Below are 115,343 nucleotides of genomic sequence, written 5' to 3'. Positions count from 1 at the left end.
AAGCGAACGGCTATCAATCGCTCCATACCTCAATGATTGGTCCGCACGGCGTGCCGGTCGAAGTACAGATTCGCACCGAGGATATGGATCAGATGGCGGAAATGGGGGTCGCTGCGCACTGGGCTTATAAACAGGCGGGCGAAAGTGGCACCACCGCACAGATTCGCGCTCAGCGCTGGCTGCAAAGCCTGCTGGAGCTGCAACAGAGTGCGGGCAGTTCGTTTGAATTTATTGAAAGCGTGAAGTCCGATCTCTTTCCCGATGAGATCTACGTCTTTACACCTGAAGGCCGCATTGTTGAGCTGCCAACCGGTGCGACGCCGGTGGATTTCGCTTATGCGGTCCACACCGATATCGGCCATGCCTGCGTTGGCGCACGCGTTGACCGCCAGCCTTATCCGCTGTCGCAAACCCTGACCAGCGGTCAGACGATTGAAATCATCACCGCGCCAGGCGCCCGTCCTAACGCCGCCTGGCTCAACTTTGTCGTCAGCTCCAAAGCCCGCGCAAAAATTCGTCAGCTGCTGAAAAACCTCAAGCGCGAAGACTCCGTTAATCTGGGTCGCCGCCTGCTCAGCCATGCGCTGGGCGGCAGCCGTAAACTGGCTGAGATTCCGCCTGAGAATATCAGGCAGGAGCTGGATCGTATGAAGCTGACCTCGCTTGACGATCTGCTGGCAGAAATCGGTCTGGGCAATGCGATGAGCGTAGTGGTGGCGAAGAACCTGTTGCAGGCTGACAGCAACGCCATCAGCAGCAACAGCAAGCGCGGTAAACTGCCGATCAAAGGTGCAGATGGCGTGTTGATTACCTTCGCCAAATGCTGCCGTCCGATTCCCGGTGACCCGATTGTTGCCCATGTCAGTCCCGGCAAAGGGCTGGTGGTGCATCATGAATCCTGTCGGAATATTCGCGGCTACCAGAAAGAGCCTGAAAAATTCATGCCGGTCGAGTGGGATAAAGTCACCGAGCAGGAGTTCGTGGCGGAAATCAAAGTCGACATGTTTAACCATCAGGGCGCACTGGCTAACCTGACGGCGGCAATCAACACGGCCGGTTCCAATATTCAGAGCCTGAATACCGAAGAGCGTGATGGCCGCGTTTACAGCGCATTTATCCGCCTGACCGCACGTGATCGCGTCCATCTGGCGAATATCATGCGTAAAATTCGCGTGATGCCGGATGTGATCAAAGTCCATCGTAACCGTAATTAGGCATGAACGATCAACGATTTGCCCGGATTCAGGCGATGCTGGCACTGCGCCAGCACGATCTCACGGTCTGTATGGAGCAGGTGCATAAGCCGCACAATGTTTCCGCAGTGATCCGCACGGCGGACGCCGTCGGCATCCACGAAGTGCATGCCGTCTGGCCGAGCCAGCGGATGCGCACTCAGGCTTCCGCATCTGCCGGAAGCAACAGTTGGGTTAAAGTGGTCACCCATCCCACCATCGGCGATGCTGTAAAAAAGCTCAAACAACAGAAGATGCAGGTTTTAGCGACCCATCTCTCTGCCGATGCCGTGGATTTCCGTGAGATCGATTATACCCTTCCGACCTGCATCCTGATGGGCCAGGAAAAAACCGGCATCACCGAAGAAGCGCTGGCGCTGGCCGATCGGCAGATTGTGATTCCGATGGTGGGTATGGTGCAGTCGCTGAATGTCTCGGTCGCCTGCGCGCTGATCCTGTATGAAGCACAGCGGCAGAGGCAGAACGCGGGTCTGTACCTGCGCGACTACAGCCTGCTGGACGAAGATGAGCAGCAACGTCTGTTGTTCGAAGGCGGATTCCCGGTGCTGGCGCGGGTCGCAAAACAGAAAGGTTTACCCTATCCGCGCATCAATGCGCAGGGCGAAGTCGACGCCGATCCCAGCTGGTGGGCAACCATGCAATCGACCGGTAAAAGAAGATGAAAGGCCGTCTGCTGGATGCCATCCCGCTCAGTACCCTGACCGGCGTCGGTGCCAGCCAGGCGGCAAAGCTGGCCAAAATTGACCTGCATACCATTCAGGATCTCCTGCTTCATCTCCCGCTACGCTACGAAGATCGCACCCAACTCTATGCCATTGATGATCTGCTGCCCGGTATCTGGGCCACAGTAGAAGGCGAAGTGCTGCACACAGATATCACCTTTGGTCGCCGCCGGATGATGGTGTGCCAGATTAGCGATGGCAGCGGCGTACTGACGATGCGCTTCTTTAATTTCAATGCCGGGATGAAGAACAACCTGTCGCCGGGCCGGCGCGTCACCGCGTATGGTGAAATTAAACGCGGTCAGCGTGGCGCTGAGATTATCCATCCCGAATACCGGATCCAGGGCGAACAGAGCAATGTGACGCTGGAAGAGACCTTAACGCCGGTTTATCCCACCACCGAAGGTATCCGGCAGGCCACGCTGCGTAATCTCACCGATCAGGCACTGACGCTGCTGGAGAGCTGCCCGATTGCCGAACTGCTGCCGCAGGAACTGAGCGGCGGTTTAATCAGCCTGCCAGATGCGCTCCGCACGCTGCATCGTCCACCACCCGATCTAAAACTCAGCGAGCTGGAGAGTGGTCATCATCCGGCACAACGCAGATTGATTCTGGAAGAGCTGCTGGCACACAACCTCAGCATGCTGGCGGTACGCGCCGGTGCTCAGCGCTATTACGCTTTACCGATGCTTCCCCGGCACAACCTTAGCGACCAGCTGCTGGCTGCGCTGCCCTTTTCACCGACCAATGCGCAGAAACGCGTGGTGGCGGAGATAGAGAAAGATCTGGCAAATGACTTTCCGATGATGCGGCTGGTGCAGGGTGACGTCGGCTCGGGTAAGACACTGGTCGCCGCCCTCTCTGCGCTGAACGTGATCGCACATGGTAAGCAGGTTGCTCTGATGGCGCCGACCGAACTGCTGGCTGAACAGCACGCCAGTAACTTCCGCCAGTGGTTTGCGCCGCTGGGCATTGAAGTGGGCTGGCTGGCCGGAAAACAGAAAGGCAAAGCCCGCCAGGCACAGCAGGAAGCGATAGCCAGCGGTCAGGTGGCGATGGTGGTGGGCACACATGCCCTGTTTCAGGAGCAGGTGCAGTTCAACGGTCTGGCACTGGTCATTATTGATGAGCAGCATCGGTTCGGCGTCCACCAGCGACTGGCGCTGTGGGAGAAAGGTGAGGAGCAGGGCTTCCATCCGCATCAGCTGATCATGACCGCCACACCAATTCCGCGCACCCTGGCGATGACCGCTTATGCCGATCTCGATACCTCAACCATCGATGAGCTGCCGCCGGGACGTACACCGGTGACCACCGTGGCTATCCCCGATACCCGACGCGATGAGATTGTGGCGCGGGTTGAGCATGCCTGCCGCGAAGGGCGTCAGGCCTACTGGGTCTGCACCCTGATTGAAGAGTCAGAATTGCTGGAAGCACAGGCGGCAGAAGCCAGCTGGGAATCCCTGAAAACGGCGCTGCCCGACTTAAACATCGGGCTGGTGCATGGCCGTATGAAGCCTGCGGAAAAACAGGCGGTGATGCAGGCGTTTAAAGCGAATGAACTGCAGCTGCTGGTGGCGACGACCGTGATTGAGGTTGGCGTGGACGTGCCGAATGCCAGCCTGATGATCATCGAAAACCCGGAGCGGTTAGGGCTGGCGCAGCTGCATCAGCTGCGGGGCCGTGTGGGCCGTGGTGCCGTGGCATCACACTGTGTACTGCTCTACAAAGCGCCGCTGAGCAAGACGGCGCAGAAGCGTTTACAGGTGCTACGCGACAGCAATGACGGCTTCGTCATTGCCCAGTTCGATCTGGAGATTCGCGGGCCGGGTGAACTGCTGGGCACGCGTCAGACCGGCAATGCCGAATTTAAAGTGGCCGACCTGCTGCGCGATGCGGCGATGGTGCCCGAAGTTCAGCGTGTGGCGCGCCACATCCACCAGCACTATCCCGAACAGGCCAGCGCATTGATTGAACGCTGGCTGCCAGAGAACACCCGTTATACCAACGTCTGAACGCCCCCCTCTGATTCGGCTTTTTTATCCCTGCCGGGCAAACGATTGCTTTTAGCCTGCGGATGATTACAATCGCCACATTATTTTTTGGGAAGAACAGAAGATGTCCACTAATCCGCAGCCAGAACAGCCTTCCGCCACGCAAAGCGAACTGATTTATCGTCTTGAAGATCGTCCTCCTCTGCCGCAAACGCTGTTTGCCGCCGGTCAGCATCTGCTGGCGATGTTTGTCGCGGTCATTACCCCCGCGATTCTGATTTGTCAGGCGTTAGGGCTGCCCGCAGAGGATACCCGGCACGTGATCAGCATGTCGCTGTTTGCATCGGGTGTGGCATCACTGCTGCAAATCAAAACATGGGGGCCGGTGGGTTCGGGCCTGCTGTCGATTCAGGGCACCAGCTTCAACTTCGTTACGCCCTTGATTATGGGCGGCATGGCGCTAAAAAATGGCGGCGCTGACGTGCCCACCATGATGGCGGCGCTGTTTGGTACGCTGATGGTCGCCTCCTGTACCGAAATGGTGCTGTCACGCGTATTGCACCTGGCGCGCCGGATCATTACGCCGCTGGTGTCCGGTATCGTGGTGATGATTATCGGCCTGTCGCTGATTCAGGTGGGGCTGACCTCCATTGGCGGCGGTTTCAGCGCGATTAACGATCATACTTTTGGTGCGCCGAAAAATCTGATGCTGGCAGGGGCTGTGCTACTGGTGATCGTGCTACTTAACCGGCAGAAGAACCCCTACCTGCGCGTTGCCTCCCTGGTTATTGCCATGGCGGTGGGCTATCTGCTGGCCTGGGCGATGGGGATGCTGCCTGCCGCCGGCATCCCCACCGATCAGCCGCTAATCGTGGTGCCGACCCCGCTCTATTACGGGCTGGGCTTCGACTGGAATCTGCTCATCCCGCTTATGCTGGTGTTTATGGTGACCTCTCTGGAGACTATCGGCGATATCACCGCCACCTCAGATGTGTCAGAGCAGCCGGTCAGCGGACCCCTCTATATGAAACGCCTGAAAGGCGGCGTGCTGGCGAATGGCCTCAACTCCTTTGTCTCCGCGCTGTTTAATACTTTCCCGAACTCCTGCTTCGGTCAGAACAATGGCGTGATCCAGTTGACCGGTGTTGCCAGCCGCTACGTCGGCTTTGTTGTCGCGCTGATGCTGATTGTGCTGGGGCTGTTCCCGGCGGTCAGCGGGCTGGTGCAGATGATCCCTGAACCGGTACTCGGCGGCGCCACCATTGTGATGTTCGGCACCATCGCCGCCTCGGGTGTCCGCATTGTGTCACGCGAGCCGCTTAACCGCCGCGCCATCATGATTATTGCGCTGTCGCTGGCGGTGGGCCTGGGCGTTTCTCAGCAGCCGCTGATCCTGCAGTTTGCGCCTGACTGGCTGAAAACCCTGCTCTCTTCCGGTATTGCGGCGGGCGGCATTACCGCTATCGTACTCAACCTGATTTTTCCGCCAGAGAAGTAAGGCCAGAGGCAGGCTTCGGCCTGCCTGCTAATTATTCGGATTTACATCCAGGCTGTTGAGCTGTAACGGTAATTCAGGCATAACAACCTCTCACCGGATTTAACTCGGGAAGGATGCTATGAAATTTATTGGAAAGTTTTTCCTCACCTTACTTTTGCTGCTGCTTTTCACCCTGGTCGTGATCTATGTTCTGTTGCAGACACAGTGGGGTGCAGGCTGGTTTAGCCGTTGGGTGAGTGACAAAACCGAATGGCATCTCTCCCTGAGTAAAATTGAACACAATTTCTCCTCTCCCTCTCACATCATTCTGGATGACTTCAGCTTTGGTCACGATGGACAGCCTGCAGTTCTGGTGGCGAAACGGGTCGATCTCGGTCTGGCACTGATTCAGTTCAGCGATCCGCTGCATTTCAGCAGCCTTGAGCTGCGCGACGGAGAAGTGAATCTGGCCAATCTGGCGCCAGGCAGCGCGCTACCGATTCAGGCCGATCGCCTGCAACTCAACAATATGCGTATCGACAGCCCCAACAGCGCGTTACCGCTGTTTGCTCAGCAGGTTAATGGCGGCATTCTGCCGTGGAAACCCACTGCCCTTGATATGCTGGGCCGCGATGCCCGCTTCCAGATGAGCGCAGGCAGCATGACGCTGAATAATGTGCCGGGTGAAAACGTACTGATCCAGGGCAGTGTTGCCCAGGGTCGGATGCGCTTTGACAATATTGGTGCCGACCTGGCGCGTGGCTCTATGACCGGCAACGGTGAGCGCGATGCCCAGGGCAACTGGAAAATTAATCAGCTGCGACTGAACGACATCCGTCTGCAGACCACCAGCAGCCTGAAAGATTTCCTGCATAGCCTGCAGGTTGTCCCCTCGATTGCTATTACGCGACTCGACATGACCGATGCCCGCCTGCAGGGGCCTGACTGGGCGGTAACGGATCTGGATCTGACGCTGAGAAACGTTAACTGGCAGGGTGATGACTGGCAGAGTAACGATGGTTCGCTGGCGCTGAATGCCAGCAATTTTATCAACGGTGGATTCGAACTAAATGACCCCATCGTTAACCTGGACTTCTCACCGCAGGGCGTGGCACTGACGCAGTTCAGTTCACGCTGGGCAAATGGGGTAATTCGGGCTGACGGTGACTGGTCGCGTAGCGATAAACGCCTGACACTGAAAAACCTGGCGGTGGCGGGACTGGAATACACTCTGCCGCAGGACTGGCGCGATCGCTGGCAGGCGACACTGCCCGCATGGCTGGATAGCGTAGAGGTGACGCGCTTCACCTCTAATCGAAACCTGATTATCGACATCAATCCGGCTTTTCCCTTCCAGCTGACCTCACTGGATGGATCCGGTGAAAACCTGCTGCTGGCGCAGCAGCATCAGTGGGGGATCTGGTCGGGTAAGCTCAGCCTGAACGCGGCAGAATCAACCTTTAATCGCACCGACCTGCGTCATCCGTCGATTGCGCTGAGCGCTGACCAGCAGCAGATTCAGGTTACGGAGCTGAGTGCGTTCAGTAATAAGGGTCTGCTCGAAGGGACGGCCACCGTAGGCCAGCAGCCAGCCCGTCCGCTGACGCTGCAACTGACAGGTCGTGCTGTACCGGTGAATGTGTTGCAGAACTGGGGATGGCCCGCGTTGCCGTTAACCGGTGACAGTAATATGCAGCTGCAGCTGAACGGTGCATTAACCGCAACTCAGCCGCTGCGCCCGACGGTTAATGGCAGTTTGTCGGTGACAACCGACAGTCAGCAACTGCAGCAGACCATGCAGGCTGGCGAGGTACGTTAACAACAGATCAGGGCCGCTGAAGCGGCCCTGATGATTAGTTGATACGCGCGCCGGACCCCCCCTCTTCCAGCGGCCCGTCAGGATCGGCGGGCAGGACGATATAGACCCCTTCAAACACAGCGCCACACTCATCATTGCCAAACAGCTCAACTTCGAGCTGTACACGCGCTTTACGTCCGCGCGCCAGGCGGTCGAGATCGCCGCTTAATGAGCCCAGATCGGCAATCGCGCCAGGCCGTCCGCTGATGGGGTGGCTGTAGCGAATGTGCGCATCCGCCAGAATAATGGTGCCACCCAGATGACGCTCGCGCAGCAGCAACCAGATCAACCCCCAGCCGGTCAGCGTTGCCAGCGAAAACAGGCTGCCAGCGAACAGCGTCTGGTGTGGATTCTGGTTGCCCGCTTCCGGCATGGTGGTGATAAATTTTTGCCCGGTAAACTGCAGAATACGGACGCCCATCTTTTCGCTGAGCGGGATATGATCATACCAGGCCTGTTGCAGCTGACCGCACCAGTCGGCGCGATGCAGGATATCGTCAAGCGTGACGACCGGTTTGATCATCAAAAAGTGACGCACCGGCGTCGTCTGCGGCGCGGTAATCTCGCCCTGATTGATGTAGCCGAGTTTAGCGAAGAAAGCGACAGCATCTTCGCGGGCGCTGCAGGTTACCCGCTTAGCCCCTTCCTGACGCGCCACGGATTCCAGCGTCATCGCCACCAGAGTACCCAGTCCCTTGCCCTGAACCGAAGGATGAACGGCCATGAAGCGAATAGCGGCCTCATTGTCGGCATTAATATAGAGACGGCCGATGGCGACCGGATTTCCCTGCTCATCAACCACCATCTGATGATGCGCCAGCGCATCCCAGGCGTCACGTTCCGACCCCTGCGGCTGACGCAGAGGTTTACGCAACATCTCCCAGCGGAACTGATAATAGATATCCAGCTCTTCCGCCGTCTGTGGCACGCGAAGGTGATACATGTAATGTTTCTCCCGCTCGGATGTGTGGCCAGTTCCCTGCCGCTCAGCTGACGCTCTCACACCTGTAACCAGAACGTCACAGGACCATCATTCACCAGCGAGACCTGCATATCCGCAGCAAAACGGCCATTAGCCGTGGTGATGCCCTGCTTGCGACAGCAGTCGCTGAAATATTCATACAGCCGCTCGGCTTCAGCGGGCTCGGCGCCACCCGAAAAGGAGGGACGCATCCCTTTTTGGGTATCTGCGGCCAGCGTAAACTGTGACACCACCAGCACGCTTCCGCCCGCCTGGCGAACACTCAGGTTCATTTTGCCCTGCTCATCACTAAAGATGCGATAGCCCAATACGCGTTCTGCGAGACGTTCCGCACGCGCGTTGTCATCGCCCTTTTCCACGCCCAGCAAAACCAGTAAACCGGCACCGATTTCACCGACCACTTCCTGATTGACGCTGACGCTGGCGCGCTGTACGCGTTGAATCAATGCAATCATGTTTCCTCGCGTTGCTCCTCTTTGTGTTGCTGCTTTAACTGCCGATAGTCGGCTAACGCAACGGTGATTTCAGCGCCTAACAACACAATACACCAGGTCCAGTAGACCCAGAGAAACAGAATGGGGATCACGGCCAGTACGCCGTAGATCAGCTGATAAGAGGGGAACATAGTAACATAGAGCGCAAAGCCCTTTTTGCCCAGCTCAAACAGCGCACCGGCAACCAGCGCGCCAATCAGCGCATCGCGCGGCGGCACTCGCTGGGTAGGAACGATGCTGTAGAGCAACCAGAAGGCGAGCCACGACAGCAGGAGCGGGAAAATACGCAGCATCTGATCGACCAGGCTGGTGACGCCTGTCGCGTTAATCCAGCGCAGCGACAGCAGATAGGAGCTGATCGCCAGACTGGCACCGGCCAGTAACGGGCCAAGTGTCAGGATCATCCAGTAGACCGCAAAGGAATAGACCATCGGCCGCTTCTTGTTGCTGCGCCAGATGGTGTTTAACGCGGTATCGACGGAATGCATCAGCAGTAAGGCGGTAACAATCAGGCCGACCGCTCCGACCGCCGTCATCCGGTTTACGTTAGCCACAAACTGCTCAAGATAGCGTTGCAGCGTGTTACCTGCAGCCGGCATCAGATTGGTAAAGACAAAGTGCTTCAACTGCACACTGATATCAGAGAAGACCGGAAACGCCGCAAACAGGGCAAACACCACCGCAATCAGCGGCACCAGCGCCAGCAATGAGACATAAGCCAGATTACCGGCCTGGGTCGTCATGCCATCCTCATCAATGCGTTTCCACAACAGTTTGAGCCACAACCAGAACGCATGCAGCCCGGGACGAAATTTACGTGACATCATGAATTACTGTTGACCTGCAAACCAGTTGGGTACCGTTTTACTGTCAGTAACCAGTACACTTTCAATACCCAGGGCGCGGGCCGCCTCAATATTCTGTGGATTATCGTCAAAAAATACCGCCTGATCGGCAGCCACACCTTCTGCGTCCAGCACATGCTGATAAATCCGGGCTTCCGGTTTACGCATGCCCAGCTCCTGGGAGAGATAGAGCTTGTCGGCTGCCTGCTGCACGTCCGGATACTGTGTTGGCCAGAATTCGCAATGCAGTTTGTTGGTGTTAGAGAGGATCACCACCCGATGGCCCTCCAGCCGCAGCCGGTTCATCAGCGCCAGGATTTCCGGACGCACGTCAACGAATACCGCCTGCCAGCCAGCGGCAAACTGTTCATAGCTCAGCGCGATTTCCAGCTTTTCACACAGCGCCAGCGCGAAATCTTCATCGCTGATCTCGCCACGTTCGTGTTGTTCAAACGCCTCATCCATCTGGAAATGGCTTTGCAGCGAGGCCAGCGGCACACGACTAAGGTCACTCCAGACACCCAGCACGCGGTTAAAGTCGATATCGATAATCACATTGCCCAAATCAAAGATATACAGCATGGTGTGTCTCCTTCTGTTCCCTGGAGTATTCACTCTAGCGGCAAAAGGGCAGGCTGAACAGGCACTCGCGGAGAGAAAAGCGTAAACGGCAGCGGGCAGGTAAAAAGCGCGACATATCCCACAAATAATCGCTGGCCCGGCTGAAGAGGCAGGAATTTCAGGCAAAAAAAAAGCCCCGCAGGCGGGGCTCTTTATCAGTTAAAGGCGCAATTATGCGTCTTTAGGACCACGTGATGCACGTTTACGGTCATTTTCAGTCAGGTGACGTTTACGGATACGCACTGACTGTGGTGTAACTTCTACCAGTTCGTCATCATCGATGAACTCGATCGCCTGCTCAAGGGTCATCTTGATTGGCGGAACCAGCGTCGTGGCTTCATCAGTACCTGAAGCACGCATGTTGGTCAGTTTCTTACCGGTCAGGCAGTTAACTGTCAGGTCGTTAGAACGGCTGTGAATACCGATGATCTGGCCTTCATAGACTTCTGCACCGTGACCCAGGAACAGCTTACCGCGGTCCTGCAGGCTGAACAGTGCAAACGCAACTGCTTTACCCTGACCGTTGGAGATCAGTACGCCGTTCTGACGCTGGCCCACTTCGCCCGCACGAATGTCATCGTAGTGGCTGAAGGTAGAGTAGAGCAGACCGGTACCGGAAGTCATGGTCATGAATTCGTTACGGAAGCCGATCAGGCCACGGCTTGGGATCACGTAGTCGAGACGTACGCGGCCTTTGCCATCCGGATCCATGTTTTTCAGATCGCCCTTACGCTCACCCATGGCTTGCATGACTGAACCCTGGTTGTTCTCTTCGATATCCAGCGTAACGTTCTCGAATGGCTCCTGTTTACGGCCATCGATTTCGCGGAAGATAACTTTCGGACGGGATACCGCCAGTTCGAAACCTTCACGACGCATGTTTTCGATCAGAACTGACAGGTGAAGCTCACCACGACCTGATACGCGGAACGCGTCAGCATCTTCGGTTTCTTCAACGCGCAGAGCCACGTTGTGAACCAGTTCTTTGTTCAGACGCTCAAGGATCTGACGTGAAGTCACGTACTTACCTTCTTTACCGCAGAACGGTGAGGTGTTGACGTTAAAGAACATGGTAACTGTTGGCTCATCGACACTCAGTGCTGGCAGCGCCTGCACGTTCTGTGGATCACAGATGGTGTCAGAGATGTTCAGCTCGCCCAGACCGGTGATAGCAATGATATCGCCCGCTTCTGCCAGGTCGCTGTCGATACGCTCAAGACCCAGGTGAGTCAGGACTTTACCGACTTTACCGTTACGGGTTTTGCCTTCGCTATCGATGATAGTGACTTGCTGGTTAGGCTTAACTTTACCGCGCTTGATACGGCCGATGCCGATCACGCCCAGGTAGTTGTTGTAGTCCAGCTGAGAGATTTGCATCTGCAGTGGGGCGTCAGCCTCAACCTGCGGAGGTGCAACGTGGTCGACGATCGCCTGATACAGCGGGGTCATATCGTCAGCCATGTCGGTGTGCTCAAGACCAGCAATACCATTCAGCGCAGAGGCGAAAATGATAGGGAAGTCGAGCTGCTCATCAGTAGCATCCAGGTTAACGAACAGGTCAAAGACCTGATCAACAACCCAATCCGGACGCGCACCAGGGCGGTCTACTTTGTTGATAACCACAATCGGCTTCAGACCATGCGCGAACGCTTTTTTGGTCACGAAGCGGGTTTGCGGCATAGGGCCATCCATCGCATCTACAACCAGCAGCACCGAGTCCACCATGGACATGACGCGCTCAACTTCACCACCGAAGTCGGCGTGTCCCGGGGTATCAACGATGTTGATACGGTAGTCATTCCACTTAATGGCGGTGTTTTTTGCGAGGATGGTAATCCCACGCTCTTTCTCCAAATCATTGGAGTCCATCACGCGCTCTGTTGCTTCGGTACGGGCATCAAAAGTACCGGATTGTTGCAGCAGTTTGTCAACCAGGGTGGTCTTTCCATGGTCAACGTGCGCGATGATGGCGATGTTACGCAAATTTTCGATCACAGCTTTGCCTCAGGCATTAGAAATAGCGCGTTATTGTACACTGATTAAGCGGAAGACTGAACACGATCACACTTTTCACTGAAAGTTTATTGCATGGAGGCCAATTTGCCCTGTTACCGGTGCAGAAAATGCACTAAGTTGGTCTGATGCACCAAAATAGTGCCATCAGACGACCGTTAAGCACCACAATGGTGCAATAAAACGATCGTGGTGCAGCCGCTTTATGACAAAAAGGTGCACCACAAGGCGATTTAAGCATCATCAAAAAAGTTGGCACAGAATTCGCTTTATCTAAATCAAGCGTAAACGCCAGACAGATGTCGGTTGAAGAGCGTGCCGGAAGAGGTTGGTCAGGGAGTTGTTTTCCCGCAACGTATTCCGGAAACGACGTTTCCTCGCCATGTAGATAATGAAAGACCATTTCCAGGAGAGTTGAGTATGTCCGCTGAACACGTTCTCTCGATGATGAACGAGCATGAAGTTAAGTTTGTTGACCTGCGTTTTACCGATACCAAAGGTAAAGAACAGCACGTTACGATCCCTGCTCACCAGGTTAACGCTGACTTCTTCGAAGAAGGCAAAATGTTCGATGGTTCGTCTATCGGCGGCTGGAAAGGCATTAACGAATCAGACATGGTGCTGATGCCTGACGCCACCACGGCGGTCATGGATCCTTTCTTCGAAGATTCTACGCTGATCATCCGTTGTGACATCCTCGAGCCAGGCACCATGCAGGGCTACGACCGCGATCCACGCTCTATCGCTAAGCGCGCTGAAGATTTCCTGCGCTCTTCCGGCATCGCTGATACCGTACTGTTTGGACCAGAACCAGAATTCTTCCTGTTCGATGACATCCGTTTCGGCTCATCGACGTCCGGTTCACACGTTGCTATCGACGATATCGAAGCGGCATGGAACACCGGTAAAGAGTACGAAGGCGGTAACAAAGGTCACCGTCCAGGTCTGAAAGGCGGCTACTTCCCGGTTCCACCGGTTGACTCATCACAGGACATCCGTTCTGCCATGTGTCTGACCATGGAGCAGATGGGCCTGGTTGTTGAAGCGCATCACCACGAAGTGGCGACCGCGGGTCAGAACGAAGTGGCAACCCGCTTCAATACCATGACCAAAAAAGCGGACGAAATTCAGATTTACAAATATGTGGTTCACAACGTTGCGCACGCTTACGGCAAAACCGCGACCTTTATGCCGAAGCCTATGTTTGGCGACAACGGTTCAGGCATGCACTGCCATATGTCACTCTCCAAAGGTGGCCAGAACCTGTTTGCCGGCGATAAGTACGGCGGCCTGTCTGAAATGGCGCTGTTCTACATCGGCGGTATCATCAAGCACGCTAAAGCGATCAACGCCCTGGCGAACCCGACCACCAACTCTTACAAGCGTCTTGTCCCGGGTTACGAAGCACCGGTTATGCTGGCTTACTCTGCCCGTAACCGTTCAGCCTCAATCCGTATTCCGGTTGTTGCCAGCCCGAAAGCGCGTCGTATCGAAGCGCGCTTCCCGGATCCAGCGGCTAACCCATACCTGGCGTTCACCGCACTGCTGATGGCTGGCCTGGATGGCATCATCAACAAAATCCATCCTGGCGATGCGATGGACAAAAACCTGTATGACCTGCCACCGGAAGAAGAAGCTGAGATTCCAAAAGTTGCAGGCTCTCTGGAAGAAGCGCTGAATGCACTGAACGAAGATCGCGAGTTCCTGACCCGCGGCGGAGTATTCACTGACGAATCGATCGATGCTTACATCGAACTGCGTAAAGCAGAGATGGATCGCGTTCGCATGACGCCACACCCGGTTGAGTTCGAGCTCTACTACAGCGTTTAACTGGTCAGACGTTTTTTGTTGCCGTGGAAACTTTTAGCCCATCTTCGGATGGGCTTTTTTCTCCGCGAATTCACCGTTCATTCGCCCTCTTTTCGGCTTAAAGACTAAAATGCACCTCTTTAGTGCAGAGGAACGTTGTATGGCAACTGGCTCTCTGCCCGATGCAGGGCAGATTCTCAACGCGTTAATCAACAGTATTTTGTTGGTGGATAACGATCTGGTTATTCATTACGCCAACCCGGCGGCGCAGCAATTACTGGCGCAAAGCTCACGCAAATTGTTCGGCACGCCGTTACCGGAGTTAACCGGCTACTTTTCGCTGAATATCGAGGTGATGCGCGAGAGTCTTGAGGCTGGCCAGGGATTTACTGACAGTGAGGTCACGCTGGTGGTAGATGGTCGCGCACACATTATGTCGCTGACCGCCCAGCGGTTACCCGATGGCTTAATCCTGATGGAAATGGCGCCGATGGATAATCAGCGTCGTCTCAGTCAGGAGCAGTTACAGCACGCCCAGCAGGTGGCCGCTCGCGATCTGGTTCGCGGCCTGGCCCATGAGATTAAAAATCCGCTGGGAGGATTGCGCGGCGCGGCACAGCTTTTATCCCGCGCCCTGCCCGATCCCTCGCTGAATGAATATACCAAAGTGATTATTGAACAGGCCGACCGGTTGCGGAATCTGGTTGATCGTCTGCTGGGGCCGCAGCAGCCGGGCATGCACATCACGCAGAGCATTCATCAGGTGGCCGAACGGGTGGTCAATCTGGTGTCGATGGAGCTGCCGGAGAATGTCTCGCTGGTACGGGATTATGATCCCAGCCTGCCGGAACTGCCGCACGATCCCGATCAGATTGAACAGGTGCTGCTTAACGTGGTGCGCAATGCGCTTCAGGCGCTGGGCGACGATGGCGGCACCATTATTATCCGCACCCGCACGGCTTTCCAGCTGACGCTGCACGGCACGCGTTATCGCCTGGTGGCACGTATTGATATTGAAGATGATGGCCCCGGCATTCCGGCCCAGCTGCAGGATACGCTGTTTTATCCGATGGTCAGCGGACGCGAAGGCGGTACCGGTTTAGGCCTCTCCATCGCCCGTAGCCTGATTGATCAACATTCAGGAAAAATAGAATTTAACAGTTGGCCGGGACACACCGAATTCTCGGTTTACCTGCCTATTCGCCAGTGAGGTTTCTATGCAACGAGGGATAGTCTGGATCGTCGATGACGATAGCTCCATCCGCTGGGTGCTTGAACGCGCGCTCACTGGAGCCGGTTTGAGCTGTGCGACTTTTGACAGCGCAAGCGAGGTGCTGGATGCCCTCTCAACCAAGACCCCGGACGTTTTACTGTCAGACATTCGCATGCCCGGTATGGATGGCCTGGCGCTGCTGAAACAGATTAAACAGCGTCATCCGATGCTTCCGGTCATCATAATGACGGCGCATTCAGATCTGGACGCTGCCGTCAGCGCCTATCAGCAGGGTGCCTTTGATTACCTGCCTAAGCCGTTCGATATCGATGAAGCGGTTGCGCTGGTCGAGCGTGCTATCAGCCACTATCAGGAGCAGCAGCAGCCACGTAATCAGCCGGTCAGCGGACCCACCACCGATATCATCGGTGAAGCGCCCGCGATGCAGGATGTGTTCCGCATCATCGGACGATTATCGCGCTCGTCGATCAGTGTGCTGATCAACGGCGAGTCCGGTACCGGTAAAGAGCTGGTGGCCCATGCGCTGCATCGCCACAGCCCACGCACCAAAGCGCCCTTTATCGCGCTCAACATGGCGGCGATCCCCAAAGATTTAATTGAATCAGAACTGTTTGGTCACGAAAAAGGCGCCTTTACCGGGGCGAACCAGATCCGTCAGGGCCGTTTTGAGCAGGCGGATGGCGGCACGCTGTTTCTGGATGAGATCGGTGATATGCCGCTGGATGTGCAGACCCGTCTGCTGCGCGTGCTGGCCGATGGCCAGTTCTATCGCGTTGGTGGCTATGCGCCGGTCAAAGTGGATGTGCGTATTATCGCGGCGACCCACCAGAATCTGGAATTACGTGTACAGGAAGGCAAGTTCCGTGAGGATCTGTTTCACCGCCTGAATGTGATTCGTGTGCATCTGCCGCCGCTGCGTGAGCGTCGTGAGGATATCCCGCGTCTGGCGCGTTATTTCCTGCAGGTGGCGGCGCGTGAGCTGGGTGTGGAAGCGAAGATTCTGCATCCGGAAACCGAGACAGCGTTAACCCGACTGCACTGGTCAGGTAACGTGCGTCAGCTGGAGAACACCTGTCGCTGGCTGACCGTGATGGCTGCGGGTCAGGAAGTCCTGATTCAGGACCTGCCCGGAGAACTGTTTGAATCCAGTACGCCGGAGAATCCGGTGCAGTCGCTGCCTGACAGCTGGGCAACACTGCTGGCACAGTGGGCCGATCGCGCTCTGCGTTCCGGTCATCAGAATCTGCTGTCAGAAGCCCAGCCGGAGATGGAGCGCACGCTGCTCACTACTGCGCTGCGTCATACGCAGGGCCACAAACAGGAAGCAGCACGTTTGCTGGGCTGGGGACGAAACACGCTGACGCGCAAGCTCAAAGAGCTGGGCATGGAATAAGTGGTTCAGTACGGGCTGGTGTAGTCTGCCAGCCCTTTTCTTCAGATAACGCGGGAGAACTGCTGCTGACGCGCTTTCTGACGCAGATAGCGATCAAAGCACATGCAGATATTGCGGATCAGTAACCGGCCAATTCCCGTCACCTCCAGCCCCGTAGCGGTTAGTTCCACCAGCCCATCAGCTATCAACGGCTTCAGCAGCGCCAGGTCCTCAGCAAAATAGTCGCTGAAGCAAATGCCCCATTGCGCTTCTGTCGCGGCAAAATTCAGCGAGAAGTTACAAATCAGCGTTTTTATCACGTCCCGACGCAGGCAATCATCGTCGGTTAAGGCGATGCCACGCCACAGGCCATTTCCCTGCTGTTCCACACAATTGTACCAGGTATTAAGGTCTTTCTGGTTCTGCGCATAACTGTCGCCAATCATGCTGATGGCAGAGACGCCAAGCCCCAGCAAATCGCTGTCGCCCTGCGTCGTGTATCCCTGGAAATTGCGATGCAGCTGGCCTTTGCGCTGCGAGATAGCCAGTTCATCCTGCGGCTTCGCAAAGTGATCCATTCCAATGAACTGGTAGCCCTGCTGAGTCAGAGTTGCGATGGTCTGCTGTAAAATATCCAGCTTTTGCTGAGCCGATGGCAGTTCACCCTCTTTGATTTTACGCTGTGCCGCGAACATCGCCGGCAGATGCGCATAGTTAAAGACGCTAAGACGATCCGGGCTCAGCGCCAGTACCCGCTCCAGCGTCCAGGCGAAGCTGGCGGGCGTCTGCAGGGGTAAACCATAGATCAGGTCAATGCTGGTCGAGCTGAACCCCTGTTCACGGGCACGCGCCATCAGCCCGAAAATCACCTCTTCATCCTGTACCCGGTTAACCCGCTCCTGCACCGATTTGTTGAAGTCCTGCACCCCCATGCTCAGCCGGTTGAATCCCAGCGATCGCAGGTGATCAATCACATCCAGCGCAATTTCCCGGGGATCCACTTCGATCGACATTTCGGCATCATCGGCCACGCTGAAATGCTGCTTCAGTAAACCCACCAGCCGGGAAATCTGCGCATTGTCGAGGAAGGTTGGCGTGCCGCCGCCCCAGTGAAGCTGCGTGACCTGACGCTGACGAAACAGTGGCGCGCGCTGAATAATCTCCTGTTCGAGCACATCCAGATAGCGGTCCGCTTTGTGGCGCTGACGCGTCACTATCTTATTGCAGCCGCAGAAGTAGCAGAGACGATGGCAGAAGGGAATATGGACATAGAGCGACAGCGGACGCTCAGGGTAACGCGCCACGGCACGCTGGAAGTCGTTTTCCGCGTACTGCTCGCTGAACTCCAGCGCAGTGGGATAGGAGGTGTAACGCGGGCCGGCATAATTGTACTTTTCAATTAACGCCTGATCCCACTCAATCTGCTGCGATGGCATGCTCACTCCTTCCGGTGACGTCGTCTGAGAGAAGGTCGCGAAGAAGAGGAGACAAAAGGTGAGCGGGATGAGACCCGACGTAAACGTTGCTTCAGACGCGACAGGCGTCGTAGTTTAAACAATAACCACAGCAGATAACATGTCGCCAGCAGCGCGAAAATTGATCCAGGCCAAAACATTGTCGTTTACCTGTTAAGCGCGGCATGCGGGTAACGCATGCCGATCAAATTTGCTTAGTTGCCTTTCAGCAGACGGTACATATCTTCTTCAGCCTGCTCATCTTCGGCATCATCCATCACAATGCCTAACTGCTCCATCAGTTCGTCGATACGATCCAGCGAGGCATCCAGCCAGCCCTGATCTTCAGCCGACAGCGTTTCGCCATTTTCCAGCCGATCCAGCAGCGCATCCAGACGTTCGTCATTTTCCAGCTTCGCCAGCTCTTCTTCTGGTGTCAGACGCACTTTCTTCTCTGCTGCCGGTTTTTCTGCGCTTTTCTTTGGTTTAACGGCGGCGGTTTTTCCTTCAGCGATCAGGGCCACCGGTTTTTTACTCCCGATGCGCGGATCTTTGACGCTGTCCGCCTGACGTCCGCCATTGTTTTCGGACGCAGCCGGATTAGCACGGCTGCCAGATGCATGTCCGCGATGCTTTTTATCACGTTTGCGATCGCGTGCTTCATGGTTGATATCGTCACGCGATTTGCGTTTGGCTTTGACGGCAGGTTTGCCGTTAGCAGCTCGTGCAGGTTGCTTCATAGTATTCGGTCCCGGCTTTTTTTATTCAGTATAGAATTGCGGCGAAATCTAGCAGAAAGTAGACAAAGAAAAAAGGCGACAGCTCAAGCTGTCGCCTTATTTCATACCTTCATAAGAAGGAATCATGTTTTAAATCCTTTTCGGCTCGTAACATCCCGGTTAATCCCGCGCCTGCTCAACTCCTGAGCTATTCCTTATCCCTGTCTGGCCGCATCCCTGACCCTGTTCCATTCCATCGCTCATAACCCTCCTGGTATCCCTGAGCGCATCATCCTGATGTGTGCTGCCGTGCACTGCACACTAATGTAGACCAACTGGTAAAAGCCTCAAGTCAGTGTCAAAAATAGTTAGTTCAAAAAAAGAACGTTTTAAGATAAGGGTTTGAATTACATATTTTTTTATTTTTAGTAATTAAAGTAAAAAGCGAAATAACCCGCACCGTGAATGGCAAATCTCTTACAAAGTTTGTTACCGAGATGCGATTGAGCACTTTCGCGTCATAACGCGTATAATCGCCCGCATTGCCTTAATGCGTTTTCTGGAGTGTCACCTTGTCTGAATTGAATTACCACGTTACCCACTTTGTCATGAGCGCGCCGGATATCCGCCATCTGCCTGCCGATACCGGAATTGAGGTGGCTTTCGCTGGCCGCTCGAACGCGGGAAAATCGAGTGCGCTGAATACGTTAACCAATCAGAAGGGTCTGGCGCGTACCAGTAAAACGCCGGGACGTACGCAGCTGATTAACCTGTTTGAAGTGAAAGAAGGTAAGCGTCTGGTCGACCTGCCCGGTTACGGTTATGCCGAAGTCCCGGAAGAGATGAAGCTGAAGTGGCAGCGCGCGTTAGGTGAATACCTGCAAAAACGTCAGGCGCTGAAAGGACTGGTTATCCTGATGGATATCCGTCATCCGCTGAAAGATCTCGACCGGCAGATGATTCAGTGGTCAGTGGAAAGTGGCATTCCGGTGCTGTTGCTTCTCACTAAAGCAGACAAACTGGCCTCAGGTGCCCGTAAAGCGCAGCTCAATGTCGTGCGTGAAGCCGCACTCGAATTTGTTGGTGATGTGCAGGTAGAGCTCTTCTCATCGCTGAAGAAAATCGGCGTGGATAAGGTTCGTCAGAAGCTGGACAGCTGGTTTAATACGCTTGAACCTGCGGTTGAAGATCAGGACGCGGAAGAGTGAGTGGCAACCTTGTGCCGGTGATGCTGACGGTACAAAAAGCCCAATAAAAAACGCCCCAGTCACAGAATGACTGGGGCGGCTAAATTCAGCCAAATCCGATTACGTGAAGTAAAAGGTCTGAAAGATAGAACATCTTACCTCTGTACCCTACGCGACGAACTTTACCTGATTTTCTGTGCGTGACAAAGGCTTTTTTGTTGCTTACTTACATGAAACAGGACTTTTTTTACCATGCACGTCACAAAAATAGCGTTGCGATGTAGTTTAATGACGAAAAAAGTGTTTAGACCATAAGCAGTTAGAAAAGCGTTTTCTCTCAGTGCCAGCGTTAACCACGCTAAACCGGTCAACTAAACGATTTTCTTATACCTGATTCAGGGCCGGTTCTGTTCTTCAGAACCGACCACACGCATCGAATCAGTGGGCTTCATCCCAGTTGTCACCCACACCGACTTCAACCAGTAAAGGTACGTCGAGTTGCACGCTACCTTCCATCAGCGCACGGATTTTCTGGCTCGCCTCTTCAACCGCCCCGGCTTTGACTTCGAACACCAGTTCATCGTGAACCTGCATGATCATTCTGACGGCATTGTCGTTTTGCTGTTCCAGCCAGTTATCCACGGCAATCATTGCCCGCTTAATGATATCCGCTGCCGTTCCCTGCATCGGCGCATTGATCGCGGCACGTTCAGCGGCTTTCCGGCGAATGGCGTTACCGGATTTAATATCGGGCAGCCACAGCCGACGGCCTTCCAGCGTTTCGACATAGCCTTTACTCGCCGCCAGCTGGCGTGTGTTCTCCATATAGCGCAGGACGCCCGGATAGCGTTCAAAGTAGAGATCCATATACTTTTTCGCTTCACCCGCACCGATATTCAGCTGACGCGACAGGCCAAAGGCGCTCATGCCATAAATCAGACCAAAGTTGATCGCTTTGGCGCTGCGACGCTGTTCGCCGCTGACCTTATCCAGCGCCACGCCAAACACTTCCGATGCCGTCGCGCGGTGAATATCTTCGCCCTGGGCAAAAGCGTCCAGTAATCCTTTGTCCTGAGAGAGATGCGCCATGATACGCAGTTCGATTTGTGAATAGTCTGCCGCCACAATGCGATGGCCTTTGGCCGCTACAAATGCCTGACGGATTCGGCGTCCTTCATCATTACGCACCGGAATGTTTTGCAGATTCGGATCGGCAGAGGATAAACGTCCGGTTGCGGTGACGGCCTGATGATAAGAGGTATGTACCCTGCCACTGATCGGATTGATCATCAGCGGTAATTTATCCGTATAAGTAGACTTAAGTTTGGATAAGCCGCGATGCTCCAGAATCACTTTGGGTAACGGATAATCAAGTGCCAGCTCGGCTAACACCTCTTCGCTGGTTGAAGGCGCGCCGCCTGGTGTTTTCTTCGTGGGCTTGATGCCCTGTTTTTCAAACAGGATCACCTGAAGCTGCTTGGTGGATGAGAGGTTGAAAGGTTCCCCTGCCAGCTCATGCGCTTTTAACTCAAGCTCAGCCAGGCGGGCCGTCAGCTCTTTCGAGTGCTGCGCCAGAATAGACTGATCGATCAGCACACCGTTGCGCTCTATACGCGAAATCACCGTCAGTAACGGCATCTCAATCTGTTCAAAGACTTTTTTCGGGCCCGCTTCTTTCTCCAGCTCTGGCCACATCTTCAGATGCAGCTGCAGGGTCACATCTGCATCTTCTGCAGCGTAATGAGATGCCTGCTCTAACGCGATTTGATTGAACGTCAGCTGATTTTTGCCTTTACCGGCGATCTCCTGGAAGGTCACGGTTTTATGGTTAAGCCAGCGAGCGGCCAGGCTATCCATGTCATGTTTGCCCACCACGCTGTTGAGGATATAGGACTCAAGCATGGTGTCGAATTTGATACCGGCCAGTTCAATGTCGTAGTTTTTCAGCACGCCGCGATCGTATTTCAGGTTCTGGCCAACTTTCCATGCGCTCTCATCTTCCAGCAAGGGCTTGAGCTGTGCCAGAACGGTAGCGCGATCCAGTTGATCAGGCGCATCAAGATAGTCATGGGCAACCGGCAGATAGGCGGCTTCACCGGGCGCCACCGCGAAGCTGATGCCGACGATGTTAGCGCTCAGGGTATCCAGCGCGTCGGTCTCCAGATCAAACGCAAAGACTTCGCTGTTTTTCAGCTTCTCCAGCCAGCTATCAAAGAGATCCTGATCCAGAATGGTGACATAACCCTCGGTCGGTAACACGCTGCTGGTTTCAGCCACCGGGGCCGGTTCATCGGCCTGCGCTTTTTGCGCCTGCGTAGTGCTCTTTTTACCCTGCAGCCATTTACCGTCCTGCAGGTCACTCAGCCAGCGTTTGAACTCGTAACGACTGAACAGGGCCTGCAATGCCTCTGTATCGGGTTCAGTGACTGTGAGCTCTTCACAGGGCAGCGCCAGCTCAACGTCTGTCTTAATGGTCGCCAGCTGATAAGAGAGAAACGCCACATCACGATTCTGCTCAAGTTTGGTCGCCATGGTTTTGGCACCACGAAAGCCGAGATCGGCCACTTTGTCCAGATTGTCATAGATCGTCTGCATGCTGCCCAGCCCCTGCAGCAACGCCTGTGCCGTTTTCTCACCGACGCCTGGCACGCCAGGAATGTTATCGGAGCTATCACCCATCATGGCAAGGAAATCGATGATCAATGCGGGTGGAACACCATATTTCTGCTCAACCTCTTCTGGTCCCAGAATGGTGTTGCTCATAGTGTTAATCAGCGTGATGGCGGGCGTGACCAGCTGCGCCATATCTTTGTCGCCGGTGCTGATCAGTACTGAGATACCCTTTTTCTCCGCTTCCAGCGCCAGCGTACCGATGACATCATCAGCCTCGACGCCGCTCACAGCCAGCAACGGCAGCCCCATCGCCCGCACCATCTCATGCAGCGGCTCAATTTGTGCACGGAGCTCGTCAGGCATCGGGGGACGGTGAGATTTGTAATGCTCAAACAGCTCGTCCCTGAAGGTTTTGCCTTTGGCATCGAACACCACAGCAACGTGACTCGGATTGTATTGCGCCAGCAGGCTTTTCAGCATGTTGAGCACGCCGTACATGGCGCCAGTGGGTTCACCTGCACTGTTGGTCAGCGGCGGAAACGCGTGATACGCGCGATAAAGATAGGATGAGCCATCGACCAGAATCAGGGGATTTTCTGCTATTTGCGCCATAAGTCTGTGTAGTCTTCGTTGCTATGAGTTGGGCTATAAGGATGCCACAACCAGGCAGAAATGGTGAACTAAGGCGTGCCACGTCTGGAGTTTTTCACGCTTTTGGGGACAGGATCGCAACGATCGTTCTGTGGATAACTTTGTGCGTAAAAATTATAACGCGCTGTTTTTCAGGAAAATAAATAATCGACACTTGAATAAAAACCATAAATTTCATTGGCTTATTTAATTTCCGTGACCCGATCGCTATTTTTAATAGCGCGATCCCTTGTGTGGATATTAAATTTATGCCCTGGAGATGGACAAAAATTGGCCCGTTGTTCAAAGGCATAAAAAAAACGCCAGCAGAGCTGGCGTTTAACGGGGGTGTGAGGCTGATTACTTCTGGCTTACCAGGAATTTAACCACGTTCGCATAGTCTGCGACGAAATTATCCATAGAGCTGGTATCAAGACCGCCGTTGTTAACCATGTATTTGCCATTCACGAAAATAGCAGGCACACCACGCAGATCAACATCAGCAGCGGCTTTTTGCTGCTGCGCAACCAGCGCTTTTACGGCGAAGCTGTTCCAGGCTGCATCATAGTCCGCCGCAGAGATACCGGCCGCTTTGACAAAGGTCTCTTTCAGACTGGCAGGATCGGTGATGGTCTGCGTTTTCTGAATGCCATCGAAGATCGGTGCTGTCACTTTATCTTCAACGCCCAGCGCCATCGCGACAGCCCAGGCCTGGGTCACGACCGGCCCCAGCTCTCCACCGAGAAAATCGACGTGGTATTTCACCATCTTAGTGTCAGCAGGCAGATTCTTTTTCACCGCGTCATTGACGTGATAAATACGTTCAAACTGATAGCAGTGCGGGCAGAAGAAGGAGAAGAACTCCATCACCTGAGGTTCGCCGGCCACAGGTTTAGGCAGACTCACATATTGTTTACCTTCAGTGAACTGGGCAGCAGATGCGCTGAATGCCAGCACTAAACCCATCAGTGCAAACCAAATTTTTTTCATCGTGAAAAATTCTCCTGACTACGTCATTAATATTGCGGTGTCAGCTGCAGAGGAGGTTCCTGCAACAGCTTCTCCTGCTCGGTAAAGAGTGAAATTTGCCTGCGCCAGAAATCTTCATCTGTCATCCAGGGGAAAGCGCGCGGAAAAGCGGGATCCTGCCAGCGTCGGACAACCCAGGCCAGATAATAAACCATGCGCATGGCGCGTAAAGGTTCAATCAGTGACAATTCATTAATATCAAAATCACTGAACTCACTGTACGCCTCCAGCAGTATATCCCATTGAATACGCTGTTCCTGACGATCGCCGCTGATCAGCATCCAGAGATCCTGCACGGCCGGGCCATTACGGGCATCATCCAGATCGACAAACAGCGGTCCGTCACGCCACAAGATATTACCCGGATGGCAGTCGCCATGTAATCGTAGCGGCTGCCACGTGGTGTGCCACTGTTGTTGCAGCGTGTTTCCCAGCTTATCGATAGCCTGTAGCAGTGCGACTTTAAGCGATGCAGGCACTAACAGAGAGTGCTCCAGCACCTGCCGGGGTTCATGCAGATATTCATCCAGACCGATGGCAGGCCGATGCCTGAACAGCGCTTTACGCCCGGTCTGATGAATGCGGCCCAGGAAGCGGCCTACCCACTCCATCTGATCTTCGTTGTCTGTCTCATATTGTCGTCCGCCCAGGCTGGGGAATACGGCAAAGAAGAAGCCAGCGTGACTATGCAGTGTCTCACCCTTTAACCGCAGTGGCGCCGCGATGGGCACTTCGTCAGTCAGCAGATCAAGTGCGTACTGATGTTCTTCAGCAATCTGTTCGGCACGCCAGCGCTGTGGGCGATAAAACTTCGCAACATAGCGGCGTTTTTCGTCGTCGCTGAATTGATAAACCCTGTTCTCGTAGCTGTTCAGGGCTGTCAGACCCGATTCGACGCGAATTCCTGTTTCCCAGAGCGCATCAAGCAACACGTCGGGATTCAATGTCTGGAAATTAAAAGCAGCGTCGCTCATCATGTTACCTGTAGTTGCCCTTGCAAATAGCAGCCAAGGATAACACTACTCGTCCTGTTTAATGACACCCCGTGCGCGGAGCAGTGCTGTTTTGAAATCAACTTCATAGTCTTTTTTCAGGCCCGGGATCTCATCATCGCTGGCTGAGTCACGCATCTTGAGATGGTAAATTAATACATCATCGGTTAATTCACTTAACGGGCCACGGAAACCAGATTCCTGAGCCAGTTTCTGCAAAAATGTGACCAGATTAAGATCAGGCTCTTTTTGCCAGGCGGGTTGCAGCAACTCGATTAACTCGTTTAAACGATGGCATTTCATTCAGATTTCTCCTTTCACAGTGCGTCATCAGCGAGGGCACAGTCATGACAATGTTAACCGGCATCATTCTGGCCGGTGGTCAGGGCCGCCGTATGGGTGGTCAGGACAAAGGGCTAGTACAGCTGGATGGCAGGCCGCTTTATCAGCATGTCCTTGAACGGCTCAGGCCACAAGTCGACATTGTCATGATTAATGCGAATCGTAATATTGATCGCTATCAGTTAAGCGGATGTCGGGTTATTCAGGATGTTTTTGATGATTATCCCGGTCCGCTGGCCGGGATCTACAGTGGGTTGCTCGCCATCGACGGTGAATGGGCCGCTTTTTGCTCCTGCGATACGCCTGCAATACCTCTCAACTTCGTCGAAAAACTGCTCCATCAACGCGAAGAGGCGCCGGCAGTCTGGGTACGTTCACAGTCGCGCGATCATCCTACGCTGGCGCTGATTCATCGGGAAATGGCTGCACCTCTTTATGACTATCTTCAGGCTGGAGAACGACGTCTTATGCATTTTCTGCGCGACCACGGTGGCCATGCTGTCCGGATGGATGAGGATGAGGCTGCCTTCCGCAATATCAATACGCCTGATGACCTGAACAACAGAGGCTGACATGTCATTACCTATACTTGCCATTGTGGGCTGGAGTGGAACCGGGAAAACGACGCTATTGCAGCAGGTGATACCGATTCTCGGCGATAAAGGTATCCGCGCAGGATTGATTAAACATACCCATCATCAGATGGATGTGGATACGCCAGGCAAAGATAGCTATCTGCTCAGAAAAGCGGGTGCCAGTCAGGTAATATTGGCCAGTTCAGAGCGATGGGCATTGATGTGTGAGACGCCGGAAAAGCAGTCGATTAATCTGCCTTATCTGCTCAGCCGCATGGATCACGCTACGCTTGAGGTCGTGCTGGTCGAAGGCTTCAAAGATGAACCCGTACCTAAAATTGTTTTATGGCGGGCCGGGATCAAGGGCGGGATCGAGGAACTGCTTGATGAGCAGGTAATCGCTGTCGCCAGCGACCAGAAATTAACGCTGAACGTGCCAGTTCTGGATATAAATCGTCCGGACAGCGTTGCAGACTTCATTGCCGACTGGCTTGAAAAACGCTGAAATGGATGTTGTGATGCAGTTTTTCACGATCTGCAGACGTAAAAAAGCCCCGCACTTCCGTGCGGGGCTTCTTCACTTATTTAATGCCTGGCAGTTCCCTACTCTCGCATGGGGAGACCCCACACTACCATCGGCGCTACGGCGTTTCACTTCTGAGTTCGGCATGGGGTCAGGTGGGACCACCGCGCTAAAGCCGCCAGGCAAATTCTGTCTCCGCGCCGCCCATAAGGCCGCGCAGAATATCCGGTACAGGCTGAAAATTGTGTCTCTCAAAAACGCCTCTGGCGTTGTAAGGTTAAGCCTCACGGGTCATTAGTACCGGTTAGCTCAACGCATCGCTGCGCTTACACACCCGGCCTATCAACGTCGTAGTCTTCAACGTCCCTTCAGGACTCTCAAGGAGTCAGGGAGAACTCATCTCGGGGCAAGTTTCGTGCTTAGATGCTTTCAGCACTTATCTTTTCCGCACTTAGCTACCGGGCAATGCCATTGGCATGACAACCCGAACACCAGTGGTGCGTTCACTCCGGTCCTCTCGTACTAGGAGCAACCCCCCTCAATTCTCCAGCGCCCACGGCAGATAGGGACCGAACTGTCTCACGACGTTCTAAACCCAGCTCGCGTACCACTTTAAACGGCGAACAGCCGTACCCTTGGGACCTACTTCAGCCCCAGGATGTGATGAGCCGACATCGAGGTGCCAAACACCGCCGTCGATATGAACTCTTGGGCGGTATCAGCCTGTTATCCCCGGAGTACCTTTTATCCGTTGAGCGATGGCCCTTCCATTCAGAACCACCGGATCACTATGACCTGCTTTCGCACCTGCTCGAGCCGTCACTCTCGCAGTCAAGCCAGCTTATGCCATTGCACTAACCTCACGATGTCCGACCGTGATTAGCTGACCTTCGTGCTCCTCCGTTACTCTTTAGGAGGAGACCGCCCCAGTCAAACTACCCACCAGACACTGTCCGCAGCCCGGATCACGGGCCTACGTTAGAACATCAAACATTAAAGGGTGGTATTTCAAGGTTGGCTCCACGCAGACTGGCGTCCGCGCTTCAAAGCCTCCCACCTATCCTACACATCAAGGCTCAATGTTCAGTGTCAAGCTGTAGTAAAGGTTCACGGGGTCTTTCCGTCTTGCCGCGGGTACACTGCATCTTCACAGCGAGTTCAATTTCACTGAGTCTCGGGTGGAGACAGCCTGGCCATCATTACGCCATTCGTGCAGGTCGGAACTTACCCGACAAGGAATTTCGCTACCTTAGGACCGTTATAGTTACGGCCGCCGTTTACCGGGGCTTCGATCAAGAGCTTCTCCTTGCGGATAACCCCATCAATTAACCTTCCGGCACCGGGCAGGCGTCACACCGTATACGTCCACTTTCGTGTTTGCACAGTGCTGTGTTTTTAATAAACAGTTGCAGCCAGCTGGTATCTTCGACTGGCTTCGGCTCGGGGAGCAGGTCCCTCCACCTACGCGCCAGCGTGCCTTCTCCCGAAGTTACGGCACCATTTTGCCTAGTTCCTTCACCCGAGTTCTCTCAAGCGCCTTGGTATTCTCTACCTGACCACCTGTGTCGGTTTGGGGTACGATTCTGTGTTACCTGATGCTTAGAGGCTTTTCCTGGAAGCTGGGCATTTATCACTTCAGCACCGTAGTGCCTCGTCGTCACGCCTCAGCGTTAATAAGCGTCCGGATTTACCTGGACACTCCGCCTACACGCTTAAACCGGGACAACCGTCGCCCGGCTGATATAGCCTTCTCCGTCCCCCCTTCGCAGTAACACCGAGTACAGGAATATTAACCTGTTTCCCATCGACTACGCCTTTCGGCCTCGCCTTAGGGGTCGACTCACCCTGCTCCGATTAACGTTGAACAGGAACCCTTGGTCTTCCGGCGAGCGGGCTTTTCACCCGCTTTATCGTTACTTATGTCAGCATTCGCACTTCTGATACCTCCAGCATGCCTCACAGCACACCTTCGACGGCTTACAGAACGCTCCCCTACCCAACAACGCATAAGCGTCGCTGCCGCAGCTTCGGTGCATGGTTTAGCCCCGTTACATCTTCCGCGCAGGCCGACTCGACCAGTGAGCTATTACGCTTTCTTTAAATGATGGCTGCTTCTAAGCCAACATCCTGGCTGTCTGTGCCTTCCCACATCGTTTCCCACTTAACCATGACTTTGGGACCTTAGCTGGCGGTCTGGGTTGTTTCCCTCTTCACGACGGACGTTAGCACCCGCCGTGTGTCTCCCGTGATAACATTCTTCGGTATTCGCAGTTTGCATCGGGTTGGTAAGCCGGGATGGCCCCCTAGCCGAAACAGTGCTCTACCCCCGAAGATGAGTTCACGAGGCGCTACCTAAATAGCTTTCGGGGAGAACCAGCTATCTCCCGGTTTGATTGGCCTTTCACCCCCAGCCACAGGTCATCCGCTAATTTTTCAACATTAGTCGGTTCGGTCCTCCAGTTAGTGTTACCCAACCTTCAACCTGCCCATGGCTAGATCACCGGGTTTCGGGTCTATACCCTGCAACTTAACGCCCAGTTAAGACTCGGTTTCCCTGCGGCTCCCCTATACGGTTAACCTTGCTACAGAATATAAGTCGCTGACCCATTATACAAAAGGTACGCAGTCACCCCCATAAAGAAGGCTCCCACTGCTTGTACGTACACGGTTTCAGGTTCTGTTTCACTCCCCTCGCCGGGGTTCTTTTCGCCTTTCCCTCACGGTACTGGTTCACTATCGGTCAGTCAGGAGTATTTAGCCTTGGAGGATGGTCCCCCCATATTCAGACAGGATACCACGTGTCCCGCCTTACTCATCGAGCTCACAGCATGTGTGTTTTTGTGTACGGGAGTATCACCCTGTACCCTGCGACTTTCCAGACGCTTCCACTAACACACAAGCTGATTCAGGCTCTGGGCTGCTCCCCGTTCGCTCGCCGCTACTGGGGGAATCTCGGTTGATTTCTTTTCCTCGGGGTACTTAGATGTTTCAGTTCCCCCGGTTCGCCTTGCAGCACTATGTATTCATGCTGCAATGATGCACAGAGTGCACCGGGTTTCCCCATTCGGACATCGACGGCTGTAGCGGTTCATATCACCTTACCGTCGCTTTACGCAGATTAGCACGTCCTTCATCGCCTCTGACTGCCTGGGCATCCACCGTGTACGCTTAGTCGCTTAACCTCACAACCCACAGGCGTTTTACAACGCTGCGAATTGCAAGCATTTGAGAGACTCGAACGCATCGCCAAATCATTCCTTATTACGGAGGAATGACGCGCTGCGTCGTTTCAATTTTCAGCTTGTTCCGGATTGTTAAAGAGCAAATATCTCAAACGCGGCCCGGCTGCTTACGCAACCAAATCGGTTTTGAGATACTGTATGGAGACACCTTTCACCTGTCACCAAGCAGGTGGCGTCCCCTAGGGGATTCGAACCCCTGTTGCCGCCGTGAAAGGGCGGAGTCCTAACCGCTAGACGAAGGGGACACAAAAGTGTCACGACTTCGCAGCCGTCCTGCTCATTACTTTTTATCAGACAATCTGTGTGGGCACTGCGCGGGAAGGTATCTTCAGGTAAGGAGGTGATCCAACCGCAGGTTCCCCTACGGTTACCTTGTTACGACTTCACCCCAGTCATGAATCACAAAGTGGTAAGCGCCCTCCCGAAGGTTAAGCTACCTACTTCTTTTGCAACCCACTCCCATGGTGTGACGGGCGGTGTGTACAAGGCCCGGGAACGTATTCACCGTGGCATTCTGATCCACGATTACTAGCGATTCCGACTTCACGGAGTCGAGTTGCAGACTCCGATCCGGACTACGACGCACTTTGTGAGGTCCGCTTGCTCTCGCGAGGTCGCTTCTCTTTGTATGCGCCATTGTAGCACGTGTGTAGCCCTACTCGTAAGGGCCATGATGACTTGACGTCATCCCCACCTTCCTCCGGTTTATCACCGGCAGTCTCCTTTGAGTTCCCGACCGAATCGCTGGCAACAAAGGATAAGGGTTGCGCTCGTTGCGGGACTTAACCCAACATTTCACAACACGAGCTGACGACAGCCATGCAGCACCTGTCTCACGGTTCCCGAAGGCACTAAGGCATCTCTGCCAAATTCCGTGGATGTCAAGAGTAGGTAAGGTTCTTCGCGTTGCATCGAATTAAACCACATGCTCCACCGCTTGTGCGGGCCCCCGTCAATTCATTTGAGTTTTAACCTTGCGGCCGTACTCCCCAGGCGGTCGACTTAACGCGTTAGCTCCGGAAGCCACTCCTCAAGGGAACAACCTCCAAGTCGACATCGTTTACGGCGTGGACTACCAGGGTATCTAATCCTGTTTGCTCCCCACGCTTTCGCACCTGAGCGTCAGTCTTTGTCCAGGGGGCCGCCTTCGCCACCGGTATTCCTCCAGATCTCTACGCATTTCACCGCTACACCTGGAATTCTACCCCCCTCTACAAGACTCAAGCCTGCCAGTTTCAAATGCAGTTCCCAGGTTAAGCCCGGGGATTTCACATCTGACTTAACAGACCGCCTGCGTGCGCTTTACGCCCAGTAATTCCGATTAACGCTTGCACCCTCCGTATTACCGCGGCTGCTGGCACGGAGTTAGCCGGTGCTTCTTCTGCGGGTAACGTCAATCGATAAGGTTATTAACCCCATCGCCTTCCTCCCCGCTGAAAGTACTTTACAACCCGAAGGCCTTCTTCATACACGCGGCATGGCTGCATCAGGCTTGCGCCCATTGTGCAATATTCCCCACTGCTGCCTCCCGTAGGAGTCTGGACCGTGTCTCAGTTCCAGTGTGGCTGGTCATCCTCTCAGACCAGCTAGGGATCGTCGCCTAGGTGGGCCATTACCCCGCCTACTAGCTAATCCCATCTGGGTTCATCCGATAGTGAGAGGCCCGAAGGTCCCCCTCTTTGGTCTTGCGACGTTATGCGGTATTAGCCACCGTTTCCAGTGGTTATCCCCCTCTATCGGGCAGATCCCCAGACATTACTCACCCGTCCGCCACTCGTCACCCAAGAGCAAGCTCTCTGTGCTACCGTCCGACTTGCATGTGTTAGGCCTGCCGCCAGCGTTCAATCTGAGCCATGATCAAACTCTTCAATTTAAGTTTGATTTGCTTAAACAAGTTAAGCGGTGCTCATCTGTAAAACGTCATAATGAATTTCATTATGTGTTCACTCGTGAGGCTTGATATTTTTTTACGTCCGGAGACGCTGATATCAATCCTGCGAGTGCCCACACAGATTGTCTGATAAATTGTTAAAGAGCAGTGCGAACAGTGCGTTAGCGTCCTGTCGCGAGGTGGCGTATATTACGCTTTCCTCCTGCAGAGTCAACCTCTTTCTCAGAAGTTTTTCTCCGGCGGCGCAGTCTCCTGTGCCTCTCAACCCGCTTCCCGTTGCCGGTGTTCCGTGTCGATGGAGGCGCATTATAGGGAGTTTCCGCGGGCTGACAAGCGTTTCTTTGAATTAATTTGCTGAGCGCATCTTTTTTAAACGAACGGCTTAAAAAGAGACGTTTCATGACGGAATAACGCACAAAAATCGCCATTAAACGTTGTAAAGAGACCTGCCGTTGCTTAATGCGGGTGCTATTATTTTGCTTCTTCTCGCAGGATAACCCCAGGAAGGATACTCAATGATAAAATCCGCGCGCAGCATGGCTGGTTTGCCATGGATAGCTGCCATGGCCTTTTTCATGCAGTCACTCGACGCCACCATACTGAATACTGCCCTGCCCGCTATCGCCACCAGCCTCGACCGTTCTCCTCTGGCCATGCAATCCGCCGTCATCAGTTACACCCTGACTGTCGCTATGTTGATTCCGGTCAGTGGCTGGCTCGCCGATCGCTACGGCACGCGCAAGGTATTTATCGTTGCCGTTTCGCTGTTCACCCTAGGCTCGCTGGCTTGTGCACTTTCTCCCACACTCCAGGTACTGGTCATCTCGCGCATCATACAGGGCGTCGGTGGCGCAATGATGATGCCGGTCGCGCGACTGGCGCTGTTACGCGCCTATCCGCGCAGTGAGCTGTTGCCGGTGCTCAACTTTGTCACCATGCCGGGATTAGTTGGCCCGATACTGGGTCCAATGCTGGGCGGCGTGCTGGTGACCTACGCGACCTGGCACTGGATTTTCCTGATTAATATCCCGATTGGCATTCTCGGCATTATCTACGCACGCAAATATATGCCGGACTTCACCACGCCTAAGCGCCGCTTCGACTTTTTCGGCTTCTTATTGTTCGGGGCCGGACTGGTGATGATCTCGATTGGGATTGAGCTGTTTGGCGAACGAATTGTTTCCGCCTGGCTGGCGGGCGGGATATTACTCAGCGGGATTGTGCTTTTGCTTCTTTATATAGTGCATGCCCGAAATCACCCTTCGCCACTGATCAATCTGCCGATGTTTAAAACCCGGACGTTCTCAGTGGGCATCGGTGGCAACATCGCGTCACGTCTTGGCACCGGCTGTGTGCCCTTTTTGATGCCGCTCATGTTGCAGGTCGGCTTTGGCTATTCAGCGATTATCGCGGGCTGCATGATGGCACCCATCGCCATTGGTTCAATACTGGCGAAGTCGACGGTGACGCAACTGCTGCGCTGGCTGGGTTACCGCCGCCTGCTGGTTGGCATTACCGCCATTATTGGCATTCTGATCGCCAGCTTCTGTCTGCAGTCGCCCGCTGAAAGCATCATTGTGCTCTTACTTCCGCTGTTTATTCTCGGCATGGCCATGTCTACGCAGTTTACCGCCATGAATACCATCACCCTGGCCGATCTGAATGATGATAACGCCAGCGGCGGTAACAGCGTGCTGGCCGTGACTCAGCAGCTAGCGATCAGTTTTGGTGTGGCCGTCAGCGCCGCGGTGCTGCGCTTCTACCAGGAGTTTGAAACCAGCACCATTTCACAGTTCCATGCCACGTTTATGACCATGGGCGTGGTAACAGTACTGTCGGCGCTGACCTTTATGCTGCTGAAAAACGGCGATGGCCGTAATCTGATCAGTAATCGCGACAAAAAGAAAAAGCGCTAAACCGATCCACGCACCACCAGTTCCGGCGTCAGCACCAGCGTTTGCTGACTGGCGTGGGGATTGCTGAGACGATGGAGCAGGGTGTCTATCGCCAGTTCACCCAGCGCATCTTTCGGTTGATGAATGGTACTCAGTGGCGGAGTGAGATAGCGCGCCAGTTCGATATCGTCATATCCCATTACCGCCATCTGCTGCGGAACCTGCATGCCGGCCTGGTAAAGTGCGTGATAAACGCCCACCGCCATGGCATCGTTGCTGGTGAAAACCGCTTCCGGCGGCGTTTCCAGCGCCAGCAGTTCGACCATCCCGTTGTAGCCTCCCTGGAATTCAAAGTCACCATTCACCACATAGCCGGGCAGAATCGCCAGGCCACTCTTTGTCATGGCGTTGCGATAACCTTCCAGGCGCATACGAGCCGGGGTTTTATCCTGTGGACCGGCGATACAGGCGATGCGGGTATAACCACTGTCGATAAGATGCTGAGTCGCCAGCTCCCCGCCCAGCAGCGCGTTATCCTGAATAATGTCACCACGGCCTTCAAACGGCGCCCAGTCCATCATAACGGCAGGTATAGAGGGATAACGGTTCAGAATGTCGGCCGAGGGCAGGTGACTTTCCGTACACATGATCAATAAACCGTCGACGCGCTTCTGCATCAGCGTTTCCAGGCTGCGGTTCATCCGCTCTTCATCACCTGCCGTGTTACAGAGAATCAGGCTGTAGCCACGCTGATAGCAGCTCTCCTCCACACCCCGCACCACTTCGGCATAAAATGGGTTACTACTGGTGGTCAGCAGCATACCGATCGTGTGCGTCTGATTGATTTTCAGACTGCGCGCCAGCGCAGAGGGGGCGTAATTCAGATGGCGGATGGCCTGCTCAACTTTTTCGCGCACGCCTTCACTAACAAAGCGATTGTTATTGATAACGTGCGAGACAGTGGAGGTAGAGACGCCCGCCAGGCGAGCGACATCTTTCATGGTGCTCAAATGCTTAGCCCTGCTGCTGCAAAAATTCATCGATCTCCGCGCGCCACGGCACGGAGGGCTGCGCACCCGAGCGGGTAACGGCGATAGCAGCGGCGGCATGGGCAAACCGCACCGCGTCATACATCGTTTTCTGCTCCAGTCGCGCGGTGATAAAAGCGCCATTAAAGGTGTCGCCCGCCGCGATGGTGTCGATAGCTTTAACACTGAAGCCAGCAATACGCTGACCTTCTCCCTGCTCGCTCAGCCAGACCCCGCGGCGACCCAGAGTAATCAGAACCGTGCCGATACCTTTCGCATGCAGTACTGCCGCAGCGCGGGCGGCATCTTCATCGTTGCTGACCGCAATGCCGGTCAGACTCTCGGCTTCGGTTTCATTCGGGGTAATAATGTCGATCAACGCCAGCAGTTCATCTGAGAGCTGGGTGGCGGGTGCAGGATTGAGAATAACCTGCGTCTGATGCTGTCGGGCAAGCGTCGCGGCGGCCAGCACACTTTCCAGCGGTGATTCCAGCTGCATTAATAGTGCATCGGCGTCGGCGATAATCTGCTGATGGCGCGTCACGCAGGCGGGTGTTAACGCCGCGTTTGCACCGGAGTAGATGCCGATGTTGTTCTCACCGTCACCATTGACGAAAATCATCGCCACGCCGGTTGACTCACCCTCGACCACTTCGACCGGCGTGGTATCAATATTGTCCTGGGCCAGTTGCTGACGAACACGTTCACCAATGTCGTCAGCGCCCACACAGGCGATAAATGCGATATCGGCACCAGCACGACCGGCGGCGACAGCCTGATTCGCACCCTTACCGCCAAACGCAATCTGATAATTCTGCCCGATCACCGTTTCACCGGGACGAGGAAAGTGCGCCAGATTAAGGATGTGGTCAGCGTTAATGCTGCCAAGAACGGCCAGTTTTGCGTTTTTGCTCATTAGGGGAGTCCGGAATAAGTGCGCCACCAGGAGGGTGGCGCAGTGCCCTGCTTTTCTTTGAGTTATTGAGTGACCAGCTTCAGGTCGACCGGGTTGATCGCCTTCACTTTTTCACCCTTCAGCACTTTATCAGCGGTATCTACGCCGATCATGCCAATTTTGTCTGGCATCTGTGCCACGGTCGCGGACAGTTTGCCACCTTCTACCGCTTTAACGCCATCAGCAGTACCGTCAAAACCAACGACGATCACACCAGTTTTACCGGCGGTCTGCAGCGCACGCAGTGCACCCAGCGCCATTTCGTCGTTCTGAGCGAATACGGCCTGAACGTCCGGGTGTGCCTGAAGCAGGTTCTGCATGACGTTCAGACCTTTGGTACGGTCAAAATCGGCTGGCTGGCTGGCGAGGATCTGGAATTTATGCGCATCAGCGGCCTGTTTGAAGCCTTCGCCACGCTCACGGGCGGCAGAAGTCCCGGCAATGCCCTGCAGTTCAATAATTTTGGCGCTTTCGCCGACTTTTTTGGCGATGAAGTCGCCGGCCATTTTACCGCCGAAACGGTTATCGGAGGCGACGTGGCTGACAACGGTGCCCTGTGCCGCAACGCGATCCAGCGTGATCACCGGGATGTTCGCCTGGTTAGCCATCTTCACCGCATTGCCCACAGCATCAGAGTCGGTTGGGTTGATCAGCAGCAGTTTGGTGCCGCGAACCGTCAGATCCTGCACGTTAGCCAGCTCTTTCGCCGGGTTGTTCTGTGAATCCAGCACCACCAGGTTGTAGCCCAGCTTGTCCGCTTCTTTCTGCGCGCCCTCTTTCAGCGAAACAAAGAACGGGTTATTCAGGGTTGAAACCACCAGCGCGATAGTATCTTTGGCCATAGCGCTGCTACTGAGCGTTGCGCCAAGGATCACGGCCAGTGCGGTTAACTTTTTCATCATGTCATCCTGTGTAAGGTCAGAGTTATTTACTGCTTTTATTATCTACCAGCACCGCCAGCAGGATTACTACCGCCTTAACGATCATCTGGTAGTACGAAGAGACGCCCATCAGGTTCAGGCCGTTGTTCAGGAAGCCGAGGATCAGCGCGCCAATCAGGGTGCCGAAAATACGGCCCTTACCGCCTGCCAGGCTGGTTCCGCCCAGCACGACCGCAGCAATCGCATCCAGCTCATAGCCGGTGCCCGCTGTCGGCTGTGCCGAAGAAAGGCGCGCCACTTCAATGGTGCCTGCCAGCGCTGCCAACATGCCACTCAGTGAATAGACGATGATTTTGACGCGATTCACATTGATGCCGGAGAGACGCGTTGCCGCTTCATTACCGCCAAGCGCATAGATATAGCGACCCAGACGGGTGTGCTGCAGCATGTACCAGGCAGCAATAAAGACCAGCGCCATCAGCCAGACCGGCGCAGGGATACCCAGCGGACGACCAATACCAAACCAGCCCAGCAGATCGGCATTGGCATTAAAACCCGTGTTTACCGGACTGCCATCGGTGTAGACCATGGTAACACCACGCAGCAGCAGCATCATGACCAGCGTGGCGATAAACGCCTGCACTTTGCCGCGCGCCACAATGGTGCCGGTCAGGGCACCGATTGCCGCTCCCAGCGCCAGCGACGCCGCCACCGCGACCAGGGCATTGACCTCCATACCCACCAGCGACGCACCCACCGCGCCCGTCAGGGCCAGCAGCGAACCTACAGAGAGGTCGATACCAGAAGTCAGGATCACCAGCGTCATCCCGACCGCCATAATGGCGTTAACCGAGGTCTGCTGCAGAATGTTGAACAGGTTCGCCACGGTAAAGAAGTTCGGGCTCTGGCTGGCCACCACGGCGATCAGCACCATCAGCGCAATCAGCGACTTCTGTTCCAGTAGCCAGCTTTTGCTAAACCAGCGACGGCTGGCAGGTAAAGTTTGGGTCGTCATACCACTAAATCCTCGCTGTGTTGCTTGCCTACGGCGGCTGCCATCAGGCTCTCCTGAGTGGCTTCTTCTCGGGTAAATTCGCCGCTGATACGGCCTTCATGCATCACCAGAATCCGATCGCTCATGCCCAGCACTTCCGGCATTTCCGAGGAGACCAGAATGATGCTCAGCCCTTCGGCTTTAAACTGGTTAATCAGTTGATAGATCTCTTTCTTCGCGCCGACATCCACACCGCGTGTCGGTTCATCCAGAATCAGTACGTTAGGCCGGGTCATCAGCCCGCGGGCAATCGCCACTTTCTGCTGGTTGCCGCCCGAAAGCAGACCAATGGGCTGCTCCATTGAAGGCGTTTTAACGTTAAACAGCCGGATAAAGTCGCCCACGGCCAGCTGCTCTGCCGCATGTTTCAGCGTGCCGCTGCCGTGACTGAAATAGCCTAACGCTGTCAGCGACATGTTCTCTTTTACTGACATGCCCAGCACCAGGCCATCGCGCTTACGATCTTCGGAGATATAGACGATGCCGTTAGCCAGCCCATCCTGCGGTGAGCGCGTCACCACTTCCCGACCATTGAGCCACAGTGTGCCTTCGCGACGCGGCAGGGCGCCGTAAAGCACCTTCATCAGTTCGGTACGGCCCGCGCCCATCAAGCCAGACACGCCGAGGATTTCACCTTTGCGCAGGCTGAAACTGACGTTATCCACGCCCGGTCCGCTGACGTTTTCCACTTTCAGCCGCACGTCGCCTGGTGCCTGATCAATATGGGGATATTGATCTTCCAGCTTACGGCCGACCATCATCTCGATCAGGCTCTCTTCAGTCAGCTCGCTGACCGGGCGTTCAGCAATAAACTGACCGTCGCGGAACACCGTGACGTCATCGCAGATCTCAAAGATCTCTTTCATGCGATGCGAGATATAGACGATGCCGCAGCCCTGCGCTTTCAGTTCGTTGATCACCCGGAACAGCGACAGCGTTTCGGTATCAGTCAGCGCATCGGTCGGCTCATCCATGATGATCACCTGCGACTCAAAGCTCAGGACTTTGGCGATTTCGACCATCTGCTGATCGCCAATCGACAAATCCCCCACCAGCTTGTGGCTGCTGAAGCGCAGATTAAGCCGTTTAAGCAGCGCATCAGCTTCGGCATACATACGCGGCCACTGGATACGGCCAAAACGGCTGACATATTCGCGGCCGAGAAAAATATTCTCCGCCACGGTTAATTGAGGGATCAGGTTCAGTTCCTGATGAATGATGCCAATACCCGCTTCCTGAGACGCTTTCGGCCCGCTGAAACGGGTCTCTTTGCCCAGCCAGCGCAGCGTACCGGCATCATATTGATAGATGCCGGTCAGCACTTTCATCATGGTGGACTTGCCTGCGCCGTTCTCGCCCACCAGCGCCATCACGCGTCCTGCCCGGACATTCAGCGACGCCCCCTTGAGGGCTTTCACACCCGGAAAGGATTTTTCAATGCCGTCGAGTTGCAGTAAAAGTTGCATAGCGGCCTCAGAAGGTCACACCGGCGCTGAGGATGACATTCGCAAACGGAGAGCACTCTCCGCTGCGAATGACCGCCTGACTACGCTGCGTTTGTTGTTTGAATTGTTCATGACTGGTGTAGCTGATGGTGATGATATTCCCCTGGTGCTGTTGCAAGGCTTCGAGCACGGCGACAAGCGCGCTATGAAGTTGCGGATTATGCTGCTTAATCTCTTCCGCGATCAGGGCGCTCTCTACCTGCATCTCCAGTGCGACAGCATTAACCACCTGCATAAAATCGGGCGTACCCGGCGTGAGCGCTAAATCGATGCGCTGCGGTCCGGCCGGAATCGGCAAGCCTGCATCGGCAATCGTCAGCGTATCCGTGTGTCCCAGGCGGGCAATCACATGAGAGAGTTCAGCGTTTAACAAGCGACCTTTTTTCATCTTTTCACTCCACAGCGAAACGTTTCGCTGTCAGGAGTGTATGAAAAGCCGCCATCAACTCAACCGGCAAAGAAGAAATCTGTGATCGCTATCGAAACGTTTCGCTCACGCGGGGAGAAATTTGTATTAAGTCGGGGGACGGGCTGAAAAAAGGGCCGCGAACGCGGCCCCGGAGGAGAGGATTAAGGCAGTTTCTTAACCTGCTTAACGTCCATCTCAATGCTGTTGAAATCTTTATCCAGTTCACCTGTCAGCTCGACGTTGTCTTTAGGTGAGATAGTCTGGCCGTTCCAGTGCTTGTGGTCGATTTCGACTTTCATGGTGCCGGTCTGGTCGCGGAACAGATAATCTTCGTTGCCGATCTGTTTCTCCAGCTTACCGCGCACGGTGACCCAGCTGTCATCTTTCATCTCTTCAGCCTGCTTTACGGTCACCACACTGGTGTGATCGGCACTGAAACCACCCTGACCGGCTGCTGCCTGCGTCTGTGCGGCTGGCGCACTGGGATCAACAAATCCACCCTGCTGTGCAGCGAAAACCGGGGCGGAAGCCAGCATTACGACGGCCAGAATTGCAGCGTGCTTTTTCATTTTGTCACCTCTTTTCCATGATGTGGTTCGTCTTGTTGAGCTTAGTTGACCATAAAGTTCTTAACAGCTTCTTAAGAGGCAAAAATAAGCTATTTTCGCCGAAATCAGCTGTACAAGCAGGAAGTTGCTTCGTATAAAGCGCTATCGGAACAGGGAGACGTGATGCGTATTTTACTGATTGAAGATGATCGTTTAATTGGCGACGGTATCAAGGCGGGGCTGAGTAAACTGGGCTTCAGTGTTGACTGGTTTACCTCTGGTGAGGCGGGCTTTAACGCGCTGGAGGCCGCGCCCTGGGATGCGGTGATCCTGGATCTCTCACTGCCCGAGCGGGATGGGCTCGATATTCTGCGGCAGTGGCGACAGCAGGGCAAAGATGTACCGGTACTGATACTGACCGCACGCGATGCGCTCGATCAGCGGGTCGAAGGCCTGCAACTGGGAGCCGACGACTATCTGTGTAAACCCTTTGCCTTAACCGAAGTGGCTGCTCGCTTACAGGCGCTGATCCGCCGCCGTCATGGCCAGCTGCAGCCCGAACTCCGGCACGGTAATGTGGTGCTGATCCCCGGCAGCCATAGTGTGATGCGCGAAGGTGAGGCGATTGCGCTGAAAAGCCGTGAACTGGCGCTGCTGGAACTGTTTATGCGAAACACGGGCCGGGTGCTGACACGCAGCCAGCTGGAAGAGAAGCTCTACAACTGGGACGCCGATGTCTCCAGCAATGCGGTAGAGGTTCACATTCATCATCTGCGTAAAAAACTGGGCAGCCAATTTATCCGCACGCTGCACGGCGTCGGTTATACCCTGGGAGACGCTGAATGCGATCAATGAGCCTGTTTCTGCGGCTGGGTATCGGTTTTGTGCTGCTGCTCGGGATCTGCTGGGCCAGCGCCAGCCTGAGTGCCTGGCATCAGACACGTGAAACCCTTGATGAGCTCTTCGATACCCAGCAGATGCTGCTGGCCAAGCGTCTGCTGACGCTGGATTTCTCCTCGCTGGACAACGCCACTCTGCCTAAAACCAAAGAGATACTGCGCCACCATCGCGGCGATCAGGATGACGACGCCCTGGCCTTTGCCGTCTTCACGCATGACGGCAGGCAGGTGATGAATGATGGTGACAATGGCCGCTACCTGCCGTTTGAGGCGGAGTATCAGGGATTTCATGAGGGCCAGCTCACCAATGATGACGATCGCTGGCGGTTTGTCTGGCTGACTACGCCCGACCAGCAGTTCCGGGTGGTGGTGGGTCAGGAGTCCGAATACCGTGACGACATGACGCGGGATCTGATGAAAGCCAGCATGCTGCCCTGGCTGATCGCGCTGCCCTTTATGTTGCTGCTGCTGATCGGTCTGGTCTGGTCTGAACTGCGCCCCCTGAAGACGCTGGCACAGCAGCTGGCGCAGCGCGCACCCGATGATGATACGCCGCTGCAGGCAGACCGCGTGCCGAAAGAGGTGCAACCGCTGATGGTCGCGCTCAATGGTCTGTTCAGCCGCATCAGCGCAATGATGCAGCGTGAACGGCGCTTTACCTCTGATGCCGCACATGAGCTGCGCAGTCCGCTGGCCGCGCTGCAGGTGCAAAGCGAGGTGATCCAGCTGACTGCGGATGATGAAGTGATGCGAAGCCATGCGCTGCAGCAACTGGATGCCGGCATTATCCGCGCAACCCGGCTGGTGGATCAGCTGCTGACGCTCTCACGGGTTGAAGCTGATGATGCACGCAGCGCCTTCGAAACGGTGGCGCTGAAACGCACGGTCCAGGAGACGCTGGCTGCACAGCTGCCGCTGGCGGATAAAACGGGTGTCACGCTGCGGCTGCATGCTGACGCCGATCCGCAGATTCAGGGGCATCCGCTGTTACTGTCACTGCTGGTGCGTAATCTGCTGGATAATGCCATTCGCTATACGCCAGCGGGCAGCGAAGTTGATGTGCGGCTTCAGGCGAATAGCCTGTCGGTAGAAGATAACGGCGAAGGTCTGAGTGCAGCCGATCTGCAACGGCTTGGTGAACGTTTCTGGCGACCGCCAGGTCAGGAGAAAAGCGGAAGCGGGCTGGGATTATCGATAGTCCGCAATATCGCCCAGTTGCACGGGATGCAGGTCAGCTTCAGCCAGCGATCGGGCGGCGGATTATGCGTCACGCTACGCTGGTCAGCGCCCGCCTCGTAAGGCGGGCGCTGCAGATCAAATCTCGACCTGGGTGCCCAGCTCAATCACCCGGTTTGGCGGGATCTCAAACTGGTCTGGCGCACGGAGCGCATTGCGCTGCAGCGCCAGGAAGAGTTTGCCACGCAGGCGCAGATACCACGGCCGTTTGCCGATAATCAGCGACTCATGCGACATGAAGAACGATGTCTCCATCATGCGGCAGTTGAGCCCTTCCAGCCCGCAGCGGTGGAAAATCTCCTCGACGTTTGGCGTTTCGCGCCAGCCGTAGCTGGCCACCACCCGCCAGAAGGTGGGCGACAGCTGCTCAATCGTCACGCGACGCACGTTATGCACGTAAGGCGCATCTTCCGTCCGCAACGTCAGCAGCACCACCCTCTCATGCAACACTTTGTTGTGCTTAAGGTTATGCAGCATGGCAAACGGAATCACATTCAGCGCACGCGACATATAGACCGCCGTGCCCGGCACGCGAACCGGCGGCGATTTCTCCAGTGACGCGATCATCGCCTCCAGGGAGTTGCCATGCTCGTGCATGCGGCGCAGCAGGCGGAAACGTTCGCTTTTCCACGTCGTCATAATGATAAACATCACCAGGCCGAGACAGAGCGGCAGCCAGCCACCGGAGAAGATTTTCCCCAGGTTGGCGGTAAACAGCGGCACATCGATACAGAGCATCAGTACCAGGATGACGGCAACCGCCAGCTTATTCCAGTGCCAGTTTTTAACCGCCACGGTACAGGAGAGCATCGCGGTCAGCACCATGGTGCCGGTGACGGCGATACCGTAGGCCGCAGCCAGATTACTTGAATGCTCAAAGCTGATAATCACAATCAGCACGGCGAAGTAGAGTACCCAGTTAATCACCGGAATATAGATCTGGCCCGATTCGCGCTCAGAGGTGTGGATGATACGCATCCCCGGCAGATAACCCAGTCGCACCGCCTGACGCGTCAGCGAGAAGACGCCGGAGATCACCGCCTGCGAGGCAATCACCGTGGCCAGCGTCGCCAGAATCAGCATCGGGATCAGCGCCCAGTCCGGCGCCAGCAGGAAGAAAGGGTTTTTAATCGCTTTGGGATCGCTGAGTAACAGCGCGCCCTGACCAAAGTAGTTCAGGACCAGCGACGGCAGCACCACCGAGAACCAGGCCAGTCGGATCGGCACTTTACCGAAGTGACCCATATCGGCATACAGCGCTTCAACCCCGGTAATCGCCAGTACCACCGCGCCAAGCGCGAAGAATGAGACAGATTTATAGTGCAGGAAGAACTCGACCGCATAGGCGGGATTCAGCGCATGCAGCACTTCCGGGTTTTTCATGATGCCGCTGACCCCCAGGATCGCCAGCACCAGGAACCACACCAGCATCACCGGCGCGAAGAGTTTGCCCACCATGCCGGTACCATGTTTCTGAATCGCAAACAGCAGCGTCAGCACCGCAATCGACATCGGCACAATAAAGGGATCCAGCGACGGCGCGGCAATCTCCAGACCTTCAATGGCTGACATCACCGAAATGGCCGGCGTGATCACCACTTCCCCATAGAAGAAGCTGCCGCCAATCAGGCCCATGATCACCAGCACTGCCGTGGCGCGTGCACCCGTATGGCGGCCCGCCAGCGACATCAGTGTCAGAATACCGCCTTCACCGGCATTGTCGGCGCGCATCACATAACTGATGTACTTCAGTGATACCACCAGCACCAGCAGCCAGAAAATCAGCGACAAAAAGCCAAACACCGCTTCCCGCTCAACGCCGAAGCCGAACTGTCCGGAGAGACATTCACGCAAGGTATACAGCGGACTGGTGCCGATATCCCCGTAAACAACACCAATAGCGGCCAGCGTTAATCCGCGAAGTGACTGCTTATTATCCGAGCTCATAGAGTTATCTTTTGTTGGAGTCTAAGAGGCGCAACAACCCCTCGCTCAGGCCATCAAAAAGCGCACAGTATGCACGGTTTGCCGAAAATTCCTATACCCGCTTCGCCTGTCTGCCAGGGTAACGGGGTGGTTTCAGGCATTAAAGCGTTAATCAGCGCCGCTTTCAAAGCAGGCAAACCTTATGAAACAAAAAAGCTGACAGCTATCAACGCTTTCACGCATGATGATCTATAGAGTAAGGCGCTTGCTGAAGCGCGGCGGCCCGACGATCGTAAGGACATTGAAGTGATTATGGCTCAACCCCATCTTTTGGCAGAAAGAATTTCTCGCCTTAGCAATGCGTTAGAAAAAGGATTGTATGAGCGACATCATGCCATCCGCCTTTGCCTGCTGGCAGCGCTGAGCGGTGAAAGCGTGTTCCTGCTGGGACCGCCCGGCATCGCCAAGAGCCTGATTGCCCGCCGCCTGAAATATGCCTTTCAGCACGCCCGCGCCTTTGAATATCTGATGACCCGCTTCTCCACACCGGAAGAGGTGTTTGGCCCGCTATCTATTCAGGCACTGAAGGATGAAGGGCGCTATCAGCGCCTCACTAAAGGTTATCTGCCCGACGCGGAGATTGTTTTTCTGGATGAGATCTGGAAAGCCGGCCCGGCGATTCTGAATACCCTGCTGACCGCTATCAACGAACGCCGCTTCCGCAATGGCGACAGCGAAGAGGCCATTCCGATGCGTCTGCTGGTCACCGCCTCCAATGAAATGCCGGAAGCGGACAGCGGCCTTGAAGCGCTCTATGACCGGATGCTGATCCGTCTGTGGCTGGATAATGTGCATGAGAAGCAGAACTTTCGCAGCATGCTGACCCATCAGCAGGATGAGCACACCAATCCGGTCGCGGAATCCCTGCGCATCAGTGATGAGGAGTATGCGCAGTGGCAGCTCGGCATCAGTCAGGTCAGCCTCCCGGATGCGGTGTTCGAGCTGATTTATCAGCTGCGCCAGCAACTGGAAAGCCAGCCCGCTGCGCCCTATATTTCCGATCGTCGCTGGAAAAAAGCCATTCATCTGCTGCAGGCCAGCGCCTTTTACAGCGGCCGCAGCGCCATTGCGCCGATAGACCTGATCCTGCTGAAAGATTGCCTCTGGCACGACGTCGCGTCCATGCAGCTGCTGGAGCGCGAAATCGATCAGCTGATGACGCAGCACGCCTGGCAGCAGCAGCCGATGCTGCTGAAACTGCATCAGATAAAAGCGCGTCGCATGGCTCTGCAGCAGCAACAGAGCATCGCACAGGCGATCACCCTGGAAAAACACAGTGGGATGTTCAGTCGCAAACCCCATTACGATCTGCCGGAAAGCTTCACTGATGAGCAACTGACGCTGATGCTGCAAAAGCCGCTGATGCTGCATGACATGCAGGTGACACATCTGGTGATCGCGCGTGATGCACTGAATCAGTGGCTGCAGAAAGGAGGCGAGGTTCGCGGCAAGCTCAATGGGATTGGCTTTGCGCAGAGTCTGGATTTACAGGTGGATGCACAGCACTGCCTGGCTATCCGTGATGTCAGCCTGCAATCGTCGCGTCTGACACTGCCTGGCGTCAGCAACAGCGAGCCGCTGCCCGGTGAGATCACCGAAGCGCTGGATGCACTGGAGAGTGAACTGCGGTCGCAGCGTCATCTGTTCAGCCAGCACCAGCGCTGCCTGTTTATCAGTGATGACTGGCTGGCGCGGGTTGAAACCAGCCTGCAGGATGTGGCGGAACAGTTGAAACAGGCGCGTAAATGATCCCACTGGAGACGCTCAGCACACTGCTCTCCGTGGGTGAAACCGAACTGATTGAAGAGCTGATTATTGCCCTGCTGGCGTCTCCACAGCTGGCGCTGTTTTTTGAAAAGTTTCCCGGGCTGAAAAAAGCACTGTTACGCGATGTGCCACGCTGGCGAGCGGAGATCAACGCTGAGCTCAAAGCCACGCCGGTTCCGGCCACGCTGGCCGAAGAGTTTCAGCTGTTCCAGCGGGTACAACTCCTCAGCGATCGTGAATTCAGCCACCAGCTGAATGCCACACTTCAGGCGCTTGAAAGCCTGCCTTCCCCTTTTCTGGATGAAGCCAACCGGCTGCTGCAGCACACCGATATCAGCCATCTCAGCAGCGCGCAGCACCAGCTTTTTCTACAGCGCTGGCGGCTGAGCCTGACCTTACAGACCCTGACGCTGAATCAGACGTTGCTGGAGCAGCAGCGCGAACGCCTGCTGGCGGAACTGCAGCAGCGTATGGCGCTGAGCGGTCAGCTGGCACCGATTCTTGGCGACGATGACGAAGCCGCCGCTGGCCGGCTGTGGGACATGAGCAAAGCGTCACTGCAGCCTGGCGACTATCAGCTGATGCTGCAATATGGCGACTTTCTGGCGCAGCAGCCGGAGCTGCTGAAACTGGCTCAGCAGCTGGGCCGCAGCCGCGAGGCAAAATCGGTGCCGTCGCAGGATGCCCCTATGGAGGCCTTTCACCATATGGTGCAGGAACCTGCAGCCGTGCCGGAGGAGGTCAGCGGCATTCACCAGAGCGATGACGTGCTGCGTCTGCTGCCGCCGGAGTTAGCTGCGCTGAGTATCAGTGAACTGGAGCTGGAGTTTTACCGGCGGCTGGTAGAGAAACGGCTGCTGACCTACAAGCTGCAGGGCGATGCCTGGCATGAAAAGGTCACGATGCGTCCGGCCAGCCACCAGCAGCATGAAGAGCAGCCACGCGGGCCTTTCATCGTCTGCGTCGATACCTCGGGTTCGATGGGTGGCTTCAATGAGCGCTGCGCCAAAGCGTTTTGTCTGGCGCTGCTGAAAGTCGCGCTGGCCGATCGCCGTCGCTGCTACATCATGCTGTTTGCGCATGAGGTGATCGGCTATGAACTGACCGGTGATGACGGGCTGGAACAGGCGATTCGCTTTCTCAGTCAGCGCTTTCGCGGCGGCACCGATCTGGCAGCCTGCCTCTCTTCCGTTGTGACCCGAATGGAAGGCGTCCTGTGGCAGGAAGCCGATGCGGTGATCGTCTCCGATTTTATTGCCCAGCGTCTGCCGGAAGAGGTGATCGGGACCATTAAAACGCGTCAGCGAAATAATCAGCAACGTTTTCACGCCGTGGCTATGTCGGCCCACGGGAAACCAGGCATTCTGCGCATCTTCGACCATATCTGGCGTTTCGATACCGGCATGAAAAGCCGTCTGCTGCGTCACTGGCGGCGTTAAGTCATCGGGCAGAAATGCATATTTGCTATAGTAAATTACCGTTTCACTTACTCAGCAATCTGGAGCTTCCTGTGACGCTTGCTCAACCTCATCGCGATCTGCCTGCGCCGACGCGAACGCTACTGCTCTCCGGCCATAACATTGAACAAAAACGTGCCGAATTGCTGGCCTATTTCCACCAGACCTGGGAACAGTATGAAAGTCTGTTTACCTGTCTGGCCGATTCCCAGGCCTGGTTTACCAAAGCCATTCCGCTGCGCCATCCTTTAATCTTCTATTTTGGCCACACCGCTACCTTCTACATTAATAAGCTGATGGCCGGACGCCTTATCGACGCGCGTCTGGACGATCGTATCGAAGCGATGATGGCGATTGGTGTGGATGAGATGAGCTGGGACGATCTCAACGACAGCCACTATGACTGGCCCACTGTCGAAGAAGTCCGCGAATACCGCGGGCGCGTTAAAGCGCTGGTCAGCGATCTGATCCAGACCCTGCCGCTGACTCTGCCGATCACCTGGGAGAGTCCGGCCTGGGTGATCCTGATGGGCATTGAGCATGAGCGTATTCATCTGGAAACGTCCAGCGTACTGATACGCCAGTTACCGGTCGGGTGGGTGAAACCCCAGCCCGCGTGGCCGGTCTGCCCGATGGCGCGCCACCAGCGCGAGGCTGTTCCGGCCAATACCCTGCTGCCGATGCCCGGCGGCACCGTCACGCTGGGTAAAACCGACGATACCTATGGCTGGGATGTCGAATATGGCCGCCAGCAGATCGCGCTGCAGCCGTTCAGGGCGAGCAAAATGCTGGTCAGCAACGCGGAATTCCTGGCGTTCGTTGAGGCGGGGGGTTATCAGGACGCTCGCTGGTGGGATGACGAAGGCTGGGGCTGGTGTCAGTTTGCTAAAGCGGAGATGCCCACCTTCTGGGTCGGCACGCCTGCGATGCCCGATCAGCTTAAACTGCGTCTGATGTGTGAAGAAGTCGCGATGCCGTGGGACTGGCCAGCCGAGGTTAACCAGCTGGAAGCGGCGGCCTTCTGCCGCTGGAAAGCGGATCAGACGGGAATGAGTGTTCAGCTCCCCTGTGAAGCGGAGTGGGCTCAGCTGCGCGAACAGGTCGCGGGCGATCAGCCGGATTGGGATCGGGCACCGGGTAACATTAACCTGGCGTACTGGGCTTCCTCTTCACCGGTCGATCTCTTCGCCCAGGGTGACTTCTTCGATATCGTCGGTAACGTCTGGCAGTGGACGACCACGCCGACCAACGGCTTTGAAGGTTTTAAAGTCCACCCGCTTTACGATGATTTCTCTACCCCGACCTTTGATGGCAAACATTCGCTGATCAAAGGCGGTAGCTGGATATCGACCGGCAACGAAGCGCTGAAATCGGCACGCTATGCGTTCCGCCGCCACTTCTTCCAGCATGCCGGTTTCCGCTACGTGGTTTCCAGCCATCAGGAAACCATGGCGCTGAACCCGTATGAATCTGACGCCATGGTGTCGCAATACCTCGACTTCCAGTATGGCCCGCGCTATTTCGGCGTGGATAACTATGCCGAAAGCCTGATAAACCTGGCGCTGAACTACACCACGGCACGCGGCGAGGCACTGGATATCGGCTGTGCCACCGGACGCGCCAGTTTTGAACTGGCCCGCCACTTTGAACGTGTCACCGGCATGGACTACTCGGCGCGCTTCATCGATGTGGCGCTTCAGCTGGCCAGCGGCGAAGACTTCCGTTATCTCCTGCCACAGGAAGGCGATCTGGTGGAGTATCGCCAGGTTCGCCTGAAAGATTTCGCGCTGGAGAGCGAACTGGCGCAGCGGATTCAGTTTGTTCAGGGCGACGCCTGTAACCTTAAGCCGCAACCCGCCCGTTACGATCTGGTACTTGCATCCAACCTGATCGATCGCCTGCGTCAGCCCGCACGCTTCCTGCGGGATGTCACGCCGATGCTGCGTCAGGGCGGCATTCTGGTGCTCTCATCGCCCTATACCTGGCTGGAGGATTTCACGCCGAAGGAGAACTGGCTGGGCGGCGTGCGTGAAAACGGTGAGGCACTGACGACGCTGCAGGCACTGCAACGTCTGCTGGCGGCCGACTTCGACCTGGTCGATGAACCGCAGGATAAACCGTTTGTGATCCGCGAAACGGCCCGCAAGTTCCAGCATACGCTGGCGCAGGTCACCGTCTGGCGCAAACGCTAAGTGAACCGGCAGCGACGCCCGTCGCTGCCGGGAGTTGCCTGAACCACTATTTTGCTGCACATTCATCCTTGTTTACTTAAGCAGACCAATAACGAGGATGGCCATGGCCGAACATCTGCAGCTCGATAACCTGGATCGCGGCATTCTGAATGCCCTGCTCGACAATGCGCGCACTGCTTACGCCGAGCTGGCAAAACAGTTTAACGTCAGCCCCGGCACCATTCATGTCCGCGTGGAGAAGATGAAGCAGGCGGGCATTATCCTGGGCACCCGGGTTGATATCGATCCGCGCCAGCTGGGGTTTGATGTCTGCTGTTTTATCGGCATCATCCTTAAGAGCGCGCGTGACTATCCGGCGGCGCTGAGCAAACTGGATGCGCTGGATGAAGTGGTTGAAGCCTGGTACACCACCGGCCACTACAGCATCTTTATTAAGGTGATGTGCCGGTCCATTGATGCCCTGCAACAGGTGCTGATCAACAAGATCCAGACCATAGATGAAATTCAGTCGACGGAAACGCTGATCTCGCTGCAAAACCCGATCATGCGCACTATCAAGCCCTGATCCTTCTCCGCCTTGTGCATAATCTTATCCCTGACGAATGTGGCGGCTGGCAACGGCTGCGTTCGCTTCTCTTAATCTATTAACCCTGTTGTCCACAGGTGGATCACCGCTTGATCACAGCGTACAATGCTCGCCTTAATGTCCGGGAGAGCAAGATGGCCGATATCACCTTAATCAGTGGCAGTACTCTGGGTAGCGCAGAGTATGTGGCTGAACATCTGGAAGAAAAATTACAGGAAGCGGGCTTCTCAACGCAGATGCTGCATGGCCCGGAGCTGGATGAAGTGCCACATGAGGGTATCTGGCTGGTGGTCTGTTCAACTCACGGTGCAGGCGATATTCCCGATAACCTGCTGCCGCTGTTCGAAGCCATCACGGAAAGCCAGCCCGATCTCTCGCAGGTCCGGTTTGGTGCCATCGGACTCGGCAATCATGAATATGATCTCTTTTGTGGCGCGATCCGCCAGATTGAAGCCCTGTTAATTGCTCAGGGTGCCCGCCAGATCGGCGATCGTCTGGAGATTGATGTGCTGGAGCATGAGATCCCTGAAGATCCCGCAGAAGCCTGGCTGGAAAGCTGGAAAAAGGCGATCTGAAGGGGGCTGGGGATCGCGAAATAGTGACGATCCCCAGTGGAAGATGCTGATTTTATCCTTTTCCGCTCGTTTATTTTGTGGATAACTACCCTCTTTTACTGCGTATAACCGGTAGTTATCCAAAGAACAACCGTAGAATGAATTTTGAGCTGTGGATAACATACCATTTTGATCCCAGCTTATACGGATCAGGATCACCGATCACTAACAGGTAGTGATCCTCTTCATCCTGTTGTTTCTGCTGTGCTTCTGGCACATATCCACAGAAAAGCGGGATCCTAATAAGAGATCTAACAGAAAGATCATATACAGATCTAAGATCCTTTCTTTTAAAACCGGACGATCCCGCGGCTTTCACCCCAGACGGAATTTGAGTAGAATCCACGCCCCAGGACGACGATCCTGCAAGTTCATCAACCGAGGTACCACTTCATGTTTTATCAGGATCCTTTTGACGTCATCGTAATTGGTGGTGGTCATGCGGGCACCGAAGCCGCAATGGCGGCAGCCCGAATGGGTCAGCAAACCCTGTTACTCACCCATAACATTGATACGCTTGGACAAATGTCCTGTAACCCGGCGATTGGTGGGATTGGCAAAGGACATTTGGTGAAGGAAGTGGATGCCCTGGGTGGTCTGATGGCCAGTGCGATTGACCAGGCGGGTATCCAGTTTAGGATACTAAACGCCAGCAAAGGTCCGGCAGTGCGGGCAACCCGTGCTCAGGCGGATCGCGTGCTCTATCGCCAGGCAGTGCGTACGGCCCTGGAGAACCAGCCCAATCTGATGATCTTCCAGCAGGCGGTCGACGATCTTATCGTGGAAAACGATCGTGTGGTGGGTGCAGTCACCCAGATGGGACTGAAGTTCCGCGCGAAAACCGTCGTCCTCACCGTCGGCACGTTCCTTGACGGCAAAATTCATATCGGTCTGGATAATTACAGTGGCGGTCGTGCAGGTGATCCCCCGTCCATTCCGCTGGCAAAACGACTGCGTGCGCTGCCGCTGCGGGTAGACCGCCTCAAGACTGGTACGCCACCGCGTATCGATGCGCGCACCATCGATTTTTCAGTGCTCAGCCCGCAGCACGGCGATAACCCGATGCCGGTGTTCTCGTTTATGGGCAATGCGTCTCAGCATCCGCAGCAGGTACCGTGCTGGATCACTCACACCAATGAGAAAACCCATGAGGTGATCCGCAATAATCTGGATCGCAGCCCGATGTATGCCGGGATCATCGAGGGGATCGGTCCACGCTATTGCCCGTCTATCGAAGACAAAGTGATGCGCTTTGCCGATCGTAACTCGCATCAGATCTTCCTGGAGCCGGAAGGGCTGACCAGCAATGAGATCTACCCGAATGGCATCTCAACCAGTCTGCCATTCGATGTGCAGATTCAGATCGTTCGTTCCATGCAGGGCATGGAGAATGCGAAGATCGTGCGTCCGGGCTATGCCATCGAGTATGACTTCTTCGATCCACGCGATCTCAAACTGACGCTGGAGAGCAAATTTATTCACGGCCTGTTCTTTGCCGGCCAGATCAACGGCACAACCGGCTACGAAGAAGCCGCTGCACAGGGGATGCTGGCGGGGCTGAACGCCGCCCGTCAGTCTGCGGACAAAGAGGGCTGGGCACCACGTCGTGACCAGGCTTATCTGGGTGTACTGGTTGATGACCTCTGCACGCTCGGTACCAAAGAGCCGTACCGGATGTTTACCTCCCGTGCTGAATATCGTCTGATGCTGCGCGAAGACAATGCCGATCTGCGTCTGACCGAAACCGGTCGTGAACTGGGTCTGGTGGATGATGCGCGCTGGGCACGTTTCAATCAGAAGCTGGAAGCAATTGAACAGGAGCGTCAGCGCCTGCGCGATATCTGGGTCCATCCGAAGTCAGAGCACGTGACGGAAGTGAATACGGTACTCAGTGCGCCGCTGACCAAAGAAGCGAGCGGCGAAGATCTGCTGCGCCGTCCTGAGCTGACCTATCTGAAGCTGATGACGCTGGATGCCTTTGGTCCGGCACTGGCTGATGAGCAGGCCGCTGAGCAGGTTGAGATTCAGGTCAAATATGAAGGTTATATCGCGCGTCAGCAGGAAGAGATCGATCGCCAGCTGCGTAACGAGAACACGCTGTTACCGGTGGAGCTCGACTATCGCCAGGTGAACGGCCTCTCAAATGAGGTTATCGCCAAGCTGAACGATCACAAACCGAGTTCGATTGGTCAGGCGACGCGTATCTCCGGTATTACGCCGGCGGCCATCTCAATTCTGCTTATCTATCTGAAAAAACAGGGTCTGCTGCGTAAAAGCGCCTGATCTGAAAACGGGGCGAGGAGACTCGCCCCCGCTGAATGGACTTATGCTGTGATCAACACACTCACGTCGCTGCTACAGGCAGCCGGTATTTCCCTCTCCGATCAACAAAAACAGCAGCTGGTTGCCTATGTCGGCCTGCTGGATAAGTGGAACAAAGCCTACAATCTGACATCAGTGCGCGATCCGCAGCAGATGCTGGTACGCCATATCCTCGACAGCATCGTGGTGGCGCCGCATCTGCAAGGCTCACGTTTCATTGATGTGGGAACCGGACCAGGACTGCCTGGCATTCCGCTGGCTATCGTGATGCCTGATGCGCACTTTACGTTGCTCGACAGCCTGGGTAAGCGGGTGCGTTTCCTGCGTCAGGTTCAGCATGAGTTAGGACTCACTAACATTACTCCGGTGCAGAGCCGGGTTGAGGCGTTCCCGGCTGAGCCGCCCTTTGATGGCGTGATCAGTCGTGCATTTGCCTCGCTGACCGACATGGTGAACTGGTGTCATCATCTGCCGGGAAGAGAAGGGCGCTTCTTCGCGCTTAAAGGCGTGCGTCCGGACGATGAAATTGCGGAGTTACCGGCAGGCTACGTCTCTGATGCTGTGATTAAGTTGCAGGTACCGCAGCTGGAAGGTGATCGCCACCTGGTCATTCTTCGTCACCAATAGGCTTTCGACTGGCAGAGATTTAGCGTTTATCTGCCAGTGATTTTCGTCAGTTCCGGGATGAAAAAAGTGCAGATGATGCGCTATCAATAAAAGATTTTGATTAAGCCCTGGCTGACCGAAGGTTAAAACGCTGACGGAAATTATCCGAAAAGCTCTGTTACATTTAACGTTTAATTCACATTCAGTTATCAGAAATATCACTTGTATAGGCGGGTCGCTGAATAAAAGTAGTCACGGCAGAAAATATATCGCGGTAATAACTTTGCGTGCGTAATATCAATTACACGATTCTTAAGCACAGTTCGATGTCAATAGCGTGTTTTCTGTGAAAATAGTCTTGCAGATGCATTTTTATAATTTCAATACTTTGATTTTATTGAGTTAATTTGTAATACAGATTGTTCTTAAATAGCGCGAAGATAAAACTCAGTGTAGTGAAAGTGCTTATTATGTGATCTAAAGCACGCTTTAAAAGCAAGTTGCGAGAGAATTTTCAGTCAGATTAGGGTGAATCTCTGCAGGGTAATCTTTAGAAAAATAGCCCTCCGGAAAGAAATTTAAATAATTGTTCACCTTTTCGCTACTTACCGATTGAAATCGCAGATGCGGCCCGTATAATTTGCACGGCTTTTGCTGCTTGACTCAACTGCGCAAAGGCAGTCTTATACGACACGCGACATACCCCTAACGGGGCAGGAGAGTATCAGCGTCATGTCAGTGTCTCTTTACAGTGTAAAATACGCCCGAACGGTGCTGATGATTCAGCTGGTGACGATAGTCATCATCGGTGCACTCTTTGCTCTTAAAGATGTCATCTGGGGTCTCTCTGCTCTTGCTGGCGGTGCGGCAGCCTGGCTGCCAAACGTATTGTTTTTGTTTTTAGCCTGGCGCCTGCAGGGGCAAACCCCAGCTTCGGGGCGAGTCGCGTGGAGCTTCGCTTTGGGTGAAATAGCCAAAGTGTTTGCGACCATCATTTTGCTCATTGTGGCGTTGGGTCTATTCGGAGCGGTTTTCTGGCCGGTCGGAATAACCTGGTTATCGGTGCTGGTGGTACAAATGCTGGCACCGGCGGTAATTAACAACAAAGGGTAAGAGGCATCATGGCTGCAGGAGAAATCTCTACTCCGCAAGAGTACATTGGTCACCACCTGACTCATCTTCAGTTGGACCTGCGTACCTTCGAGATAGTGAATCCGCACGACGCTCCCGCGACGTTCTGGGTATTAAATATCGATTCCATGTTTTTCTCTATGGTGCTGGGAATCATCTTCCTGGTGTTGTTCCGTAGCGTGGCAAAATCTGCCACCAGCGGTGTGCCAGGGAAAATGCAGGCGGCTATCGAACTGGTTGTCGGTTTCGTCGATAGTAACGTGCGCGACATGTATCACGGTAAGAGCAAACTTATCGCCCCGCTGGCTCTGACAATCTTTGTCTGGGTCTTCCTGATGAACTTCATGGATCTGCTGCCAATCGACTTGCTGCCATATATTGGCGAGCACGTATTGGGGTTACCGGCGCTGCGCGTCGTACCGTCTGCAGACGTGAACATCACGCTATCTATGGCGTTGGGCGTATTTATTTTGATTCTGTTCTACAGCATCAAAATGAAAGGCATTGGCGGCTTCACTAAAGAGCTGACGCTGCAGCCTTTTAACCACCCGATCTTCATCCCGATCAACCTGATTCTGGAAGGTGTGAGCCTGCTGTCTAAGCCTGTATCACTGGGTTTACGACTGTTCGGTAACATGTATGCGGGTGAACTGATCTTTATCCTTATTGCCGGTCTGTTGCCGTGGTGGTCGCAGTGGGTGCTGAATGTGCCGTGGGCCATTTTCCACATCCTGATCATTTCGCTACAGGCTTTCATTTTCATGGTCCTCACGATTGTCTATCTGTCGATGGCATCTGAAGAACATTGATTTTTTTCTCAACACTACTTTCCCTCTTGATTTCGGGTTGCAGCGCACACCGCTGAAGCCCGGAAGATGAAGGGAGCATTTAACTGAAACAAACTGGAGACTGTCATGGAAAACCTGAATATGGATCTGCTGTACATGGCTGCCGCTGTGATGATGGGCCTGGCGGCAATCGGTGCTGCGATCGGTATCGGCATCCTCGGAGGAAAATTCCTGGAAGGCGCTGCTCGTCAGCCTGACCTGATTCCTCTGCTGCGTACGCAGTTCTTTGTTGTAATGGGTCTGGTGGATGCAATCCCGATGATCGCTGTTGGTCTGGGTCTGTACGTGATGTTTGCTGTCGCCTAAAGCCCTGTGTTCACTCAGCGCACAATGTGCAAGGGTGAACGGATTCTGCCGCTTATCGTTGATAACGGCAGAAAAGTTAAATACTCAATCTAGAGGCATTGTGCTGTGAACATTAATGCAACAATCCTCGGCCAGGCTATCGCGTTCATCCTGTTTGTCGCGTTCTGCATGAAGTACGTATGGCCGCCGCTCATGGCTGCTATCGAAAAGCGCCAGAAAGAAATTGCTGAAGGCCTTGCTTCTGCTGAACGTGCAAAGAAAGATTTGGATCTCGCGCAGGCTAATGCGACCGACCAGCTGAAAAAAGCCAAAGAAGACGCTCAGGTCATTATCGAGCAAGCGAACAAGCGTCGCGCGCAGATTCTGGACGAAGCCAAAACCGAAGCTGAAAACGAACGTAATCGCATCGTGACACAAGCGCAGGCTGAAATTGACGCTGAACGCAAACGTGCGCGTGAAGAACTGCGTAAGCAGGTCGCGTTGCTGGCTATGGCTGGCGCCGAGAAGATCATCGAACGCTCCGTGGATGAAGCTGCTAACAGCGACATCGTTGATAAACTGGTCGCTGAACTGTAAGGAGGGAGGGGCTGATGTCTGATCTGATTACTGTAGCTCGCCCCTACGCCAAAGCAGCTTTTGACTTTGCTGTTGAGCATCAAAGTATTGAACGCTGGCAACAGATGCTGGCGTTTGCCGCAGAAGTGGCTCGCAATGAACAGATGGCTGATCTTCTCTCAGGTGCATTAGCACCCGAAGCGCTGGCAGCGTCGTTTAACGCAGTCTGTGGTGATCAACTGGATGAACCCGCGCAGAACCTGATTAAGGTGATGGCGGAAAACGGACGTTTGACAGCGCTTCCGGCTGTACTGGCCCAATACATCGAACTGCGTGACGCTCATGAAGCCACCGCTGAAGTTGATGTTATCTCCGCTAGTACGCTGAGTGACGACCAGCTGAATAAAATCAGCGCCGCGATGGAAAAACGTCTGTCACGCAAAGTTAAGCTGAATTGCAAAATTGATAAGTCTGTGATGGCAGGCGTGATCATCCGTTCGGGTGATCTGGTTATTGATGGCAGCGTACGCGGCCGTCTTGACCGTCTGGCTGACGTCTTGCAGTCTTAAGGGGACTGGAGCATATGCAACTGAATTCCACCGAAATCAGCGAACTGATCAAGCAGCGCATTGCTCAGTTCAATGTCGTGAGTGAAGCTCACAACGAAGGTACGATTGTTTCTGTAAGTGACGGTATCATCCGCGTACACGGCCTGGCCGATGTCATGCAGGGTGAGATGATTGCCCTGCCGGGCAACCGTTACGCTATCGCCCTGAACCTCGAGCGTGACTCGGTTGGTGCAGTGGTGATGGGCCCTTACGCTGACCTCGCCGAAGGCATGAAGGTTAAGTGTACTGGCCGTATTCTTGAAGTACCGGTAGGCCGTGGCCTGCTGGGCCGCGTAGTGAACACCCTGGGTGCTCCTATCGACGGTAAAGGCGCAATCGACAACGACGGTTTCTCACCGGTTGAAGTCATTGCACCTGGCGTTATCGACCGTCAGTCAGTCGACCAGCCGGTTCAGACCGGTTATAAGTCGGTCGATGCGATGATTCCAATTGGCCGTGGCCAGCGTGAGCTGATCATCGGTGACCGTCAGACCGGTAAAACCGCAATGGCGATCGATGCGATCATCAACCAGCGCGACTCAGGCATCAAGTGTGTCTACGTTGCGATTGGTCAGAAAGCCTCAACCATCTCTAACGTGGTTCGTAAGCTGGAAGAGCATGGCGCACTGCAGAACACCATCGTTGTTGTGGCGTCTGCTTCTGAATCTGCTGCACTGCAGTATCTCTCTCCGTACGCAGGCTGTGCGATGGGCGAATACTTCCGTGACCGCGGTGAAGATGCGCTGATCGTATACGATGACCTTTCTAAGCAGGCTGTCGCGTACCGTCAGATTTCTCTGCTGCTGCGCCGTCCACCAGGTCGTGAAGCATTCCCTGGCGACGTGTTCTATCTCCACTCCCGTCTGCTGGAACGTGCATCACGCGTAAGCGCTGATTATGTAGAGCGTTTCACCAATGGCGCAGTGACAGGTAAAACCGGTTCACTGACCGCGCTGCCGATCATCGAAACCCAGGCGGGCGACGTTTCTGCGTTCGTTCCGACCAACGTAATCTCGATTACTGATGGTCAGATCTTCCTGGAATCGAACCTGTTCAACTCCGGTATTCGTCCGGCCGTTAACCCAGGTATTTCGGTATCCCGCGTAGGTGGTGCTGCACAGACCAAGATCATCAAGAAACTGTCCGGTGGTATCCGTACCGCGCTGGCACAGTATCGTGAACTGGCGGCATTCTCGCAGTTCGCCTCTGATCTGGATGATGCAACCCGCAAACAGCTGAGCCACGGTCAGAAAGTGACCGAGCTGCTGAAGCAGAAACAGTATGCGCCGATGTCTGTCGCACAGCAGGGTCTGGTTCTGTTCGCTGCAGAGCGTGGCTATCTGAACGACGTTGAACTGGCAAAAATTGGCAGCTTCGAAGCTGCACTGCTGGCCTTCGCCGATCGCGACCACGCTGAGCTGATGGCTGAAATCAACCAGTCGGGTAACTTTAATAACGATATCGAAGCCAAGCTGAAAGGCCTGGTCGAGACGTTTAAAGCAACCCAGTCCTGGTAATGTCTGGCGGCTTGTCTGAAAAGGCAGGCCGCAAGGCTTTGAGGAGAAGCTAATGGCCGGCGCAAAAGAGATACGAAGCAAGATTGGAAGCGTGAAAAACACGCAGAAGATCACCAAAGCGATGGAAATGGTCGCCGCCTCCAAGATGCGTAAAACGCAGGAACGCATGGCGGCCAGCCGTCCGTATGCAGAAACCATGCGCAAAGTGATTGGTCACCTTGCGTTGGGTAATCTGGAATACAAGCACCCTTACCTGGAAGAGCGCGACGTGAAGCGCGTCGGCTACCTGGTCGTTTCAACTGACCGCGGGCTTTGTGGTGGTTTGAACATTAACCTGTTCAAAAAGTTACTGGCGGATATGAAGTCCTGGTCCGATAAAGGCGTGCAGAGCGATCTGTCGATTATCGGTTCAAAAGGGGCGTCATTCTTTAATGCTGTGGGTGGCAACATTGTGGCGCAAGTCAGTGGCATGGGTGATAAACCTACCCTGTCTGACCTGATTGGCCCGGTAAAAGTGATGTTGCAGGCTTATGATGAAGGCCGCATCGACAAGCTGATGATCGTCAATAACAAATTCAATAACACCATGTCTCAGACTCCGACCATCACCCAACTGCTGCCGTTACCGCCAGCGGAAGGTGAAGAAGAGATGAAGGCGAAGACCTGGGATTACCTGTATGAACCCGATCCGAAAGCGCTGCTGGATACCCTGCTGCGTCGTTATGTCGAATCGCAGGTTTATCAGGGTGTGGTGGAAAATCTGGCCAGTGAGCAGGCCGCACGTATGGTAGCGATGAAAGCCGCAACCGATAACGGCGGAAATCTGATCAAAGAGCTGCAGTTGGTGTACAACAAAGCTCGTCAGGCCAGCATCACCCAGGAACTTACCGAGATTGTCGGTGGAGCCTCCGCGGTTTAACCAGGTTTGGAATTAGGTAGAGGATTCAAGATGGCAACTGGAAAGATTGTCCAGATTATCGGCGCCGTTGTTGACGTCGAATTCCCTCAGGACGCGGTACCGCAAGTGTACAGCGCCCTCGAGGTTATGAATGGTGATGCGCGTCTGGTGCTGGAAGTTCAGCAGCAGCTCGGCGGCGGCGTAGTACGTACCATCGCAATGGGTACGTCTGACGGCCTGAAGCGTGGTCTGAGCGTCAACGACCTGCAGAAACCGATTCAGGTACCCGTCGGTAAAGCGACCCTGGGCCGTATCATGAACGTTCTCGGCGAGCCAATCGATATGAAAGGCGAGCTGAAAGAAGAAGATGGCAGCGCAGTAGAGATCGCCTCTATTCACCGCGCAGCCCCTTCTTATGAAGATCAGTCTAACTCGCAGGAACTGCTGGAAACCGGCATCAAGGTTATCGACCTGATGTGTCCGTTTGCTAAAGGCGGTAAAGTCGGTCTGTTCGGTGGTGCGGGTGTAGGTAAAACCGTCAACATGATGGAACTGATCCGTAACATCGCGGCTGAACACTCAGGTTACTCAGTGTTTGCCGGTGTGGGTGAGCGTACTCGTGAGGGTAACGACTTCTACCACGAAATGACTGACTCTAACGTTATCGATAAAGTTGCACTGGTCTATGGCCAGATGAACGAGCCGCCGGGTAACCGTCTGCGCGTAGCACTGACCGGTCTGACCATGGCGGAAAAATTCCGTGATGAAGGCCGCGACGTTCTGCTGTTCATCGATAACATCTACCGTTATACCCTGGCCGGTACAGAAGTTTCTGCACTGCTGGGTCGTATGCCATCTGCGGTAGGTTACCAGCCAACGCTGGCAGAAGAGATGGGTGTGTTGCAGGAGCGTATTACCTCCACCAAGACCGGTTCAATCACCTCCGTACAGGCCGTTTACGTCCCTGCGGATGACCTGACTGACCCATCACCAGCAACTACCTTTGCGCACTTAGACTCAACGGTAACGCTGAGCCGTCAGATCGCCTCTCTGGGTATCTACCCGGCCGTTGACCCGCTGGACTCTACCAGCCGTCAGCTGGATCCGCTGGTTGTCGGTCAGGAGCACTATGATGTTGCACGTGGCGTTCAGTCACTGCTGCAGCGTTATCAGGAACTGAAAGACATCATCGCCATCCTCGGTATGGATGAGCTGTCTGAAGAAGACAAACTGCTGGTGGCACGTGCGCGTAAGATTCAGCGCTTCCTGTCTCAGCCGTTCTTCGTTGCAGAAGTATTCACCGGTTCACCGGGCAAATACGTGACGCTGAAAGACACTATCCGTGGCTTTAAAGGCATCATGGAAGGTGAGTTTGACCACCTGCCAGAGCAGGCCTTCTACATGGTTGGCGCCATCGAAGAAGCCGTGGAAAAAGCGAAGAAACTGTAATAACGGTTTCCCGGGAGGAAGATTATGGCTATGACTTATCACCTGGATGTGGTCAGCGCAGAGGAGCAGTTGTTCTCTGGTCTGGTACAGAAAATTCAGGTGTCAGGTAGCGAAGGTGAACTGGGGATTTTCCCTGGCCATGCGCCGCTGCTGACTGCCATTAAGCCTGGAATGATCCGTATCGTGAAACAGCACGGCGAAGAGGAGTTTATCTACCTCTCTGGCGGCGTGCTGGAAGTGCAACCGGGCAGCAGCACCGTTCTGGCCGATACCGCTATCCGCGGTACCGATCTGGACGAAGCGCGCGCTCTGGAAGCAAAACGCAAAGCAGAAGACCATATGAACAGCAGCCACGGCGACGTGGACTATGCTCAGGCCTCTGCCGAGCTGGCGAAAGCCATTGCTAAACTGCGCGTGATCGAACTGACCAAAAAAGCGATGTAATCCAGCTTTATGCGTCATGAAATGCCAGCCCTCGGGCTGGCATTTTTTTTGTCTGCTGCGCCTGATCTGCCTGTCCGCCTAATTTCGGCCTGAGAAAAATGTAGTAATCTCAATCCCAAACCGTTTTACTTTCACCCGTAAAAATTCACTCAGGATAGTTATGTCTAACAGTGCGATGAGTGTGGTGATCCTTGCTGCTGGCAAGGGCACCCGTATGTATTCCGATCTGCCTAAAGTTCTGCATACGCTGGCAGGCAAACCCATGGTTCAGCATGTGATTGACGCGGCTAAAGGGCTGGGCGCACAGCAGGTCCATCTGGTTTATGGTCACGGCGGCGATCGCCTGAAGGCGACCCTCACTGACAGCTCGCTCAACTGGGTACTGCAGGCCGAGCAGCTCGGCACTGGCCATGCGATGCAGCAGGCAGCGCCCGCATTCGCTGATGATGAAGATATCATGATGCTTTACGGCGACGTGCCGCTGATCTCTCAGGCGACACTACAGCGACTGCGCGAAGCTAAACCGCAGGGCGGCATTGGCTTACTTACCGTGGTACTGGACGACCCAACCGGTTATGGCCGCATTGTGCGTGAGAACGACACCATCACCGGCATTATCGAACAGAAAGATGCCAGCCCGGCACAGCTCACCATTAAAGAGATCAACACCGGCATTCTGATCGCCAACGGCGGCGATTTAAAACGCTGGCTGGCGCAGCTCACCAACAATAATGCGCAGGGTGAGTATTACATCACCGATATTATCGCGCTGGCGCATCAGGAAGGTCGGGTAATCAACGCGGTTCATCCGGCACGCATCAGTGAAACCGATGGCGTCAACAACCGGCTGCAGCTGGCGACATTAGAGCGCACTTACCAGGCTGAACAGGCGGAAAAGCTGCTGCTGGCTGGCGTGATGCTACGCGATCCGGCCCGTTTTGACCTGCGCGGGACGCTGACGCACGGGCGGGATGTTGAAATTGACACCAACGTCATTATTGAAGGCCAGGTCAAGCTGGGCGCACGCGTCAGAATCGGCGCGGGCTGCATTATCAAAAACAGCGTGATTGGCGATGACTGTGAAATCAGCCCCTATTCGGTGATCGAGGATGCGAATCTCGCCACTGCCTGCACCGTCGGACCTTTTGCCCGTCTGCGTCCTGGCAGCGAACTGGCCGATGCTGCCCACGTGGGCAACTTCGTCGAAATGAAGAAAGCGCGTCTGGGCAGAGGATCGAAAGCGGGGCACCTCTCCTATCTCGGTGATGCGGATATTGGCGACAACGTAAATATCGGTGCAGGCACCATTACCTGCAACTACGACGGTGCGAACAAATTCAAAACCGTAATTGGCGATGACGTATTTGTGGGCTCAGATACCCAGCTGGTGGCGCCGGTCAGCATCGCGGCAGGGACCACCATTGCGGCGGGCACGACCATCATGAAAGATGTGACCCAGGCCGGTCTGGTCTATAACCGTAAAGAGCAGAATCACAAAGCGGACTGGCAGCGCCCACAGAAGAAAAAATAAATTTTAACGGCCCGCTTTAATGCGGGCCGATGCAGTGCAGTGCCAAAACTATAATCCCCACTCTCTACAAGGCTCGGGGAACCGGCAAAGCCGGATATCAGGTCGCATGACAACAGAAGTGGCGAAAAGCCATGTAGTCAGGAAAACATCATTATGTGTGGAATTGTTGGTGCAGTAGCGCAACGTGATATCGCAGAGATTCTGCTGGAAGGTCTGCGTCGTCTTGAATATCGCGGATATGATTCGGCCGGTCTGGCCGTGGTCGATCGTCAGGGGCACGTCACGCGCCTGCGGCGTTTAGGAAAAGTGCAGAAACTGGCGGAAGCCGCTGAGCAGCAACCGCTGATTGGTGGCACCGGCATCGCGCACACGCGCTGGGCAACCCATGGCGAGCCGTCGGAAGCGAACGCGCATCCGCACGTCTCAGAGCACATCATCATCGTGCACAACGGCATCATTGAAAATCATGAGCCATTGCGTGCTGAACTGATCGCGCGCGGTTATGTCTTTGCCTCTGAAACGGACACCGAAGTGGTGGCGCATCTGGTTCACTGGGAGCAGAAGCAGGGCGGTTCGCTGCGTGAAGTCGTACTGCGTGTGATTCCGCAGCTGCGCGGTGCCTATGGCATGGTGATCATGGACAGCCGCGATCCGTCACTGCTGGTGGCGGCCCGTTCCGGCAGCCCGCTGGTGATTGGTCGTGGCATGGGCGAAAACTTTATCGCCTCGGATCAGCTGGCCCTGCTGCCAGTGACCCGTCGGTTCATCTATCTGGAAGAGGGTGATATCGCCGAGATCAGCCGTCGCGATGTCACGGTGATCGACCGTGAAGGCAACACCGTGACCCGTGCCGAAATCGAGTCGAACCTGCAATATGATGCCGGTGACAAAGGCATTTACCGTCACTACATGCAGAAAGAGATCTACGAACAGCCCATGGCGCTGAAAAGCACCCTGAGCGGTCGGTTCAGCCAGGGTCAGGTTGATCTGAGCGAACTGGGCGCGGGCGCAGAAGCGCTGCTGAGCCAGGTTGAGCATATCCAGATTATCGCCTGCGGCACCTCCTACAACTCCGGCATGGTGTCACGCTACTGGTTTGAGTCGCTGGCAAACCTGCCCTGTGATGTCGAGATTGCCTCGGAATTCCGCTACCGCAAATCAGCTGTTCGCAAAAACAGCCTGCTGATCACCCTGTCGCAGTCGGGTGAAACGGCAGATACCCTGGCGGCGCTGCGTCTCTCTAAAGAGCTGGGCTACCTGGGCTCGCTGGCGGTCTGTAACGTGGCCGGTTCATCACTGGTGCGGGAATCTGACCTGGCGCTGATGACCAAAGCGGGCACCGAAATCGGCGTCGCCTCTACCAAAGCGTTCACCACCCAGTTAGCGGTGCTGCTGATGCTGGTGGCGAAACTGGGCCGTCTGAAAGGGATGTCTGCCGAGACTGAACATGAGATCGTTCATGCACTGCAGGCGTTGCCGAACCGGATTGAGCAGATGCTGGCGCAGGATAAGCTGATTGAAAATCTGGCAGAAGGCTTCTCTGACAAGCATCACGCACTGTTCCTGGGTCGTGGCGATCAATATCCGATTGCCATGGAAGGGGCGCTGAAGCTCAAGGAGATCTCCTACATTCATGCGGAAGCCTACGCCGCAGGCGAGCTGAAACATGGCCCGCTGGCGCTGATTGATGCGGACATGCCGGTGATCGTGGTGGCACCTAACAACGAACTGCTGGAGAAGCTCAAATCCAACATCGAAGAGGTACGCGCACGCGGTGGCCTGCTTTATGTTTTTGCCGATCAGGATGCGGGCTTCAGCGACAGTGACGGAATGAAGATTATCCCGTTGCCGCATGTCGAAGAGGTCATTGCGCCCATCTTCTACACGGTGCCGCTACAGTTACTCTCCTATCACGTCGCCCTGATCAAAGGGACCGACGTCGATCAGCCACGTAACCTGGCAAAATCGGTTACTGTGGAATAACCGGGTGGGCCCCGTCGCGGGCCCACTTTGCTCTGGCCCTCTGTCATATAACTGTCATATTTCGTACATTTCACTGTCATCAAACTGTCCTATTTTCCCTCCTGCAGCAATCACAGATTCTTACTAAAACGGCCCCAAGCCTGACTTTTCTCCCCTGGAGGGAATATGACACTGATGCGTAGCACCGTAGCCCGAATCCTCGCCACCACCTTCGCCGTAAGCGCGGTATCTGCTTTTGCGGCAACCGATCTCACTGGCGCAGGCGGGACGTTCCCGGCGCCGGTTTATGCCAAGTGGGCAGCAGAATATCAAAAAGCCACCGGTAGCAAAGTTAACTACCAGGGTATCGGTTCATCTGGCGGCGTGAAACAGATCATCGCTAAAACCGTCGATTTCGGTGCGTCCGATGCGCCAATGAAAGATGAAGATCTGCAAAAAAATGGCCTGTTCCAGTTCCCTACCGTGATCGGTGGCGTAGTACTGGCGGTTAACCTGCCGGGTATCAAGTCAGGTCAGCTGACGCTGGATGGCAAAACCGTCGGTGATATCTACCTCGGCACCATCAAAAAGTGGAACGACCCGGCGATTGCCAAACTTAACCCAGGCGTGAAACTGCCAGAGACCAACATCAACGTGGTACGTCGCGCTGACGGTTCAGGCACCTCGTTCGTCTTCACCAGCTATCTGGCGAAAGTGAACCCGGACTGGAACAGCAAAATTGGTAAAGGTAACACCGTCAACTGGCCGGTCGGTCTGGGCGGCAAAGGCAACGACGGCGTCGCCGCGTTTGTTCAGCGTCTGCCGGGTTCAATCGGCTACGTGGAGTACGCCTACGCCAAACAGAATAACCTGACCTACACCAAACTCATCGATGCCGATGGCAAAGCGGTCGCCCCAAGCGAAACCAGCTTCAGTAATGCCGCGAAAGGTGCTGACTGGAGCAAATCGTTCGCGCAGGATCTGACCTTCCAGAAGGGCGCTGATGCCTGGCCAATCTCGTCAACCACCTTTATTCTGATCTACAAAGATCAGGCTAATGCGGCCAAGGGCGCTGAAATACTGAAATTCTTCGACTGGGCTTACAAAAGCGGCAGCAAAACCGCCACAGCGCTGGATTATGCTGCGCTGCCAGAGAGCGTGACTGAACAGATTCGCGCCGCCTGGAAAGCCAACATCAAAGACAGTTCTGGTAAAGCGCTTTATCAGTAATTGACCGACCCTGACCGGACAGCAGTCCGGTCAGACTCAACGGGCGGCGTCATGCCGTCCTGATAACTTCTGAAGACTGAGACTTCTATGGCTGCAACGAAGCCGGCATTCAAAGCCCCAGGCAAACAAGGTGACAGAATTTTTGGCGCGCTGGTCAGGCTGGCTGCGCTGATTGTCCTGTTACTGATGGGCGGCATTATTGTCTCCCTGATCATCTCCTCGTGGCCCAGCATCCAGAAGTTTGGTTTCGCCTTTTTGTGGACCAAAACCTGGGATGCGCCCAACGAACAATTTGGTGCACTGGTACCGATCTACGGCACCCTTGTGACCTCCATTATTGCCCTGATTATCGCAGTACCGGTGAGTTTTGGTATCGCGCTGTTCCTGACCGAACTCGCGCCAGGCTGGCTGCGTCGCCCGCTGGGCACCGCCATTGAGCTGCTGGCGGCCATTCCCAGTATTGTTTATGGCATGTGGGGTCTGTTTGTTTTCGCGCCGCTGTTTGCCGAATACTTCCAGACACCGGTCAATGACGTGCTATCGGGCATTCCGATTGTCGGCGAGCTTTTCTCCGGCCCCGCTTTCGGTATCGGCATCCTCGCGGCGGGTGTGATTCTGGCGATCATGATCATCCCTTATATCGCCTCGGTGATGCGCGACGTCTTTGAGCAGACCCCGGTGATGATGAAAGAGTCAGCCTACGGTATCGGCTGCACCACCTGGGAAGTGATCTGGCGCATCGTACTGCCTTTTACCAAAAATGGTGTGATTGGCGGTGTGATGCTCGGACTGGGTCGTGCGCTGGGTGAAACCATGGCGGTGACTTTTATTATCGGCAACACCTACCAGCTCGACAGCCCGTCGCTGTTTATGCCGGGTAACAGCATCACCTCGGCGCTGGCCAACGAGTTCGCTGAAGCGGAATCGGGCGTGCACGTCGCCGCGCTGATGGAGCTGGGACTGATCCTGTTTGTGATTACCTTTATCGTGCTGGCGATTTCAAAGCTGATGATTATGCGGCTGGCGAAAAGTGAAGGAGCGCGCTCATGACCACAATTGAAATTCAGGCGCGCGCCGAACTGGACGCATCACGCCGTAAAATGCAGTCCTGGCGCAGCACTAAAAATAAAATTGCGCTGACGCTGTCGCTGCTGACCATGGCTTTTGGCCTGTTCTGGCTGGTGTGGATCCTGTTCACCACCGTATCGCGCGGCGTGGATGGGCTCTCCTGGTCCCTGTTCACCGAATCAACGCCACCACCCAATACCGCGGGCGGCGGGCTGGCTAACGCCCTGGCGGGCAGCGGATTACTGATTTTCTGGTCTACCTTCTTCGGCACACCGCTGGGCATCATGGCGGGTATCTATCTGGCGGAATATGGGCGCAAGTCGCCACTGGCAGAAGTGATCCGCTTTATTAACGACATTCTGCTTTCGGCACCCTCGATTGTGGTCGGCCTGTTCGTCTACACCCTTGTGGTGTCGCAGATGCAGCACTTCTCCGGCTGGGCCGGGGTGATTGCGCTGGCGCTGCTGCAGGTGCCGATTGTGATTCGTACCACCGAAAACATGATGCGACTGGTGCCAGACAGCATGCGTGAAGCGGCTTACGCGCTGGGTACGCCCAAGTGGAAGATGATCGCGTCTATCACCCTGAAAGCGTCGGTCTCCGGCATCATCACGGGTGTGCTGCTGGCGATTGCGCGCATTGCAGGTGAAACGGCACCGCTGCTGTTCACGGCGCTCTCGAACCAGTTCTGGAGCACCGACATGATGCAGCCGCTGGCGAACCTGCCGGTCACCATCTTTAAGTTCGCCATGAGCCCGTTCGCCGAATGGCAGAGCCTGGCCTGGGCAGGTGTGCTGATTATCACCCTCTGCGTGCTGGTGCTGAACATCGTGGCGCGGGTGATTTTCGCCAAAGGTAAACACGGTTAATTTCCGGCGCGGCCCTGTGCGGCGCCGTATAAGAGAGATGAATTATGAGTATCGCGACAGCATCAGCCGATAAAATTCAGGTCCGTAATCTGAACTTCTATTACGGCAAATATCATGCGCTGAAGAACATCAATCTGGATATCGCTAAGAATCAGGTGACTGCGTTTATCGGGCCATCGGGCTGTGGTAAGTCGACCCTGCTGCGGACCTTCAACAAAATGTACTCGCTCTATCCGGATCAGCGGGCTGAAGGGGACATTCTGCTGGATGGCGAAAACATTCTGGCGACTCAGCAGGATATCGCGCTGCTGCGCGCCCGGGTCGGCATGGTGTTTCAGAAGCCTACGCCGTTCCCGATGTCGATCTATGACAACATCGCCTTTGGCGTTCGCCTGTTTGAAAAGCTGTCGCGTGCCGATATGGATGCGCGCGTGCAGTGGGCGCTGACCAAAGCCGCGCTGTGGAATGAAACCAAAGACAAGCTGCATCAGAGCGGTTACAGTCTCTCCGGCGGCCAGCAGCAGCGTCTGTGCATTGCCCGCGGTATCGCGATTCGCCCGGAAGTCTTACTGCTGGATGAGCCCTGCTCTGCGCTTGATCCTATCTCTACTGGCCGTATTGAGGAGCTGATCACCGAGCTGAAACAGGATTACACCGTGGTGATCGTGACGCACAACATGCAACAGGCTGCACGCTGCTCTGACCATACGGCTTTCATGTATCTGGGCGAACTGATTGAGTTCAGCGATACCGACACGCTGTTCACTAAACCCGCCCAGAAGCAAACCGAAGATTATATAACTGGCCGCTACGGCTGATCTGACAGGAGATCGACATGGATAATCTTAATCTGAATAAGCACATCTCCGGTCAGTTCAATGCCGAGCTGGAGCATATCCGTACCCAGGTGATGATCATGGGCGGTATGGTCGAGCAGCAGCTGACCGATGCAATTACCGCTATGCATAATCTGGATGGCGAACTGGCGCAGCGGGTGATCGACGGTGACCAGAAGGTCAATATGATGGAAGTGGAGATTGATGAAGCCTGCGTGCGCATCATCGCCAAACGTCAGCCAACTGCGATCGATTTGCGACTGGTGATGGCGATCATCAAAGCCATTTCTGAGCTGGAACGGATTGGCGACGTGGCGGAGAAGATCAGCCGCACGGCGCTGGAGAAGTTTGGTCAACAACATCTGCCGCTGCTGGTCAGCCTTGAGTCGCTGGGTCGTCACACCGTGCAGATGCTGCATGATGTGCTGGACGCTTTTGCACGCATGGATCTAAATGAAGCGATCACTATCTACCGTGAAGATAAAAAGGTGGATAAAGAGTACGAAGGCATTGTGCGCCAGCTGATGACCTACATGATGGAAGATCCGCGCACCATTCCCAGCGTGCTGACGGCGCTGTTCTGTGCCCGCGCCATTGAGCGTATCGGCGATCGTTGCCAGAATATCTGCGAAATCATCTTCTATTTCGTCAAAGGTCAGGATTTCCGTCACGTTGGCGGTGACCGGCTCGATGAATTACTGTCGGGCGATGACGGCAGCAACAGACCTTCCTGATAAATCTTCTTCCTGCGCCTGATCGGCGCAGGGATAAGCCTTTTCAATTGGTCACATCCTGAACTCTCTCTATAATTGCGGCACTTTTCTTTATGAGGTGCGCAACGATGTCCCCTTCTCCCCAATCTAAGCCGGGCGTAACGCCAGGCAAAGCGATGCTGGCTGCGGTCAGCGGTTATGCCATGGATGGATTTGACCTGCTGATACTCGGCTTTATGCTGCCGGCTATCAGTGTTTCGCTGGCGCTCAACCCATCACAGGCGGGATCGCTGGTGACCTGGACGCTGATCGGCGCGGTTATCGGTGGCATCGTATTTGGTCATCTCAGCGACCGCTATGGTCGCATCCGCATGCTCACCGTCACGATTCTGGTCTTTTCGGTCTTTACCGGGCTGTGCGCGGTGGCGCAGGGCTACTGGGATCTGCTCGCCTGGCGAACGCTGGCGGGTGTCGGTCTGGGTGGCGAATTTGGTATCGGCATGGCGCTGATTGCCGAAGCCTGGCCTGCTGAGAAGCGCAACCGCGCATCAGCGTGGGTTGGCATCGGCTGGCAACTCGGGGTGCTGATGGCGGCCTTTATCACACCGCCGCTGCTGACTATCATCGGCTGGCGCGGCATGTTTCTGGTCGGCTTGTTGCCTGCGCTGGTCTCGTTTGCCATTCGTCGCGGCATGGGTGAACCGGAGGCGTATCAACGGCAGGTTAAACATGTGCCGTCACTCTCTTTTCCGGCGCGCCTGAAACTGCTGGTGCGCGATCGCGCCACCGCCAAAGCCAGCCTGGGCATTTTTATCCTCTGTTCAGTACAGAACTTTGGTTACTACGGGCTGATGATCTGGATGCCGAGTTACCTCTCCTCCAGCTTTGGCTTCAGCCTGACGAAGTCGGGCCTCTGGACCGCGGTGACCGTGGTCGGGATGACCTTTGGCATCTGGCTGTTTGGCGTACTGGCCGACCGCTTCGCACGCTGGAAAATCTTCCTGCTCTATCAGTTTGGCGCAGTAGTGATGGTGGTGGTTTATGCTCAGCTGCGCGACCCGAACATCATGTTATTTACCGGCGCGATCATGGGGATGTTTGTTAACGGCATGATTGGCGGTTATGGCGCGCTGATTTCCGATACTTTCCCGCCGCAGGTGCGTGCCACCGCGCAAAACGTCCTGTTCAACCTTGGTCGTGGTGTGGGCGGCTTCGGCCCGGTGGTGATTGGTCTGCTGGCGAGCCAGTTCTCGTTTACGGCGGCGATTACCCTGCTGGCGCTGATTTATCTGCTGGATATTGCGGCGACGCTGTTCCTGCTGCCGAAGAAACAGGGTCAGGAAGATACGCTGGGCGCGATTGGCTGATGCTACCGTGATGGTATGGCTGGGTAAGTGTCATCCCGGCCATTCCGGGTCAGTAATATGGCTCACGATCACCTGTTCTGCCTTCATTACCCCCCTGGCATTACATGGCAGGGGGATCCGTTAACAGGCGATTTAAATCCATAACAGGCGGAGCGTTCTCACAGGTTTACTTCATCAGCGGCAGGAGCTGTTGATACAGCGTCGCAAAGGTCTCACGACATGGCTGGTAGTGCGCTACCCGGGCCGGATCCGGCTGGTGTCGCTGCACCAGAACCGGCGTCGGCACGGTGACCTCTGCATCCAGCGCCTGCTGTGCCAGCCTGGCGGCCCCCAGCGCCGGGCCAACCTCCCCGCCATGGCAGTAATCCAGCGTCTGGCCGCTGATGTCTGCCAGCATCTGACGCCACAGTGCACTGCGTGCGCCGCCGCCGATCAACATAATGCTCTTTGGCTGAACGCCACAGTCGTGCAGCGCGTCCATGCCCTCCGCCAGCGCAAACCCTACGCCTTCCAGCACCGATCTCGCCAGCTCGGGACGGCCATGCTGGTGGGTAAAGCCAAAGAAAGCACCCCGGGCATTCGGGTTATTGTGCGGCGTGCGCTCACCGGAAAGATAGGGCAGAAACCACAGCCCGGGCAGGTCATCGCGTGCGCGTTCAGCTTCAGCCAGCAGCTCAGGAACATCTCTGCAACCGGTCAGCGTCGCTGCCCAGTCCAGACAGGAGGCTGCGCTGAGCATCACCGACATCAGATGCCAGCGCTGGGGTAACGCATGACAGAAGCTGTGTACCGCGCGCTGCGGATTGCTGAGATAGCCGTCGCTCACCACGAAGTAGACGCCCGACGTACCCAGCGACAGCATGCCCTGGCCCGGTTCGGTCATGCCGACACCAATCGCACCCGCAGCATTGTCGCCACCGCCCGCCGCCAGCGGCACGGCGTTCATCTTCCAGCGTGTGGCCAGTTCGGCATGTAAGGTGCCGGTCAGGGCATTGCCCTCATAGAGTTGCGGCATCTGATCGCGGCTGAGGTCGCAGGCGCGCAGCATCACATCGCTCCAGTCACGCCGTGCCACATCCAGCCACATTGTGCCTGCTGCATCTGACATATCAGTGGCGAAGTCGCCACTCAATCGCCAGCGCAGGTAATCTTTGGGCAACAGCACGTGAGCGATCTGACTGAATATTGCCGGTTCATGTTGCTGAACCCACAGCAGCTTGGGAGCCGTGAAGCCGGGCATCATCAGGTTGCCGGTGATCGCCCGCGAATCCGGCACCTTCTGTTCCAGCTCACGGCACTGCGCCTCGCTGCGCCCATCATTCCAGAGCATGGCCGGTCGTAATACCTGGTTTGCACTGTTGAGCAGCGTTGCACCATGCATCTGTCCGCTCAGCCCGATGGCCTGCACCGCGCGCAGATCCTGCTGCGCGCTCAGCGCCTGCATGGCCAAATCCAGCGCCTGCCACCAGCTTTCGGGATCCTGTTCGCTCCACAATGGCTGCGGACGCGAAACCTGCAGCGGCGCTATTTCCGTCGCCACCACGTTGCCTTGTGCATCCATCAGCACCACTTTGACGCCAGAGGTGCCTAAATCGATCCCGATAAACATGCTCTGCTCCTGAAGGGTTAGAAATCAAACAGGTAGTGATTCACCAGATTTTCCAGCTGCTCCTGACGTCCGCTCTGATGCTGCGGATTGAGCTGCTGCTGCTGAGCATGCGCCGCCAGCGCCTCCAGTGAAAACTCACCTTTCAAAATTTGCTGGCCGAACTCACCATTCCAGCCGCTGTAGCGCTGTGCCACACGCTTATCGAGTTCACCGTCGCTGATCATGCGAGCGGCGACCTTCAGCGCCAGCGCCATGGTATCCATCGCGCCAATATGACCGTAGAAGAGATCGTATTTATCAGTGCTCTGACGACGCACTTTGGCATCAAAGTTTAAGCCGCCAGTGGTAAAGCCGCCCGCTTTGAGAATTTCGTACATCACCAGCGCATTCTCTTCCACGCTGACCGGGAACTGATCGGTATCCCAGCCGCACTGCGGATCGCCGCGGTTGGCATCCACGGAACCAAAAATGCCCAGCGCAATGGCCGTCGCAATTTCATGATGGAAAGAGTGACCCGCCAGCGTGGCGTGGTTCGCCTCAACGTTAACCTTGATCTCTTTCTCCAGTCCGAACTGTTTCAGGAAGCCATAAACCGTCGCGACATCATAGTCATACTGATGTTTGGTCGGCTCCTGCGGTTTCGGTTCAATTAGCAGCGTTCCCTGGAAGCCAATTTTGTGTTTGTGCTCGACCACCATCTGCATAAAGCGGCCAATCTGCTCGCGCTCCTGGCGCAGATCGGTATTCAGCAGAGTTTCGTACCCTTCGCGTCCGCCCCACAACACATAGTTTTCGCCGCCCAGGGTTTTGGTCGCCTGCATGGCGCTGCAGACCTGCGTCGCTGCCCAGGCAAAAACTTCAGGATCGGGATTGGTGGCAGCCCCGGCTCCGTAGCGTGGATGGGTAAAGCAGTTGGCTGTGCCCCACAGCAGTTTCACGCCGGTCTCCTGCTGTTTCTCCAGCAGTTTATCGGTCATGGCGGCAAAATTCTCTTTGTAGCTGTGCAGCGAATCGCCTTCTGGTGAGACATCAACGTCATGGAAGCAGTACCACGGCACATTCAGCTTGTGGAAAAACTCAAAGGCCACATCCGCTTTCAGTTTTGCCTGCTGCAGCGCATCTCCGCTTTTCTGCCACGGACGATCAAAAGCGCCGACACCAAACATATCCGCGCCATTCCAGCAGAAGGTGTGCCAGTAACAGGCGGCAAAGCGCAGATGCTCCGCCATGGTCTTGCCGAGGATCACCTCATCGGGATTGTAGTGGCGGAAAGCGAGAGGATGAGTCGACTGGGTGCCTTCATAACGAACCCGATCGATCTGATCGAAATAAGCGTGCATGGTTTGCTCCTTAGCATCAGTACCCGAATGGCCTGCGTTGAAGCAATATTTGATATTGGCTGCTGCCTCAGCTCAATTACGATATTTCACTACGGGTGTCAGATAATTATTATTTGTGCGCTGGCTCGCAAAATAATGTTATTTACGGGGTGGTTTATCATTATCGCTCTCTTGTCCGAAAAAGATGAAACCTCGATCGCGCTCATAAAAAATGAAATAAACCAAAAAACGTAATAGCCGGATAAAAATCAGTAATTGCTGTAACAGGAAAATAAGGGCAACAATTCATCCGCCTGGTTTATAGGCCTGAAACGACAATAGCCTCAACCTACAGGATGATCACAATGAAGATGAAACATGCACTGCTCGCCGCCTGTGCGGCGCTGGCGCTGTTCAGCCAGACCAGCGTGGCAAAAGAAGTGAAGATCGGCATGGCGATTGACGATTTGCGACTCGAACGCTGGCAGAAAGACCGCGACATTTTCGTAAAACAGGCTGAGACGCTGGGCGCGAAGGTGTTTGTTCAGTCAGCCAACGGCAACGAAGAGACACAGATGTCGCAGATTGAAAATATGATCAATCGCGGTGTCGATGTGCTGGTGATTATTCCTTACAACGGTCAGGTATTGAGTAATGTTGTCGCTGAAGCGAAACGGGAAGGCATTAAAGTGCTGGCGTATGACCGAATGATAAATAATGCCGATATCGACTTTTATATCTCTTTCGATAATGAAAAAGTGGGCGAACTGCAGGCCGAGAGCATTGTGAAACAGGTGCCTAAGGGCAACTATTTTTTAATGGGCGGATCGCCTGTGGATAATAACGCACGCCTGTTTCGTGCCGGACAGATGAAGGTGTTAAAACCCTATATTGATAACGGCAGCATTAAAATTGTTGGCGACCAGTGGGTCGATGCCTGGCTGCCGGAAAATGCCCTGAAAATTATGGAAAATGCCCTGACCGCCAACGGCAACCATATCGATGCGGTGGTGGCCTCTAACGATGCCACCGCAGGCGGCGCGATTCAGGCGCTGAGCGCGCAGGGGCTGGCAGGAAAAGTGGCGATCTCCGGTCAGGATGCCGATCTGGCAGCCATTAAGCGTATCAAAGCGGGCACCCAGACCATGACGGTTTACAAACCGATCACTGAGCTCGCCACCGAAGCGGCGAAAATTGCCGTCGAACTGGGCGAGGGCAAAACACCTGCCAGCAACAGCACGCTGAACAATGGTCTGAAAGAGGTTCCGTCACGGCTGCTGAAGCCGATTCCGGTCAACAAAGACAATATTGAAAGCACCGTGGTGAAAGACGGTTTCCACAAACAGAGCGAACTCTGACTGCGCATAGCGTGAGGGAGAACAGTCGATGCTGCTGGAAATGAAAAATATCACCAAGCGTTTCGGTGCCGTGAAGGCGCTGAATGATGTCAGCCTGCAACTTGAGGCGGGCGAAGTGATGTCGCTGTGTGGTGAGAATGGATCGGGCAAATCGACGCTGATGAAAATCCTGTGCGGACTCTATCCGCACGGCGATTTTGAAGGGCAGATTCACTTCTCTGGCGACGACATTCAGGCGCAGACCATTCGCGATACCGAGCGTAAAGGCATTGTGATTATTCATCAGGAGCTGGCGCTGGTGCGGCAACTGACGGTGATGGAGAACATTTTCCTCGGTGCCGAACTGAGCCGTTTCGGCATGGTGGATGATGAAACCATGACCCTGCGCTGCCAGCAACTGCTGGCGCGGGTCGGGCTGAACGTCTCTCCCGCCACCCGGGTCGGTGAGTTAGGCCTTGGGCAGCAGCAACTGGTGGAGATTGCCCGCGCACTTAACAAACAGGTCCGGCTGCTGATTCTGGATGAGCCGACCTCTTCCCTGACGGAGCAGGAAACGGACGTGCTGCTCGGCATCATCCGTAATCTGCGTGAACACGGCATCGCCTGCATCTACATCTCGCACAAGCTGAATGAGGTTAAGGCGATCTCCGACACCATCTGCGTGATTCGTGATGGCCAGCATATTGCTACCCGTCCGGCAGCGGGCCTGAGCGAAGATGACATCATCACCATGATGGTAGGACGCGAGCTGACCGCGCTCTATCCCCACGCGCCGCATCAGATTGGCGACGTGATACTGAAAGTTGAAAACCTCACCGCCTGGCATCCGGTTAACCGCCACATCCGCCGCGTTAACAATGTCTCGTTCTCGCTCAGACGCGGTGAAATCCTCGGCATCGCCGGGCTGGTGGGCGCGGGCAGGACTGAGACAGTCCAATGTCTGTTTGGCGTCTGGCCGGGGCGCTGGCAGGGCGATATCTGGATCAATGGCAAACAGGTCAACATCACCGATTGCCGCGCCGCCATTGCGCACGGCATCGCGATGGTGCCGGAAGATCGTAAAAAAGATGGCATCGTGCCGCTGATGGCGGTGGGCAAAAATATTACCCTGGCGGCGCTGGACCAGTTCAGCCACCGGCTCTCAACGCTGGATGAAGCGCAGGAGCAGCAGGCGATCAACGACGCGATCGGTCGGCTGCGGGTGAAAACCTCCTCATCAGAACTGCCGATTGGTCGTTTAAGCGGCGGCAACCAGCAGAAAGCGATTCTGGCGAAATGTCTGCTGCTCAATCCAAAAATCCTGATCCTCGATGAACCGACGCGCGGCATTGATGTGGGCGCACGTCAGGAGATCTACCTGCTGATCAATGCGCTGGTTCAGCAGGGTATCGCGGTGATTGTGATTTCCTCTGAGCTGCCGGAAGTGCTGGGCCTGAGCGATCGGGTGCTGGTGATGCATGAAGGGCAGATCAAAGCCGATTTGATTAACGATAACCTGACTCAGGAGCAGGTGATGGAAGCTGCCCTGCGGAGTGAACATTATGCTTAAAAGTGAAAGTACCCAAAGCCGCCTCTCCGGCACGCCGGGCAAACCGTCACCGGGCAGGTTCACACTGCCTAATCTGCAGGTTCTGGTGATGCTGGGCGCAATTGTGCTGATTGCATTGTTCTTTACCTGGACCACAGACGGCTCGTGGCTCAGTGCGCGTAACGTCTCCAACCTGCTGCGCCAGACCGCCATTACTGGCATTCTGGCCGTGGGTATGGTGTTCGTGATTATCTCGGCGGAGATCGACCTGTCAGTAGGTTCCATGATGGGCCTGCTGGGTGGCGCGGCGGCGATATTCGACGTCTGGCTCGGCTGGCCGTTGCCGCTGACCATCGTGGTGACGCTGGTGATGGGATTGCTGCTTGGCACGTGGAATGGCTGGTGGGTGGCCTACCGTAAAGTGCCTTCGTTTATCGTGACGCTGGCGGGAATGCTGGCTTTCCGCGGTGTTCTGGTCGGAATTACCGATGGCACTACGGTTGCGCCGATCACACCAGGCATGTCGCAGATTGGTCAGAGTTATCTGCCGGGCGGCGTCGGTTTCGGCTTTGGCTTTGCCGGTCTGGCGTTGTTTATGTTGTGGCAGTGGCGGCTGCGGCTGCGTCGTCAGCAGCTCGGACTGGCGCAGGGCGCAGCCAGTGGCACCGTCGGGCGTCAGGCGATCACCGCCATCCTAGTGCTGGGTGCCATCTGGTTGCTCAACGACTATCGCGGCGTGCCGACGCCAGTGTTACTGCTGGCCGTGCTGTTGCTGGCGGGCATGTTTATGGCAACCCGCACCGCGTTTGGCCGTCGTATCTACGCCATCGGCGGCAACATTGATGCTGCGCGCCTGTCTGGCATTAACGTGGCGCGCACCAAGCTGGCGGTGTTTGCCATCAACGGTGTGATGGTAGCGATTGCCGGGCTGATCCTCAGTTCACGCCTGGGCGCAGGCTCGCCGTCGGCGGGTAATATTGCGGAACTCGACGCTATCGCCGCCTGTGTGATCGGCGGCACCAGCCTGGCGGGTGGCGTGGGTTCGGTTGCAGGCGCAGTCATGGGGGCCTTTATTATGGCCTCGCTGGATAACGGCATGAGCATGATGGATGTGCCGACTTTCTGGCAGTACATCGTCAAAGGCGCGATTCTGCTGCTGGCGGTGTGGATGGATACGGCAACGCGGCGTCGGGTGTAATCGCGCGGGCGATCACATTGTGGCGCAAACAATTTTTTTGCCCCTTTCAGCCGTGTTATGCAATGCGCTGAGGATTTAAGGGAACGCGCCATCATGCATGAGAAACGCTATCGCATTACCCTGCTGTTTAACGCCAACAAAGTGTATGACCGTCAGGTTGTGGAGGGCGTCGGTGAGTATCTGCAGGCGTCGCAGACTGACTGGGATATCTTCATTGAAGAAGATTTCCGCTGCCGCATCGACAACATCCGGGAGTGGCTGGGCGATGGGGTGATCGCCGATTACGACGATCGCTCTATCGAAACCCTGCTGTCGAATGTTTCCGTGCCGATTGTCGGCGTTGGCGGCTCTTATCATCGGCAGGAGGATTATCCGCCGGTGCACTACATCGCGACTGACAACGCCGCGCTGGTGGAGAAAGCCTTTCTGCATCTGAAAGAGAAGGGCATTAATCGCTTTGCCTTTTATGGTTTACCGGCCTCCAGCGGCAAGCGCTGGGCACAGGAGCGTGAACAGGCGTTTCGCCAGCTGGTGGGACGTGAGCGCTATCAGGGCGTGGTCTATCAGGGCATGGAAACCGCGCCGGAAAACTGGCAACACGCCCAGAACCGTCTCGCCGACTGGCTGCAGACGCTGCCGCCGCAAACCGGCATTATCGCCGTCACGGATTCACGGGCGCGACACCTGCTGCAGGCGTGCGAGCATCTGAAAATACCGGTGCCGGAGAAGCTTACGGTGATCGGGATTGATAATGAGGAGCTGACCCGCTATCTGTCACGCGTGGCGCTCTCGTCCGTGGCGCAGGGCTCACGGCAGATGGGCTATCAGGCGGCCAAACTGCTGCATCGGCTGCTGGATAAGCAGCCCTTACCGCTTCAGCGTATCCTGGTGCCGCCGGTGAAAGTCATCGCCCGGCGCTCTACCGACTTCCGCTCGCTGCGCGATCCGGCGGTGATTCAGGCGATGCACTACATCCGCTTCAACGCCTGTAAGGGGATCAAAGTGGAGCAGGTGCTGGATGCAGTCGGGCTGTCGCGCTCTAATCTGGAAAAACGCTTTCGGGATGAGACCGGCGACACCCTCCATGCGATGATCCACCGTGAAAAACTGGAAAAAGCGCGCGAACTGCTGGCCTCTTCATCGCTCAACATCAACGAGATCTCGCAGATGTGCGGCTATCCTTCGTTGCAGTATTTCTACTCGGTCTTCCGCAAAAGCTACGACACCACGCCAAAAGAGTATCGCCAGCATTTTGGGGAGAATGTGTTGTAGCAGGAAGCGTTCAGTCTGAGGTGGATGGATATCGGATGAATCAGGGCGGCTTGAGCCACTAGATCATCCGCTGCTCACTCTGCTCCAGCACCGCCAGCGCCAGCCCGTTGGCCGGATCGATCCGTTGCTCAGGAAAGTGCAGCAGGGTATGTGCGGCGGTAAAGGCCAGCGCGTTGCCGTGTGCGGTAGTGCGCACCGCCTTGCAGAAGACTTCACTGGCGTTCCACGGACAATCAATGATGATGGTGGCGGGATTGAGCAGCAGCATAATCTGACTCAGCGCCGCACCCAGATAGCCACCCGCCTGCGCCATCACCTCATCCACCACCCGTGGCGCGCTGTCGCGGTTCTGCCAGCTCAGGCCAGGCTGACGCTGCGCCAGCTGCTGTTTAACCGCAGGCTGGCTGACCAGCGCTTCCAGGCAACCGCGGCGGCCGCAACTGCAACGCGGGCCGTCCGGCTGGACAACCAGATGTCCCGCCTCGCCCGCCGTCCAGCTGTGCCCGGTAAATACTTCGCCATGCTGTACCAGTGCGCCGCCAATTCCCTCGGAAATACGCAGATAAAAGTGACCGCTCTCCACAGATAATCCACGTAGCTGTACCGCCAGCAGCGCAGCGGCTTTGACATTATTCATAATGCGGATGGGGAGACTGACGTGCTTACTCAGCGCGCCCAGCAGGTCAACATCCTGCCATTCGAGGGGCAATGAAATATGCATCCAGCCGCGTCGGGGATCGACGATACCGGGAAAACCCAGGCCAATGCCGAGCAAATCAGGATAGCTTTTCATCAGTTCCCGGCACAGCATCGCCAGCTCAGCCAGCAGTCGGGTCGGGTTACTGGTATCGGTGCGCAGCGTCTTTTCAGCCAGCACCTGTGAAAAATAGTCGCAGACCCGCCAGTGGATGACGTTGCGTTCCACCATGATGCCTGCGCTCTTGAGCTTTTCCGGCCGCAGGGTAATCCCGATTTTAGGCCGTCCGGCTGACGCGACGCTGACCGGCCCCAGCTCCTCTATCAGGCCCTGCTCCAGCAGGTCATCAATGATTAATGAGACGGTATTTTTGCTGAGTGTCAGCGCCTCCGCCAGATCCTGACGCGACGTCACGCGCAGCTTACGCAGCTGAGTCATCACCCGTTTCTGGTTATTCAGTCGCAGTAGTGCAGGGCCTTTGCCGTTCGTTTTCATTACGGGTTCACTCAACAGAGGAGTAAGAATTGAGTGTATCAGCCCATACGTATTCCACATCCCACACTTTTGCGGGCGGTTTCACACAACCCGATCGCCTGTGGCTAAGATCGTGACCGCGATCAGATCGTGGGATTAATGCCGGGTTTTCTGCTGCACCAGTGGCCGGACGTCGGAATGATCCTGACTCAGCGCGTCCGGCTGCGCCGGGCATGGGCGGAAGGGCAAAGGCGGTATAGCTCGTCGTTATGACGAGGGGCTTCAGGCCCTATGAGCGCAGTGACCCGGCGCTGCCGGGTCACTGTTTAATATTCGTCGCCGCGTACCCGACTGCGATAGCTTTCCCAGTCGAAGCGCACCCACAGGCTGTTGCCGAGGCGCATACGGTCCATGACACGTTCGCCCAGCAGCGTATTCATGCCCGCATGGTCGAGGTTGGATAACATGCCGGTCGGGCGTTTCGAGGAGGATCGGCGATCGACAATCTGGTTAATAATCACTTTTTCGTAGCGCGATTCGCTCTGCATACCGATCTCATCAATCACCAGCAGATCAACACTGCTGAGATCCTGAATCAGCCGCTCTTCGGTAATGCCGCTGCTGCCGCTGAAGGTGCCCTTCATGCTCGACATCAGATCGGCAACTGTCACGATCAGCACGCTTTTACCGCGCAGGATCAGGTCGTTGCCAATCGCGGCGGCCAGATGGTTTTTACCGGTGCCGGGACGGCCTGAAAAGACAAAACTGGCGATGCTGCCATCAAATTCAGCGGCATACTGACGCGCCAGTTCCAGCGCCTTGCGCTGTCCCTCATTCTCTACCCGGTAATTATCAAATGAGCAGTTCATATGCAGCTCTCGAATGCCGGAACGGCCCATTACGCGCTGCATTTTCATTGCGCGATTCTCACGCACAATCGCCTCTGATCGCAGACGACCCTGCTCCTGATTCCACGCCAGTAGCTCTTCGCCATTGGCAAATTTAGGACGGGTGCCTGCGGGCATCATTTTTTTCAGACGGTTAAAGAGATCGTTTGGCGTTTTCATCATTCACCTCGGAAACCATCGGGAATGGTACGGTCAGGATCGGGCAACTGCGTGATATCACGCTTCGGTTGCCCGCCGTTTGCGGCACGGTTCATCTGAATGCTGCGTGCCAGTTTCTGTTGCCACTGTACATGATGGAACATCCGGCCTTCCGCCTGCCAGTAAGCCACAAAGGCCGCCAGCTCGCTGGGGGTCACCGGTTCGCCCAGCGACACACCCCAGATCGCGGCCTGGCGCGTAAAGTCGGCATCCGGCTGCCAGCCCTGATACATGGCGAACTTACCTGCCGGCGTATGGATCGCGGCGGGGGAATCGTCATACAGGCTGTCATCCAGCGCCACATCATTCGGCTGCCGGGCGGCGGCTTCCAGCGCCAGCAGCTCAGCCAGACGCGCCGGGGTGATGGCGTACATCACCGGCGCATAATTATCTAACACCGCCAGCGTGCCCTTTTCCGCCTGCTGCAGGGCAGTCAGCGGATCCTGTCGGAAGGCATCCAGGCCAATGAGCGTTGAAGTTAAGATTTTAGCTGACATGAAAAGACCTGAGGTTAACGAACACCTTGCGCCGGGAACCCGTCGCCGACGCAGAAGTGTTTATTGTACCTTTTTTAATGATGCGGATCGCTTAAAAAGGGCCGTAAGCAAAGAGCCAGATAGCGATGTGATGATGACTACCACCAATAACCTGATTATCAACCGGATGACCGGGTTGTCGCACAAGAAATGGCTGAAGTGCTGCCAGTGTCAAATCAGGGAATTTAACGGAGATACAGGCTGGGAAGGTAACAGAGCGAGAGGTCGATCATTAAGTGCATCAGAGAATCCTGTACGTCCTCCAGCTCAGGATCCTGGTGCCCGGCAAACGGCGGATAAGATTGCTGCCTGAGCATGCTTTAGTGGCAGACAGGAGCCTGATATTTGGGTTAAGTCATGAATGAGGTATGATGCGCTTACTTTATAGCCACAAAGTTCATGAGGGATTATGACTGAAGGATTTTTTTTGTATCACCAGGATAAAACCACTTGCGGCGGACGGATTCTAAGCGGTGCATCTGATGACACCTACACCATCGGCGGCATTGAGCGTCAGCAAGTACGGACGGGCGATCCGGTGACCTGCGGTAAGCATGAAGGACGTTTTCGCGTCTGTGGCGGTATGGGGGACACCTATGAGGTGAACGGTGTCCTGAAGGAGTGGGCGGGCTCACTTCACAGTTACAGCTCCTGTCCCTGTCGTGCCCGGTTTATTCCCTCTGTCAGCACACACACTTACGAGATCGACAGCAATGCCGGCCGTGCGGCCGAACGGGCTGAAGCTGCGGAGAGAAAAGCACAGCAGTCTGAGCCTGAACAGCGTGCACAGGCAGCGAAGAAGAAACGGGAAATCACGCTCACCATCGGTGTGTTTTTCGATGGGACGGGCAACAATGCGAATAACACTACCGACCGTCAGGCTGTCTGTACCGGCGAACATTTCGGAATGAATGACGCAGAGACAGAGTCCGTTTTGCAGCAGTGCATACGACTGAATCGGGGAGTAAGTGGAACTGCTGCCGGAAGCTATCTTGGCTATTACACCAATGTGCATTGGCTCAACACGCTATATGACCAGAATATGGCCCCACAAACGGGGTCTGGTCAGCATGCGATTTATATCAGTGGTATCGGAACGGAAGATGGGGTTGCTGACAGCGCCTACGGAATGGGTACAGGACTGGGAAATACTGGCGTAATCAGCAAAACTGATAAGGCTGTCTCAGAATTGGCTGCCGCTCTAAAAGGGTATTTGGATAAATACCCTAATGCCCGCGCCTGTATCATTAAAGAGCTGCAGTTTGATATTTTTGGCTTCAGTCGGGGAGCCGCAGCGGCGCGGCATTTTGCCAACCGGATATTCAGTCAGGACAGCTCCATTATCTCGGCAATTAAGGCTGGTCTGGATAATGTTGAGTACTCCGGCACGCCCGGCGGTAAAACCCGATTTCTGGGAATATTTGATACCGTGGCAGCCATCGGAACGCCAGTAAATGGCCTAAACCCGCACAGCGCAGATACGGGTGAGGTGAATCTGGTGTTGCGCCCAGGCGTGGCGGAAAAAGTATTTCATATCACCGCGCAACACGAATGCCGGTTTAACTTTGCGCTAAACAGCGTCAAACCGGCATGGCCGGAGTTGGCTCTGCCGGGTGCGCACTCAGACATTGGCGGAGGTTACAACCCGGAGGAACGCGAAGCCTGTTTCCTTACCCGGCCGGAGTTTGAAACCGTACCACTCTCTACACCCGATACAGAAACGCGGATTTATCAGCAGACCTGCGCGCAGCTTAAAACGATGGATGGCTATCCAGCGATAGCGCCGCTGCTGAATGCAGTGAAGGTCATTGCAGATGTCTGGCATGATGACAGAATGCCAGCCGATCGTTACGGCACAATACAAAAACGCAGCGGTGCAGCGCTGGTTATTGACAGACTGACCCGTAACGACTGGTCGAAGGTGGTGCTACGAGTGATGCTTGATGCGGCACAGGATGCCGGTGTGATATTCGATCCTATCAGGGACACTAATAAAGAGTTAAGACTCCGTTCAGAACTCAATAGCTTGTGTGAAAAAGCGATAATAATGGGACGGGCCACAAGAAGTGGAGTTCCTGGTACTGGCTTTACGACATCGGAAATTCTGATGCTGGCCGAAAAATATATTCACTGCTCGGCTAACTGGAGCAGCGTGATTAGAGACAGTGAGGGAAGAATCAGCGGTGCGGTCAGACCGGCAAAGCTTGTGACCTTTACTAACCGGCCAGACGAGCGCTGGCAGCGTACGGTTTACGATATGGACGGGAATAAAATATGGAAATAAAAAGCGTGGCAGGATTAATTACAATTCTGATACTGACTGGCTGTCACGGTGCAGGCCAGACGGCTCCGGCAGTGGTCAAAACTGATGTTCCCTCAGAGTGGAAATTCAATTTCTTCACGCCTAAAGCGTTGCCTGCTCTGGTGACATTTGCCGTGATTCAGGGTGCTGATGGTACGATTTATCGCTTTAATACGCTGAACAGTACTTCTGCTCTGCCTGAGGTTATCGGTAAGTGGAATGACAAAGATCGCGCCTCTGGTGGATACTGGAATCATATTGATCGCCCCCCTAAACATTTTATTTTTTGCTGGGACTCGGTAATTGATAAGAGAGTGTATGAGACCCATCTGACTATCCCTGATGTCATTGTAAAAAAGATGAACAGTCCCAGTGGGAAAATGGATCCCTATAATAATACTTATGACACCATTCAGATTGGCCTGGCTCCGGAGGGGAAGGTAGCGGTATGGCTAAAAGGTATCGGGTTTGAGCCTAATTATCGTGTCACACCGTCCGTCCTGAAAACTTTATCGGGGGATAAACTGGATATCTGTAAAGGGATAACCAAACATCCAAATGGATATAAATACTATGGAGACACGCCTGACTTTATCAAGGGAAAAAAATACCCTTACGGACAATGGTAATGATCCCTAAACTCTTAATGCTGGCCGAAAAATATATTCACTGCTCGGCTAACTGGAGCAGCGTGATTAGAGATAGTGAGGGAAGAATCAGCGGTGCAGTCAGATCGGCAAAGCTTGTGACCTTTACTAACAGGCCAGACGAGCGCTGGCAGCGTACGGTTTACGATATGGACGGGAATAAAATATGGAAATAAAAAGCGTGGCAGGATTAATTACAATTCTGATACTGACTGGCTGTCACGGTGCAGGCCAGACGGCTCCGGCAGTGGTCAAAACTGATGTTCCCTCAGAGTGGAAATTCAATTTCTTCACGCCTAAAGCGTTGCCTGCTCTGGTGACATTTGCCGTGATTCAGGGTGCTGATGGTACGATTTATCGCTTTAATACGCTGAACAGTACTTCTGCTCTGCCTGAGGTTATCGGTAAGTGGAATGACAAAGATCGCGCCTCTGGTGGATACTGGAATCATATTGATCGCCCCCCTAAACATTTTATTTTTTGCTGGGACTCGGTAATTGATAAGAAAGTGTATGAGACCCATCTGACTATTCCTGATGTCATTGTAAAAAAGATGAACAGTCCCAGTGGGAAAATGGATCCCTATAATAATACTTATGACACCATTCAGATTGGCCTGGCTCCGGAGGGGAAGGTAGCGGTATGGCTAAAAGGTATCGGATTTGAGCCTAATTATCGTGTCACACCGTCCGTTCTGAAAACTTTATCGGGGGATAAACTGGATATCTGTAAAGGAATAACGAAAAGTGATTTTAATTATGGCTATGACCAGGACATAAAAGATTTTATAAAAGGAAAAAAATACCCTTACGGGCAATGGTAACGATCCCTAAACTCTTAATGCTGGCCGAAAAATATATTCACTGCTCGGCTAACTGGAGCAGCGTGATTAGAGACAGTGAGGGAAGAATCAGCGGTGCGGTCAGACCGGCAAAGCTAGTGACCTTTACTAACCGGCCAGACGAGCGTTGGCAGCGTACGGTTTACGATATGGACGGGAATAAAATATGGAAATAAAACGCATGGCAGGGCTTTTTACCATTCTGGCATTGACTGGTTGTCAGGGAGAAGCACACACAACTGGTGCTCCTCAGAACGATGAGCCGACAGAATGGACCTTTGATTTTTTCACCCCAAAAGCACTACCGGCATTGGTGACGTACGCAGTAGTTCAGGACGCCGATGATAAAGTTTATGAATTTAATACTCTGAACCGTACATCTGCTCTGCCAGGGGTTATCGGACAGTGGAATGACAATGATCGTGCTTCTGGTGGCTACTGGAATCACGTTGAGCATCCGCCAAGGCATATTATTTTCTGCTGGGACTCGATTATCGATAAAAAGGTGTACCAGACCACTCTGACTATACCTAAACCCGTACTGGATAAAATGATCAGGCCGGCTGAGCAGAAAGACTATTGGGGGAGAACGGCATATTACAACAGAGTACAGATTGGTCTGGCTCCCGAGGGAAAGGTAGCTGTCTGGCTGCAGGGGATCAATGCGGAGCCTAACTATCGCATCACGCCGTCAGTCCTGAAAACTTTATCGGGGGATAAACTGGATATCTGTAAAGGGATAACGAAAAGTGATTTTAATTATGGCTATGACCAAGACATAAAAGATTTTATAAAAGGAAAAAAATACCCTTACGGGCAATGGTAACGAACCCGAAAAATTTAATGCTGGCCGAAAAATATATTCTCTGCTCGGCTAACTGGGACAGCGTGATTAGAGACAGCGATGGAAGAATCAGCGGTGCGGTCAGACCGGCAAAGCTTGTGACCTTTACTAACAGGCCAGACGAGCGCTGGCAGCGTACGGTTTACGATATGGACGGGAATAAAATATGGAAATAAAAAGCGTGGCAGGATTAATTACAATTCTGATACTGACTGGCTGTCACGGTGCAGGCCAGACGGCTCCGGCAGTGGTCAAAACTGATGTTCCCTCAGAGTGGAAATTCAATTTCTTCACGCCTAAAGCGTTGCCTGCTCTGGTGACATTTGCCGTGATTCAGGGTGCTGATGGTACGATTTATCGCTTTAATACGCTGAACAGTACTTCTGCTCTGCCTGAGGTTATTGGTAAGTGGAATGATAAAGATCGTGCCTCCGGTGGATACTGGAATCATATTGATTGCCCCCCTAAACATTTTATTTTTTGCTGGGACTCGGTAATTGATAAGAAAGTGTATGAGACCCATCTGACTATCCCTGATGTCATTGTAAAAAAGATGAACAGTCCCAGTGGAAAAATGGATCCCTATAATAACACTTATGACACCATTCAGATTGGCCTGGCTCCGGAGGGGAAGGTAGCGGTATGGCTAAAAGGTATCGGGTTTGAGCCTAATTATCGTGTCACACCGTCCGTCCTGAAAACTTTATCGGGGAATAAACTGGATATCTGTAAAGGGATAACCCGATTTTCTAACGGTTATGAATACGGCAAAGATACTGAGATCTTTATAAAAGGAAAAAAATACCCTTACGGTAAATGGTAATCATAACGTTAAGCTCTAAAGGATTTCCTCAGAATCCTTTAGAGCATACCTGTCAATTAAAAAGCATCAATACAAGAACGGTTTATAATCAGGAATTGCCAAAATCTCCTTTCCCCAGACGGATCGCCAAAAAAAGCACGACCGCGGTCAGTGCGAGGTAACCGGAGAAGTGGCGTGACGGGCCGGTGCAGATTCGGTGGCGTGCACGCTGACGGCAGCGGCGGCCGGACGGGTCTGCCATAAATAGCGAACCGAGGCCAGCCAGCACAGGCCGTAACCCAGCAGTTCGGTACCCTCTTCGGCCATGTTTTTCACCACGCGGTTGTAATCCCCCAGCATCAGGTGCTGCCACAACGCATGAATACCAAACAGTCGTGAGAAGACCAGCACCACTAAAAAGCCGGAGGCCATCACCGGCCAGCTGCGGTGCTGCAGCAGCCTGGCCAGCGCGTGCAGGGTTTTTTTCGGCGTCCGCAGCGCGACGGCCAGACAACCGGCCGTCACCGCCAGGGCGAACCAGATCCAGCTGCCATGCTGGATGGCATCAAACACAAAGTCGAGCTCACGGATCAGCATACAGCTATAGAAGCCCGCCACTAAGGTCAGCGCGCCGCGCTGAGCCGGACGGCGCTGGGCCGCAATAAAGAACAGGGCGGCAATCACCGCCAGCATGATTTCCTGGGTGGTTTCAGTAAAAGAAGTTTCGTGCAGCGCATCATTCATCCAGGCCACATCAATATAGATGGGCAATATCATCAGAGCGAGAAAGAGTGCTGCCAGTATGAAGACCGTCATTTCACGGCCAATAATTGTCAAATCGTTGCGCATAGTGTTACCAGTATAATGATTAGCGGACTCATTATATTTTAAACGCCCGATTCCCTTTCTCTTTTCATGCCCCGGTCAGAAGCTGGCGCTGAAGCCAAAGGTATAAAGTTGCTGCTCCTGGTTATTCAGCGCTTCGCTTTGTGAAAACGCGGCGAAAGCCGCCAGATTATCGTTCAGAGGCACTTGTGCACCGATGCTCAGATCGATGCCTTCGGACTGATCGGTGCCGTTCGTCGCCTCACGCCGGGGATTCTGCGGCGTGTCTGCCAGCAGATAGTGATAACTCAGCTGCGCCCAGGGCGATATCCATCCCTGCTGTGAATCGATGCGCCAGCCGACGCTGGCGCTCTGCTCACGACTCTGTTGATCGCTGTAGTCACATTGCAGACAGTTCATCTGCTGCGGATCAACGGCATACTGCGCCACCGGCCCGGTGGTAAATGACGGGGCAATGGGCAGGTCAACCCCAGCCCGATAGCGTTTTCCCAGCGGGGTAGTGCCTACGCTGCCGGTTTCACTGTGGACGGCGATGGGGGGCGCGGTGGGAGAGTTGATGGCGGCTTCAAACAGGGCGCGGCTCTCATCGCTGAAGGCGAGTGGCGTCAGGGCGATCTTCTCCGCCAGAATCGTATCGTAGTCGGGCAGAAAGTCGGGATGCTGAGGCGCAGAGATGCCGCCGCGCGCAAAAGTCGGTTGCGTTAAGATTAACAGCCATACAGCACAGCAGATCCGCAGACCTTTCCAACCGCTTCTCGGCAACATCGCTTCTCCAGGCAAGGCTGAAGTTATTATCCGGCGTTTAAATTAAATTTCGGCCCGTCTCTGTTATTTAACCGGTGATCGTTTAACTATCAACCGATTAATTCTAAGATCAAGCGGACCGCTAAAATATTCTTGTTATAAAGGAACAAAGCGATGCAACGATGTGGTTGGGTAACGCAGGATCCCCTCTATCTGGCTTATCACGACAGGGAGTGGGGTGTGGCACAGAGAGACAAGCGTGCGCTGTTTGAGATGCTCTGTCTGGAAGGACAGCAGGCGGGGTTATCCTGGATAACCGTGCTGAAAAAGCGGGAAAACTATCGGGCGGCGTTTTACCAGTTTGATCCGCAGGCCATAGCGTTGATGGATGCGGCAGAGATCGACACGCTGATGCTCAACAGCGGTATTATCCGCCACGCCGGTAAAATCGCGGCGATTATCGCCAACGCTCGTGCCTATCTCCAGATGGAAGCGCAAGGCGAGGATTTCAGCCACTTCGTCTGGCAATTTGTCGATAACGCGCAAATCGTCCACCATTATCCTGACTATAGTCAGGCTCCCACCACGTCAGAGCAGGCCATTGCGCTCTCGAAGGCGCTAAAGCAGCGTGGTTTCAAATTCATCGGCCCCACAATCTGCTACTCCTTTATGCAGGCCTGCGGGCTGATAAACGATCATCAGAGCAACTGTTTTTGCCATCCTGACAACCAAAAGGCGTAATTCCCGCTAAATCAGGATTTTTCCTCACTACATTCACGGCCACCAGGCGGCATAATCGTGCCACTTATGGGAAAGGTTTTCCCCTGTGTGTCGAATGTAAGGGAACAAAAATGCAGAAGAAATTAATCGCCATCACCTTGTTATTAAGCGGCAGTCTGGCCCTGCCAGGTTGTACCACCAATCCTTACACCGGCGAATCGCAGGCGGGTAAGTCAGGTGTGGGCGCAGGCTTGGGTGCGTTAGTGGGTGCCGGTGTCGGCGTACTCTCCTCGTCGAAGAAAGATCGCCGTAAAGGTGCGCTGATTGGTGCTGCAGGCGGGGCCGCACTGGGCGGTGGCGTGGGCTACTACATGGATGTGCAGGAAGCGAAACTGCGCGACAAGATGCGCGGAACGGGCGTCAGCGTGACCCGTAATGGCGATAACATCGTCCTGAATATGCCAAACAATGTCACCTTCGACTCCAGCAGCAGCAATCTGAAACCTGCCGGCGCGAACACCCTGACAGGTGTTTCAATGGTGCTGAAAGAGTATCCGAAAACCGCGGTAAACGTAGTGGGTTATACCGACAGCACCGGCACCCGCGCGCTGAACATGCGTCTGTCACAGCAGCGTGCTGAAAGCGTCGCCAGCGCGTTGATCGTGCAGGGTGTTGCCAGCGACCGCCTGCGCACGCAGGGCGCAGGCCCGGATAACCCGGTTGCCAGCAACAGCACCGAAGCAGGCAAAGCGCAAAATCGTCGTGTTGAGATCACGCTCAGCCCGCTGGGATAAACGCGGTCGCCCCCGCCCGGGGGCGCCTTTTTTCTGTAAAGCATCGCGTTAAAAGTATCAGTAATGTTTCTGCGAATAGAGCCAGCAGAGGCTTTATGGTAGTCTGATCAAAAATTGATCAATGGACGCCTTCCCATGTCTCTTAAAGCCATCAGGCCGGTGAACAGGTGGCTGAAATGGTCATCCGGCTGATTGATGGCGCACCGCCGGAAACGTTACAGACCCTGTGGCAACCCTGGCTGCAATTACCGGCGTAGCGCTTTTTGCGCCGGGCTTTGCTTGTGCTAGTCTCTGCCGGGTTTCTTATTACGCAGGATATCTCATGAAAATCAGGCCGCCTCGCGCCACCATCAGCGATGTTGCTCACGCGGCACGAACCGGTAAAACCAGCGTTTCACGCTATCTCAATGGTGAACTGCATCTGCTCTCTGCCGGTCTGAAAGCGCGGATCGAACAGGCTATTGCTGATCTCAGCTATCGCCCGAGTCAGATGGCGCGCGGCCTGAAGCGCGGACGTACCCGCCTGATCGGGCTGATTATCGCCGATATCACCAATCCCTATTCTGTTGATGTCATGAGCGGTATTGAAGCTGCCTGCCGCGAGCAGGGCTTCACGCTGCTGATGTGTAACACCAATAACGAAGTGGATCTGGAGCAGCACTATCTGCAATTGCTGAGCAGCTATCAGGTTGAGGGCATTGTGGTAAACGCAGTCGGGATGCGCGAAGAGGTGCTGAACCATCTGCAACAATCCCTGCTGCCGATGGTGCTGATTGACCGTAAAATCCCCGATTTTCCCTGCGATGTGGTGGGCCTGAATAACGCCGAGGCAGCTGAAACGGCAACGCGGCATCTGGTCGACAATGGCTATGATGCGCTGCTGTTTCTTAGCGAGCCGCTGGGCAGCGTCAACACGCGCCGTGAGCGCCTGCAGGCCTTCCGCCAGCTATTGGCAGAGCATCCGCAGGTTGAGCATGAGAATACGGAAGTGGCGCTGCATCAGCCCGCCGCGCTGGATCAGGCGCTGCTGGCCTTTCATCAGCGTCACACCGGCAAACGTTGCGCAGTGATGGTCGCCAACGGGGCGCTGACCCTGCAGGTAGCGCGATCGCTACAGCGACTCAATCTGCACTGGGGCCGCGATATCGGCCTGCTCGGTTTTGACGAACTGGAGTGGGCGGCGCTGGCCGGTGTCGGTATCACCACGCTGAAACAGCCCACCTGGCAGATTGGCTACAGTGCGCTGGAACGACTGATTACGCGCATCGAAGGCAGCGGATTGCCGGTTGCCGAGCAGGTCTTCTCTGGCGAACTTATCGTTCGCGGCTCCAGCCAGCCTCTTAACTGAATTTCAGATTTAACCTTCCGTTTACGTGCTCGCTTCGTGAGCACGATCATAATTTCACAGTTTGCTGCTTTGCTTTGGAACCGGTTCCATTTAGGGTTTTTGTATTCGTTATGGGCAGAACCCTGCCATGGAGTAGAACATGAAACCTGACATCATCGTGGTGACCGCCGCATATGGCCACGCACAGATCGCCGCTCTCGGCGGTCAGCGTGCGCTGCTGCCGATTATCCAGCAGGCGGGCGCAGACGGGGTCGAAATCCGCCGCGAACTGCTTGATGACGCGGCACTGGCCGATCTGTCGGCACTGGCCCGGGCGGTGGCGCAGCATCAGCTGCACAGCAGCTATTCGGTGCCCGATACGCTGTTTTGTGACGGCGGCGAAATCAATCCCCGTATAACCCACTACGTTGAAGAAGCACGCCAGTTAAACGCTCAGCGGCTGAAAGTGGCGCTGGGAGAGTTCACCGGTGCGCTGCCTCGCGAAGCGTTGCAGGCGCTGCTGGCGGATCTGCCATTTCAGCTGACGGTAGAAAACGACCAGACTGAGCATGGCCGACTGGCTCCGTCAGTCGCCTTTTTCACGGCGGTCAGGGAAGCGGATCTGCCGATCAGCATGACCTTTGATATGGGTAACTGGTGCTGGACCGGTGAGGATGCCGATCAGGCGGCGCAGCAGCTGGCTGCGCAGGTGGGCTATGTGCATGTCAAAGCCGCCGTGGCGCACCAGGATAGCTACCGCGCGATTGCGCTGGATGAGGCTGATGACCACTGGCGCACACTGCTGCAACAGTTGCCCGCACAGGCACCGCGCGGTATTGAATTTCCGCTGGAAGGCGACGATCTGACGGCGGTGACACGCCACTACGTGTCGCTGCTGCGTAACGTGTAAGGAGTGAAGATGACCACGCATCACACTATGCATCACAACGGTCCGCTTGATGTTGTCACTATCGGTGAAGCGATGGCGATGTTCATCGCCCGTGAAACCGGCGACCTGGCCGCAGCAGAGACCTTTGTTAAACGCGCGGCGGGCGCTGAACTCAATGTGGCGACCGGCCTGGCTCGTCTTGGCCTGAAAGTGGGCTGGGTCAGTCGTATTGGCGATGACGCTTTTGGCCGGTTTATCTGCCAGCAGCTGGAAAAAGAGGGTATCGACCACGCCCGGGTGACGGTCGATAAGCGCTATCCCACCGGTTTTCAGCTCAAGTCCAAAGTCGACGACGGCTCTGATCCGCTGGTGGAATATTTTCGTAAGGGCTCGGCGGCCAGCCATCTGTCGGTCGACGATTTTGACGCGGACTATTTTGGTTCGGCGCGACATCTGCACCTGAGCGGTGTGGCAGCGGCGCTGTCAGAGAGTTCGCTGGAGCTGCTGAAGCACACCGCCAAAGAGATGCGTGCGCGCGGTAAAACTATCTCGTTTGATCCTAACCTGCGGCCGGTGCTGTGGCGCAGCGAAGAGGAGATGCGTAAGCAGCTCAATCTGCTGGCGGAGTATGCCGACTGGGTACTGCCGGGCGAAAAAGAGGGGCTGATTCTGACCGGCTATCGTCAGCCAGAAGCGATCGCGGATTTCTATCTCGATAAGGGCGTGAAAGCGGTCGTGATTAAAACCGGTTGTGACGGTGCCTGGTATAAAACGGCGCAGGGCGAGCAGGGCCAGGTTGAGGCGATAAAAGTCGACAACGTGGTGGATACCGTAGGCGCCGGAGACGGCTTTGCCGTTGGCGTCATCAGCGCCCTGCTGGAAGGTCAGTCGCTGCCGCAGGCGATTCGTCGCGGCAACAAAATTGGTTCGATGGCGATTCAGGTCATTGGTGACAGCGAAGGTCTGCCGACGCGTCAGCAACTGGGCGACGTGTAGTTCGCGCCCCTCTACAGTCACAGGAGTTCCCGATGAAAAAGCAGACAATCGCGCCAACACGCTGGTGGTTCATCATGCCCATCGTGTTTATCACCTACAGCCTGGCGTATCTCGATCGTGCAAATTTTAGCTTCGCTTCTGCTGCCGGGATTAATGACGATCTCGGCATCACCAAAGGCATGTCCTCGCTGCTGGGTGCGCTGTTCTTCCTGGGTTACTTCTTTTTCCAGATCCCGGGTGCAATTTACGCCGAACGCCGCAGCGTCAAGAAACTGATCTTCTGGTGCCTGATCCTGTGGGGCGGCTGTGCCTCACTGACCGGCGTGGTCAGCAACATTCCGATGCTGGCGGCCATTCGCTTTATTCTGGGCGTGGTGGAAGCCGCGGTGATGCCCGCGATGCTGATCTACATCAGCAACTGGTTTACCAAGTCGGAACGTTCACGCGCCAATACCTTCCTGATCCTGGGTAATCCGGTCACGGTGTTGTGGATGTCGGTCGTGTCAGGCTATCTGATCGAATCGTTTGGCTGGCGTGAGATGTTTATCTTCGAAGGGATTCCGGCGGTGGTCTGGGCGATCGCCTGGTGGTTCCTGGTGCAGGATAAGCCGGCGCAGGCGCGCTGGATGAGCGATGCCGAGAAAGCGGCATTGCAGGCTGAACTGCAGAAAGAGCAGGAAAATATTAAAGCGGTGCGCAACTACAGCGAAGCGTTCCGCAACCGTAACGTGATCATTCTCTGCCTGCAATATTTTGCCTGGAGCATCGGCGTCTATGGCTTTGTGCTGTGGCTGCCGTCGATTCTGCGTAACGGCACGCAGATGGGTATGGTAGAGGCGGGCTGGCTCTCTGCGGTGCCTTATCTGGCGGCGACCATTGCGATGGTGGTGGTCTCCTGGGCGTCGGATAAAACTCAGAACCGTAAGCTGTTCGTCTGGCCGCTGCTGCTGGTGGGCGCGCTGGCGTTCCTGGGCTCTTATCTTGTGGGATCGAACAATTTCTGGATGTCCTACACCCTGTTAGTGATTGCCGGTGCCGCGATGTATGCGCCTTACGGACCGTTCTTCGCCATTATTCCTGAGATGCTGCCACGCAATGTCGCCGGTGGCGCAATGGCGCTGATTAACAGTATGGGTGCGCTGGGGTCGTTTATCGGTTCATGGATTGTCGGCTATCTTAATGGAGCCACCGGCAGCCCGTCCGCGTCCTACATCTTTATGGGATCGGCCCTGCTGGTTTCGGTGTGGCTGACGCTGATTGTGAAACCGGCGCAGAACAAAGCGCCGCCGCTGCAGGGTGCAAAACCCGCCTGAAAGCGTAAACGTTAGCCTCTATTTCTCCGGGCGGCCTGCAAGCCGCCCGCTACTTATTGACCGGGAGCCACCGAATGAAACCCGCTGTAATTCTCTATAAAAAACTGCCCGACGATCTTTATGCTCGCCTGGCTGAACAGTGTGACGTGACGGAAATCAGCGATCTCTCGCCGGAAAGCCAGCAGGAACATGCTGCGGCGTTCCAACAGGCAGAAGGTCTGCTGGGATCGGGCGGTAAAGTGAATGGTGAGCTGCTGGCGAAGATGCCCAATCTGCGCGTCTGCTCCAGCGTCTCTGTAGGCTATGACAATTTTGATGTGGATGCGCTGAATCAGCGTCACGTGGTGCTGATGCACACGCCGACCGTGCTGACCGAAACCGTGGCGGACACCATGATGGCGCTGGTACTGAGCACCGCGCGTCGGGTACCGGAACTGGATGCCTGGGTCAAAGCGGGCAACTGGCAGAAGAGCATCGGTCCGGCACAGTTCGGCATCGACGTGCATCATAAAACGCTGGGTATTCTCGGCATGGGACGTATCGGGATGGCGCTGGCACAGCGCGCCCACTTTGGCTTCGGTATGAAAATCCTCTACAACGCCCGCCGCGAGCATGAAGAGGCGCAGTCGCGCTTTGGCGCACAGCGCTGTGAACGGGAGGCGCTGCTGAAGCAGAGTGATTTCGTCTGCATCAGTTTGCCGCTGACCGAAGAGACGCACCATCTGATCGGTGCCGCCGAGCTTGAACTGATGAAGCCGGATGCGGTGCTGATCAACGCCGGTCGCGGGCCGGTGGTGGATGAAAATGCGCTGATCGCCGCGTTGCAGGCGGGCAAACTGCATGCCGCCGGGCTGGATGTGTTTGAGCAGGAGCCAGTCTCTGCCGACTCTCCGCTGCTGTCGCTGCCCAATGTGGTGACGCTGCCGCATATCGGTTCTGCCACCCACGAAACCCGCTACGGCATGATGCAGGATGCGGTAGAAAATCTCCTCGCTGCACTCGGCGGAAGCGTCGAGAAAAACTGCGTGAACCCGCAGGCGCTGAAGTAATCCCCTCGCCTTTCCATTGCGCCCGCCCATGGCGGGCGTTATGGTGGACCCCCGATTCGCTATCACAAATATTTAACCGCTATGTCTTTTTCTCAGTTCGGCGACAAATTTACCCAACATTCCGGGATCTCACGTCTGATGGAAGATATGGGCGCGGGCCTGCGAACGCCCGGCACCATCATGCTGGGCGGCGGTAATCCGGCGCAGATCCCGGCCATGAACGACTACTTTCAGCAACTGCTGCAGCAGATGCATGAGGAAGGCAAACTCAGCGAGGCGCTGTGCAATTACGACGGCCCGCGCGGAAAAGCGACGCTGCTGGCGTCGCTGGCCGGACTGCTGAGCGATCAGCTTGGCTGGCCCATCACCGCACAGAACATTGCGCTGACTAACGGCAGCCAGAGCGCCTTCTTCTATCTGTTCAATCTGTTCGCCGGTCGTCGGGCCGATGGCAGCAAAAAGCGGGTGCTGTTCCCGCTGGCGCCTGAGTATCTGGGCTATGCGGATGCCGGCCTGGAAGAGGGGCTGTTTGTGTCGGCGAAGCCGAACATTGAGCTGCTGCCGGAAGGCCAGTTTAAATATCATGTCGATTTTGAGCATCTGCCGATGAATGAAGAGGTCGGGCTGATCTGCGTATCGCGCCCGACCAACCCCACCGGCAACGTGATCACCGATGATGAACTGATGCAGCTCGATGCGCTGGCACAGCAGCATGACGTGCCGCTGCTGATCGACAATGCCTATGGCGTGCCGTTCCCCGGCATCATTTTCAGCGAGGTGCGCCCGCTGTGGAACCCCAACATCATTCTCTGCATGAGTCTGTCGAAGCTCGGCCTGCCGGGTGCGCGTTGCGGCATCATTATCGCTGACGAGAAGACTATCACCGCGCTGAGCAATATGAACGGCATCATCAGTCTGGCACCCGGCAGTATCGGTCCGGCCATTGCCAATGAGATGATCCGTCGCGGCGATCTGTTACGGCTCTCCGAAGAGGTGATTAAGCCGTTCTATCAGCAGAAGGTGCAGCAGACCATTGCGATCCTGCGGCGCTATCTGCCGGAAGACCGCTGCCTGATCCACAAGCCGGAAGGGGCGATTTTCCTCTGGCTCTGGTTCCGCGATCTGCCGATCACCACCGAATTGCTTTATCAGCGGCTGAAAGCGCGCGGCGTGCTGATGGTGCCGGGCCACTTCTTCTTCCCGGGACTGGAACAGGCGTGGCCGCACACCCATCAATGTATGCGGATGAATTACGTGCCGGATGCAGAGAACATTGAGCGGGCGGTGCAGATTCTGGCGGAAGAGGTTGAGAACGCCTGGCGCGACAGCTAATCCTGCGTATCGGTTAACGACAGCTGGCACCACTGTGCCAGCTGCTGAATCGCCTGTTCCACCTCTGCATTCCAGCCAAAACCGGCATTCAGCCGGAAACAGTGATCGTAGCGCTGGTCGGTGGCAAAAATGTGGCCCGGCGCAATGCCGATGCCCGCGTTGCGCGCTTTCAGAAACAGCTCGCGCACGTTCAGCGCCTGTCGGGGCATCTCAACCCACAGCACATAGCCTCCTTCCGGATCGGACACCCGGGTCCCCGCCGGAAATTCCCGTAACACCGACTGGCGCATTTCACGGATTTGTCGTGCCAGCTCACGCCGCAGCTTACGCAGATGAGCATCATAGCCGCCGCTGCGCAGCAGTTCCGCTACCGCCGCCTGCGACAGCACCGAGGTGCCCATGGTTGAGGTATATTTCAGTGAGGCGATTTTGCGCATGTAGTTGACGCTGTGAACCCAGCCGATACGAATGCCTGGCGCCACGGTTTTAGAGAAGCCGCTGCAGAGAATGGCGTTGGGGCTGAAGGCGCGCATCGGGAAAGGGCGGCGTTCACCAAAGGCAGTATCGCCAAAAATATCATCCTCAATAATCACCACGTCGTTTTCATCCGCCTGCCGCGCAATATAGGCCTTATGCTCGTTGGGAATGCTTTTTCCCAGCGGATTGTTGACGTTGCACAGAGTGAGAAAGACCCGCACCGCCTTGCGCTGAAACAGCCCGGTGAGCTTCGCGACATCGACATACCCTTCCGGCCCGGCTTCCACTTCAATCACCCGTAAATTGAGGTTATGCAGCATCTGCAGCAGCACGAAATAGCAGGGTGATTCCACGGCGACCACATCGCCCGGCTGGGTCGTGGCGCGCAGCGACAGCGAGATCGCCTCAATGCAGCCGTTGGTGATCAGAATATCGTCAGCGCTGATATTGCAGCCGTAACCCACTGCCCGGCGGGCAATCTCTGTTTTCAGCGGCGCATAGCCGGTGCCCTTCACCGTATTCCCGAGCAGGGCCGGTTTGCTGTAGCCCATCTGACGCATCAGCAGGCCGATGCGCTTGACCGGATAGAGCGCACTGTCGCCGTTGGCCAGATCGAGACGCACCCGGCAGTCTGAGCCAAGCATCGCCAGATGGAGCTCTGTCTGCTCATCAAGCGGCGCGATGGCGCGCGGCTGTTCACTGACGGCGGGCAGCTGACGCGAAGAGGGCCGCTGCGGGGCAACAAAAAAGCCCGATTTGGGGCGGGCAACGGCGTAGCGCTCATCTTCCAGCGTGCGCAGTGTCTTCAGGGCGGTGGTAAGGCTGACATTGTACTGCGTCGCCAGCGTGCGCACCGACGGCAGACGGCTGTCAGGTGCCAGCGAACCGGCATGAATGGCCTGCTTGATCTGTTCTGCGATCTGGCGGTAACGACTGCTCTGACTCTCCTGTTCCCCGATAATATCGGCCATCTGTTCCACTCCATATCGCGCTGATCTGTGCATATTCAACAGAGTACATTCAAAGTACTTTAGGCTGCATCTCTTAATTATTCATAACGCTAAACGGCCCGGCGACCCCGTCAGCCCCGGGCTTCAGACCATAAAGTGATTCTGTTCACCTGAGGAAAACGTGAGAAATGAATAATCTGCCCGCCATGATGAAGGAGATGGAAGCGTATCTGTCACCCGCCATCATTGAGTCCGCTCAGCGCTGCTCTCTTCGCCTGCTGGCAGCGTTGCCGGATCAGCAGCAGCTGGAGAATAACCGTGTGCTGCTCGCCTATGGCGGGGGAAAAGACAGCAGCTACATGGTGGCTTACGTGCGTTACATTCAGGGACTGATCTGGCAGCAGCAGGGCAGCACCTTTCATCTGCGGATCAGCACCAATCGCCATGCGGCGATGAATCAGAGCGTAATGGAGAATATTCACCGCGTTTATCAGTCGCTGGCGATGCATGACGATGAGCGGGTGGAGTGTCTGGTGGTGGATGGCCTGCTTATCCGGCCATTTGACCGCGACCTGCCGATGCCGGGCAGCGTGCGGCAGCAGAACCGCAATGACGTGCTGATGAATGGCCACCGGTTTCGCGCCGACGCGCGCTCGACCTTCTGCAACGCCTGTAATCTCAGCATGGTGAACTCCTTTGGCCTGGCGGCAGACTACAACGGTGGCGTGGATCTGATTGTTACCGGCGACTCGCCACAGGAGCAGGCCGCCTATGTCGCCTGGGCGCGGCACCTCTCACGGCTGTTTGATGCGCCGGTGGCGGACAAAACCCGGGGCTTCAGCGGGTTTCTGCAGACGCTGGATGGTGTGGCAGAGCGCTACTTCAGCGATGTTTATGGCGCCGATCAGCTGACGCCTGCGCACCGCATCACCCACCAGCTGGCGCGCAATCCACTGTTCTTCAACATCTATCAGGACACCGCCTATGAAGCGGGCGCGCACTGGGCACTGCTCAGCGAATTTATGCGCTTCCGTTTTGATGCGCTGATGTTCAGCTTCTCCGAATCCGACTGCGGTAATCCGACGCTGATGGCACACCTGCGCGGATTGCGGGCAGAAACGCTGCTGCAGCGCCACTATGCCGAAGGGATCCGCGAATATGTGCGCTTTGCGCTGGGACTGATGGTGAAGAAAGATTTTCCGCCCGCGCTAATCGATGAGATGGCGGCGCGCTATCAGGATGACGCCGCGATCCAGCAGCAGCGGCAGCGCGCGGCGGACTTCGCCATACAGGCGTTTGACCTCAGCGAAGATCAGCTGATCTGCATGATCTACTCCCCGTTCCTGGCGCAGGGAGAGCAGCTCGGACACTGGCTGATGCAGCAGCAGATTACGCTGGATGAGGCGGCCATCCGCGACCTGCTTGAGCAACGCAGTGAGGATGGCGCGCTGGCACAGCAGTTAACCCGGCTCTCCGGCATGACGCTGACGCAGATGCGGCACTGCTGGCAGAGCAAGCCGGTCAGTTCGCTGCTGGAGGGCAAAAGCGCCGATCCGCTGTCGCGCGTGCTGCGTTTTGATCCCCACAAAGCGGTGATTCAGGTCAATAACGGTGTACTGAATGACATCGTGACAGAAATCATTTCCGGGCGTTAACCCGGTAAGGCGAGGCGATGAAAAAGATTTTTCTGCAAATTGGCGCCACCCGCGACGGGCAAAATCCTTACTGCGCGGTGGCGAAGCGCGACGGCTATTTTACCGTGCTGGCTGAAATGGGTGATTTCGTCGATTACCAGTCGTTAAGCCTGGCTCTGCCGTTTGATCTGATCATTCGCCTCGATCGCCCCGAGAATCCCTGGGAGGTGATGCAGGCCTATCTGCACGCCGGTTTACTGGCGCATCCGCTGGTGGTGCTGGCGGGCTTTGAAGCCTACAACGCCAGCGCCGGACGACTGCGCGAGATGCTGGCCGGGCCGGATGCGCCCGCCGCCTTTATTCCGCTGGATAAATATGCGCAGCGTATGGCGCTGAAAAAAGCCTGGCCGCGCTTCCCGCAGCCGGAGTTCCGCTTTTTCGCCTCGCCGCTCAGCATTCTGGATGCCGGACAGGCGCTGATCTATCCCTGCGTCGTAAAACCGGTGGATGGCGGCGGCGGCCTGGGTATCTGGCTGATTGAGCATGCCGATCAGCTGCATAGCGTAGTGAAACAGCTGGTGCAGACCATGAACTACGGCGGACGCGGCTTCAGCGGCTTTATTGTGGAAAGCGCGCTGATCGGCGATGAGTTTTCGTTGCAGGGCGTGGTGCATCAGGGACATCCCCAGGCGCTGACCTGCTGCCAGAAGGTGATTGAGCAGCACCGGGATGCTGAGGGCTGCGTCAGCTTTTATGAGTCGGGGCATGTGGCGATGGCGGCAGCGGCCCTGCCGGTCTCGTTCAGCAGCCTGATGACATTCTGTTGCGAAACCTTTGGCTACCGTCAGGGTGCATTTCATATCGATTTTATTGTGGTCAACGGCGTGCCACATTTCCTGGAGATGGGGTTCCGGCTCTCCGGCATGGGCGTGGCGACGCTGGTGCAGGAGGCGACTGGCATCAACTGGGCGGAAGTCACCTTCCGGTTAGAAGCGGGCGGCGCGTTACCTGTCTTTGCCTTCACCACACCCGGTGCGGTCGGCCAGCTGCGGTTGCGGCAACCGGCGCAGCTGCAGGCTGCCGAACGCTGGATCGATCAGCATCAGCAGGGCGCGTTGTTACCGCCACTCAGATTGCCTGCGTTACAGGTTTCGTCACGCTCATCGCTCTATGCCGACCTGACGCGTCACGCGGGCATTCTGGCCACTTTCAGCCTGACGGCCACAGCGCGTGAGCCGATTATGACCACTTTTCAGCAGGTGATTGCCGCGCAGCCGGTGGCGGCCGGGAGAGATAAAGTATGTGCAGGATGATTCTGGCGCATGGCCGGTTCGACAGCGCAGAAATTCTGGAGGCGGCGCGCGCCATGAGCTGCGGTGAAAGCGCCGAACACGATGGCCCGATCAAATCACACCCTAACGGCTGGGGCTGTCTGTGGCTCGAAGAGGGCGAGATTCGTACCCTGCACGGCACCGGCGCGTTCGCAGAAGCGCTGCCGGGTATCGATGTGGATCGCCTGCGCAGCCGGTTTCTGGCGGTGCATGTGCGGCACGCCACGCTGAGTAAAAATCAGGGACTGGCGTTTTCTCATCCGCTGTGGCGCAACAGCGCCGGACATCAGTGGTACATGATGCATAACGGCTTTCTGCCGACGATTTACCGTCAGCTCGGTCTGGCCGAATCGCGCTTCGATTCAGAAGAGTATCTGCGTTATCTGGTAGATCAGACCACGCCTGCCGATTTCACCCGCGACTATCTGCGCGCAAAGATGGCGCAGGTAGAGCCGGGCGGCAGCGCAGGGAATGCCATTTTCGTCACCCGTGACAAAGCCTGGGCGTGGCAGTGGTATCCGCACGACACGCCCTGGCCCGACTATTTTACGATGCATTTTCAGCAACAGGATGGTTGCACGCTGATCGCCTCTGAACCCGTGGCAATACCAGGCAGCGCTGGCAACTGGCGGCGAATGAACAATCATGAACTCTATGAAATACCGTTTAGGGAGTGATAAACATGGCAATTTTCAATCAGTTCCGCGTGATTAATCCCAACATGTTTGTGGAATCGACCTGGCTGGATGACATCGTTACCGCACGGGTGCCGCTGCTGGTGTTGCGTAATTTCCTGACGCCAGAGGTGCGGGAAGCGGTGGTGACCGACCTGCAGAGCTGCCGGGAAAAGATCCGTGTCTCCCACTATCCCAATGGCGCGCTGACCACGCTCGGCCACTATCTGGCGCGTCATACTGCGGCTCCCGATAACTATTTTACCGAGCTGCGCGATATCCAGCCGGCGTTGCCGCCCTCACTGAATACGCTGCGCGAACAGATTTACCGCTGGGTTCAGCATGCGCTGCGGCTGGAAAGTTTACGCATCGCCCACGAACCGGGTTGTGGAGACTATGCCGGTTCTATCGTGCGCTTTCATGCCAATGGCGTCGCGAACCCGCTGCATAACGACAATATCGTGCGCGACGCCGCAGAGACTTCGCTGGTGGTGACGCAAATCCTGCATCAGCTCAGCTGCGTGGTCTGCCTGCAGGAGTGCAACGCGGGCGGAGCACTGCGTATCTACAACAAAAAGTGGTCGCCAGAGGATGAGCAGTTCAAAACTGCCGGGGAGCTGGGTTATCGCAGTGGGGTGATTGAAAACAGTGAGATCTGCGAATTTTCACCACGCAGTGGCGATATCTATCTGTTTAATCCTGCGTTTTATCATGAGATCGATCGGGTCGAAGGCGATACCCGTATCACCATGGGTTTCTTTTTCGGGCTGACCGATAAAAAAATGAAACACGCTATCGCCTGGAGCTAAGCCGGGCTGTGCCAGAACAGGAGAAGGGAATGACGACGTTTGAAAAAATTACTGCGCTGCTGGATCAGCAGCAGGCCAGCTACCGCGTGGTGGAACATGAGGCGATAGGGCAGACCGAACAGATCAGCCAGATACGCGGTAACCTGCTGGGTCAGGCGGCCAAAGCGATGGTGCTGGAGGTCAGCATGCCGGACGGTGCGCCATCGCGTCAGCTGCTGGCGATAGTGCCGGGCGACTGCCGGATCAATTTCAAAAGTGCGGCGCGCGCCATCGGCGGCAAAAAATCCTCTTTCGCCGCTCCGGAGCTGGCGCAGGCGCTGACGGGCTGTGTGATGGGCGCGGTACCGCCGTTTAGTTTTGATGACCGGCTGGCGCTGCGGGTGGATACCCGGCTGCAACAGGTCGGAACGTTATGGTTTAACGCGGGCGAGCTGGAGAAGTCGATCGCGCTGGCTGCAGATGATTATTTTCGCATCGTGGGTGAAGGCTGCTGTGCCGATATCGCGACCCCGATTGCGGTCACCGCCTGACGGCAGGACAAGGAGTTTCTGATGTCGGTAAAAGATATGCTGTTAGCGCTGTGCGTGGTGGTGGCGTGGGGCGTCAATTTTGTGGTGATCAAGCTGGGGCTGCAGGGTATGCCGCCTTTTTTGCTCGCCGGGCTGCGTTTTACCCTGGTCGCCTTTCCCGCCATTTTCTTTGTGCGTCGCCCGCCGATTCCGCTGCGCTGGCTGGTGGTGTATGGCATGACCATCAGTTTTGGCCAGTTCGCCTTTCTGTTCCTGGCGATCAAGCTCGGCATGCCTGCCGGTCTGGCCTCGCTGGTGCTGCAGGCGCAGGCATTCTTTACCCTGTTGCTGGGCGCGTTGTTGCTGGCGGAGAAGCTGCGCTGGAATCATATCGTCGGGATTATCATCGCTACGCTGGGGATATTTTTGCTGGCAACGGCAGGCATGGAAGGGCAGACCAGCGCCGGTATCACGCTGACCACCATGATGCTGACGCTGTCGGCGGCGCTCTCATGGGGACTGGGTAATATCACCAATAAGATTATTATGCGGAACCGCAGCGTGCCGATCATGTCACTGGTGGTCTGGAGTGCGCTGGTGCCGATCGTTCCTTTCTTTGCCTGTTCGCTGCTGTTTGATGGTCAGGCCGCCATCGTTAACAGCCTGCTGCATATCGGCCTGCAGACCGTGCTGGCGCTGTTCTATCTGGCATTTGTCGCCACCATTGTGGGTTACGCCATCTGGGGGAATCTGCTGAGTCGCTACGAAACCTGGCGCGTCGCGCCGCTGTCGCTGCTGGTGCCGGTGGTGGGGATTATTACCGCCGCGCTGGTGCTGGATGAGCATCTCTCCGGGCAGCAGATGCTGGGTGCGGTGGTGATTATTCTGGGGTTACTGGTCAATGTGTTTGGTGGCGTGCTGGGTCAGCGTTTAGCGATGCGAACGCAGCCGTAAGGACAAGTCCGCCTTCAGACATAAGGGCAAAAAAAACGCCGCTAATGCGGCGTTTGTCATGGTTACTTCAGAATCTCAATACGGCGTGGTTTCGCCTCTTCCGGCACCAGTCGTTCAAGATCGATGCTCAGCAGACCATTCTCGAGACGGGCATCGCGCACCACAATGTGGTCGGCGAGCTGGAATTTACGCTCGAAGTTACGCTCGGCGATACCCTGATACAGGTATTTACGCTCGGTCTGCTCTTCAGGATGGGCACCCCGCACGATCAGCACGTTATCGTGCGCCGTGATATCCAGTTCGCTCTGAGCAAAACCGGCCACCGCAATAGTAATGCGATAGTGATTTTCATCGACCAGTTCAACGTTATAGGGAGGATAGCCGCCATTGCTCTGATTCTGATTAGATTCGAGCAGGTTAAACAGGCGATCAAAACCGATTGCAGAGCGATAAAGTGGGGTGAGATCAAAATTACGCATATTAAGACTCCTGAATTTCAGCAAGTTTTGGCAACCTTCCACTACTGGACAGGCTGGATACGGCACCCCACTGTCCCTTGCGGCAACGGTGAGTGCGTCCGTAAACTAAAAATGGGTGCCACAAGACCATTTTCAAGAGGGCGAAATGCAATTTTTTTCGCCAATTTGAGGAAATGACATACACTCAGGACTACATTTGCCAGACCCAAACGGACTTCGCCCCAGAGTGTTGACGTTGTCTGGCAAGCAAACTCAGCCAGGCTTATGCCATGACTGAAGGGATGATGATGATGAAATTGATGAAGACCTTACCTCTGGCTGGAGTGGTGTGCTGCGCAATGGCAACAACCGGCTGTTCCAGCGTGATGTCTCACACAGGTGCGAGTCAGGGCTACTATCCAGGCACCCGTGCCAGCGCTGATATGCTGTCCGATGGTGATACCAGCTGGGCGCTGAAGCCGCTGGCGTTAATCGATCTTCCTTTCTCTGCCGTGCTGGATACGCTGCTGCTGCCGTGGGACTACTACCGCAGCGACAAAGATAAATCTCTCGACTCTCCACGTGAACGCATCCTGCAGAGCGAAAGGCTGGCGCATACGCAGGAAAGCCTGGCGCAGGCGCAGCCTATGCCTCCTATGCGGTCACTGCCGCAACCGTAAAGAGTTGCCGCCAGCCATTCACCTCACGCATATAAGCAATCTGTGTACCATCAGGTGACCAGACCACCGCGTCACCTGATGGCGCCTCTTCCGTTCTGCGGGTCAGACGCTGACACGCGCCGCTCTCAACGTCACATCGCATCACGCTGTTATCGCAGACAAAAGCGATCGCCTGGCCGTCAGGATGCCAGCTAAAGGCGGACTGAATGCTGTGGCTGAGTCGGGTGATCTGACGCGGTTCGCCGCCGTTGGGGGAGACCGTCCAGAGCTGGATCACCTCTGCGGCATCCGCCATCAGAAACGCTATCTGGCTGCCATCCGGTGCGGCGCGCAGCCAGTGGCGAGGTTGCAGAGCCACACCACGGCTGTGCGTCAGGCGACGCTGCTGCACGCCAGCCGGTGGTGCAGGTAACTGCTGGCTGCTGCCCTCCAGCGGCATCTCTCCGGCGCGAGCGTAATCCTCCAGCGCATCAGGCAGATCAACAATAAAAACTTCAGGCCGTTTTTCGCCCTGCGCCGTCAGCGTGTCGCCAATAAAGGCGATCGCCCAGCGCTGCCAGCTGCCGTCCGGCTTCTGGTAGCCACGCTCACCGACCCAGCACTCCTCACAGGCACGATTAATCTGGTCACTGCCTGGCAGCGGTTCCGCATGCGTCTGGCTTACCAGCAGGCAAAAAAAGGTGCCGTCATATTCGCGCGGATGCTGCTTTTCGGGCGTTACAGCGCAAAGGGGCACCGCGATGCCGACGTTGCGCAGATCGAGCCGGCTATCCAGTTCGTGCATCACGTGGTCATTGTAGGTAAAGCTCAGGCGAGCACCATCGGGACTGAAGACATGTACATGCGAGCCGCCACGCAGCGCGCCAGGAGTAAACGGTGGCGTGATATCGCAGGCATCCAGATTCACCGCCGCACCGTTCTGAACGATCACCCCGCGCCGGTGGTGGAAGTCATACTGCCAGCTGGCATCGGGATGTTCCGGGCCATGAATGCAGACGTAGCGCGGTGGCAGGTCGGGACTGACCGTCACGACGCCGACATGGGCACCATGCCGGGCCTGATAGAGCACCTCCACCTCACCGGTCATCACATTGACCCGCTCAATGGTCTGACTGGTAAACGATGCGCCCGATGGACGAACGTCAAACGCCAGCCACTGGCTGTCGGCAGTCCAGACATTAATATTGGTGAGCTGATGCTGACGGGCAGCAAAGGTGATCTGTTTTTCTGACATGATGAAACCCACGGAGAAAGAGTTGCCCGACAAATTACGCGATTCTGTTTTGCGGTGCAGCATTTTTGCCGGGTTAGGGGATCCGGGCCGAAGCGGCCCGGCAGAGAACAGGCCGTTACAGCACTAACTCTTCGATGGCATGCGCGACGCCATCTTCCATATTGGTTTTGGTGATGAACTGAGCAATTTTCTTAACAGAGTCAATGGCATTCCCCATTGCGACACCCGTTCCTGCGTATTCGATCATCGCCAGGTCATTCTCCTGATCGCCAATCGCCATCACTTCTTCCTGCTTCAGGCCGAGCTTCTCAGCCAGCATTTTGACGCCCTGGCCTTTATTCACCCGACGATCGAGGATTTCGAGGTAATAAGGCGCGCTCTTCAGGATGGTGTAGGTATGCTGAGCATGCCCGGGCAGGCGGGCAATCGCCGCGTCTAGCAGGGCAGGCCGGTCGATCATCATCAGTTTCGGGAAGCGCATGGCACGATCCATCTCCTCCACCGCGCGGTAGCGCACCGGAATGCCGGTCAGGCTCGCTTCATGGATGGTGTATTCGCTGATGTCTTTGTTAGGGGTATAGAGATGGGTTTTGTCGAATGCCTGGAAATGTACGCCAAGCTCACGCGCCAGGTTCTCAATGTAGAGGTAGTCGTCAAAGGTCAGCGTCACTTCCGCCACGCACTCACCATCTTCGGCCTGATGAACCAGCGCACCGTTGTTGCTGATCGCGTACTGGCCGGGCGTCTGCATATCCAGTTCCATGAGATAGCGCTGGATACCCACAAACGGCCGGCCGGTGGTCAGAACAATCGACACCCCTTGCTGACGGGCGCGATCCAGGGCGGATTTCACCGCCGGTGTGATCTCATGTTGCGGGTTGAGCAGGGTGCCATCCATGTCGATAGCGATCAATTTAATAGCCATAGAGTCCTCGTAGCGTCTGGGTTTTGTTCAATGCTAGCGCGATTCAGCGCACATTGACCAGTTTCATGGCAGGCGAGAACGGCCAACTGACCACCAGGTTCAGGCGGTAAAGAGATCGCGGTGGATTTTAATCACGGCTTTTCGGATTGTTGCGGGTTCGCCAGGGGCGCAGCAGGGACGATGGATATCGTGCGGGAAAAAGAGCGCGAACATGCCGGGCATCAGCGTAATCACAGACTCATTCAATATCTTCTGATAAAAAACGACGTCTCGCTGCTGGGCAAAATCTTCGGTGATGTGCTGGTCGGGATGGGCGCGGGCCACGCCAATATTTTCGGTGCCTGCCAGCAGATACTGAATATCGATGTAGTTGAAGTGGGACTCCGCTTTACGCGCGCTGGCCGGTTCGGTCATCATCTCCTGCACCAGACAGAACATTTTGTTGTCGGGCAGGATCTCATATTTGCCGGTTTCCAGCTGGCTGAAATCTGTGCTGGCAATCCAGCTTATCGCCTGATCGACTACCGGATGAAAGGCGTGACGTTCTCTGTCCCAGTCGTGACGATCGCAAACAATCATGGTGTTACTCCCTGTGTGGAATAGTGCGCGGTAAATGCGCAAAGAGGGGCAAGAGTAAGGGAGCTGACCGGGTTAAAACGTGATCGGGATCGCATCATGCGGGCAGGAAGGCGCCTCCTGGCGGGTTTTCCGCCCGGACGGCACAAAAAAAAGGCCATCACATGGGTGATGGCCTTTCATCTCTGATGCCGGTTAAATATCGATATTGGCGGCTTTCAGCGCATTTTCTTCGATGAAGGCGCGGCGCGGTTCAACCGCATCGCCCATCAGGGTAGTGAACAGCTGATCAGCGCCAATCGCATCTTTAATGGTAACGCGCAGCATACGACGGCTGTCTGGATCCATGGTGGTTTCCCACAGCTGCTCCGGGTTCATCTCGCCCAGACCTTTGTAGCGCTGGACCGAGAGGCCGCGACGCGACTCTTTAATCAGCCACTCAATCGCCTGTTCGAAGCTTGCCACTGGCTGACGACGCTCGCCACGCTCGATGTAAGCATCCTCTTCCAGCAGACCACGCAGTTTGCTGCCCAGAGCGCAGATTTTGCGGTACTCAGGACCCTGAATGAAATCAGCATCCAGCGGATAGTCAGTATCTACACCGTGGGTACGGACGCGCAGTACCGGCTCGAACAGGTTTGATTCGCGGTTTTCACGCACCTGTGCCAGATAGGTGCTGCCATGCGCTTCGCGTTCAGTCAGATAGCTCACCAGACCATTCAGCCAGGTTGTAACCTCCGCTTCATTGCTCAGGTCGCTCAGCGTGTCGTGATAAATCATCGCACGCAGCATGGCCATCGGATAACGGCGCTCCATACGCTTGATCATCTTCTGGGTGCTGTTGAAGTCAGTGACCAGCGTCTCCAGCGGCTCACCGCCCAGCGCCGGCGCGCTGGCATTGGTGTGCAGCGTCGCGCCATCAAGCGCGATAGCGATCTGGTATTGATCCATCGCTTCATCATCTTTGATGTACTGCTCCTGCTTGCCTTTCTTCACTTTGTAGAGTGGCGGCTGGGCGATATAAACGTGGCCGCGCTCAATGATTTCAGGCATCTGACGATAGAAGAAGGTCAGCAGCAGGGTACGGATGTGCGAACCATCGACGTCGGCATCGGTCATGATGATGATGCTGTGATAGCGCAGCTTGTCCGGGTTGTACTCGTCGCGACCAATACCGCAGCCCAGCGCGGTGATCAGCGTGGCCACTTCCTGGGAGGCGAGCATCTTGTCGAAACGCGCTTTCTCAACGTTAAGAATCTTACCTTTCAGCGGCAGAATCGCCTGGTTTTTACGGTTACGGCCCTGTTTGGCCGAGCCGCCTGCGGAGTCACCCTCCACCAGGTAGATTTCAGACAGCGCCGGGTCGCGCTCCTGGCAATCCGCCAGTTTGCCTGGCAGACCCGCCAGGTCCAGCGCGCCTTTACGGCGGGTCATTTCACGGGCGCGGCGTGCCGCTTCACGGGCACGGGCAGCGTCGATGATTTTGCCGACTACAATTTTGGCGTCTGATGGGTTTTCCAGCAGGTATTCAGCCAGCAGTTCATTCATCTGCTGCTCAACCGCTGTTTTCACCTCGGAGGAGACCAGTTTATCTTTGGTCTGCGAGGAGAATTTAGGATCCGGCACTTTCACCGAAACCACAGCGATCAGACCTTCACGGGCATCATCACCGGTGGCGCTTACTTTAGCCTTCTTGCTGTAACCCTCTTTTTCCATATAGGCATTCAGGGTACGGGTCATCGCTGAACGGAAACCGGCGAGGTGTGTACCGCCGTCGCGCTGTGGGATGTTGTTGGTAAAGCAGTAGATATTTTCCTGGAAGCCGTCGTTCCACTGCAGCGCCACTTCCACACCAATGCCATCTTTCTCGGTAGAGAAATAGAACACGGTAGGGTGAATCGGGGTTTTGTTTTTGTTGAGGTACTCAACAAACGCCCGGATACCGCCTTCATAGTGGAAGTGATCGCTTTTACCATCACGCTTATCATCCAGACGAATCGACACGCCGGAGTTCAGGAATGAGAGTTCACGCAGGCGTTTCGCCAGGATGTCATACTCAAAATCGCGCACGTTGGTAAAGGTTTCGTGGCTTGGCCAGAAACGCACACGGGTCCCGGTAATGTCGGTCTCACCCGTCACCGCCAGTGGTGCCTGCGGTACGCCATGGACGTAAATCTGCTGATGCACTTTGCCTTCGCGACGGATGGTCAGCTCCAGCTTCTGCGACAGGGCGTTAACCACGGAGACGCCCACGCCGTGCAGGCCGCCGGAGACTTTATAGGAGTTATCATCGAACTTACCGCCAGCATGCAGCACGGTCATGATCACTTCAGCGGCAGAGATGCCCTCTTCTTCGTGAATACCGGTAGGAATGCCGCGTCCATCATCCTGCACCGATACGGAGTTATCGGCATGGATGGTGACCACAATGTCACTACAGTGACCAGCGAGCGCTTCGTCGATTGCGTTATCCACGACCTCGAATACCATGTGATGCAGACCGGTACCGTCATCGGTATCGCCGATATACATGCCCGGGCGTTTGCGTACCGCATCAAGTCCTTTCAGGACTTTAATACTTGAGGAGTCATAAGAATTCGACATCAACGTTTCTCGCTCATTTTAATCTTCAGGTTGAACCGCTATTTTACCCTGTTCCACGCGGAACATCTTGCCCTTTTCGTCGGTCATGTCGATTACATGTCCGGCAGAAATTGCGCTGACAAACACCTGAGCCTGAGTGGCTTTTAACCGTTCCGCCAACAGGCGTCGGCGGCTCTCATCCAGCTCAGAAGCAAAGTCATCAATGAGGTAAATACAGCGGCGTCCGCTCTGGCTTGTCAGGAACTCGCCCTGTGCCAGACGCAATGCACACATCAGCAGTTTTAACTGCCCGCGTGAGAGTAAATCTTCTACCGGCGTCCCTTCAGCCCGAATACGAAAATCCGCTTTATGGGGGCCGCTGGCGGTATAGGTCAGTGCGCGATCGCGCTCGAAGTTACGTTCCAGCAGTTCGGCGTAGTCGCTCTCTTTGTCCCAGCCACGCTGGAATGAGAAGCGCAGCTCAAATTCCGGCAGAAACTGGCCACAGGTGGCGGTGATTTCCGCGGAAATCGCCGCACTGTATTCCGCCCGCCACTGGCTGATCTGTTCAGCCAGCGGAACCAGCTCCTGATCCCAGGGACGAATCTGGCTGTAACGTGAGACCTGGCGCAGCGCCGCGTTCCGCTGTTTAAGCAGGCGGCGCATGTTGTTCCAGGCGTTAAAAAAGCCGGGGGTGTTATGAAAGCAGCCCCAGTCGACATAGGCTCTGCGATATTTGGGGCCGCCATTCAGCAAACTAAAGCCTTCAGGGGTGATTAACTGCATCGGCAACAGCTGCGCCAGCTCCGCGACCTTGTGACCATCGCTGCCATCAATGCGCACTTTGCTGTCACCGGCACGGTTTTTGGTCAGCCCGACTGAAATTTCCCGCTCTTTGTTTTCCAGACGCCCATGCAGCACAAACGCCGCCTCGTCGTGACGAATCACGCGTCCCGCCTGCAGGCTGCGAAACGAACGGCCATGCCCCAGAGTATGAATCGCTTCTAAAACGCTGGTTTTACCACTGCCGTTGGCGCCGACCAGGAAATTAAAGCCGGGTGCCAGCTGCAGGTCAGCCTGCTCAATATTACGAAAATCTTTGATAAGAAGGCGGGTTAAAGCCATGAATCAGTCCAGCGTGAAGGGCAATAAAGTTTTGGGCCTGGCGATTCAGGGCGTCAACGGCAAAGCAGGTTTGCCCGATACCTCAGTCACCAGGCCGTCGGCGTCGCCGCCAGTCTGGTTCCGGCCAGCGCGCAGGCCCTGGGAGCATACTGAAGTATGTGACCAGGGGCGAGCACTGCCCGGAATCAGAATGGCAAGTAAGCCAGGCCGATATATTCTACAAGCGCATGGGCATGACGACATAGGCCGCTGCCGGGCTCGCCACATCCTCAATCTGCACGCTCGACACCGAGTCGGTCAGCAGCAGACGGACGTTTTCGCACTTCAGCGCGTTCAGCACATCCAGCACGTAACTGACGTTGAAGCCAATCTCCAGTTCCGTGCCGTTATAGCTGACATCCAGCATCTCTTCCGCTTCTTCCTGTTCAGGGTTATTGGCGGTGATCTTCAGCTGATTTTCGGTGATATAGAGGCGAACACCGCGGAACTTCTCGTTAGAGAGGATAGCGGCGCGGGCAAATGCCTGTTTGAGCAGATCGCAGCCCGCTTCCAGCGCTTTGTCAGGATTCTTCGGCAATACGCGACGATAATCGGGGAAACGGCCATCAACCAGCTTAGAGGTAAAGATGTAGTCGCCGACATGCGCACGGATATTGCTGCCGCCAATCTGAACCTGCAGCGGAGTATCGCCGCCATCCAGCAGACGCAGCAGTTCAATCACGCCTTTACGCGGCACAATCACCGAATGACTCGGCAGCGCCTGACCAATCGGCATGGAGCAGACGGCCAGACGGTGACCGTCAGTGGCCACGGTGCGCAGCTCTTCCCCTTCGGTTTCAAACATCATGCCGTTGAGGTAGTAACGCACATCCTGATGCGCCATCGAAAACTGGGTCGCTTCTATCAGCCGTTTCAGAGTCGCCTGCGGCAGGGTAAATTCAACTTCACTCTGCCAGTCGTCAAGATTGGGGAAGTCACTGGCGGGCAGGGTCGACAGCGAAAAACGGCTGCGGCCAGAGCGCACCAGCATGCGATCGCCTTCCAGTGCCAGAGTAATTTCTGCGCCATCCGGCAATCCGCGGCAGATATCGAGGAATTTACGCGCCGGAACGGTGGTGGATCCAGGCTCATGTGCCTGAGTCAGCGCCACGCGTGCGACCATCTCCATTTCCAGATCGGTACCGGTCAGCAACAGCGAACCTTCAGTTACCTGCAGCAGCAGGTTTCCAAGGATCGGCAGCGTCGGACGACCACCCAGGGGGCCACTTACTTGTTGCAGCGGCTTCAGCAGCTGCTCACGTTCAACAATAAATTTCATAGCGTCAGGAAGATAATGTTCTGATGAGATTAGAGAAATCTTCTTTGATATCGTGGCTCTCTTCACGCAGCTGCTCAATCTTGCGGCAGGCATGAAGCACCGTTGTATGGTCGCGACCCCCAAAAGCATCGCCAATTTCTGGCAAGCTATGGTTGGTTAACTCTTTCGCCATCGCCATCGCCATCTGGCGCGGACGTGCCACCGAGCGCGAACGGCGCTTGGAAAGCAGATCCGCCACCTTAATTTTGTAGTACTCAGCCACGGTCTTCTGAATATTATCGATGGTGACCAGCTTTTCCTGCAGCGCCAGCAGATCGCGCAGCGCTTCGCGCACGAAGTCGATGGTAATCGCCCGGCCAGTAAAGTTGGCATTGGCGATCACGCGATTCAGCGCGCCTTCCAGCTCACGCACGTTAGAGCGTAACCGCTTGGCAATAAAGAAGGCGACTTCACCAGGCAGACGGATGTCGTTCTCATCCGCTTTTTTCATCAGGATCGCCACACGCGTTTCCAGCTCAGGCGGCTCGATCGCCACCGTTAAACCCCAGCCGAAACGTGATTTAAGACGATCTTCCACCCCGTTGATCTCTTTTGGATAGCGATCCGAGGTGAGGATGATCTGCTGATTGCCCTCTAATAAGGCATTAAAGGTGTGGAAGAACTCTTCCTGCGATCGCTCTTTATTAGCAAAGAACTGAATGTCATCGATCAGCAGCGCATCTACCGAACGGTAGTAGCGTTTGAACTCTTCAATCGCATTGTTCTGTAGTGCTTTAACCATGTCCTGCACGAAGCGCTCGGAGTGCATATAAACCACTTTTGCATTGGGTTTTCGGGCAATGATGCCGTTGCCCACCGCATGCAACAGGTGCGTTTTACCGAGACCGGTGCCGCCATACAGAAAAAGCGGGTTGTAAGCGCCGCCTGGATTATCCGCCACCTGACGTGCCGCCGCGCGCGCCAGCTGGTTAGATTTACCCTCGACGAAGTTATCGAAGTTATGACGGTTGTTCACATTTGAGCGATAGGTGACGTCGGCCGGAGCCGGGACATTATCCCAGCTGGGACGCATAATCTGCGTCGGGGCCGGACGAATATGGCTCTGTACGGGCATCACGGGCGCGCTGACGCTGGCCATTACGGGCTGGCTGACCGCTGCCGCCTGCTGCTGAACCGGGCGCGTTCCCACTTCAAAACGCAGGGCGGGCACGTTTGGACCGCAGAATTCATTCAGCAGTGCATTGATACTATTAAGGTATTTGTCCCGAACCCAGTCGAGTACGAAGCGATTTGGAGCATACAAGGCAAGCGTATTGTCGTTTAACTCAGCCTGTAGTGGACGGATCCACATGCTGAATTCGGTGGCAGGAAGCTCATCCTGCAAACGGGCAAGACACTGTTGCCAAAGCGTAAGTGACAC

The 115,343-nt window shown here is 55.4% G+C and carries 99 protein-coding genes, 1 tRNA gene and 3 rRNA genes (1 of these 103 running past the window's edge); 63 read left to right on the top strand and 40 right to left on the bottom strand.

Annotated elements, in window-relative coordinates; genetic code table 11:
• The 5 genes from spoT to ACXKZD_RS00495 form a co-directional block, all read left to right on the top strand.
• Window positions 1–1,214: the 3' portion of a bifunctional GTP diphosphokinase/guanosine-3',5'-bis pyrophosphate 3'-pyrophosphohydrolase gene (spoT, locus tag ACXKZD_RS00515; protein WP_010258411.1), read on the top strand. Its footprint begins 895 nt before the window's first position; 1,214 of the gene's 2,109 nt are visible here — the last part of the coding sequence; its start codon lies off the left edge, out of view; its stop codon occupies window positions 1,212–1,214.
• Window positions 1,215–1,216: 2 nt separating this feature from the next.
• Window positions 1,217–1,915 carry a tRNA (guanosine(18)-2'-O)-methyltransferase TrmH gene (gene trmH, locus ACXKZD_RS00510; protein ID WP_010258414.1) on the top strand — a complete coding sequence of 233 codons (699 nt, stop codon included), beginning with the start codon at window positions 1,217–1,219 and terminating at the stop codon, window positions 1,913–1,915.
• Window positions 1,912–3,990: an ATP-dependent DNA helicase RecG gene (recG, locus tag ACXKZD_RS00505; RefSeq protein ID WP_143790237.1), complete on the top strand. Its 2,079-nt coding sequence runs from the start codon at window positions 1,912–1,914 to the stop codon at window positions 3,988–3,990. The genes trmH and recG overlap by 4 nt, the downstream gene beginning before the upstream one ends.
• Before the next feature lie 103 nt (window positions 3,991–4,093).
• Entirely contained in the window at window positions 4,094–5,467 is a 1,374-nt protein-coding gene (locus ACXKZD_RS00500; protein WP_010258420.1) for a nucleobase:cation symporter-2 family protein, read from the top strand.
• Between the two features lie 118 nt (window positions 5,468–5,585).
• Window positions 5,586–7,265, top strand: coding sequence for an AsmA family protein (locus ACXKZD_RS00495; protein ID WP_033759274.1), 1,680 nt, complete (start codon window positions 5,586–5,588; stop codon window positions 7,263–7,265).
• Between the two features lie 34 nt (window positions 7,266–7,299).
• Here the strand turns inward: ACXKZD_RS00495 and fabY are convergent, their stop codons facing one another.
• The 5 genes from fabY to typA all read right to left on the bottom strand — a co-directional run bounded on the left by fabY (window position 7,300) and on the right by typA (window position 12,241).
• The gene (gene fabY, locus ACXKZD_RS00490; protein ID WP_010258423.1) at window positions 7,300–8,247 is read right to left on the bottom strand and encodes a fatty acid biosynthesis protein FabY; all 948 of its coding nucleotides are present in this window, start codon (window positions 8,245–8,247) and stop codon (window positions 7,300–7,302) included.
• 56 nt (window positions 8,248–8,303) lie between these two features.
• The gene (gene dtd, locus ACXKZD_RS00485) at window positions 8,304–8,741 is read right to left on the bottom strand and encodes a D-aminoacyl-tRNA deacylase (RefSeq protein WP_033759277.1); all 438 of its coding nucleotides are present in this window, start codon (window positions 8,739–8,741) and stop codon (window positions 8,304–8,306) included.
• Entirely contained in the window at window positions 8,738–9,607 is an 870-nt protein-coding gene (locus ACXKZD_RS00480) for a virulence factor BrkB family protein (protein WP_010672108.1), read from the bottom strand. The genes dtd and ACXKZD_RS00480 overlap by 4 nt, the downstream gene beginning before the upstream one ends.
• 3 nt (window positions 9,608–9,610) lie before the next feature.
• A complete protein-coding gene (gene yihX / locus ACXKZD_RS00475) occupies window positions 9,611–10,207 on the bottom strand; it encodes a glucose-1-phosphatase (protein WP_010258428.1) in 597 nt (198 codons plus the stop codon).
• Window positions 10,208–10,417: 210 nt separating this feature from the next.
• A complete protein-coding gene (gene typA / locus ACXKZD_RS00470; RefSeq protein ID WP_010258429.1) occupies window positions 10,418–12,241 on the bottom strand; it encodes a ribosome-dependent GTPase TypA in 1,824 nt (607 codons plus the stop codon).
• Between the two features lie 438 nt (window positions 12,242–12,679).
• Here typA and glnA point away from each other — a divergent pair, with 438 nt between their 5' ends.
• From glnA to glnG, 3 genes are all read left to right on the top strand, one after another.
• Window positions 12,680–14,089: a glutamate--ammonia ligase gene (gene glnA / locus ACXKZD_RS00465; protein ID WP_010258434.1), complete on the top strand. Its 1,410-nt coding sequence runs from the start codon at window positions 12,680–12,682 to the stop codon at window positions 14,087–14,089.
• A gap of 139 nt (window positions 14,090–14,228) precedes the next feature.
• Entirely contained in the window at window positions 14,229–15,278 is a 1,050-nt protein-coding gene (glnL, locus tag ACXKZD_RS00460) for a nitrogen regulation protein NR(II) (RefSeq protein ID WP_008926971.1), read from the top strand.
• Window positions 15,279–15,285: 7 nt separating this feature from the next.
• On the top strand, window positions 15,286–16,695 hold the full coding sequence (glnG, locus tag ACXKZD_RS00455; protein WP_010258440.1) for a nitrogen regulation protein NR(I): 1,410 nt from the start codon (window positions 15,286–15,288) through the stop codon (window positions 16,693–16,695).
• Between the two features lie 41 nt (window positions 16,696–16,736).
• Here the strand turns inward: glnG and hemN are convergent, their stop codons facing one another.
• Window positions 16,737–18,110, bottom strand: coding sequence for an oxygen-independent coproporphyrinogen III oxidase (gene hemN, locus ACXKZD_RS00450; RefSeq protein ID WP_089415150.1), 1,374 nt, complete (start codon window positions 18,108–18,110; stop codon window positions 16,737–16,739).
• Window positions 18,111–18,343: 233 nt separating this feature from the next.
• A complete protein-coding gene (yihI, locus tag ACXKZD_RS00445; protein ID WP_010258445.1) occupies window positions 18,344–18,868 on the bottom strand; it encodes a Der GTPase-activating protein YihI in 525 nt (174 codons plus the stop codon).
• 551 nt (window positions 18,869–19,419) lie between these two features.
• Here yihI and yihA point away from each other — a divergent pair.
• Complete coding sequence (yihA, locus tag ACXKZD_RS00440) at window positions 19,420–20,055, top strand: ribosome biogenesis GTP-binding protein YihA/YsxC (protein ID WP_010258448.1); 636 nt, start codon at window positions 19,420–19,422, stop codon at window positions 20,053–20,055.
• 85 nt (window positions 20,056–20,140) lie between these two features.
• Here the strand turns inward: yihA and spfP are convergent, their stop codons facing one another.
• From spfP to ACXKZD_RS00415, 5 genes are all read right to left on the bottom strand, one after another.
• Window positions 20,141–20,188, bottom strand: coding sequence for a small protein SpfP (gene spfP, locus ACXKZD_RS00435; RefSeq protein WP_071892919.1), 48 nt, complete (start codon window positions 20,186–20,188; stop codon window positions 20,141–20,143).
• Window positions 20,189–20,472: 284 nt separating this feature from the next.
• Window positions 20,473–23,259 carry a DNA polymerase I gene (gene polA / locus ACXKZD_RS00430; RefSeq protein WP_033759283.1) on the bottom strand — a complete coding sequence of 929 codons (2,787 nt, stop codon included), beginning with the start codon at window positions 23,257–23,259 and terminating at the stop codon, window positions 20,473–20,475.
• A 378-nt stretch (window positions 23,260–23,637) separates the two neighbouring features.
• Complete coding sequence (dsbA, locus tag ACXKZD_RS00425) at window positions 23,638–24,267, bottom strand: thiol:disulfide interchange protein DsbA (protein ID WP_010672112.1); 630 nt, start codon at window positions 24,265–24,267, stop codon at window positions 23,638–23,640.
• Between the two features lie 26 nt (window positions 24,268–24,293).
• Entirely contained in the window at window positions 24,294–25,280 is a 987-nt protein-coding gene (locus ACXKZD_RS00420) for a serine/threonine protein kinase (RefSeq protein ID WP_033759286.1), read from the bottom strand.
• Between the two features lie 45 nt (window positions 25,281–25,325).
• The gene (locus ACXKZD_RS00415; RefSeq protein ID WP_033759287.1) at window positions 25,326–25,601 is read right to left on the bottom strand and encodes a YihD family protein; all 276 of its coding nucleotides are present in this window, start codon (window positions 25,599–25,601) and stop codon (window positions 25,326–25,328) included.
• A gap of 44 nt (window positions 25,602–25,645) precedes the next feature.
• Between ACXKZD_RS00415 and mobA the strand changes: the two genes are divergently transcribed.
• Complete coding sequence (gene mobA, locus ACXKZD_RS00410) at window positions 25,646–26,212, top strand: molybdenum cofactor guanylyltransferase MobA (protein WP_033759289.1); 567 nt, start codon at window positions 25,646–25,648, stop codon at window positions 26,210–26,212.
• 1 nt (window position 26,213) lies between these two features.
• Window positions 26,214–26,720, top strand: a complete 507-nt coding sequence (gene mobB, locus ACXKZD_RS00405) for a molybdopterin-guanine dinucleotide biosynthesis protein MobB (RefSeq protein ID WP_033759293.1) — start codon at window positions 26,214–26,216, stop codon at window positions 26,718–26,720.
• Window positions 26,721–26,805: 85 nt separating this feature from the next.
• Here mobB and rrf read toward each other — a convergent pair.
• The 4 genes from rrf to ACXKZD_RS00385 all read right to left on the bottom strand — a co-directional run bounded on the left by rrf (window position 26,806) and on the right by ACXKZD_RS00385 (window position 31,853).
• Window positions 26,806–26,921: ribosomal RNA gene (gene rrf, locus ACXKZD_RS00400) — 5S ribosomal RNA — on the bottom strand.
• Window positions 26,922–27,011: 90 nt separating this feature from the next.
• Window positions 27,012–29,920 (bottom strand): 23S ribosomal RNA (locus tag ACXKZD_RS00395).
• Window positions 29,921–30,150: 230 nt separating this feature from the next.
• Window positions 30,151–30,225 (bottom strand) — tRNA-Glu (locus tag ACXKZD_RS00390).
• A gap of 88 nt (window positions 30,226–30,313) precedes the next feature.
• Window positions 30,314–31,853: ribosomal RNA gene (locus ACXKZD_RS00385) — 16S ribosomal RNA — on the bottom strand.
• Together the 16S, 23S and 5S rRNA genes with 1 tRNA gene alongside form the textbook arrangement of a ribosomal RNA operon.
• Before the next feature lie 533 nt (window positions 31,854–32,386).
• Between ACXKZD_RS00385 and mdtD the strand changes: the two genes are divergently transcribed.
• Complete coding sequence (gene mdtD / locus ACXKZD_RS00380; RefSeq protein ID WP_157354141.1) at window positions 32,387–33,787, top strand: multidrug transporter subunit MdtD; 1,401 nt, start codon at window positions 32,387–32,389, stop codon at window positions 33,785–33,787.
• On the opposite strand, the gene rbsR is transcribed toward mdtD, so the two are convergent.
• From rbsR to ACXKZD_RS00345, 7 genes are all read right to left on the bottom strand, one after another.
• Window positions 33,784–34,767, bottom strand: coding sequence for a ribose operon transcriptional repressor RbsR (rbsR, locus tag ACXKZD_RS00375; RefSeq protein WP_488982097.1), 984 nt, complete (start codon window positions 34,765–34,767; stop codon window positions 33,784–33,786). The genes mdtD and rbsR overlap by 4 nt on opposite strands.
• 13 nt (window positions 34,768–34,780) lie before the next feature.
• A complete protein-coding gene (gene rbsK, locus ACXKZD_RS00370; RefSeq protein ID WP_060681381.1) occupies window positions 34,781–35,710 on the bottom strand; it encodes a ribokinase in 930 nt (309 codons plus the stop codon).
• 62 nt (window positions 35,711–35,772) lie between these two features.
• Complete coding sequence (gene rbsB / locus ACXKZD_RS00365) at window positions 35,773–36,648, bottom strand: ribose ABC transporter substrate-binding protein RbsB (RefSeq protein WP_236352259.1); 876 nt, start codon at window positions 36,646–36,648, stop codon at window positions 35,773–35,775.
• A 25-nt stretch (window positions 36,649–36,673) separates the two neighbouring features.
• The gene (gene rbsC / locus ACXKZD_RS00360; RefSeq protein ID WP_010258841.1) at window positions 36,674–37,645 is read right to left on the bottom strand and encodes a ribose ABC transporter permease; all 972 of its coding nucleotides are present in this window, start codon (window positions 37,643–37,645) and stop codon (window positions 36,674–36,676) included.
• A complete protein-coding gene (rbsA, locus tag ACXKZD_RS00355; protein WP_033768394.1) occupies window positions 37,642–39,150 on the bottom strand; it encodes a ribose ABC transporter ATP-binding protein RbsA in 1,509 nt (502 codons plus the stop codon). Before rbsA ends, rbsC begins: the two co-directional genes overlap by 4 nt.
• Before the next feature lie 7 nt (window positions 39,151–39,157).
• The gene (gene rbsD / locus ACXKZD_RS00350) at window positions 39,158–39,577 is read right to left on the bottom strand and encodes a D-ribose pyranase (RefSeq protein WP_003849483.1); all 420 of its coding nucleotides are present in this window, start codon (window positions 39,575–39,577) and stop codon (window positions 39,158–39,160) included.
• Between the two features lie 182 nt (window positions 39,578–39,759).
• Window positions 39,760–40,167, bottom strand: a complete 408-nt coding sequence (locus tag ACXKZD_RS00345; protein ID WP_010258845.1) for a YgiW/YdeI family stress tolerance OB fold protein — start codon at window positions 40,165–40,167, stop codon at window positions 39,760–39,762.
• A 162-nt stretch (window positions 40,168–40,329) separates the two neighbouring features.
• Between ACXKZD_RS00345 and qseB the strand changes: the two genes are divergently transcribed.
• On the top strand, window positions 40,330–41,001 hold the full coding sequence (gene qseB, locus ACXKZD_RS00340; protein ID WP_111534714.1) for a quorum sensing response regulator transcription factor QseB: 672 nt from the start codon (window positions 40,330–40,332) through the stop codon (window positions 40,999–41,001).
• Window positions 40,989–42,344, top strand: coding sequence for a quorum sensing histidine kinase QseC (gene qseC, locus ACXKZD_RS00335; protein WP_488981810.1), 1,356 nt, complete (start codon window positions 40,989–40,991; stop codon window positions 42,342–42,344). Before qseB ends, qseC begins: the two co-directional genes overlap by 13 nt.
• A gap of 15 nt (window positions 42,345–42,359) precedes the next feature.
• On the opposite strand, the gene kup is transcribed toward qseC, so the two are convergent.
• Window positions 42,360–44,228 carry a low affinity potassium transporter Kup gene (kup, locus tag ACXKZD_RS00330; RefSeq protein ID WP_488981809.1) on the bottom strand — a complete coding sequence of 623 codons (1,869 nt, stop codon included), beginning with the start codon at window positions 44,226–44,228 and terminating at the stop codon, window positions 42,360–42,362.
• 291 nt (window positions 44,229–44,519) lie between these two features.
• On the opposite strand from kup, the gene ravA reads away from it, so the two are divergent.
• From ravA to ACXKZD_RS00210, 24 genes are all read left to right on the top strand, one after another.
• Complete coding sequence (gene ravA / locus ACXKZD_RS00325) at window positions 44,520–46,016, top strand: ATPase RavA (protein WP_010258850.1); 1,497 nt, start codon at window positions 44,520–44,522, stop codon at window positions 46,014–46,016.
• Window positions 46,013–47,473, top strand: a complete 1,461-nt coding sequence (gene viaA / locus ACXKZD_RS00320; RefSeq protein ID WP_010672185.1) for an ATPase RavA stimulator ViaA — start codon at window positions 46,013–46,015, stop codon at window positions 47,471–47,473. Before ravA ends, viaA begins: the two co-directional genes overlap by 4 nt.
• A gap of 71 nt (window positions 47,474–47,544) precedes the next feature.
• Window positions 47,545–49,683 (top strand): 5-histidylcysteine sulfoxide synthase, encoded by a 2,139-nt coding sequence (gene ovoA, locus ACXKZD_RS00315; protein ID WP_488981808.1) that lies wholly within the window; start codon window positions 47,545–47,547, stop codon window positions 49,681–49,683.
• A gap of 103 nt (window positions 49,684–49,786) precedes the next feature.
• The gene (asnC, locus tag ACXKZD_RS00310) at window positions 49,787–50,248 is read left to right on the top strand and encodes a transcriptional regulator AsnC (RefSeq protein WP_003849496.1); all 462 of its coding nucleotides are present in this window, start codon (window positions 49,787–49,789) and stop codon (window positions 50,246–50,248) included.
• A gap of 155 nt (window positions 50,249–50,403) precedes the next feature.
• On the top strand, window positions 50,404–50,844 hold the full coding sequence (mioC, locus tag ACXKZD_RS00305; RefSeq protein WP_010258855.1) for an FMN-binding protein MioC: 441 nt from the start codon (window positions 50,404–50,406) through the stop codon (window positions 50,842–50,844).
• 432 nt (window positions 50,845–51,276) lie between these two features.
• Entirely contained in the window at window positions 51,277–53,166 is a 1,890-nt protein-coding gene (mnmG, locus tag ACXKZD_RS00300) for a tRNA uridine-5-carboxymethylaminomethyl(34) synthesis enzyme MnmG (RefSeq protein ID WP_010258857.1), read from the top strand.
• Window positions 53,167–53,214: 48 nt separating this feature from the next.
• Window positions 53,215–53,832 carry a 16S rRNA (guanine(527)-N(7))-methyltransferase RsmG gene (gene rsmG / locus ACXKZD_RS00295; RefSeq protein ID WP_010258859.1) on the top strand — a complete coding sequence of 206 codons (618 nt, stop codon included), beginning with the start codon at window positions 53,215–53,217 and terminating at the stop codon, window positions 53,830–53,832.
• A 711-nt stretch (window positions 53,833–54,543) separates the two neighbouring features.
• Window positions 54,544–54,924 carry a F0F1 ATP synthase subunit I gene (atpI, locus tag ACXKZD_RS00290; RefSeq protein WP_010258861.1) on the top strand — a complete coding sequence of 127 codons (381 nt, stop codon included), beginning with the start codon at window positions 54,544–54,546 and terminating at the stop codon, window positions 54,922–54,924.
• A gap of 8 nt (window positions 54,925–54,932) precedes the next feature.
• Window positions 54,933–55,751, top strand: coding sequence for a F0F1 ATP synthase subunit A (gene atpB, locus ACXKZD_RS00285; RefSeq protein WP_010258863.1), 819 nt, complete (start codon window positions 54,933–54,935; stop codon window positions 55,749–55,751).
• 105 nt (window positions 55,752–55,856) lie between these two features.
• The gene (atpE, locus tag ACXKZD_RS00280) at window positions 55,857–56,096 is read left to right on the top strand and encodes a F0F1 ATP synthase subunit C (RefSeq protein WP_003849523.1); all 240 of its coding nucleotides are present in this window, start codon (window positions 55,857–55,859) and stop codon (window positions 56,094–56,096) included.
• 105 nt (window positions 56,097–56,201) lie between these two features.
• The gene (gene atpF, locus ACXKZD_RS00275; protein WP_003849528.1) at window positions 56,202–56,672 is read left to right on the top strand and encodes a F0F1 ATP synthase subunit B; all 471 of its coding nucleotides are present in this window, start codon (window positions 56,202–56,204) and stop codon (window positions 56,670–56,672) included.
• A 14-nt stretch (window positions 56,673–56,686) separates the two neighbouring features.
• Complete coding sequence (gene atpH, locus ACXKZD_RS00270) at window positions 56,687–57,220, top strand: F0F1 ATP synthase subunit delta (RefSeq protein WP_003849530.1); 534 nt, start codon at window positions 56,687–56,689, stop codon at window positions 57,218–57,220.
• A 14-nt stretch (window positions 57,221–57,234) separates the two neighbouring features.
• The gene (gene atpA, locus ACXKZD_RS00265; RefSeq protein ID WP_010258868.1) at window positions 57,235–58,776 is read left to right on the top strand and encodes a F0F1 ATP synthase subunit alpha; all 1,542 of its coding nucleotides are present in this window, start codon (window positions 57,235–57,237) and stop codon (window positions 58,774–58,776) included.
• Between the two features lie 52 nt (window positions 58,777–58,828).
• Complete coding sequence (atpG, locus tag ACXKZD_RS00260; protein ID WP_010258869.1) at window positions 58,829–59,695, top strand: F0F1 ATP synthase subunit gamma; 867 nt, start codon at window positions 58,829–58,831, stop codon at window positions 59,693–59,695.
• A 30-nt stretch (window positions 59,696–59,725) separates the two neighbouring features.
• Window positions 59,726–61,123, top strand: a complete 1,398-nt coding sequence (gene atpD, locus ACXKZD_RS00255) for a F0F1 ATP synthase subunit beta (protein ID WP_010258870.1) — start codon at window positions 59,726–59,728, stop codon at window positions 61,121–61,123.
• 24 nt (window positions 61,124–61,147) lie between these two features.
• Window positions 61,148–61,567 carry a F0F1 ATP synthase subunit epsilon gene (locus tag ACXKZD_RS00250; RefSeq protein WP_010258871.1) on the top strand — a complete coding sequence of 140 codons (420 nt, stop codon included), beginning with the start codon at window positions 61,148–61,150 and terminating at the stop codon, window positions 61,565–61,567.
• A gap of 160 nt (window positions 61,568–61,727) precedes the next feature.
• Entirely contained in the window at window positions 61,728–63,098 is a 1,371-nt protein-coding gene (gene glmU / locus ACXKZD_RS00245) for a bifunctional UDP-N-acetylglucosamine diphosphorylase/glucosamine-1-phosphate N-acetyltransferase GlmU (RefSeq protein WP_346450636.1), read from the top strand.
• A gap of 153 nt (window positions 63,099–63,251) precedes the next feature.
• Window positions 63,252–65,081, top strand: a complete 1,830-nt coding sequence (gene glmS, locus ACXKZD_RS00240) for a glutamine--fructose-6-phosphate transaminase (isomerizing) (RefSeq protein WP_010672188.1) — start codon at window positions 63,252–63,254, stop codon at window positions 65,079–65,081.
• Window positions 65,082–65,246: 165 nt separating this feature from the next.
• Window positions 65,247–66,290 (top strand): phosphate ABC transporter substrate-binding protein PstS, encoded by a 1,044-nt coding sequence (pstS, locus tag ACXKZD_RS00235; RefSeq protein ID WP_488981807.1) that lies wholly within the window; start codon window positions 65,247–65,249, stop codon window positions 66,288–66,290.
• 87 nt (window positions 66,291–66,377) lie between these two features.
• Window positions 66,378–67,340: a phosphate ABC transporter permease PstC gene (pstC, locus tag ACXKZD_RS00230; protein ID WP_022624789.1), complete on the top strand. Its 963-nt coding sequence runs from the start codon at window positions 66,378–66,380 to the stop codon at window positions 67,338–67,340.
• A complete protein-coding gene (gene pstA / locus ACXKZD_RS00225; RefSeq protein WP_010258878.1) occupies window positions 67,337–68,227 on the top strand; it encodes a phosphate ABC transporter permease PstA in 891 nt (296 codons plus the stop codon). Before pstC ends, pstA begins: the two co-directional genes overlap by 4 nt.
• 44 nt (window positions 68,228–68,271) lie before the next feature.
• Window positions 68,272–69,045 carry a phosphate ABC transporter ATP-binding protein PstB gene (gene pstB / locus ACXKZD_RS00220; RefSeq protein WP_010258879.1) on the top strand — a complete coding sequence of 258 codons (774 nt, stop codon included), beginning with the start codon at window positions 68,272–68,274 and terminating at the stop codon, window positions 69,043–69,045.
• Between the two features lie 17 nt (window positions 69,046–69,062).
• Window positions 69,063–69,797, top strand: coding sequence for a phosphate signaling complex protein PhoU (phoU, locus tag ACXKZD_RS00215; protein WP_010258881.1), 735 nt, complete (start codon window positions 69,063–69,065; stop codon window positions 69,795–69,797).
• A gap of 107 nt (window positions 69,798–69,904) precedes the next feature.
• Window positions 69,905–71,143 (top strand): MFS transporter, encoded by a 1,239-nt coding sequence (locus ACXKZD_RS00210; protein ID WP_010258883.1) that lies wholly within the window; start codon window positions 69,905–69,907, stop codon window positions 71,141–71,143.
• A gap of 166 nt (window positions 71,144–71,309) precedes the next feature.
• Here the strand turns inward: ACXKZD_RS00210 and xylB are convergent, their stop codons facing one another.
• Both xylB and xylA read right to left on the bottom strand, forming a co-directional pair.
• Window positions 71,310–72,752, bottom strand: a complete 1,443-nt coding sequence (gene xylB / locus ACXKZD_RS00205; protein WP_346450635.1) for a xylulokinase — start codon at window positions 72,750–72,752, stop codon at window positions 71,310–71,312.
• Window positions 72,753–72,769: 17 nt separating this feature from the next.
• Window positions 72,770–74,092 carry a xylose isomerase gene (xylA, locus tag ACXKZD_RS00200; protein ID WP_003849568.1) on the bottom strand — a complete coding sequence of 441 codons (1,323 nt, stop codon included), beginning with the start codon at window positions 74,090–74,092 and terminating at the stop codon, window positions 72,770–72,772.
• A 344-nt stretch (window positions 74,093–74,436) separates the two neighbouring features.
• Between xylA and xylF the strand changes: the two genes are divergently transcribed.
• The 4 genes from xylF to xylR all read left to right on the top strand — a co-directional run bounded on the left by xylF (window position 74,437) and on the right by xylR (window position 79,427).
• A complete protein-coding gene (xylF, locus tag ACXKZD_RS00195; protein WP_010258888.1) occupies window positions 74,437–75,429 on the top strand; it encodes a D-xylose ABC transporter substrate-binding protein in 993 nt (330 codons plus the stop codon).
• Between the two features lie 28 nt (window positions 75,430–75,457).
• Complete coding sequence (locus ACXKZD_RS00190; RefSeq protein ID WP_010258889.1) at window positions 75,458–76,978, top strand: xylose ABC transporter ATP-binding protein; 1,521 nt, start codon at window positions 75,458–75,460, stop codon at window positions 76,976–76,978.
• A complete protein-coding gene (xylH, locus tag ACXKZD_RS00185; protein ID WP_045139483.1) occupies window positions 76,971–78,155 on the top strand; it encodes a xylose ABC transporter permease XylH in 1,185 nt (394 codons plus the stop codon). The genes ACXKZD_RS00190 and xylH overlap by 8 nt, the downstream gene beginning before the upstream one ends.
• A 93-nt stretch (window positions 78,156–78,248) precedes the next feature.
• A complete protein-coding gene (gene xylR / locus ACXKZD_RS00180) occupies window positions 78,249–79,427 on the top strand; it encodes a D-xylose utilization transcriptional activator XylR (RefSeq protein ID WP_010258893.1) in 1,179 nt (392 codons plus the stop codon).
• Window positions 79,428–79,485: 58 nt separating this feature from the next.
• Here the strand turns inward: xylR and ACXKZD_RS00175 are convergent, their stop codons facing one another.
• From ACXKZD_RS00175 to dnaT, 3 genes are all read right to left on the bottom strand, one after another.
• Entirely contained in the window at window positions 79,486–80,619 is a 1,134-nt protein-coding gene (locus ACXKZD_RS00175) for an ROK family transcriptional regulator (protein ID WP_022624794.1), read from the bottom strand.
• A 305-nt stretch (window positions 80,620–80,924) separates the two neighbouring features.
• Entirely contained in the window at window positions 80,925–81,665 is a 741-nt protein-coding gene (dnaC, locus tag ACXKZD_RS00170; protein ID WP_010258898.1) for a replicative helicase loader DnaC, read from the bottom strand.
• Window positions 81,665–82,201 (bottom strand): primosomal protein DnaT, encoded by a 537-nt coding sequence (gene dnaT, locus ACXKZD_RS00165; RefSeq protein WP_069025553.1) that lies wholly within the window; start codon window positions 82,199–82,201, stop codon window positions 81,665–81,667. The genes dnaC and dnaT overlap by 1 nt, the downstream gene beginning before the upstream one ends.
• Here dnaT and ACXKZD_RS00160 point away from each other — a divergent pair.
• The 6 genes from ACXKZD_RS00160 to ACXKZD_RS00135 all read left to right on the top strand — a co-directional run bounded on the left by ACXKZD_RS00160 (window position 82,170) and on the right by ACXKZD_RS00135 (window position 87,697).
• On the top strand, window positions 82,170–82,553 hold the full coding sequence (locus ACXKZD_RS00160; RefSeq protein ID WP_427053514.1) for a hypothetical protein: 384 nt from the start codon (window positions 82,170–82,172) through the stop codon (window positions 82,551–82,553). The two genes, dnaT and ACXKZD_RS00160, sit on opposite strands and share 32 nt — an antisense overlap.
• 96 nt (window positions 82,554–82,649) lie before the next feature.
• Window positions 82,650–84,524: a type VI secretion system family protein gene (locus tag ACXKZD_RS00155; RefSeq protein WP_488981806.1), complete on the top strand. Its 1,875-nt coding sequence runs from the start codon at window positions 82,650–82,652 to the stop codon at window positions 84,522–84,524.
• Window positions 84,515–85,171 (top strand): DUF2931 family protein, encoded by a 657-nt coding sequence (locus tag ACXKZD_RS00150; RefSeq protein WP_488981805.1) that lies wholly within the window; start codon window positions 84,515–84,517, stop codon window positions 85,169–85,171. The genes ACXKZD_RS00155 and ACXKZD_RS00150 overlap by 10 nt, the downstream gene beginning before the upstream one ends.
• A gap of 184 nt (window positions 85,172–85,355) precedes the next feature.
• On the top strand, window positions 85,356–86,012 hold the full coding sequence (locus tag ACXKZD_RS00145) for a DUF2931 family protein (RefSeq protein ID WP_488981804.1): 657 nt from the start codon (window positions 85,356–85,358) through the stop codon (window positions 86,010–86,012).
• Between the two features lie 184 nt (window positions 86,013–86,196).
• Entirely contained in the window at window positions 86,197–86,856 is a 660-nt protein-coding gene (locus tag ACXKZD_RS00140) for a DUF2931 family protein (RefSeq protein WP_488981803.1), read from the top strand.
• A gap of 184 nt (window positions 86,857–87,040) precedes the next feature.
• Window positions 87,041–87,697 (top strand): DUF2931 family protein, encoded by a 657-nt coding sequence (locus tag ACXKZD_RS00135; RefSeq protein WP_488981802.1) that lies wholly within the window; start codon window positions 87,041–87,043, stop codon window positions 87,695–87,697.
• Between the two features lie 147 nt (window positions 87,698–87,844).
• On the opposite strand, the gene ACXKZD_RS00130 is transcribed toward ACXKZD_RS00135, so the two are convergent.
• Both ACXKZD_RS00130 and ACXKZD_RS00125 read right to left on the bottom strand, forming a co-directional pair.
• Complete coding sequence (locus tag ACXKZD_RS00130) at window positions 87,845–88,525, bottom strand: hypothetical protein (RefSeq protein WP_010671597.1); 681 nt, start codon at window positions 88,523–88,525, stop codon at window positions 87,845–87,847.
• A 75-nt stretch (window positions 88,526–88,600) separates the two neighbouring features.
• Window positions 88,601–89,287: an autotransporter gene (locus ACXKZD_RS00125; RefSeq protein ID WP_228312353.1), complete on the bottom strand. Its 687-nt coding sequence runs from the start codon at window positions 89,285–89,287 to the stop codon at window positions 88,601–88,603.
• A 153-nt stretch (window positions 89,288–89,440) separates the two neighbouring features.
• On the opposite strand from ACXKZD_RS00125, the gene ACXKZD_RS00120 reads away from it, so the two are divergent.
• From ACXKZD_RS00120 to ACXKZD_RS00085, 8 genes are all read left to right on the top strand, one after another.
• Window positions 89,441–90,007 (top strand): DNA-3-methyladenine glycosylase I, encoded by a 567-nt coding sequence (locus tag ACXKZD_RS00120; protein WP_228312352.1) that lies wholly within the window; start codon window positions 89,441–89,443, stop codon window positions 90,005–90,007.
• A gap of 110 nt (window positions 90,008–90,117) precedes the next feature.
• Window positions 90,118–90,780 (top strand): OmpA family lipoprotein, encoded by a 663-nt coding sequence (locus ACXKZD_RS00115; RefSeq protein ID WP_010258904.1) that lies wholly within the window; start codon window positions 90,118–90,120, stop codon window positions 90,778–90,780.
• Window positions 90,781–91,102: 322 nt separating this feature from the next.
• A complete protein-coding gene (locus tag ACXKZD_RS00110) occupies window positions 91,103–92,128 on the top strand; it encodes a LacI family DNA-binding transcriptional regulator (RefSeq protein ID WP_010258906.1) in 1,026 nt (341 codons plus the stop codon).
• Between the two features lie 139 nt (window positions 92,129–92,267).
• Window positions 92,268–93,017: a hypothetical protein gene (locus ACXKZD_RS00105; protein ID WP_033759343.1), complete on the top strand. Its 750-nt coding sequence runs from the start codon at window positions 92,268–92,270 to the stop codon at window positions 93,015–93,017.
• 9 nt (window positions 93,018–93,026) lie between these two features.
• Window positions 93,027–93,992, top strand: a complete 966-nt coding sequence (locus ACXKZD_RS00100; RefSeq protein WP_010671602.1) for a sugar kinase — start codon at window positions 93,027–93,029, stop codon at window positions 93,990–93,992.
• A gap of 32 nt (window positions 93,993–94,024) precedes the next feature.
• Window positions 94,025–95,305, top strand: a complete 1,281-nt coding sequence (locus tag ACXKZD_RS00095; protein ID WP_488981801.1) for an MFS transporter — start codon at window positions 94,025–94,027, stop codon at window positions 95,303–95,305.
• A gap of 74 nt (window positions 95,306–95,379) precedes the next feature.
• Window positions 95,380–96,354 (top strand): glyoxylate/hydroxypyruvate reductase GhrB, encoded by a 975-nt coding sequence (ghrB, locus tag ACXKZD_RS00090; RefSeq protein ID WP_010671603.1) that lies wholly within the window; start codon window positions 95,380–95,382, stop codon window positions 96,352–96,354.
• A gap of 81 nt (window positions 96,355–96,435) precedes the next feature.
• Complete coding sequence (locus tag ACXKZD_RS00085) at window positions 96,436–97,686, top strand: valine--pyruvate transaminase (RefSeq protein WP_010671604.1); 1,251 nt, start codon at window positions 96,436–96,438, stop codon at window positions 97,684–97,686.
• On the opposite strand, the gene ACXKZD_RS00080 is transcribed toward ACXKZD_RS00085, so the two are convergent.
• Complete coding sequence (locus ACXKZD_RS00080) at window positions 97,683–99,134, bottom strand: aminotransferase-like domain-containing protein (protein ID WP_010258912.1); 1,452 nt, start codon at window positions 99,132–99,134, stop codon at window positions 97,683–97,685. The two genes, ACXKZD_RS00085 and ACXKZD_RS00080, sit on opposite strands and share 4 nt — an antisense overlap.
• A gap of 167 nt (window positions 99,135–99,301) precedes the next feature.
• On the opposite strand from ACXKZD_RS00080, the gene ACXKZD_RS00075 reads away from it, so the two are divergent.
• Genes ACXKZD_RS00075 through ACXKZD_RS00050 form a run of 6 tightly spaced genes read left to right on the top strand, consistent with a single transcriptional unit; the run spans window position 99,302 to window position 105,024 of the window.
• Window positions 99,302–100,768 (top strand): hypothetical protein, encoded by a 1,467-nt coding sequence (locus ACXKZD_RS00075; protein ID WP_033759346.1) that lies wholly within the window; start codon window positions 99,302–99,304, stop codon window positions 100,766–100,768.
• A 17-nt stretch (window positions 100,769–100,785) separates the two neighbouring features.
• Entirely contained in the window at window positions 100,786–102,060 is a 1,275-nt protein-coding gene (locus ACXKZD_RS00070; protein WP_010671607.1) for an ATP-grasp domain-containing protein, read from the top strand.
• Window positions 102,048–102,755, top strand: a complete 708-nt coding sequence (locus tag ACXKZD_RS00065) for a class II glutamine amidotransferase (protein ID WP_022624802.1) — start codon at window positions 102,048–102,050, stop codon at window positions 102,753–102,755. The genes ACXKZD_RS00070 and ACXKZD_RS00065 overlap by 13 nt, the downstream gene beginning before the upstream one ends.
• 5 nt (window positions 102,756–102,760) lie before the next feature.
• Window positions 102,761–103,561, top strand: coding sequence for a 2OG-Fe(II)-dependent halogenase WelO5 family protein (locus ACXKZD_RS00060; protein WP_179257258.1), 801 nt, complete (start codon window positions 102,761–102,763; stop codon window positions 103,559–103,561).
• 29 nt (window positions 103,562–103,590) lie between these two features.
• Window positions 103,591–104,091, top strand: a complete 501-nt coding sequence (locus ACXKZD_RS00055; RefSeq protein WP_346557371.1) for a YbaK/EbsC family protein — start codon at window positions 103,591–103,593, stop codon at window positions 104,089–104,091.
• Window positions 104,092–104,112: 21 nt separating this feature from the next.
• Complete coding sequence (locus ACXKZD_RS00050; RefSeq protein WP_060681401.1) at window positions 104,113–105,024, top strand: EamA family transporter; 912 nt, start codon at window positions 104,113–104,115, stop codon at window positions 105,022–105,024.
• A 62-nt stretch (window positions 105,025–105,086) separates the two neighbouring features.
• Here ACXKZD_RS00050 and ibpA read toward each other — a convergent pair whose 3' ends face one another.
• Entirely contained in the window at window positions 105,087–105,503 is a 417-nt protein-coding gene (gene ibpA, locus ACXKZD_RS00045; RefSeq protein ID WP_010258920.1) for a small heat shock chaperone IbpA, read from the bottom strand.
• A 290-nt stretch (window positions 105,504–105,793) separates the two neighbouring features.
• Here ibpA and ACXKZD_RS00040 point away from each other — a divergent pair, with 290 nt between their 5' ends.
• Window positions 105,794–106,162: a YceK/YidQ family lipoprotein gene (locus ACXKZD_RS00040; RefSeq protein ID WP_223564587.1), complete on the top strand. Its 369-nt coding sequence runs from the start codon at window positions 105,794–105,796 to the stop codon at window positions 106,160–106,162.
• Here ACXKZD_RS00040 and ACXKZD_RS00035 read toward each other — a convergent pair.
• The 7 genes from ACXKZD_RS00035 to dnaA form a co-directional block, all read right to left on the bottom strand.
• A complete protein-coding gene (locus ACXKZD_RS00035) occupies window positions 106,137–107,396 on the bottom strand; it encodes a YidR family protein (protein ID WP_060681480.1) in 1,260 nt (419 codons plus the stop codon). The two genes, ACXKZD_RS00040 and ACXKZD_RS00035, sit on opposite strands and share 26 nt — an antisense overlap.
• A 115-nt stretch (window positions 107,397–107,511) precedes the next feature.
• Window positions 107,512–108,321, bottom strand: coding sequence for a sugar-phosphatase (gene yidA / locus ACXKZD_RS00030; RefSeq protein WP_022624808.1), 810 nt, complete (start codon window positions 108,319–108,321; stop codon window positions 107,512–107,514).
• Window positions 108,322–108,420: 99 nt separating this feature from the next.
• On the bottom strand, window positions 108,421–108,900 hold the full coding sequence (locus ACXKZD_RS00025; protein ID WP_010258925.1) for a NanQ anomerase/TabA/YiaL family protein: 480 nt from the start codon (window positions 108,898–108,900) through the stop codon (window positions 108,421–108,423).
• A 192-nt stretch (window positions 108,901–109,092) separates the two neighbouring features.
• The gene (gene gyrB / locus ACXKZD_RS00020; protein ID WP_050679970.1) at window positions 109,093–111,501 is read right to left on the bottom strand and encodes a DNA topoisomerase (ATP-hydrolyzing) subunit B; all 2,409 of its coding nucleotides are present in this window, start codon (window positions 111,499–111,501) and stop codon (window positions 109,093–109,095) included.
• 18 nt (window positions 111,502–111,519) lie between these two features.
• Window positions 111,520–112,605: a DNA replication/repair protein RecF gene (recF, locus tag ACXKZD_RS00015; RefSeq protein ID WP_010258927.1), complete on the bottom strand. Its 1,086-nt coding sequence runs from the start codon at window positions 112,603–112,605 to the stop codon at window positions 111,520–111,522.
• A gap of 217 nt (window positions 112,606–112,822) precedes the next feature.
• A complete protein-coding gene (gene dnaN, locus ACXKZD_RS00010; protein WP_010258930.1) occupies window positions 112,823–113,923 on the bottom strand; it encodes a DNA polymerase III subunit beta in 1,101 nt (366 codons plus the stop codon).
• 4 nt (window positions 113,924–113,927) lie between these two features.
• Window positions 113,928–115,343: a chromosomal replication initiator protein DnaA gene (gene dnaA / locus ACXKZD_RS00005; protein ID WP_031591042.1), complete on the bottom strand. Its 1,416-nt coding sequence runs from the start codon at window positions 115,341–115,343 to the stop codon at window positions 113,928–113,930.

It is taken from the genome of Pantoea sp. ABR1s (genome assembly GCF_057812235.1).
This window is presented reverse-complemented; position numbering and strand designations above follow the sequence as displayed.

Bases quoted from the DNA above. Each gene is read 5' to 3' on its own strand.
- trmH (WP_010258414.1), top strand. From the start codon at position 1,217: ATGAACGATCAACGATTTGCCCGGATTCAGGCGATGCTGGCACTGCGC.
- dsbA (WP_010672112.1), bottom strand. From the start codon at position 24,267: ATGAAAAAAATTTGGTTTGCACTGATGGGTTTAGTGCTGGCATTCAGC.
- ACXKZD_RS00055 (WP_346557371.1), top strand. From the start codon at position 103,591: ATGACGACGTTTGAAAAAATTACTGCGCTGCTGGATCAGCAGCAGGCC.
- mnmG (WP_010258857.1), top strand. From the start codon at position 51,277: ATGTTTTATCAGGATCCTTTTGACGTCATCGTAATTGGTGGTGGTCAT.
- recF (WP_010258927.1), bottom strand. From the start codon at position 112,605: ATGGCTTTAACCCGCCTTCTTATCAAAGATTTTCGTAATATTGAGCAG.
- dnaT (WP_069025553.1), bottom strand. From the start codon at position 82,201: ATGTCAGCTAAAATCTTAACTTCAACGCTCATTGGCCTGGATGCCTTC.
- ACXKZD_RS00115 (WP_010258904.1), top strand. From the start codon at position 90,118: ATGCAGAAGAAATTAATCGCCATCACCTTGTTATTAAGCGGCAGTCTG.
- glmS (WP_010672188.1), top strand. From the start codon at position 63,252: ATGTGTGGAATTGTTGGTGCAGTAGCGCAACGTGATATCGCAGAGATT.
- ACXKZD_RS00420 (WP_033759286.1), bottom strand. From the start codon at position 25,280: ATGAGCGACGCTGCTTTTAATTTCCAGACATTGAATCCCGACGTGTTG.
- asnC (WP_003849496.1), top strand. From the start codon at position 49,787: ATGGCCGAACATCTGCAGCTCGATAACCTGGATCGCGGCATTCTGAAT.
- ACXKZD_RS00155 (WP_488981806.1), top strand. From the start codon at position 82,650: ATGACTGAAGGATTTTTTTTGTATCACCAGGATAAAACCACTTGCGGC.
- glmU (WP_346450636.1), top strand. From the start codon at position 61,728: ATGTCTAACAGTGCGATGAGTGTGGTGATCCTTGCTGCTGGCAAGGGC.
- ACXKZD_RS00175 (WP_022624794.1), bottom strand. From the start codon at position 80,619: ATGAAAACGAACGGCAAAGGCCCTGCACTACTGCGACTGAATAACCAG.
- gyrB (WP_050679970.1), bottom strand. From the start codon at position 111,501: ATGTCGAATTCTTATGACTCCTCAAGTATTAAAGTCCTGAAAGGACTT.
- ACXKZD_RS00075 (WP_033759346.1), top strand. From the start codon at position 99,302: ATGAATAATCTGCCCGCCATGATGAAGGAGATGGAAGCGTATCTGTCA.
- atpD (WP_010258870.1), top strand. From the start codon at position 59,726: ATGGCAACTGGAAAGATTGTCCAGATTATCGGCGCCGTTGTTGACGTC.
- ACXKZD_RS00035 (WP_060681480.1), bottom strand. From the start codon at position 107,396: ATGTCAGAAAAACAGATCACCTTTGCTGCCCGTCAGCATCAGCTCACC.
- ghrB (WP_010671603.1), top strand. From the start codon at position 95,380: ATGAAACCCGCTGTAATTCTCTATAAAAAACTGCCCGACGATCTTTAT.
- ACXKZD_RS00160 (WP_427053514.1), top strand. From the start codon at position 82,170: ATGAGCGTTGAAGTTAAGATTTTAGCTGACATGAAAAGACCTGAGGTT.
- ACXKZD_RS00095 (WP_488981801.1), top strand. From the start codon at position 94,025: ATGAAAAAGCAGACAATCGCGCCAACACGCTGGTGGTTCATCATGCCC.
- ACXKZD_RS00060 (WP_179257258.1), top strand. From the start codon at position 102,761: ATGGCAATTTTCAATCAGTTCCGCGTGATTAATCCCAACATGTTTGTG.
- glnL (WP_008926971.1), top strand. From the start codon at position 14,229: ATGGCAACTGGCTCTCTGCCCGATGCAGGGCAGATTCTCAACGCGTTA.
- recG (WP_143790237.1), top strand. From the start codon at position 1,912: ATGAAAGGCCGTCTGCTGGATGCCATCCCGCTCAGTACCCTGACCGGC.
- ACXKZD_RS00495 (WP_033759274.1), top strand. From the start codon at position 5,586: ATGAAATTTATTGGAAAGTTTTTCCTCACCTTACTTTTGCTGCTGCTT.
- ACXKZD_RS00100 (WP_010671602.1), top strand. From the start codon at position 93,027: ATGACCACGCATCACACTATGCATCACAACGGTCCGCTTGATGTTGTC.
- hemN (WP_089415150.1), bottom strand. From the start codon at position 18,110: ATGCCATCGCAGCAGATTGAGTGGGATCAGGCGTTAATTGAAAAGTAC.
- xylF (WP_010258888.1), top strand. From the start codon at position 74,437: ATGAAGATGAAACATGCACTGCTCGCCGCCTGTGCGGCGCTGGCGCTG.
- ACXKZD_RS00130 (WP_010671597.1), bottom strand. From the start codon at position 88,525: ATGCGCAACGATTTGACAATTATTGGCCGTGAAATGACGGTCTTCATA.
- ACXKZD_RS00105 (WP_033759343.1), top strand. From the start codon at position 92,268: ATGAAACCTGACATCATCGTGGTGACCGCCGCATATGGCCACGCACAG.
- xylA (WP_003849568.1), bottom strand. From the start codon at position 74,092: ATGCACGCTTATTTCGATCAGATCGATCGGGTTCGTTATGAAGGCACC.
- atpE (WP_003849523.1), top strand. From the start codon at position 55,857: ATGGAAAACCTGAATATGGATCTGCTGTACATGGCTGCCGCTGTGATG.
- ibpA (WP_010258920.1), bottom strand. From the start codon at position 105,503: ATGCGTAATTTTGATCTCACCCCACTTTATCGCTCTGCAATCGGTTTT.
- pstA (WP_010258878.1), top strand. From the start codon at position 67,337: ATGACCACAATTGAAATTCAGGCGCGCGCCGAACTGGACGCATCACGC.
- rbsK (WP_060681381.1), bottom strand. From the start codon at position 35,710: ATGAGCAAAAACGCAAAACTGGCCGTTCTTGGCAGCATTAACGCTGAC.
- fabY (WP_010258423.1), bottom strand. From the start codon at position 8,247: ATGTATCACCTTCGCGTGCCACAGACGGCGGAAGAGCTGGATATCTAT.
- polA (WP_033759283.1), bottom strand. From the start codon at position 23,259: ATGGCGCAAATAGCAGAAAATCCCCTGATTCTGGTCGATGGCTCATCC.
- ACXKZD_RS00065 (WP_022624802.1), top strand. From the start codon at position 102,048: ATGTGCAGGATGATTCTGGCGCATGGCCGGTTCGACAGCGCAGAAATT.
- kup (WP_488981809.1), bottom strand. From the start codon at position 44,228: ATGAGCTCGGATAATAAGCAGTCACTTCGCGGATTAACGCTGGCCGCT.
- rbsB (WP_236352259.1), bottom strand. From the start codon at position 36,648: ATGAAAAAGTTAACCGCACTGGCCGTGATCCTTGGCGCAACGCTCAGT.
- xylR (WP_010258893.1), top strand. From the start codon at position 78,249: ATGCATGAGAAACGCTATCGCATTACCCTGCTGTTTAACGCCAACAAA.
- atpH (WP_003849530.1), top strand. From the start codon at position 56,687: ATGTCTGATCTGATTACTGTAGCTCGCCCCTACGCCAAAGCAGCTTTT.
- glnG (WP_010258440.1), top strand. From the start codon at position 15,286: ATGCAACGAGGGATAGTCTGGATCGTCGATGACGATAGCTCCATCCGC.
- dtd (WP_033759277.1), bottom strand. From the start codon at position 8,741: ATGATTGCATTGATTCAACGCGTACAGCGCGCCAGCGTCAGCGTCAAT.
- atpI (WP_010258861.1), top strand. From the start codon at position 54,544: ATGTCAGTGTCTCTTTACAGTGTAAAATACGCCCGAACGGTGCTGATG.
- qseC (WP_488981810.1), top strand. From the start codon at position 40,989: ATGCGATCAATGAGCCTGTTTCTGCGGCTGGGTATCGGTTTTGTGCTG.
- ACXKZD_RS00140 (WP_488981803.1), top strand. From the start codon at position 86,197: ATGGAAATAAAACGCATGGCAGGGCTTTTTACCATTCTGGCATTGACT.
- ACXKZD_RS00150 (WP_488981805.1), top strand. From the start codon at position 84,515: ATGGAAATAAAAAGCGTGGCAGGATTAATTACAATTCTGATACTGACT.
- glnA (WP_010258434.1), top strand. From the start codon at position 12,680: ATGTCCGCTGAACACGTTCTCTCGATGATGAACGAGCATGAAGTTAAG.
- mioC (WP_010258855.1), top strand. From the start codon at position 50,404: ATGGCCGATATCACCTTAATCAGTGGCAGTACTCTGGGTAGCGCAGAG.
- atpG (WP_010258869.1), top strand. From the start codon at position 58,829: ATGGCCGGCGCAAAAGAGATACGAAGCAAGATTGGAAGCGTGAAAAAC.
- ACXKZD_RS00190 (WP_010258889.1), top strand. From the start codon at position 75,458: ATGCTGCTGGAAATGAAAAATATCACCAAGCGTTTCGGTGCCGTGAAG.
- pstC (WP_022624789.1), top strand. From the start codon at position 66,378: ATGGCTGCAACGAAGCCGGCATTCAAAGCCCCAGGCAAACAAGGTGAC.
- xylB (WP_346450635.1), bottom strand. From the start codon at position 72,752: ATGTTTATCGGGATCGATTTAGGCACCTCTGGCGTCAAAGTGGTGCTG.
- ACXKZD_RS00135 (WP_488981802.1), top strand. From the start codon at position 87,041: ATGGAAATAAAAAGCGTGGCAGGATTAATTACAATTCTGATACTGACT.
- rbsD (WP_003849483.1), bottom strand. From the start codon at position 39,577: ATGAAAAAAGGTCGCTTGTTAAACGCTGAACTCTCTCATGTGATTGCC.
- ACXKZD_RS00080 (WP_010258912.1), bottom strand. From the start codon at position 99,134: ATGGCCGATATTATCGGGGAACAGGAGAGTCAGAGCAGTCGTTACCGC.
- mobA (WP_033759289.1), top strand. From the start codon at position 25,646: ATGACAATGTTAACCGGCATCATTCTGGCCGGTGGTCAGGGCCGCCGT.
- yidA (WP_022624808.1), bottom strand. From the start codon at position 108,321: ATGGCTATTAAATTGATCGCTATCGACATGGATGGCACCCTGCTCAAC.
- ACXKZD_RS00070 (WP_010671607.1), top strand. From the start codon at position 100,786: ATGAAAAAGATTTTTCTGCAAATTGGCGCCACCCGCGACGGGCAAAAT.
- ravA (WP_010258850.1), top strand. From the start codon at position 44,520: ATGGCTCAACCCCATCTTTTGGCAGAAAGAATTTCTCGCCTTAGCAAT.
- ACXKZD_RS00050 (WP_060681401.1), top strand. From the start codon at position 104,113: ATGTCGGTAAAAGATATGCTGTTAGCGCTGTGCGTGGTGGTGGCGTGG.
- ACXKZD_RS00110 (WP_010258906.1), top strand. From the start codon at position 91,103: ATGAAAATCAGGCCGCCTCGCGCCACCATCAGCGATGTTGCTCACGCG.
- rbsR (WP_488982097.1), bottom strand. From the start codon at position 34,767: ATGAAAGATGTCGCTCGCCTGGCGGGCGTCTCTACCTCCACTGTCTCG.
- mobB (WP_033759293.1), top strand. From the start codon at position 26,214: ATGTCATTACCTATACTTGCCATTGTGGGCTGGAGTGGAACCGGGAAA.
- pstS (WP_488981807.1), top strand. From the start codon at position 65,247: ATGACACTGATGCGTAGCACCGTAGCCCGAATCCTCGCCACCACCTTC.
- mdtD (WP_157354141.1), top strand. From the start codon at position 32,387: ATGATAAAATCCGCGCGCAGCATGGCTGGTTTGCCATGGATAGCTGCC.
- dnaC (WP_010258898.1), bottom strand. From the start codon at position 81,665: ATGAAAACGCCAAACGATCTCTTTAACCGTCTGAAAAAAATGATGCCC.
- atpA (WP_010258868.1), top strand. From the start codon at position 57,235: ATGCAACTGAATTCCACCGAAATCAGCGAACTGATCAAGCAGCGCATT.
- ACXKZD_RS00250 (WP_010258871.1), top strand. From the start codon at position 61,148: ATGGCTATGACTTATCACCTGGATGTGGTCAGCGCAGAGGAGCAGTTG.
- ACXKZD_RS00085 (WP_010671604.1), top strand. From the start codon at position 96,436: ATGTCTTTTTCTCAGTTCGGCGACAAATTTACCCAACATTCCGGGATC.
- ACXKZD_RS00025 (WP_010258925.1), bottom strand. From the start codon at position 108,900: ATGATTGTTTGCGATCGTCACGACTGGGACAGAGAACGTCACGCCTTT.
- rbsA (WP_033768394.1), bottom strand. From the start codon at position 39,150: ATGCAACTTTTACTGCAACTCGACGGCATTGAAAAATCCTTTCCGGGT.
- ACXKZD_RS00500 (WP_010258420.1), top strand. From the start codon at position 4,094: ATGTCCACTAATCCGCAGCCAGAACAGCCTTCCGCCACGCAAAGCGAA.
- yihX (WP_010258428.1), bottom strand. From the start codon at position 10,207: ATGCTGTATATCTTTGATTTGGGCAATGTGATTATCGATATCGACTTT.
- xylH (WP_045139483.1), top strand. From the start codon at position 76,971: ATGCTTAAAAGTGAAAGTACCCAAAGCCGCCTCTCCGGCACGCCGGGC.
- viaA (WP_010672185.1), top strand. From the start codon at position 46,013: ATGATCCCACTGGAGACGCTCAGCACACTGCTCTCCGTGGGTGAAACC.
- ACXKZD_RS00145 (WP_488981804.1), top strand. From the start codon at position 85,356: ATGGAAATAAAAAGCGTGGCAGGATTAATTACAATTCTGATACTGACT.
- yihI (WP_010258445.1), bottom strand. From the start codon at position 18,868: ATGAAGCAACCTGCACGAGCTGCTAACGGCAAACCTGCCGTCAAAGCC.
- rbsC (WP_010258841.1), bottom strand. From the start codon at position 37,645: ATGACGACCCAAACTTTACCTGCCAGCCGTCGCTGGTTTAGCAAAAGC.
- ACXKZD_RS00040 (WP_223564587.1), top strand. From the start codon at position 105,794: ATGAAATTGATGAAGACCTTACCTCTGGCTGGAGTGGTGTGCTGCGCA.
- ACXKZD_RS00415 (WP_033759287.1), bottom strand. From the start codon at position 25,601: ATGAAATGCCATCGTTTAAACGAGTTAATCGAGTTGCTGCAACCCGCC.
- ACXKZD_RS00345 (WP_010258845.1), bottom strand. From the start codon at position 40,167: ATGAAAAAGCACGCTGCAATTCTGGCCGTCGTAATGCTGGCTTCCGCC.
- ACXKZD_RS00210 (WP_010258883.1), top strand. From the start codon at position 69,905: ATGTCCCCTTCTCCCCAATCTAAGCCGGGCGTAACGCCAGGCAAAGCG.
- ACXKZD_RS00480 (WP_010672108.1), bottom strand. From the start codon at position 9,607: ATGATGTCACGTAAATTTCGTCCCGGGCTGCATGCGTTCTGGTTGTGG.
- dnaN (WP_010258930.1), bottom strand. From the start codon at position 113,923: ATGAAATTTATTGTTGAACGTGAGCAGCTGCTGAAGCCGCTGCAACAA.
- ACXKZD_RS00120 (WP_228312352.1), top strand. From the start codon at position 89,441: ATGCAACGATGTGGTTGGGTAACGCAGGATCCCCTCTATCTGGCTTAT.
- phoU (WP_010258881.1), top strand. From the start codon at position 69,063: ATGGATAATCTTAATCTGAATAAGCACATCTCCGGTCAGTTCAATGCC.
- pstB (WP_010258879.1), top strand. From the start codon at position 68,272: ATGAGTATCGCGACAGCATCAGCCGATAAAATTCAGGTCCGTAATCTG.
- qseB (WP_111534714.1), top strand. From the start codon at position 40,330: ATGCGTATTTTACTGATTGAAGATGATCGTTTAATTGGCGACGGTATC.
- ACXKZD_RS00125 (WP_228312353.1), bottom strand. From the start codon at position 89,287: ATGTTGCCGAGAAGCGGTTGGAAAGGTCTGCGGATCTGCTGTGCTGTA.
- atpB (WP_010258863.1), top strand. From the start codon at position 54,933: ATGGCTGCAGGAGAAATCTCTACTCCGCAAGAGTACATTGGTCACCAC.